General features: G+C 59.8%; 72 protein-coding genes and 1 tRNA gene (1 of these 73 only partly in view). 40 read left to right on the forward strand and 33 right to left on the reverse strand.

All coding sequences use genetic code 11. The features are described from left to right. The 17 genes from Q0K07_RS00890 to Q0K07_RS00970 all read left to right on the forward strand — a co-directional run. Positions 1-725 carry the 3' portion of a TRAP transporter substrate-binding protein gene (locus Q0K07_RS00890; protein WP_294555141.1) on the forward strand. 283 nt of this gene lie to the left of the window's left edge, so the window shows 725 of its 1008 coding nt (coding positions 284-1008); the start codon falls outside the window, past its left edge; the stop codon is at positions 723-725. Between the two features lie 59 nt (positions 726-784). Further along, the gene (locus tag Q0K07_RS00895) at positions 785-1096 is read left to right on the forward strand and encodes a TIGR04076 family protein (protein ID WP_294555144.1); all 312 of its coding nucleotides are present in this window, start codon (positions 785-787) and stop codon (positions 1094-1096) included. A 271-nt stretch (positions 1097-1367) separates the two neighbouring features. Next, positions 1368-3488, forward strand: coding sequence for a DNA mismatch repair endonuclease MutL (gene mutL, locus Q0K07_RS00900; protein WP_294555147.1), 2121 nt, complete (start codon positions 1368-1370; stop codon positions 3486-3488). Positions 3489-3788: 300 nt separating this feature from the next. Next, entirely contained in the window at positions 3789-4052 is a 264-nt protein-coding gene (locus Q0K07_RS00905; protein ID WP_294555150.1) for an RNA-binding protein, read from the forward strand. Between the two features lie 234 nt (positions 4053-4286). Continuing rightward, positions 4287-4778 (forward strand): glycine zipper 2TM domain-containing protein, encoded by a 492-nt coding sequence (locus Q0K07_RS00910; protein ID WP_294555152.1) that lies wholly within the window; start codon positions 4287-4289, stop codon positions 4776-4778. Between the two features lie 57 nt (positions 4779-4835). Then, positions 4836-5390, forward strand: coding sequence for a hypothetical protein (locus tag Q0K07_RS00915; protein ID WP_294555155.1), 555 nt, complete (start codon positions 4836-4838; stop codon positions 5388-5390). A gap of 264 nt (positions 5391-5654) precedes the next feature. Further along, the gene (gene rarD, locus Q0K07_RS00920) at positions 5655-6575 is read left to right on the forward strand and encodes an EamA family transporter RarD (RefSeq protein ID WP_294555158.1); all 921 of its coding nucleotides are present in this window, start codon (positions 5655-5657) and stop codon (positions 6573-6575) included. Next, a complete protein-coding gene (gene ispG, locus Q0K07_RS00925) occupies positions 6572-7660 on the forward strand; it encodes a flavodoxin-dependent (E)-4-hydroxy-3-methylbut-2-enyl-diphosphate synthase (protein ID WP_294555161.1) in 1089 nt (362 codons plus the stop codon). Before rarD ends, ispG begins: the two co-directional genes overlap by 4 nt. 10 nt (positions 7661-7670) lie before the next feature. Beyond that, the gene (locus Q0K07_RS00930; protein WP_294555163.1) at positions 7671-9410 is read left to right on the forward strand and encodes a proline--tRNA ligase; all 1740 of its coding nucleotides are present in this window, start codon (positions 7671-7673) and stop codon (positions 9408-9410) included. Between the two features lie 258 nt (positions 9411-9668). Next, positions 9669-11087: an exodeoxyribonuclease VII large subunit gene (gene xseA, locus Q0K07_RS00935; RefSeq protein ID WP_294555166.1), complete on the forward strand. Its 1419-nt coding sequence runs from the start codon at positions 9669-9671 to the stop codon at positions 11085-11087. Positions 11088-11132: 45 nt separating this feature from the next. Further along, complete coding sequence (locus Q0K07_RS00940) at positions 11133-12047, forward strand: M23 family metallopeptidase (protein ID WP_294555169.1); 915 nt, start codon at positions 11133-11135, stop codon at positions 12045-12047. After that, positions 12044-12274 (forward strand): exodeoxyribonuclease VII small subunit, encoded by a 231-nt coding sequence (gene xseB / locus Q0K07_RS00945; protein WP_294555172.1) that lies wholly within the window; start codon positions 12044-12046, stop codon positions 12272-12274. The genes Q0K07_RS00940 and xseB overlap by 4 nt, the downstream gene beginning before the upstream one ends. A 231-nt stretch (positions 12275-12505) precedes the next feature. Next, positions 12506-13387, forward strand: a complete 882-nt coding sequence (locus Q0K07_RS00950; protein ID WP_294555175.1) for a polyprenyl synthetase family protein — start codon at positions 12506-12508, stop codon at positions 13385-13387. 16 nt (positions 13388-13403) lie between these two features. Continuing rightward, positions 13404-15353, forward strand: coding sequence for a 1-deoxy-D-xylulose-5-phosphate synthase (dxs, locus tag Q0K07_RS00955; protein ID WP_294555177.1), 1950 nt, complete (start codon positions 13404-13406; stop codon positions 15351-15353). Continuing rightward, the gene (locus tag Q0K07_RS00960; RefSeq protein ID WP_294555180.1) at positions 15350-16024 is read left to right on the forward strand and encodes a thermonuclease family protein; all 675 of its coding nucleotides are present in this window, start codon (positions 15350-15352) and stop codon (positions 16022-16024) included. The genes dxs and Q0K07_RS00960 overlap by 4 nt, the downstream gene beginning before the upstream one ends. A gap of 202 nt (positions 16025-16226) precedes the next feature. Beyond that, entirely contained in the window at positions 16227-16790 is a 564-nt protein-coding gene (locus Q0K07_RS00965) for an ACT domain-containing protein (protein ID WP_294555183.1), read from the forward strand. Between the two features lie 21 nt (positions 16791-16811). Further along, complete coding sequence (locus tag Q0K07_RS00970) at positions 16812-18182, forward strand: PFL family protein (protein ID WP_294555186.1); 1371 nt, start codon at positions 16812-16814, stop codon at positions 18180-18182. 100 nt (positions 18183-18282) lie between these two features. Here the strand turns inward: Q0K07_RS00970 and Q0K07_RS00975 are convergent, their stop codons facing one another. From Q0K07_RS00975 to Q0K07_RS00995, 5 genes are all read right to left on the reverse strand, one after another. Next, a complete protein-coding gene (locus tag Q0K07_RS00975) occupies positions 18283-19497 on the reverse strand; it encodes an MFS transporter (protein WP_077071846.1) in 1215 nt (404 codons plus the stop codon). A 144-nt stretch (positions 19498-19641) separates the two neighbouring features. Continuing rightward, positions 19642-21315, reverse strand: coding sequence for an FAD-dependent oxidoreductase (locus tag Q0K07_RS00980; protein WP_294555192.1), 1674 nt, complete (start codon positions 21313-21315; stop codon positions 19642-19644). 149 nt (positions 21316-21464) lie between these two features. Continuing rightward, complete coding sequence (locus Q0K07_RS00985; RefSeq protein ID WP_294555195.1) at positions 21465-23111, reverse strand: FAD-binding protein; 1647 nt, start codon at positions 23109-23111, stop codon at positions 21465-21467. A gap of 21 nt (positions 23112-23132) precedes the next feature. Beyond that, a complete protein-coding gene (locus Q0K07_RS00990) occupies positions 23133-25052 on the reverse strand; it encodes a TRAP transporter fused permease subunit (protein ID WP_294555199.1) in 1920 nt (639 codons plus the stop codon). Positions 25053-25114: 62 nt separating this feature from the next. Further along, the gene (locus Q0K07_RS00995) at positions 25115-26098 is read right to left on the reverse strand and encodes a TAXI family TRAP transporter solute-binding subunit (protein ID WP_294555202.1); all 984 of its coding nucleotides are present in this window, start codon (positions 26096-26098) and stop codon (positions 25115-25117) included. 212 nt (positions 26099-26310) lie between these two features. On the opposite strand from Q0K07_RS00995, the gene Q0K07_RS01000 reads away from it, so the two are divergent. Next, positions 26311-27261, forward strand: coding sequence for a LysR family transcriptional regulator (locus Q0K07_RS01000; protein ID WP_294555205.1), 951 nt, complete (start codon positions 26311-26313; stop codon positions 27259-27261). A 162-nt stretch (positions 27262-27423) separates the two neighbouring features. On the opposite strand, the gene Q0K07_RS01005 is transcribed toward Q0K07_RS01000, so the two are convergent. The 10 genes from Q0K07_RS01005 to Q0K07_RS01050 form a co-directional block, all read right to left on the reverse strand. Then, positions 27424-28617 (reverse strand): hypothetical protein, encoded by a 1194-nt coding sequence (locus tag Q0K07_RS01005; protein ID WP_294555208.1) that lies wholly within the window; start codon positions 28615-28617, stop codon positions 27424-27426. Between the two features lie 2 nt (positions 28618-28619). Next, positions 28620-30026, reverse strand: a complete 1407-nt coding sequence (locus Q0K07_RS01010) for a glycosyltransferase family 1 protein (protein WP_294555211.1) — start codon at positions 30024-30026, stop codon at positions 28620-28622. Between the two features lie 194 nt (positions 30027-30220). After that, the gene (locus Q0K07_RS01015; RefSeq protein WP_294555212.1) at positions 30221-31309 is read right to left on the reverse strand and encodes a hypothetical protein; all 1089 of its coding nucleotides are present in this window, start codon (positions 31307-31309) and stop codon (positions 30221-30223) included. 17 nt (positions 31310-31326) lie between these two features. After that, on the reverse strand, positions 31327-32334 hold the full coding sequence (locus Q0K07_RS01020) for a glycosyltransferase family 2 protein (protein WP_294555214.1): 1008 nt from the start codon (positions 32332-32334) through the stop codon (positions 31327-31329). Further along, on the reverse strand, positions 32334-33365 hold the full coding sequence (locus Q0K07_RS01025; protein WP_294555216.1) for a glycosyltransferase: 1032 nt from the start codon (positions 33363-33365) through the stop codon (positions 32334-32336). The genes Q0K07_RS01020 and Q0K07_RS01025 overlap by 1 nt, the downstream gene beginning before the upstream one ends. A gap of 1 nt (position 33366) precedes the next feature. Further along, a complete protein-coding gene (locus Q0K07_RS01030; RefSeq protein WP_294555219.1) occupies positions 33367-34245 on the reverse strand; it encodes an NAD(P)-dependent oxidoreductase in 879 nt (292 codons plus the stop codon). Positions 34246-34254: 9 nt separating this feature from the next. Continuing rightward, the gene (locus tag Q0K07_RS01035) at positions 34255-34617 is read right to left on the reverse strand and encodes a cupin domain-containing protein (RefSeq protein WP_294555222.1); all 363 of its coding nucleotides are present in this window, start codon (positions 34615-34617) and stop codon (positions 34255-34257) included. Further along, entirely contained in the window at positions 34608-35648 is a 1041-nt protein-coding gene (gmd, locus tag Q0K07_RS01040; RefSeq protein WP_294555225.1) for a GDP-mannose 4,6-dehydratase, read from the reverse strand. The genes Q0K07_RS01035 and gmd overlap by 10 nt, the downstream gene beginning before the upstream one ends. A 12-nt stretch (positions 35649-35660) precedes the next feature. Further along, positions 35661-37010 (reverse strand): phosphomannomutase, encoded by a 1350-nt coding sequence (locus tag Q0K07_RS01045; RefSeq protein ID WP_294555227.1) that lies wholly within the window; start codon positions 37008-37010, stop codon positions 35661-35663. Then, entirely contained in the window at positions 37007-38434 is a 1428-nt protein-coding gene (locus Q0K07_RS01050) for a mannose-1-phosphate guanylyltransferase/mannose-6-phosphate isomerase (RefSeq protein ID WP_294555229.1), read from the reverse strand. The genes Q0K07_RS01045 and Q0K07_RS01050 overlap by 4 nt, the downstream gene beginning before the upstream one ends. A 675-nt stretch (positions 38435-39109) precedes the next feature. Here Q0K07_RS01050 and Q0K07_RS01055 point away from each other — a divergent pair. Then, the gene (locus Q0K07_RS01055; RefSeq protein WP_294555231.1) at positions 39110-40036 is read left to right on the forward strand and encodes a 2-dehydropantoate 2-reductase; all 927 of its coding nucleotides are present in this window, start codon (positions 39110-39112) and stop codon (positions 40034-40036) included. 385 nt (positions 40037-40421) lie between these two features. Here Q0K07_RS01055 and Q0K07_RS01060 read toward each other — a convergent pair whose 3' ends face one another. From Q0K07_RS01060 to Q0K07_RS01070, 3 genes are all read right to left on the reverse strand, one after another. After that, on the reverse strand, positions 40422-40796 hold the full coding sequence (locus tag Q0K07_RS01060) for a hypothetical protein (RefSeq protein ID WP_294555233.1): 375 nt from the start codon (positions 40794-40796) through the stop codon (positions 40422-40424). 1107 nt (positions 40797-41903) lie between these two features. Then, positions 41904-42698 carry an integrase arm-type DNA-binding domain-containing protein gene (locus tag Q0K07_RS01065; protein WP_294555235.1) on the reverse strand — a complete coding sequence of 265 codons (795 nt, stop codon included), beginning with the start codon at positions 42696-42698 and terminating at the stop codon, positions 41904-41906. Between the two features lie 285 nt (positions 42699-42983). Further along, positions 42984-43070, reverse strand: a tRNA-Leu gene (locus Q0K07_RS01070). 157 nt (positions 43071-43227) lie between these two features. Here Q0K07_RS01070 and Q0K07_RS01075 point away from each other — a divergent pair. The 3 genes from Q0K07_RS01075 to mltG are packed head-to-tail and all read left to right on the forward strand — an operon-like array spanning position 43228 to position 45324. Further along, positions 43228-43743, forward strand: a complete 516-nt coding sequence (locus Q0K07_RS01075; RefSeq protein WP_294555237.1) for a phosphatidylglycerophosphatase A — start codon at positions 43228-43230, stop codon at positions 43741-43743. A 4-nt stretch (positions 43744-43747) separates the two neighbouring features. Beyond that, positions 43748-44176 (forward strand): Holliday junction resolvase RuvX, encoded by a 429-nt coding sequence (gene ruvX / locus Q0K07_RS01080; protein ID WP_294555239.1) that lies wholly within the window; start codon positions 43748-43750, stop codon positions 44174-44176. Then, the gene (mltG, locus tag Q0K07_RS01085) at positions 44173-45324 is read left to right on the forward strand and encodes an endolytic transglycosylase MltG (protein ID WP_294555242.1); all 1152 of its coding nucleotides are present in this window, start codon (positions 44173-44175) and stop codon (positions 45322-45324) included. Before ruvX ends, mltG begins: the two co-directional genes overlap by 4 nt. Positions 45325-45653: 329 nt before the next feature. Here mltG and Q0K07_RS01090 read toward each other — a convergent pair whose 3' ends face one another. From Q0K07_RS01090 to selB, 3 genes are all read right to left on the reverse strand, one after another. Next, positions 45654-46736, reverse strand: coding sequence for a YIP1 family protein (locus Q0K07_RS01090; RefSeq protein ID WP_294555244.1), 1083 nt, complete (start codon positions 46734-46736; stop codon positions 45654-45656). A gap of 78 nt (positions 46737-46814) precedes the next feature. Next, a complete protein-coding gene (locus Q0K07_RS01095; RefSeq protein ID WP_294555247.1) occupies positions 46815-47333 on the reverse strand; it encodes an exonuclease domain-containing protein in 519 nt (172 codons plus the stop codon). 1 nt (position 47334) lies between these two features. Beyond that, positions 47335-49251, reverse strand: a complete 1917-nt coding sequence (gene selB, locus Q0K07_RS01100; protein ID WP_294555250.1) for a selenocysteine-specific translation elongation factor — start codon at positions 49249-49251, stop codon at positions 47335-47337. Positions 49252-49431: 180 nt separating this feature from the next. Between selB and ffh the strand changes: the two genes are divergently transcribed. The 3 genes from ffh (at position 49432) to Q0K07_RS01115 (ending at position 52947) form a co-directional block, all read left to right on the forward strand. Further along, complete coding sequence (ffh, locus tag Q0K07_RS01105; protein ID WP_294555253.1) at positions 49432-50943, forward strand: signal recognition particle protein; 1512 nt, start codon at positions 49432-49434, stop codon at positions 50941-50943. 31 nt (positions 50944-50974) lie between these two features. Further along, positions 50975-51214 carry a 30S ribosomal protein S16 gene (gene rpsP, locus Q0K07_RS01110; RefSeq protein ID WP_077072122.1) on the forward strand — a complete coding sequence of 80 codons (240 nt, stop codon included), beginning with the start codon at positions 50975-50977 and terminating at the stop codon, positions 51212-51214. A 365-nt stretch (positions 51215-51579) separates the two neighbouring features. Then, positions 51580-52947, forward strand: coding sequence for an MATE family efflux transporter (locus Q0K07_RS01115; protein WP_294555257.1), 1368 nt, complete (start codon positions 51580-51582; stop codon positions 52945-52947). A gap of 539 nt (positions 52948-53486) precedes the next feature. On the opposite strand, the gene Q0K07_RS01120 is transcribed toward Q0K07_RS01115, so the two are convergent. From Q0K07_RS01120 to Q0K07_RS01130, 3 genes are all read right to left on the reverse strand, one after another. Then, positions 53487-53798 carry an HU family DNA-binding protein gene (locus tag Q0K07_RS01120; RefSeq protein WP_294445511.1) on the reverse strand — a complete coding sequence of 104 codons (312 nt, stop codon included), beginning with the start codon at positions 53796-53798 and terminating at the stop codon, positions 53487-53489. Between the two features lie 147 nt (positions 53799-53945). Next, positions 53946-54881: an SAM-dependent methyltransferase gene (locus tag Q0K07_RS01125; protein ID WP_294555260.1), complete on the reverse strand. Its 936-nt coding sequence runs from the start codon at positions 54879-54881 to the stop codon at positions 53946-53948. Then, positions 54871-56520, reverse strand: a complete 1650-nt coding sequence (locus tag Q0K07_RS01130) for an AMP-binding protein (protein WP_294555264.1) — start codon at positions 56518-56520, stop codon at positions 54871-54873. The genes Q0K07_RS01125 and Q0K07_RS01130 overlap by 11 nt, the downstream gene beginning before the upstream one ends. A gap of 266 nt (positions 56521-56786) precedes the next feature. On the opposite strand from Q0K07_RS01130, the gene hypF reads away from it, so the two are divergent. The 4 genes from hypF to Q0K07_RS01150 all read left to right on the forward strand — a co-directional run bounded on the left by hypF (position 56787) and on the right by Q0K07_RS01150 (position 62026). Beyond that, complete coding sequence (hypF, locus tag Q0K07_RS01135; protein ID WP_294555267.1) at positions 56787-59207, forward strand: carbamoyltransferase HypF; 2421 nt, start codon at positions 56787-56789, stop codon at positions 59205-59207. 161 nt (positions 59208-59368) lie between these two features. After that, positions 59369-60310: a metalloregulator ArsR/SmtB family transcription factor gene (locus tag Q0K07_RS01140; RefSeq protein WP_294555270.1), complete on the forward strand. Its 942-nt coding sequence runs from the start codon at positions 59369-59371 to the stop codon at positions 60308-60310. A 37-nt stretch (positions 60311-60347) separates the two neighbouring features. Beyond that, the gene (gene ahcY, locus Q0K07_RS01145; RefSeq protein WP_294555273.1) at positions 60348-61772 is read left to right on the forward strand and encodes an adenosylhomocysteinase; all 1425 of its coding nucleotides are present in this window, start codon (positions 60348-60350) and stop codon (positions 61770-61772) included. A 53-nt stretch (positions 61773-61825) separates the two neighbouring features. Continuing rightward, positions 61826-62026 carry a hypothetical protein gene (locus Q0K07_RS01150; RefSeq protein WP_294555274.1) on the forward strand — a complete coding sequence of 67 codons (201 nt, stop codon included), beginning with the start codon at positions 61826-61828 and terminating at the stop codon, positions 62024-62026. 273 nt (positions 62027-62299) lie between these two features. On the opposite strand, the gene Q0K07_RS01155 is transcribed toward Q0K07_RS01150, so the two are convergent. The 8 genes from Q0K07_RS01155 to Q0K07_RS01190 all read right to left on the reverse strand — a co-directional run bounded on the left by Q0K07_RS01155 (position 62300) and on the right by Q0K07_RS01190 (position 69219). Beyond that, a complete protein-coding gene (locus tag Q0K07_RS01155) occupies positions 62300-62686 on the reverse strand; it encodes an MFS transporter (RefSeq protein WP_294555277.1) in 387 nt (128 codons plus the stop codon). A 21-nt stretch (positions 62687-62707) separates the two neighbouring features. Further along, on the reverse strand, positions 62708-63331 hold the full coding sequence (locus tag Q0K07_RS01160; protein WP_294555280.1) for an MFS transporter: 624 nt from the start codon (positions 63329-63331) through the stop codon (positions 62708-62710). A 98-nt stretch (positions 63332-63429) separates the two neighbouring features. Continuing rightward, positions 63430-64053 (reverse strand): TIGR00725 family protein, encoded by a 624-nt coding sequence (locus tag Q0K07_RS01165; RefSeq protein WP_294555283.1) that lies wholly within the window; start codon positions 64051-64053, stop codon positions 63430-63432. A gap of 9 nt (positions 64054-64062) precedes the next feature. After that, positions 64063-64893 carry an ABC transporter permease gene (locus tag Q0K07_RS01170; RefSeq protein WP_294555286.1) on the reverse strand — a complete coding sequence of 277 codons (831 nt, stop codon included), beginning with the start codon at positions 64891-64893 and terminating at the stop codon, positions 64063-64065. Positions 64894-64955: 62 nt separating this feature from the next. Then, positions 64956-66038 carry an extracellular solute-binding protein gene (locus tag Q0K07_RS01175; RefSeq protein ID WP_294555289.1) on the reverse strand — a complete coding sequence of 361 codons (1083 nt, stop codon included), beginning with the start codon at positions 66036-66038 and terminating at the stop codon, positions 64956-64958. A gap of 37 nt (positions 66039-66075) precedes the next feature. Continuing rightward, entirely contained in the window at positions 66076-67107 is a 1032-nt protein-coding gene (locus tag Q0K07_RS01180) for an ABC transporter ATP-binding protein (protein WP_294555292.1), read from the reverse strand. A gap of 18 nt (positions 67108-67125) precedes the next feature. Then, positions 67126-67899: an ABC transporter permease gene (locus Q0K07_RS01185; protein WP_294555295.1), complete on the reverse strand. Its 774-nt coding sequence runs from the start codon at positions 67897-67899 to the stop codon at positions 67126-67128. A 453-nt stretch (positions 67900-68352) separates the two neighbouring features. Beyond that, positions 68353-69219, reverse strand: coding sequence for a pyridoxamine kinase (locus Q0K07_RS01190; protein WP_294555298.1), 867 nt, complete (start codon positions 69217-69219; stop codon positions 68353-68355). A 284-nt stretch (positions 69220-69503) separates the two neighbouring features. On the opposite strand from Q0K07_RS01190, the gene rpmH reads away from it, so the two are divergent. The 7 genes from rpmH to pssA all read left to right on the forward strand — a co-directional run bounded on the left by rpmH (position 69504) and on the right by pssA (position 74789). Beyond that, positions 69504-69638, forward strand: a complete 135-nt coding sequence (gene rpmH / locus Q0K07_RS01195) for a 50S ribosomal protein L34 (protein ID WP_077072108.1) — start codon at positions 69504-69506, stop codon at positions 69636-69638. Positions 69639-69767: 129 nt separating this feature from the next. Then, positions 69768-70163: a ribonuclease P protein component gene (gene rnpA / locus Q0K07_RS01200; RefSeq protein ID WP_294555302.1), complete on the forward strand. Its 396-nt coding sequence runs from the start codon at positions 69768-69770 to the stop codon at positions 70161-70163. Further along, positions 70160-70435, forward strand: coding sequence for a membrane protein insertion efficiency factor YidD (gene yidD, locus Q0K07_RS01205; protein ID WP_077072106.1), 276 nt, complete (start codon positions 70160-70162; stop codon positions 70433-70435). Before rnpA ends, yidD begins: the two co-directional genes overlap by 4 nt. Next, a complete protein-coding gene (gene yidC, locus Q0K07_RS01210) occupies positions 70428-72029 on the forward strand; it encodes a membrane protein insertase YidC (protein WP_294555306.1) in 1602 nt (533 codons plus the stop codon). The genes yidD and yidC overlap by 8 nt, the downstream gene beginning before the upstream one ends. Before the next feature lie 12 nt (positions 72030-72041). Continuing rightward, positions 72042-73112: a Jag N-terminal domain-containing protein gene (locus Q0K07_RS01215; protein ID WP_294555309.1), complete on the forward strand. Its 1071-nt coding sequence runs from the start codon at positions 72042-72044 to the stop codon at positions 73110-73112. Between the two features lie 174 nt (positions 73113-73286). Further along, the gene (locus Q0K07_RS01220; protein WP_294555312.1) at positions 73287-73943 is read left to right on the forward strand and encodes a phosphatidylserine decarboxylase family protein; all 657 of its coding nucleotides are present in this window, start codon (positions 73287-73289) and stop codon (positions 73941-73943) included. Positions 73944-73955: 12 nt separating this feature from the next. Beyond that, positions 73956-74789, forward strand: coding sequence for a CDP-diacylglycerol--serine O-phosphatidyltransferase (pssA, locus tag Q0K07_RS01225; RefSeq protein ID WP_294555315.1), 834 nt, complete (start codon positions 73956-73958; stop codon positions 74787-74789). A 1397-nt stretch (positions 74790-76186) separates the two neighbouring features. Here the strand turns inward: pssA and Q0K07_RS01230 are convergent. Continuing rightward, positions 76187-77788 (reverse strand): BCCT family transporter, encoded by a 1602-nt coding sequence (locus Q0K07_RS01230; protein WP_294555318.1) that lies wholly within the window; start codon positions 77786-77788, stop codon positions 76187-76189. 478 nt (positions 77789-78266) lie between these two features. Here Q0K07_RS01230 and Q0K07_RS01235 point away from each other — a divergent pair, with 478 nt between their 5' ends. The 4 genes from Q0K07_RS01235 to Q0K07_RS01250 form a co-directional block, all read left to right on the forward strand. After that, complete coding sequence (locus Q0K07_RS01235) at positions 78267-80153, forward strand: alkaline phosphatase family protein (protein WP_294555321.1); 1887 nt, start codon at positions 78267-78269, stop codon at positions 80151-80153. An 80-nt stretch (positions 80154-80233) separates the two neighbouring features. Continuing rightward, entirely contained in the window at positions 80234-80764 is a 531-nt protein-coding gene (locus Q0K07_RS01240) for a hypothetical protein (RefSeq protein ID WP_294555324.1), read from the forward strand. 102 nt (positions 80765-80866) lie between these two features. Beyond that, complete coding sequence (locus Q0K07_RS01245; protein WP_294555326.1) at positions 80867-81298, forward strand: OsmC family protein; 432 nt, start codon at positions 80867-80869, stop codon at positions 81296-81298. 139 nt (positions 81299-81437) lie between these two features. After that, the coding region (locus Q0K07_RS01250) for an FAD-dependent oxidoreductase (RefSeq protein ID WP_294555332.1) at positions 81438-81556 on the forward strand (119 nt) is incomplete at its 3' end.

The raw sequence follows: 81556 nt of genomic DNA on the forward strand, positions 1-81556 counted from the left end.
CCAACTTCGCCGCCTTCGACCCGGCCATCGGCATCTTCGACCTGCCCTACCTCTTCCCCGATTATGAAAGTGCCGACACCATTCTGGACGGACCCGTCGGACAGAAAATTCTCGACCATCTCTCCCAGAAGAGCGGCACCCATGCCGTGGCGTTCCTTGGCAACACCTTCCGCGGTATCTTCACCAATGAAAAGCTGGAACACATCACCCAGAGCAGGGGCATGAAAATCCGCTCCACCCCCTCCAGAGCCCATGTGGAAGGGCTCCGCGCCCTCGGCTTCGCCCCCACTCCCATGGCCTGGTCGGAAACCGTCACCGGCGTACAACAGCGCGTGGTCTCCGGCTTCGACATCGACCTCGTCACCGCCGTCACCATGGGCCTTGGCGAAATCGCTCCGTACTGCTTCATGAGCCAGCACATGTACACGCCTCATCTCGTGGTGGCGGGCGCCGACTGGTGGGAAAGCCTGAGCGCCGAGGACCGCGCCCTCTTTGAGCAGATGTTCGACGTGCTCAAGAAAAAGTCCATTGAATACACCCGCAGCGCCGACAGAACCGCCCCTGCCGACCTGACCGCACGCGGACACGTCCTGACGCCCATCCAGCCTGAGGAAAAGGCCGAATGGATGAAGGCTTCCGCCGACGTGTACAAGGCCATTCCCCAGATTCCCGCGGACATCCGTGAGGAAATCGAGGCCGAACTCAAAAGGATGGGCAAAATCTGAGCTGACGCCGCTCCCGTCTCCGGCGGGACGGCCCCCATTGCTCCCCACCAGGAGGATCTATGGCAAAAGTAAGAATCACGGTACTGAAGACGGATTTCGATGCGGAACTCGCAGCGCGCTACGGCGACAACGTCACCGGTCCCTGTCAGCTGGTGAAACCCGGACAGGTCATCGAATGCGACAGACACTATCAGCCCGCGGAGCTGTGCGGAGAAGCCTGGAAGTGCATACAGCACTATGTGTACGCCCTGTATCACGGAGCAGGGGAACCCCTGGGCAGGGGATGGATGAAGGAAGGCGGCGTGGCCATAGCCACCTGCAACGACGGACTCCGCCCCGTGACCTTTAAAATTGAACGCGTGGAAGACTGATCCGTCGTAAACGCAGAACGATTTTCCCCGCAAAACATGCTTTTCCTCCGGACGCGCCGCGAAAATGCTCCCTGAAAAACAGAGCCTTTCCGCAGCGCGTTTTCTCATGACCGAAGTACGGAAAGCCCCTCCGCTGAAAGGCTCATGAGCGCGACCGGCCCGCATGCGGGCCGGTCGCCCCCCCCCTTGCTCTTGACTTCCTGAGATTTCGCCCGAAAATACCGGAAAACATCCTGCCGCGCCGTCACTTCTTCCTTTTCCTGAGGTTCGCATGAACACTTCCCCCCACAAGACCATACGCCTGCTTCCGCCGGAACTTTCCAACCAGATCGCCGCAGGCGAAGTGGTGGAGCGCCCGGCCAGCGTGGTCAAGGAACTCATGGAAAACAGCCTCGACGCCGGGGCCACCAGCATCACCGTGGAGCTGGAAAACGGCGGCCAGACCCTGATCCGCGTGACGGACAACGGCAGAGGCATAGGCGCCGATCAGCTGGAACTTGCCGTCACCCGCCATGCCACCAGCAAAATCGCCGAAATAGGCGACCTCATGAACATAAGCTCCTACGGCTTCCGCGGCGAGGCCCTGCCCAGCATCGCTTCCGTGTCCCGCTTCCGCATGGTGTCCGCCCCGCAGGAGGAAGACGGAGGCACCGGCGAAGCCGCCTGCATCGAGGTCGTGTACGGCACCATGAAGCCCGTCTCCCCGGCGGCGCTCAATCAGGGCACCACGGTGGAAGTGGCCGAACTTTTTTCCAACATTCCCGCCCGTCTGAAATTTCTGAAAAGTCCGGCCACGGAACAGAAAAAGGCGCAGGAGCTCTTCACCCGCATCGCCCTTGCCCGGGAGGACGCAGGCTTCATTCTGAAGGCCGGTTCCCGGGAAATCGTGCGCTTCGAGGCGGGGCAGAACCTTGCCCGGCGCATGGCCGTGCTCTGGCCGCCCGCCATTGTGGACGCCCTGCGCCCCTTTGATATCCGCATGGCGGGCATGCACCTTTACGGCCTCACGTCCGACCCGCGCTCCTCCCAGCCCCGCGCCGACCGCATGCTCTTCTACGTCAACGGCCGGGCCGTGAACGACCGCCTGCTCATGCGCGCCGTGCGGCAGGCCTATCAGGGCCGCCTCACCAGCCGCGACTACCCGCAGACCGTGCTCTTTCTGGAACTGCCCGCTCATGAGGTGGATGTGAACGTGCACCCGGCCAAGAACGAGGTTCGCTTCCGCGACGAGCAGGCCGTGTTCTCCGCCGTGCTCCGCGCCGTGGGCAGCGCCCTTGCCGGCGTGCCTCTGGCTTCGGAACGCTTTGCGGAACGCGCCGGATACGCGGCGGAAAGCACGCCCGACACCGCGCCCCTCCCCGTGCGCGAAGAAAAACCGAGGCCCGCCCGTCCGCTGGGCTTCTGGGGAGAGGCCGACGCCGTGCGCGTCATGCCCAGGCGCCCCGCCCCCCGGACTCAGCCTGAGGAAGAAGTCACGTTCATGAACAATGCCCTGCGCGAACCGTTCCAGCCCGAGCGTGATTTCCGTACCGGAAGGCCCCTGACCGGTTCTGCCCCGGAAAAGGACTTCGTCCCTGCGCCCGCCTTCCCGCGCGCTCATGTATCCGAACCTTCTCCCTCCGCTTCCGGTCCCCTCTCTTCCGAAGCGGCCCGCCCGGAGAAAAAGCCCCTCATGCGCGAAAAAGCGCCGGAAACTCCTGCACCGGAGGCCGAACACACGCAGAAAAGCGCCGCTCCCGTGCAGGAGTCGGAACACACGCAGGAAAACAAGGCCTCCGCAGCGGAGGTGCTCCCTCTGCCCGCAGAGGAAAAGGACATGCCCAGGCCCGGGGTCTCTCCGCTCCAGGGCTTCCGGTATCTGGGGCAGGTGGCGAAAACGTATCTTGTGCTCTCGCAGAACGACGACACCCTGCTTCTGCTCGATCAGCACGCCATGCACGAGCGCATTTTCTACGAAAAGTTCCGGGCGAACGGTTCCCGCGGGGTGGCGCGCCCCCTGCTGGTTCCCCTGGAACTGGACCTGCACCCTGCAGAAAAGGAACGCTTTCTGGAACTGAAGGAAACGCTCACCCGACTCGGCTTTGAAGCCACCTGCCGGGGCATGCGTCTTGCCGTGCAGGCCATGCCTCCGGAAATGGACCGTTCCGAAGCCTCAGCCTTCCTGCGCGAAGCCCTTTCCGGCCGTGTGGACGACCTCACCTCCGTATGGATACACCATGCCTGCGCCACGGCCATACGCGCAGGGCAGAAGCTCACGCCCGACGACGCCATGCAGCTCGTGCGTCAGTGGCTGCGCACCGAGGAGCCGGATTTCTGCCCCCACGGCAGGCCCTGCGCCGTGACTCTGGAAAAGGCCGATCTGGAAAAACTCTTCAAGCGCAGGCAGTCTTAGGGCTGCAACTGCGCGCCGTTCCGGGGATGTTTTTTTGATATTGCCCTGCTTTTCCATGATATCCGCATGATATCACTTGCCTTATTTCCCTGTTCCTTACATGGGGCAGGCCCTGCATACGGCCGGGAGCATCAAAAAAAATTTCCCTTTCCTGCTGATAAAATGAGAAAAAAATACCAAATACGCATTGACTTGCTGTTGCCGTTGGGGCATACCTGATAGACAGGAGAGACACTCTGGGCAATCGGTTTGCCGGAGCAGGGTGTGGGTTTTAGATTTCTTTTGTGTGAGGTTTTTCTCATGGCCAAGTCTATTTATGTCGGGAATCTTCCCTGGTCCGCCACCGAAGAGCAGGTTCAGAATCTTTTCGCCCCTTACGGCGCCGTGCTCTCCGTAAAACTGGTGAACGACCGTGAAACCGGCCGTGCCCGTGGTTTTGGTTTTGTTGAAATGGAAGATCCCGCTGCCGCCGCTGCCATCGAAGCTCTGGACAACACCAACTTCGGCGGCCGTACCCTGCGCGTCAATGAAGCAAAGCCTCGCGCTCCCCGTCCCCGCTACTAGTCGTCCTGACTGATCGCAGCATTCCACGCCCCGGTTCGCCGGGGTTTTCCTTTTAAAGAGCCTCCGGCGTCAGAAACGCCTCCTTCCGCTCTTCACACCGCATCTTCCCGGCGGAAAAAGCCCCGCGCCGCAATCATTCCTCCTTCATCACGGCCGCATCTTAACTGGACATTCCACGCAAGCTGGTTATGATGGAGCCACTCTTGTTTCCACCCTGCCCGACAGGAGGCTGTTATGCATGTTCGTACACCTGCGGCCCTTATTCTGACCGTCATCATGGCAACGGCGCTTCCCGCTCTGCCCGGATGCGGTCCGCATCTCGGCGGCTATGATTACAATGCCGGGGAAGCCCGGCAGGCCAACAGCATCTATTACGGCACCGCCGTCAACGTGCAGGAAGTGAACATCAACAGTCAGTCGAGCGGCAGGCAGACCGTGGGCGCGCTCATCGGCGCGGTGGCGGGCGGCGTCATCGGCAGCACCATAGGCAGCGGAAGCGGGCGCACTCTGGCCACCGTGGGTGGTGCGCTTCTGGGCGGTGCGGCAGGCGCCGGAGCGGGTGAACTCACTGCCCGGCAGACCGGGCTCCAGATCACCGTCCGCTACGACAAGGGCGATGGCGAGGAAGTCATCGTCCAGGGCAATGATCCCTACATCACCCCCGGGCAGCGCGTGCGCGTCATCGTCAGCCCCACGGGTTCCCGCAGAGTCGAACCCGCATACTGAGCCGCCGGGGCCATATTTACTTTTTTTCAGCAACACTATCTATTCTGGGAGGACCAGATGCTTGATCCGAAACAGTGCGTTCTCTTCAGCGGCGGCGCAGCCGGCGCGGAGCAGTTCTTTGGGGCTCAGGCCGAAGCCTGGGGCATCGAAGAAGTCAACTACAGCTTTGAAGGCCATCAGATAGAGCGCACGCGCGGCGTTCGCGTGCTCACTCAGGACGAACTGGCGCTCAAAGACGTCAGCATGACGTATGTTTCCCGCCTCATGGGCCGCGAATACACCCGCGCGCCTCTGTTCCGCAAGGTCCTCCAGTCCATCTGCTGGCAGGTGAGCAGCGGCAGCGAAGTGCTCGTCGTCGGTGAAATTCAGGAAGACAAGACGGTCAAGGGCGGCACCGGCTGGGGTGCGGAATTCGCCAAGCTGTGCAACAAGCCCCTGCTCGTGTTCGACCAGAAGCGCGACGCCTGGTTCCGCTGGATCAACGACGAATGGGTGAAGAAGGACGATCCCGTCATCAAGCATTCCCGCTTCACCGCCACGGGTACCCGCTTCCTCGAAGCCAACGGCCGCCGCGCCATCGTGGAACTGTACGCCCGTTCCTTCAACCGCTAGTGCCAAAAGCGCCGCAGGGTGGCAAAGCGCTTCCAGACGCGCTTTGCCGGCCTGGCGACGCCCTTTTTCATGCTCCGCTTCCCGGAAGAACGGGCGCATGCCGCGCCCGAAGGTTCCGGGAAACGCCGCCTTCCTTTTTCTCTGTGCAGTCCGCTCTTCCCTCATGCAGGAAGGGCGGACTGCTCCTTACAGGCGAGCCTCCGCGCGCCGTCTTTTTCTGCCGGCCGACGAAGGCACGGGTGAAACCTTCATCACGCTTTCTCCATGATGCACTTTTCTCTGCCCCATCGCCCCCACGAATGTTCCGCTTCCTGTGCGGGAGGCGGCGCGGGACTGTGCGCGCACCTTCTCTGGGGCTTCGCCGTTCTGTTCTGGCCTCTGCTCGGCGCCCTGAACCCCGTTTCCATCATGGCGCACCGCATGATATGGACGGTGGTGTTTCTCGGCATCGTCCTTCTTGCTGAAGGACACCTGCATGCGGTGAAAAGCGCCTTCCAGAACAGACGTACGCTCATTTCCCTGTTCTTTGCGGCCGTGATGCTCGGTCTGAACTGGACCATCTACCTTTTTGCCGTCACCACCGGGCAGATCGTGGAATCCTCCCTTGGCTACTTCATCACCCCGCTTCTCAACGTGCTCATGGGGCGCGTGTTTCTCGGTGAAAAACTTTCCCGGGCGCAGGGCGCGGCCATAGCCCTGGCATTCTGCGGCGTGGCGGCAAGCGTCATCGCCTACGGGCGCATTCCGTGGATAGGCTTCATTCTGGCCCTTTCCTTCGCCCTGTACGGCTACATGCAGAAAACCCTGCGCATGGACGCCGCGCCGAGTCTCTTCGTGCAGGCGCTCATGCTCATGCCTGCGGCCGTGCTCTGGCTCGGCTTCACGGAAGAGGGCTTCGGCATCATGGGCTACGGCCCCTGGCGCCCCGTGCTTTTAATCTGCACCATAGCCTTCACGGGCCTGCCGCTTCTTCTCTTCGGCTATGCCGCCCGTCATGTCACCCTGGCCACCATAGGCATACTGCAGTACGTCAGCCCCTCCATTGCCTTTGTTCTGGCCATCACCGTCCTCGGGGAAAGCATGAAGCCTTCGGACATGATATCCTTCCCCGTCATCTGGCTGGCCCTTGCCATCTACACATATGACGCGCTACATCACCTGCGCAGCATCAAGGAGAAGCCATGAACGCCCCCCACAGGAACAGCACCCGTCAGCTCAGGATAGGCGATGTCGTCATCGGCGGCGGCGCCCCCGTGGTCGTGCAGAGCATGACCAATACCGATACGCGAAATGTTGCCGCCACGCTGGAGCAGATTTCCCGTCTCCATGCCGCGGGCTGTGAAATCGTGCGCCTCGCCGTGCCCGACGAAAAGGCCGCAGCGGCGCTAAAAAGCATAGCCGCATCCTCTCCCGTGCCCCTTGTGGCCGACATCCACTTCGACTACCGCCTGGCCATCGCCGCCCTCGACGCAGGGCTCCGGGGCCTTCGCATCAACCCCGGCAACATCGGGGGGGAAAAGCCGGTGGACAATCTGGCCGCCGCGGCCAGAGCCTGCGGGGCCGTCATCCGCGTGGGCGTGAACAGCGGCTCCGTGGAAAAGGAACTTCTGGAGTGTTACGGCGGTCCCACGCCCGAGGCTCTGGTGGAAAGCGCCCTTTCCCATGTGCACATGCTGGAAAAACGCGGCTTCTACGACATCAAGGTTTCGCTCAAGTCCTCCTCCGTGGCCGACACCATAGCCGCCTACAGGCTCATGGCCTCCCGCGCGGATTACCCCCTGCACCTCGGCGTGACCGAAGCGGGCACGCCCATGCGCGGCACCGTGAAATCCGCAGTGGGTCTCGGGCTTTTGCTTTTTGAAGGCATAGGCGATACCATACGCGTCTCTCTCACGGCCGACCCTGTGCGGGAAGTGGCCGTGGCATGGGAAATCCTGCGCGCCACGGGCCTGCGCAGCAGGGGCCCGGAAATCGTTTCCTGCCCCACCTGCGGGCGCACGGAAATCGACCTCATCGGCATGGCCGAAAAGGTTGAGGAATATGTGCAGTCCCATCCTCTGGCCGCGAAAAGCACGCTCAAGATCGCGGTCATGGGCTGCGTGGTCAACGGCCCGGGCGAGGCCCGCGAGGCCGACATAGGCCTTGCAGGCGGACGCGACAAGGGCGTCATTTTCCGCAAGGGCAAAGTCCTCCGTTCCGTGAACGGGCAGGAGGCGCTGCTTGCGGCTTTTCTTGAAGAACTCGACAAACTTCTTACCCCTAACGACTGAAGGACACTCTATGCGCTGGAGCCGTTATTACATCCCCACCCTGAAGGAAGCCCCCGCCGACGCTGAAGTGGTCAGCCACAAGCTGCTGGTACGCGCGGGCATGATCCGCAAGCTCACCAGCGGCATCTACACCTGGCTGCCGCTGGGCCTCCGCACCCTGGACAAGGCGAAAGACATCGTCCGCCGCGAAATGAACGCCGCAGGCGCCATTGAAGTACTGCTTCCCATGGTGCAGCCTGCGGAACTGTGGGAAGAATCCGGCCGCTGGAAGAAATACGGCAAGGAACTGCTCCGCTTCAAGGACAGGCACGACCGCGACTACTGCCTCGGCCCCACCCATGAAGAGGTCATGACCGACCTTCTGCGCGGCGAAGTGAAGTCCTACCGCCAGCTGCCCCTGAACCTGTATCAGATTCAGACCAAGTTCCGCGACGAGGTGCGCCCCCGCTTCGGCCTCATGCGCGGCCGCGAATTCCTCATGAAGGACGCCTATTCCTTCGACGTGAACGACGAAGGCGCCAACGCAAGCTATGCCTCCATGAAGGAGGCCTATCACAAAATCTTCAGCAGCATGGGCCTGGACTTCCGCCCCGTGGAAGCCGATTCCGGCGCCATCGGCGGCAACTTCTCCCATGAATTCATGGTGCTTGCCGAAACCGGCGAAGATTCCATCACCGCCTGCACCAACTGGCCGGACTGCACCTGGGCGGCCAACGTGGAACGCGCGCCCATCAATACCGTGTTCACGCAGGATGAAACGCCCTGCCCCGCCATGGAGGAAGTGGACACTCCCGCCCAGCACACCATTGAGGAACTGTGCGCCTTCCTCGGCGTCAGCGCGGACAGGCTCATCAAGACGCTTCTCTTCATGGCCGACGGAAAGCCCGTGGCCGTGCTTCTGCGCGGTGACCGCGAACTCAATGAAATCAAGCTCGCCCACCTCATCGACGCCGACGACATCCAGTTCGCCACGCCCGAACAGGTGAAGGAAATGACCGGCGCTCCCGTGGGCTTCGCCGGTCCCGCGGGCCTCAGAGGCGTGGAAAAGATCTATGCCGACAAGGAACTCATGGCCGCCAACGACTGGATAGCCGGCGCCAACAAGGCCGACACCCATGTGCGGCACCTGAGCCTCGTGCGCGACGTGACGCTGCCCATCGAATGGGCGGATCTGCGCAACGCCGTGGCCGGCGACCCCTGCCCCGTCTGCGGGCATCCGCTGGAAATCAAGCGCGGCATCGAGGTCGGCCACATCTTCAAGCTCGGCACCAAGTACAGCGAAGCGCTGCACGCCGTGTTCCTTGACGAAAACGGCAAGGAAAAGCTCATGATCATGGGCTGCTACGGCATCGGCGTTTCCCGCGTGGTGTCCGCCTGCATCGAACAGAACTTCGATGAGCACGGCATCATGTTCCCGCCCCAGCTCGCCCCCTTCGACGTGCACATCGTCTGCCTCGATCCGAAGAACGCCGACGTGGCCGGAAAGTGCGACGCCATCGACGCCTTCCTCGCCTCTCAGGGCCTGGAAACGCTGTACGACGACCGCGAAGAGCGCCCCGGCGTGAAGTTCAAGGATGCCGACCTCATCGGTCTGCCCGTGCAGGTGACGGTGGGCGGCAAGGGCCTTGCCCAGGGCGTGGTGGAAGTGAAGAACCGCCGCACCGGCGAAAAGTCCACCCTGCCTGCGGACGACTTTGAAAAGGCCTTCCCGGCCTGGTATCAGTCCGTGCTGGACAGCTGGAAGAGATAATCCGCAGGGAACGGAGCGTTCCGTTCCCGAAAAAACGCCCTGTGCGGCAGGGAGATCTTCTCCCCGCCGCCGGGCGCTTTCTTGAAAAGCTCCCTGCCTCCCGCGCCTGCGGCGAAACACGCCTTGTGCAGGCTGCGCGCCCCGCTACCGGGGCCGCCGGAGCTTTTCCTTTTTTAAACGCCGTGCACGGCCTGCCCGATGCAGAACAATCCGCCGTCACGGTCTTTTCCCGCAACTTCAGGCAAGATGGAACACGGCATGAGCGCCATCCTCAGCGTACGACAGATCACGGAACAGGTGCGGCAGGCGGTGGAAGGCCGCTTTCCGTATGTCTGGGTACGGGGCGAGGTGACCAACCTTTCCCGCCCCTCCTCCGGACATGTCTACTTTTCCCTGAAGGAAGGCGATGATCTTCTCAACTGCGTATGGTTCCGGGGACAGCAGCGGGACGAAGCCTTTGATCCGCTCACCGGCGAAGTATGGGAGGACGGTCCCCGTCCGAGCCTTGCCCGCAGCATGGAAAACGGACAGACCGTTGTGTGTGCAGGCAGGCTCACAGTGTACGGCGCCCGCGGGCAGTATCAGATGATCGTCGATCTCGGGCAGGCGGAAGGACTCGGCCTGTGGCATCAGGAATTTGAGGCGCTCAAGCGCAGACTGGCCGCCGAAGGTCTGTTCGATACCGCCCGCAAACGCCCCATCCCTCAGAATCCGCACAGGGTTGTGGTGATCACCGCCCCCCGGGGAGCCGCCGTGCGCGATTTCATCCGCATAAGCTCCACGCGGGGACTCGGTGCGGAAATACGCATTCTTCCCGTGCCCGTGCAGGGCGAGGAAGCGCCGCCCCGCATCGTGGAGGCTCTGGAGAGGGCCGGAAGGGAGGCCTGGGCCGAGGTGGTGGTGCTCATCCGCGGCGGCGGTTCCGTTCAGGACCTGTGGGCCTTCAACGACGAACGCGTGGCAAGGGCCGTGTACCGCTGCCCCATCCCCGTGCTTGCGGGCATAGGGCATGAAATCGACCACAGCATCACCGATTTCACGGCCGACTTTTCCGCCGCCACGCCCAGCCATACTGCCCAGCTTCTCTGGCAGGAACGCCATGTATTCGTCCAGCATGTGGACGGACTGGAAACCGCGCTGCAGCAGGCTTTTTCCCGCAGAACCGGCATGCTTGCCCTGCGCCTTGAACATGCCTCCCGCGCCCTTGCGCTGCTCTCCCCGCAGGAGCGGCTGCGCCGGCAGAGTGAAAGGCTGCATGAAGCCGTGCGCCGCATGGACGCGGCGGCCGGAGCCGCCCTTGTGCGGCGCTCCGGCCTTGTGGAGGGACTTGTTCTGCGTCTTACAGGGGCGGGAGAAGCGCGCCTTCAGCGTGCGGAACGGACGGCGGAACGCGCCGGGGAAAAACTCACGCCCCTGCGCCGTACCCTGGGCCTTGCCGAGGAACAGCGCCTTGCCCGCATGGAACTCCGTCTCCAGGCCCTTGATCCCTTTGAACCGCTCCGGCGCGGCTACGCCATGGCCTGCGACGAGCACGGCGCCATCCTGCGTTCCGTCTCGCAGACGGCTCCGGGGCGCGGCCTTGCCGTGCTCATGGCCGACGGCCGCATTCTCGGCACCGTGACGGGCGTGGAACCGGCGAGCCGCAACGACACACAAAACGACGCCTCCCAGGACTGACGTCCGCCTTGCCGCCTTTTGGAAGAATTTCAAGGAAGATATGCCATGAAACGCTTTCTTATCCTGCTTCTGACCGCCCTTCTTCTCCCCTCCCTTGCCGGGGCCGCCGAATTTTCCGTGCCCGACAAGGTGAGTCAGGGCCATGCCTTCCCCGCAGCCGTCACCGGCAGCGCCCCCTTCGAGGCTTCCTTCCTCTGGCGGGGTGAAACGCTCCGTGTCCGGGCCGAACAGGAAAAAACCTCCCCTCCGCTGTGGAAGGCGCAGGTGCTTCTTGCCATGCCCATCGACGCCAGGGGCGGACAAAGGGTCGTCATTGAGGCGGAAGGGGTGAAAAAGAACGTTCTCATTCAGGCCGTACCCGTGGCATGGCCGAAAAGCATCCTCAAGGTGGCGCCCAGGTACGTCGAACCTCCGCGCGAAGTGCGGGAACAGATAGCCTATGATGCGGCGCGCAGCAAGAAGGCCCTTGCCTCCCGCACGGAAAAGTCGTGGACGCTTCCCCTGAGCCGCCCCGTGCCCGGCGGCATCACCAGCCCCTTCGGCGGGCGGCGTGTGTTCAACGGGCAGAGCCGCGCCCCGCACAAGGGCACGGACATGCGCAGTCCCGAAGGCGCGCAGGTGAAGGCCGCCGCAGACGGTGTGGTCCTTCTGGCGGAAAAGCAGTATTTCGGCGGCAACAGCATCTACATCGACCACGGGCAGGGCGTCGTCAGCACCTACGCGCACCTTTCCGCCTTCGACGTGAAGGAAGGGGACATGGTGAAAAAGGGGCAGGTCATCGGCCGTTCCGGCTCCACGGGCCGGGTCACGGGACCGCATCTGCATTTCGGCCTGCTCGTGCAGGGGGTGGCCGTGGACGCCATGCCCCTGCTTCAGGATCCTCCGCAGATCGTGGGGGGACCTTCCCGCAGTATTTTCGACCAACAGCAGAAGGCCGCAAAGGCCCGGAGCGCACGATGAAAAAGAAAGAACCCACCTTTGAGGAACGCCTTGCACGGCTTCAGGACATCGTGGCCACGCTGGAAAAAGGCGAAAGCCCTCTGGAAGAAAGCGTGACCCTGTACAAGGAAGGCCTGGCCCATGCCGCGGCCTGCCGCCGCCAGCTGGAAAAGGCCCGCCACGACATACGGCTCTGCACCGAAGAAGGCACGGAACCTTTTTCACCGGCCGAAGGGGAAGAAGAGTAACGCAATATCCCTCTGATATCGCTCAGAGGGAGAAGCCCTGCGCGGAAAAAAGTCTCTGCACGGGCTTCCCTGACTTGCGCGAAAGAGCGCTCTTGCGTATCTTCCGGATTGATATTCGTAAAAAAGCACCCTTCCTTCGCGCAGGGCGGTGCACGGGGCGCACGCCCTTTGCGCCCCACACGCATCCCGGCTTCTCAGCCTCCCTTCCGGGGAGGCCTTACAGGGGGATATATGCCCGCAGATCTTCGCAGCAGAATAGAACAGTATCTTTCCTCCGCCTTTCTTGCCGAGGATATCCCGCACCGCCTTTCCGACGCCATGCGCTACAGCCTGCTGGCCGGGGGCAAACGCCTGCGCCCCGTGCTCTGCCTCTCCGTGGCGCGGGCCTGCGCACCGGACAGGGCGGAAGAGCTTACGGAAAAGCTCCTTCCCTTTGCGGCCGGGCTGGAGATGATCCACACCTATTCGCTCATCCACGACGATCTGCCCGCCATGGATGACGACGATCTGCGCCGCGGCTGCCCCACCTGCCACAAGGCCTTCGACGAAGCCACCGCCATTCTCGCGGGCGACGCCCTGCTCACCAACGCCTTCAGCCACATGGCCCGGGCCGATGTTCCGGCGCCGCTTCTTCTGGAAGCGCTGCGCCTCACGGCCGACGCCGCCGGGGCCGCAGGCATGGCGGGCGGCCAGATGCTGGACCTGCTCGGCGAAGGCAGACGGCTTTCCCTGGAGGAACTTTGCGTTCTCAACGAAAAAAAGACCGGCGCGCTTTTATTCAATGCCTGTGAATGCGGCGCGGTTCTTGCGGACGCCTCGGAAGAAAAACGCGCCGCGGCGCGCCGTTACGGCAGTGAATTGGGCATTGCGTTTCAGATAACCGATGATATACTCGACGTAGTGGGAGATGAAGCCACGGTAGGCAAACAGGTGCGGCACGATGAAAAAAGCGCCAAGGCCACCTGGCCTTCCCTCCTCGGGCTGGAAGGCGCGAGAGAAAAGGCGAAAGAGCACTGCGCCGCCGCCGAAGCGGCCATAACGGGCGTTTTTTCCGGTCCCGACGCCGATTTTCTCCGCGAAACCTCCCAAAAGCTTGTCAACCGCACCCATTAGCCCGCGAAGAATTCCCATGACCGATACGCCCCTGCTCTCCAGCCTGCACCTTCCCGAGGACATCCCCGGGCTCTCCCTCCCGCTCAAGCTGGCGCTGGCGCAGGAACTGCGCGACACCATCATCCGCGTGGTCACGAAAAACGGCGGACATCTGGCCCCCTCCCTCGGCGTGGTGGAACTGACCATAGCGCTGCTTTCCTGCTTCGACCCGGCCCGCGACCCCATCGTGTGGGACGTGGGGCATCAGAGCTACCCGTGGAAGCTGCTCACCGGGCGCGCGGAACGCTTCGACACGCTGCGCCGCTACGGCGGCATTTCCGGTTTCCCCAACCGCAACGAAAGCCCCTACGACTATTTCGGCGTGGGCCACGCCTCCACCTCCATTTCCGCCGCCCTCGGCATGGCCACGGCGCGCGATCTCAGGGGCGGGAAGGAACATGTGGTGGCCGTCATCGGCGACGGCGCCCTTTCCGGCGGCATGGCGCTGGAAGCGCTGAATCAGGCGGGCGGCATGGGCAAACGGCTCATCGTCATCCTGAACGACAACAAGATGTCCATTTCCGAGAATACGGGCGCGCTTTCCCGCTTTCTCAGCCGCAACCTCTCCCACAGCACGGTCATGCACATCAAGCAGCATGTGGCGCGCGTGCTCTCCCGCCTGCCCAAGGGGGAAACCATCGTGGACATCATCCGCAAGGGCGAGGTCAGCTTCAAGTCGTTCTTCACTCCGGGCGTTCTGTTCGAGGCCTTCCAGTTCAACTACATAGGCCCCATCAACGGGCACGACATTCTTCAGCTGGAAAAGCATCTTCAGGCCGCCAAGGAACTGGACATGCCCGTGCTGCTGCACATCCGCACGCGCAAGGGCAAGGGCTACTCCCCGGCAGAACACGATCCGGCCCATTTCCACGGCATTTCCGCCTCCGTGCCCGACGAAATAAGCACGCCTCCCCAGCCCAGCGGCTGGAAGCCCTCCGGTCCCGGCTTCAGCCGGGCCTTCGGCGACGAAATGTGCGCCCTTGCGGAAAAGAACCCGCATCTTTTCGCCATCACCGCCGCCATGCCCGACGGCACGGGTCTGCAGGGCTTTCACGAACGCTTCCCGGAACGCTTTGCCGACGTGGGCATCTGCGAGGAACACGCCGTCACCTTTGCCGCCGGCCTCGCCTCCCGCGGCTATCACCCCGTGGTGGCCATCTATTCCACCTTCATGCAGCGCGCCTACGACCAGATCATCCACGACGTATGCCTGCAGAACCTGCCCGTGACCCTCTGCCTGGACCGGGCCGGTCTCGTGGGCGAAGACGGTCCCACCCATCACGGTGCCTTCGACCTTTCGTGGCTGAGAAGCGTGCCCAATCTTTCCCTGGCCGCCCCGCGCGATGAAGACGCCCTGCGTCAGGCCCTTGCCCTTGCCGTTTCCATGCCCCGCCCCGTGGCCCTGCGCTACCCGCGCGGTTCGGGCCGCAGGCTCGATCCTTCGCGCTACCGCATGGCGGACAGGCTGGAAAAGACTGCGCCGGGCTATCCCGCCCCGGGCAGGGGAGAACTTCTTCTGCGCGGCAACACGCGCGTGTGCATTCTCGCCGCAGGGCAGAGAGCCGTTCCCTGTGCGGAGGCGGCCCTGCTCGCCGCAGAACACACGGGAAATCTCGCCTCCGTGTTCGATGCCTGCTGGGTGAAGCCTCTGCCTGAGGAGCAGATTCTTGCCCTGGCGGAAGAAAACGACGCCCTGCTCATTGTGGAGGAAAACACCCTCATGGGCGGATTCTCCTCCGCCGTGCTGGAACTTCTGGCCGATCACGACGCCCTCGGCGGTCTTAAAATACGCCGCCTGGGCCTGCCGGACCGCTTCCTTCCTCACGGTCCGCTGCGCCGTCTGCGCGCCGACGTGGGCCTCAACGTTCTCGGCATTCTCGCTGCTCTGGAAGAACTGCTGCCCCCCGCTCCCGACTCCGCGTCATGAAAAAACGCAGAAAGTTCTTCCCCCGCAGGCGCAAAGGTTCCGGCTTCTACAGTCTGGAACTCGCGATTCTCTGCGTGCTTCTCATGACGGCGGCCTATGTGGGAACCGTGAACCGGCCCTCGGGCACCGCCCATGTCCCCTCCGCTCCCGGAAAGGAGGCTCCCGCATCCTCTCCGCGTGCGGAGACGAAAAAAGGCGCTGCCCCAGCTTCCGGAAACGCCGTGGTCGATGCGCGCCTCTACCGCCTTGCCCGCATGACCGACGGCGACTGCTTCGAGCTCAGGGATGAAAAGAACCGCCTTCTGCGCGTGCGGCTTTACGGCATCGACGCCCCGGAAGGCAGTCAGCGCTTCGGCAGAGAATCGCGCGAGCATCTTCAGAGCCTCATGGCGGGCCGGAAGATGCGCATAAAAACCATGTATGAAGACAATCACAAACGCGCCGTGGCCCTTGTCTACCTCAGCGACGGCGACGGCATCGACGAGCGTTCCGTGAATCAGCGCCAGATACAGGCGGGCATGGCCTGGGTGTACGACTATTTCTGCACCGAAGGCTTCTGCAATACCTGGAAGCTGGAAGAGGCCATGGCCCAGAAGCAGCAGCTCGGCCTGTGGAAGGACGCCTCCCCCACGCCGCCCTGGCAGTGGCGGCGTTCCCACTCCGGGCGCTGATCCGGCGTGAACGGCCGCATGAGGGAAAAACGGCAGGGCGTTCTCACCTGCGCCGTCTTTTACATCTTTGAATACGTCCTGAGAGCCAAACAGCGCTTGACGCTTCTTGCCCTTCCCGTCTATCCTTTTCACATTTCCCACGATTACGCCTCGCGCGCCGCTTCCGGCACGGGGCGGCAACCCTCTTTGTATCGAGGCGACCGTGAACCATATTGTCATTTCTGTCATCGGACGCGACTGCCCGGGCGTGGTCTACGCCATCTCCAGCGCCCTGTCCAAGGAAAAGTGCAACATTGAAGAACTGAGCCAGACCATTCTGAAGGGCCAGTTCGCCTCCATCTTCATCGTTTCCGCGCCCGAAGGCGTGACCGAGGAAGACATACAGCGCGTGGTGAGCCTCAACCTTGAGTCCCGCAACATGGAACTCACCGTTTCCGCCCGCACCTTTGAAACCGACACCTTCTCCAGCACCGAGGAAACGGAACCCTTCGTGGTCACGGTCAACGGCTCCGACCAGCCGGAAATCATCGCCATGATCTCCGGCATCTTCGCCGAACAGAAGGTGAACATCGAAAACCTCAAGGCCATCCGCGTGAGCGAAGACACCAACGAATGCGTGCTGGTCTTTGAAGTGGCGCTGCCGATGTCCATCAACCGCAACGCGTTCCGCCAGATGCTCCAGGCCAAGGCCCGCAACGTGGGGCTGTCCATCAGCATCCAGCATCAGGACATTTTCGAAGCCATCCACCGCGTACCCATCGTCTAACCCGCATCACAGGTCTGCCCCATGCTTACTGAACGCGAAGTGCTCAGCACTATCAACATGCTCCGCAACGAACATCTCGATGTTCGTACCGTCACCCTCGGCATCAGCCTTTTCGACTGCGTCAGCCACGACTTCGACGTGTTCTCCTACAAGGTCCGTGCCAAAATCGCCAAATATGCCGCCCATCTGGTGGAAACCTGCAACGAAGTGGGCGCGCGCTACGGCATCCCCGTGGTGAACAAGCGCATCAGCATCAGCCCCATGGCCGTGGTGGGCGCGGGCTTCAACACCGAACAGATGGTGCGTGCCTGCCAGATGCTCGATGAAGCGGCCAAGGAAGCCGGCGTCGACTTTCTCGGCGGCTTCGGCGCGCTGGTGGAAAAAGGCATGACCCCGGGCGACCGCGCCCTCATCGACGCCCTGCCCGAAGCCCTCGCCACCACCGACCGCGTGTGCTCCTCCATCAACGTGGCCTCCTCCAAGGCGGGCATCAACATGGACGCCGTGGCCCTCATGGGCCGCCAGATCCTCAAGGTGGCCGACGCCACGAAGGAACGCGACGGCATAGGCTGCGCCAAGCTCGTGGTCTTTGCCAACATTCCGCAGGACGTGCCCTTCATGGCCGGCGCCTATCTCGGCATAGGCGAACCCGACGTGGTCATCAACGTGGGCGTTTCCGGCCCCGGCGTGGTGAAAAAGGCCATCGACCGCGCCAAGGCCACCCACGAAAGCCTCACCCTGAGCGACGTGGCCGAAGTCATCAAATCCACAGCCTACAAGGTGACCCGCGTGGGCGAGCTCATCGGCAAGGAAGTGGCGGACCGCATGAATCTGCCCTTCGGCGTGGCCGACCTCTCCCTCGCCCCCACCCCCGCCGTGGGTGACTCCGTGGGCGAAATCTTCCAGAGCGTGGGTCTTTCCTCCATCGGCGCCCCCGGCTCCACCGCCGTGCTCGCCATGCTCAACGATGCCGTGAAGAAAGGCGGCGTGTTCGCCTCCTCCCATGTGGGCGGGCTCTCCGGCGCCTTCATCCCCGTTTCCGAAGACTCCAGCATCGAAGCCGCCGCCAATTCCGGCGCGCTCACCATGGAAAAGCTTGAGGCCATGACCAGCGTCTGCTCCGTGGGCCTCGACATGATCGCCATTCCCGGCGATACTCCCGCCACCACCATTTCCGGCCTCATTGCCGACGAAATGGCCATCGGCATGATCAATACCAAGACCACGGCCGTGCGCGTCATTCCCGTGCCCGGCAAGGACGTGGGCGAAACCGCCATCTTCGGCGGTCTGCTCGGTCAGGCCAAGATCATTCCCGTGAACAGGGGCGACGCCTCGGCCTTCATCAATCTCGGCGGCCGTATCCCCGCCCCCATCCACAGCCTGAAGAACTAGCCGTTCCGGCCGCTTCTTCACGCCCTCTGTGCAGAAAAAGGAGAGTTCCGCCGGGAACTCTCCTTTTTTCATGCCTCATGCAGGAAGGCAGGCGCGCCGTTCAGACCTTTTCCTTCAGATATGTTTTTATCTCAAAAAGATAACACAGGAAGGCAAGGAAGGCGAACACCTGAAGAAGCGCCATGGCGTACAGCAGTCCCTGCCCTCCGCCGCCCAGAACGTCGGAAAGAAATCCGGTGAGCAGAGGCCCCCACGCGCCGCCGAAAAGAAACATCATGGTGCCGAGCAGACCCGTCATGCCGCCGCGATACCTGTCTTCCACCACGTCCTGCGTGATGCTGAAGTAAAGAGGAATGGGCATCATGAGAATGACGCTGTCCAGCATTCCCAGAAGACAGATCGCCCAGAGAGATATCCTGCCCACGCAGATATAGAACACAAGTTTCGTGCATAAAATGAGCAGCATACACACAGCGGCGGCCTTCACTCTTCCGCCCGGAGAACGGGCTCCCCAGAAATCGGCGAACATGCCGCCGAGACAGGGACCGCACGCCCCGGCCAGCAGAAAGCAGGCGCTCAGAAGCGCCGCGGTGGAAGGTTCCACAAAATAGGTGCGCATGAGCAGCACCGGCAGCCAGGACTGCCAGGCATACTTGATGATGCAGAAAAAGCCCCCTGCACATGCCGTTATGACCAGCGTGCGCTTTTTCAGAAGAACGGGAATGCCCGAAAGATAGTCCCTGCCTGCGGGCCGCTGCTCATCGGGCAGGCGGTACACCACAAAGGCCAGAACAAGCGCCGGTATGATGAAGAGGAAAAAGCAGTACCGCCAGTTGCCCGTGAGCGAAAGCACCGCACCCCCGAGAAGGGTTCCCAGAGCCATGCCGAGCGGAGCCCCCATCTGAAACATGCCGAGTACGCGGGCACGCTTCGAGGCGGGATAATACTGCGAAAGCCAGGCCGTTCCGCCCGAGCCCGTACTGCCTTCATTGGCGCTGGCGAAGATGCGGGCGCAGCAGAGGGAGAGAAAGCTCCCGGCCATGGCCGTGCCCGCCATGGCCATGCTCCACACCGCGGCGCAGAGGGCGATGAACTTTCTTCTCTTCCAGACGTCGTTCATGACGGCGCCCGGAAAAATAACGAAAATGAGGGTGATGAGCAGAACGGAATGAAGAAGTCCGAGTTCCGCGTCGGAAAAACCCATGTCCGTCTTCATGGCTTCTCCGACGACGGCAAGCACGGAACGATCCATGAAGTTGAGACTGTACAGGGCCAGAAGCGCCGGAAGAATCCATTTGGGAGGAAGTGTTCGCATGATCGCATCCTGTGCCGGGGGGCGGAAATATTCCCGCAGAGAGGGAGAGACTGTCCGTCGACTTCCGTCTTACAAGGCAGGAAGGAGGAAATGAAACGTCCTCAGGCGGCGCGCCGCCTGAGGACGAAGATCACCACGGCGTCATCACACCAGCATGGTGATGGGGAATTCTATGGCTATGGCGCCCGTGGGGCAGCCTATGCGGCAACAGGCGCAATGCCAGCATTCCTCGGGATAACGGACGAACGGCCCGTCCTCGTTTCTTTCCAGAATATAGTTGGGGCAGCGCTCCACGCACGCCCCGCAGTCGATGCAGTGCCCGCAGTGCATACAGCGGGAGGCCTCGGCCTGTGCCTGCTCGGCCGTAAGGCCGAGATCGATTTCCTCGAAGGGCAGAAGATGCGCGGCGGCGTACCGCCCCGTCGCCTGACGGGGAGCGTGTTCATGATAGGAGGGGTTCTCTATTTCCTCAAACAGAACCACATGCTGCTGCTCCTTGAGGGCGGGGCCACCCACCGCAAGGCGGAGCGTACCGTCTTCCTTTTCCTCGAAGGAAATTTCGGGCATCTGTCGAAGTCCCGCAAGGCGGCAGTGCACGCCTATGGCCGCATTCCTTCCGCTGCCGATGGCCGAAGCCACGGTGGAAGGCCCGGTGACGATGTCGCCCGCCGCAAACAGGCCCGCAACGGAGGTTTCCTGAAAATCGTTCACCACCAGGTGGCCGCGCGCATTCTTTTCCGGCGCCAGCTCCGCCAGAAAATCCGTACCGGGCAGCAGGCCGCTTGCACAGATCACCACGTCGGCATTCAGGGCAAGCTCGTCCCCTTCCCGGTACTCGGCAAGAAGCTCGCCGCTTTCGCTGAAGGAAAAGCTCTCAAGCCCCTTTGCTCTGACGGTGCCGCCTTCCGCGCTCTGCGCCAGATAGGAGGAATGCAGGGCAATGCCTTCCTCTCCCGCCTGGGCTACTTCTTCCTCCGGGGCCTTGATGGCGTCGCTCTTTTCCGGGAACACGAGGCTGACGGAGGCGGCACGAAGGCGTTTTGCCGTGAAGGCGCAGTCGAAGGCCACGCCGCCGCCGCCGAGAACCACCACGTCCCTGCCTTCCAGGCTCTGCCGCGCAAGATTGCTCGCGGCAAGGAAGCTCACTGCGGGAACGAGATTCTCCCTGCCGGGAATATTGAGCAGTCTTTCCCCGCGGTTGCCCACGGCCACCACTGCGGCGTCATGGGTCTTCATGATGTCCGCCATGCTCACGTCACGGCCCACATCCACATTGGTATGGGCGGCTATTCCGAGGGAAAGGACATGCCCCGTTTCTCTGTCCACCACGTTCTTGGGCAGGCGGAAATCGGGTACGGACATGCGCGGCGCGCCGCCCAGCACGGCGGCGGCCTCGAACACCGTCACGTCATGACCGAGAAGACGGAGAAAATAGGCGCAGGTCATGCCGGCGGGGCCGGAACCGATGACGGCCACCTTTCTGCCGGTATCGGCAAGGGGCGTCAGACGGGAAATCATGGGAGTATCGGCGGCAAAACGTTCCAGCGCACGAATGGAAACGCCTTCATCATATTTGCGGCGGTTGCACTTGAGTTCGCAGGGATGCGTGCATACGCGGCCGGTGACGCCGGGGAAGGGATTGCGGCTCAGAAGCACGGCATGAGCCTGTTCCGGTCTGCCGTCCTTGAGCAGGGTTTCCACGGCCTGAATTCTGTTTCCCGCCGGGCAGTACGCCTCGCAGGGCGACGTTCTGCCCTGACGCTTCTGATATCCTGAGACAACCAGCTTTTTCAGTTCCTTACTATATCTTGGCGGCATGTTGTCATCCTCTGAGGTTAGAGCGTTTTTGCTGCAGGCGGCTCTCCGGGCAAACCCCGCCCCCGCCTTTCCGCCAAAAGAGCGGAAAGGCTGCGGGACCGGCGGCAGAAACCGGATGCGCGCTTGCGGAAGGGGAAGAGATTACGGCGTCACTGCCAGAATATGCGGGGCTTTCCATCCACCTTTTCCGTCACCATGAGTCTGTTCAGCGCAGGATCGGGGTCGGGATAGTCCGAACGCATGTAGATGGTGCTGGGAGAAGTTTCCCGGTGTTCTATGCTGGCCAGCGTGGCAAGCTTGCACATTTCAAGAAGCGTGAGCGCCTCATGGGTACGCATGAGCTCATGCCAGTTGTCCGCGACGAGATCTCCCTTGAGGGCCTCGATGCGGGCCAGGCTGTCCATGGCCTGAAGCATACCGCGTTCGTTGCGCACATACCCCATGTAGTAATCCATCACCTGGCGGATGGCGCTTTCAAACTGCTGATAGTGAGTTCCGCCGTCGGAATGGAGGGGAGAAAGCACACGGACGCGCTCTTCTTCGGCCTCGCTTTCCTCCACCTGCGGAAGGGCGGAAACTGCCTCCGCTTTTTCTGCGGCATGGCGGCCTGCGGCATAACCGCCGCACATGGCACCGGAGAAGGCGTGGAAGCCGGTGCCGACGAACAGGCCGGGAATGCTGCTCTCGAAGTTCTCATCACGCATGACCATGCCTTCCAGCGCCAGGTCGCCGATTTCCACTTCCATGAGCTTGTTGTAAAGGTCCACCCCCTTCTGTTCGGAATACTCCTTCCAGGTTGCCTTGTCGCCGGGCATGAGTTCTTCCGAAAGCACTCTCTGGCTTTCATGGCAGAGAGAACGCGTATCCATATAGAAAGGCGGGCCGTAACCGGCGATCTGCTCTCTGACGAGGCCCTGCACGAAAAGGTGACGCGGCGCCTGCTCGCGCATGGGGTGGTACTTGCCCATAAAGCGTTCGTCCTTGTAGTTCAGGGCCGCGCCGCCTTCGCCGGTAAGGCCGTTCATGCCGGGACAGCCGAAGCTCTTGGGAAGCACGGTGGCCGTCTGCCGGGTATCCAGGCAGGCGATGCGCGCCCCTGCCTCGTAGGCGAGAATATAGTGGGAACCGGTGTTGTGGCTGGGGAACTGCGCGTTGAAGGGATTCCGCGTGGAATTGGTGGAGACCCGCGTCGCCCGCGGGCCGAGGGCGAGTACCGTCGAGGCGGCGCGGAACACATGAAATTCCCCGTCGAGCACATTGTAGCCCATGGCGCCGACCATGCGGCCTTCCTTGACGATGAGCCGCGTGATCATGACGTTGTCCACCACGTCCACGCCCATCTCGCGGATCTTCTTCGCGATGAGGGGCTTCATGAACTGCCCGTCGCGGATGAGTATCCACCACCTGCCGGGCTGGCCGAAGCCCTGCGTGCGCAGGTAGCCGCCGTCTTCCTTCCTGCGGAACTGTACGCCCACGTCCGTAAGCCATTCTATCATGTGGGGCATGGCTTCGCCCCACTGACGCACGGTTTCGGGCAGCAGGCCGTTGGTGGGGCTGCTGTAGAACTTCACCATGTCGTCGACGGTGTCGAAAGGCGCATCCGTGTTCAGAACGCCCATGAAGTGGTCGTTGCCGCCGCCGATGCAGCCGCAGCTTTCCAGCTTTCCCTTGTCAACCATCAACGTACGTTTGCCGGCTTCCCGCGCCGCTATGGCCGCACCGCAGCCGCTGGCGCCTCCACCGAGAACCAGTACGTCGGTCTCGTGGAAATGAATGGGGGTTTTCAATGCAGACATAATCTCTCCTGGTATTGAAGGTCAGACCGCAGTACGGGAGTCCGCGGAGGAAAGTGACTTGTACGCCATGAACTGATGGATGAAGAACGCCACGCTGAGCCCCAGGGCCGGAAGAAGCAGCCAGAGGGAACGGAAGAAGGCGCACGCCACCATAAGAATGCCGATGCCGAAGGTGACGAACCTTGCGGGCATACTGATGGGCATGAACGTGAAGCCGCAGATGCTCATGCTGAGCATGAGTACGGCCACGAGCACCCACAGGAAGGCGATGATGCTCACGAAGATGCCGGCATCGGTCTGGCCCAGCATGATCTCGGGGGCGAACACGCAGAAGAAGGGAATGATGAAGGCCACGAATCCCACCTTGAACGCTTCAAACGCCGTGACCATGTAGGGCGCTTCCGCTATGCCTGCCGCCGGTATGGCCGCCGTGGCCACGGGAGGCGTAATGCTGGAGAAGACCGCAAAGATGAACACATACATGTGTGCGGCAAGAACCGGCACGCCGAGGTTGACCAGCGCGGGCACCCCCACCATGGCCACCATGAGGTATGCGGCGAGCGTAGGCACGCCCATGCCGAGGAGAATGCACACCAGAGCCGTGATGATGAGCGCGATGAGCACGTTGCCGTCGCAGAGCAGATTGATGATGGAAGGAATGCGTATGCCCAGGGAAGTCTTGGTCATGACGGCCACGATGGGACCGAGAACGGCGCATGTCACGGCGATCTTGGAACCGGTCACGGCGCCGTCGCGCAGCTCGGGAATAAGGGCAGGCAGCGCTTCCTTGATTCTGCCTTCACGCAGCAGGGCCAAGGCGTTGATGCCGAGAAGCGCCACCACGGCCCAGAATACCGTGAACATGGGTGAAAATCCGAGGAACAGAAGCAGCATGATGATGCCGAGAGGACCGAGGAAAAGGGGTGCTTCCCGGAAAAACTGCTTTCTGGTGTACACATCGGTAAACAGAGACGAGGAGTCGATGCGGAGCTTCTTGGCCTGAAGCTGCGCGTAGATTCCTATGGACAGGAAGTACAGAAGTGCGGGGAAGAAGGCCGCAGTCATGACTTCCACATAGGGAGTGCTGGCCATTTCCGCCAGAACAAAGGCCGTCGCTCCCATGACGGGAGGCATGATCTGTCCCCCGGTGGAGGCCGCCGCCTCAATGGCACCTGCCTGATGGGGCTTGTAACCGGCCTTCTTCATGAGGGGGATGGTAAAGGTTCCCGTAGTGACCACGTTGGCCAGCGAGCTGCCGGTGATGGAGCCCACAAGAGCGCTGGAAATAACCGCGGAAATGGCGGGACCTCCGGCCAGTTTCCTGCCGGCCGCCGCACCCACGCGATTGAAGAACTGGCTTGCACCCGTTGCGGAAAGAAGCGAACCGAACACCACGAACAGGAAGATATAGTTGGCACTTACGCTGAGAGTGCTTCCGTAAAGTCCGCCGGAAAGCCCCATGACGAAGGTGGTGATCATTTCCGTATAGCTGATTTCCGGGGCGGCGATGGTGCCGGGGAGCATATGCCCGAAATAACAGTACAGGATGAACAAGATGGCCACCAGCGGAAAAGCCAGACCGAACGCACGCCGGGATGCTTCGATGCAGAGTACCACAAGCAGGGTGCCGACGATCACATCCTGATCAGTGAGCATGCCTATGGGGCCGCGAATTTCCTGAAGATTACTGTACTCAATAAAAATATAGGATGTTGAATATATGGACAGAACAAGCAGGCAGAGAGCAATTATTTTCTGCAAAGCATTCTTTGCCTTGCTGAAGGACATGAGATACACAAGAGAAAGCGCAAACATGATGTGGAGATTCTGGTGCTGCGTAGGCTCCAGAAGCACGGACTGGGTATATACCATATGATAGAGAATCATGATGGAACCCAGTATCGTCATGATGGCGACAAGGTACTTATCAAGCAATTTCATAACAGCGCTCCTTCTTCTTACTGAGGAATCGGCAGGGAAGGCCTCCTTCCCCGCCTTCGGCCTTAACGGAGACCCTTTTCCTTGTAGTAACGGAGAGCACCGGGATGAATGTCCTCATCCTTGAAAAATTCCCTGGAAGGAACCGTCACATTGACGGACATGGCCTTCCCCACGGGGGTGTACTTGCTGAACTCGTCCTGCTGCTCGCACAGCAGCTTGGCGATGGTATACGCCAGCTCGTCGGGAGTTTCGTCAAAGCCGCCGATGCCGAGGCGTTCTTCCCATGTCATGATGTCCTGTTCGGGAACATTTTCCGCAATGCTGCCCTTGGGCATGAGCACGGGGATGTAGAGCATCTTTTCCGCCTCAGTGGCTTCCTTCATGAACTTTTCATCCACACTGATGAAATGCGGAGCGCCGCGGGAGGCAACAATTTCCGCATAGGCGGGAATGGGCATCCACGGACCGTCGGCACAGGTGGTGATGCCCAGGGCGCCCACATCGGCCGTACCGTCCAGAAGGCCGTTCTGTACCGCCGTCCAGTTGGCATAGGTGGGCTTCATCTTGTCACTGCCGGGAATGGCACGCTTCAGAATGTTCCAGAAATGCCGGCCGCTGGAAGACATGATGCTGGTGGTGATGAAGCGCTTGCCGCTTATGTCGGCCACGGTCCTGATATCGTCCTCATAGGTGATGAGCGTCTGGACGTTCTGCGTCACGAAGCCGATGAGCTTGACGTTCTTGACCGCCCTGGGATAGGGGCTGTTGCCCTGAACGGCGTCCACGAACGAGGTGGTGCTCGTGGCGAACACGGTCTTTGCAGGCTTCTGGGAAGCCTTGATGAGACTGGCAGGAGATCCCGTTGTTTCCACGGGCAGCAGTTCAAACTGCGGAGCCTGCTGCTTTATGATTTCCGAAAGGGCAAAACTGTACTGGTACTGCGTCCCTCCAAAAATGCCCGCCGTAATTTCAAAACGTTCGGCGGCCTGTGCGCTCAGCGTACCGCAGGCGATGATTCCGAGAGTGGCGACGATGTGCTTCAACATGGGCAGTCTCCGTGGTGGGGTGGATGAAAATTTGACCATGGTGAAGTATTAGCGCCGTACGCTTGTGAAAATCAAAACAAATATTTTTATAGTAGCATGAATTAATTTGATAGGCCTGCTATCCGCCGCGCTTAATTCAGTTGACTATTATCACTGGATATATCAACATATTGATTTGATTGTAAAAGATTTTCAAAGTCGGAGTATGGGGCATGATACCGGAAATCACAGGGGACTTTCTGCAGCAGCTGAGAGGTTTTTACTACGTCGCCACGAGCGGCAGCGTTTCCGACGCCGCAAGTCAGATGAACCGGACGCAAAGCGCCGTAACGTATCAGATACAGCTTCTGGAAAAAGAACTCGGCATCGTGCTTTTCCTCCGCCTGAAGAATAAAATGATCCTTACGGAGGAAGGAAAGCATCTTCTTACATGGGCTCTGCGCATATTCGATACCATTTCCGGCATGCAGGAAGAGCTGCAGGGAAAGAAGCAGACAGGCTGCCTCTGCATTGCCGGAAGCCGGCCGATGTTCAATTCCCGGGAGTTCACACAATCGCTGCTGGAATTTCACAGGGAATGGCCCAATATCCATGTTTCCCTGAACAGCGCCCATCCTTCATTCATTTACTCGGGGATAAAAAACGGACAGAACGACTTCGGTCTCATCGGCATGTCCAACACGTTTGAAGATCTCGACTTCATTCCCCTCTTCCGCTCCCCCTTCCTGCTTGCCATAGGAAAGAATGAAGCCGCAGCCCTGCCCTCCGTCATCACGCCCGACGTGCTGAAGAGTCTTCCCTATATTTCCTTCTCCATCAACCTGAGGGAACACATATTGAAATACCACTTTGTTCCTGAACAGATACAGGAATATATGAGCAACAATTCCGTGCTTTCATGCAGCAATTATTTCATTATCATGAACTATGTGGCCATGGGGCTGGGCTGCACCATCATCGACACTTTTTCCTTCAAGAGCTTCAATATTCCGGATAAAATTCACGTCATCGACATCAGTTCCATGGTGGAACCGCTTCAGTACGGCATTCTTCTCAGAAAAAAGAGCAATATTTCACAATTCAAGAAAAACTTCATCGACATGCTTGAGCACAGGCTGAAAAACATCAGCTTTGAAGAAAATATCCCCCACTTTCTTGCCTGACGGCGTACCGGAAACACGTCTCCCGGGAAAAACCGTTCCGGCAACACACCTTCCGGACGTGCCTTCCCGTATGAAAAGCCGTTCCGCAGTCTCCGCCCGGAACAGACGCCGTCCGCAAAAGTCCGCGTGCACCGTGTTTTCCCCGCCTGAACCGGCAGTCGTTCACTCCTCAGAAAGCACCTTTCCGCATGCTCTGAGCACGTCTTCCACCTGTATCTGCTCAAGGGAACGGCAATACGCATGCCCCTTCAGGCATGTCTGCTGCCATGTCTGCATGATGCCCTCACAGCCGTTCGGGCATTCCGTTCCGGAAAGCGCGATGTTCTCCGGGTAGCCCAGCATCCGGGCGCAGGACGGGCCGAAGAGCACCACGGAGCTGCCTGCACGAAGGAAATGACGCAGATGAGGGATAAGCCCTTCGCCGCCGATGTGCAGGCTCGCCTCCTTCACCATGACCATGAGTTCCTCGAAGGAGGTTTTTCCCCGCAGATCCTTCACGCAGGCATCGCCTGCAAGATCCACGCTTCCGTCCGAACCGATGAGAACCAGATCATACGCGGGAAAACGTGTCTCCATGGCATGCAGAAGCTCCCGGTATTTTTCCGCCGACCAGAGCTTCAGCGAATCTGCGCATGACCCGGCTTCCCGCTGAAGGGTCACAAAGGGGCGCGCAAGGCCGAATTTCTCCCGGACCTTCGGGATATCGACGCATGTCAGGGTGAAATCGCTGTCCTTCAGATGCAGGGAACCGTCGAAATCCGGCTGACGTCTCCGGCCTCCGCCCATCACGTCCGCATAATGAATACCCATGGCCTGGTTTTCATCGAGATAAAACGACGCATGGGCCGCCTGAAAACGCAGAAGCCTCTGCGCATAATCGTAAAGGGCGGAAGACATCTTTTCGAGGCGCTCCCAGCACACCGCCTTGAGCTGAGGATTCTGCATGACGTCGAACACGGCGTCGTAGCGCTCGAAGGGAACATGCTCCTTCAGGCTCCGTATCTCCGCCACACAGGGCATGTTCCGGCACAGGGCGCGCATGACGTCCTTCGGTGTGTTCGTATAGATATCCACCGCCCGGCCGGAGCCCGGCAGAGCGGTCAGCGCATCCAGCCAGGAAAGATTGATGATGATGTCGCCTATGCCGCCGCGAAGAAGAAACGCAAGACGGGAATCTCCCTTCCTGCGGGAAGGAGGGATGAGTGTCACTTCCCCGATGACATGGCCGGAAACGGCCCTGCCCAGTGCCCATGCCGCCAGCCTGAGGGCTGCAAGGCGCGGATGAGAAGGAAAGGCGGAACGAAGTTTTTCCACCTGATGGCTGGCCTTGTCGAAAAAAGGAAGGAAAGAAGGCATGATCAAACTCCCTGAAACCGGGGAAGACGGGAAAGCAGCATGGCCGCACTTTCCTTCCAGGAAAGGGGCCGTATCCCTGCCGGGGATATGGTCCGGCCTTCGGCGTCGCGCAAAAGCCATGCTTCCAGACATGAGGCCAGATCTTCCGGCTCGCGTCCGGTGAAATAGGCGGCATGTTCGCCCGCAGTTTCCCGAAACACAGGCATATCCCGCAGAATGAGGGGCCTGCCGTGCTTCGCCCCCTCCGCCACGGCAAGTCCGAAGCCCTCCGCTTCCGAAGGAAACAGCACGCAGCCTGCCGCATCGTACAGCCTGCCGAGGTATGCATCGCCGATACCACTGAGCCAGAACAGACGTCTGCCGTTTTCGGGATGTCGCTCCAGACGCGCCGCAAGCTCGTCGACGCCCCAGCCGCGGCGGCCCACCATGACAAAATTCACATCGACGCCCTTTGACCAGAGTATTTCCATGGCGGCCAGCGCCTGCCCGTAGCCCTTTCTTTTCTCCACCGTGCTCACGGTGAGAAAGCTCGGGCGCCTCTTCATGGCGGAGAATACGGCACAGGCGCTCTCCGGCAAGGTCTCCCCCGCAGCGGCATGGTCCATGTCGCCGCCGAGGTGGAACCAGTCCACGAAGAACGGTCCGTTCCATCCGTTTTCCCTGCGCCAGGCCCGATAATCCTCAGCCACGTCTGCAGAAACCGTGATGACCCCGTCGAACTGGGAAATCAGAGGAAGCCAGCGGACAAAGTCGTCCCGGAACGCCGCGGGACAGAATTCGGGATGACGAAGAGGAATAAGATCGTGCACCAGAAAAATAATTCTCACTCCCTTTTGCTGCAATGCCTTCAACACCTGAAAATGACTCTCCACTTCCCGGGTATCGGGAACAGGGCTGAGAAGAATATCCCCTTTCCGGAAGATGACCGGCATATCCGGAGCCTCTCCGGGCCGCTCACTGTTCCGTGTGAAGCTGCGGGCATGAACATACCCCGAACAGTATCCCGTTGTATATACGGGATACACCGCATAGTCGCCGGAAGTATCCTCCGTCAGGGCATGAAGCAGACTGCGGGTCACGCGCGCAACCCCCGATGTCTCCTCTCTGAAGGCCAGAGGACCGATGTTCCAGAAAAGTCTGCGCCTGCCTTCTTCCAGAAAGAGCGGCCCGGCAGAGGGGCCTGTCGGCGTGCCTCGTCTTCTCAGCTTGAAAAGTTCCAGTCCGCCCAGGCGGCAGCATGTCTTATAGGGGAAGCGCTCCACACGCAGAAGCGGCAGGCCGCCGATCTCCACACAGGTCACAAAACCCCGTCTGCGCAGTCTGACGACCCTCAGCCCCGCCACATACACATCCTGCACAGACTCCCGGAGCAACCTGTCCTCCCCGTCGCACACCGTATTTCCGCGCATTCTCTCTTCAGAATCACGCCTTGTCCGCTTCCAGAATGGATACATGCACTACGCTCCACGCAAACACACTTTTCCGCAGCCATGTAAACGAAAGTTTACTTTCCGCCGTATGAGGGCAGATTCTGCCCCGAACCCTGTGCCGTTCCATAGTCCCGCTGTTTCCACGCAGGCCCACAGGCAGCACAATGTGCGCATCACACGGACTCTGCCCAGATCAGACTGCCGTCGATGAAATGATTGAAGAATGCCCGCTTCGCACAGGGAAGCACGTTGTCGGGCTGCCCGTCGATCAGCTTCTTCAGGCCGTGCATGAGTTCCAGCGCGCATTCCCTGTATGTGGAGGCGGAAAGGGGAATCTCCCGCAGCCAGCGGCAGAAGTCCGGCGTGTATTTCGTCCCTGCCTCTTCGGCATGGGCATCCACCCACAGGTCATGCTCATTGCGGTTCTGCCTGACGAGCGGTTCCCCGAAACTGATGAAGTCTCCCATGTGCCAGGCGATGCGCTCGACCACATAGGAGGCCCATATATCGTCGAAACGCCCTATGCCGGGGCAGAGAAAATAGCCCGGAACAATATCCCTGTGTATGGCCGTGTTCTGGGAATTGAAGGGACTGTACACCCCTTTCTGCAGGGCAAAATTTCCGCTGCGCGCATATTCCGTCACATCTATGGGCGCGGCGAGGCGGGTCACGGCATCAATATCAGGATCCCCCAGCCAGAAGCCGCCGTTGGCCACGCAGCGCACCTTTTCCCGCCCCACGGTACAGGGGGCGTCGTGCACGCGCTCCGGCCAGGAATAGCCCCGGGGGAAGAACGGCCTCCCCTGCCTGTCCTTCAGCCACGAACAGATATTATGCCAGCCCGTGGGGGAAGAAACCACATCCATATCCGTCACGCCGCCCAGATGAGCATGCCCGCCCACATAATCCTCGCAGGCGAGATAGTTGTCGTCGTCGATGAGAACAATGATGTCCGCGCCTTCATCATAAGCCTTCAGAATGGCCACGTTCCTGCGCTGAAGGCAGTTCCACGGCAGAAAACCGTTGAGACGTGGACGGGAGGCCATGAAGCCTTCCTGCGCCTCCACATCCATGAAGAGCACGGAAATGCCGTAGCGCTCTTCCAGCATGCGGCAGTACTCTGCGGCCTCCGGCGGCGTTTTTCTGTCGCCGGTGATGACGATATCCACGTCGTCCTGCCTGCCGTGTTTCAGAACATCTCTGACATAGTCCTCTATCAGATACGGCACATGAATCGTCGTCGTGGTGATGGTGGTCTTCATACACTCTTCTCACTGCATTAAAATGTTACCTTGAACAGGGGAATACATCCGAACAGATAATATTTCCTTCTTGATGACGTATATTTGATTTTCATAATCAACAGAAAATGGAATAAGTATATTTTTTCCTTTTTCACATCATCCATGCAGTTTACGGAAGAGAGCATATTAACATAATCGATAAATTTATTATAATCGAAGTTTTTCAGATCAAGACCGACCATGAAGTTGATGAGCTTCTGCAGAAAATGCCTGGGATATACCGCCGATGTCTTTTCTCCGAAATGGTAGATGTCGAGGCAGTCCTCAAGTTCCATGTCCTTGTAAAACAGGCTGTAGAACTTCAGCATGATGGAGGCGAGAATGCACAGCGTCTTCTGGTGACTCTGCTTGTCCTTCATCTGGGACGATATGCCCCCGAGCCTGTAGTAGGATATCTTTTCATCCATATACACGCCCTTGTAATCCCGGAGGATAAGCCGTATCGCCAGATCATAATCCCCCCCTATGCCGAACGAGGCGTCATAGTTGCCTTCTTTTTCCAGCACATCCCTGCGGATGAAAAAAGCCTGATGAGAATAGGGCATGTCGCGCCAGAAGTTTTCCATGCGCGGGACAAAGGTTCCCACCACCTTCCGCTTTTCATCAATGATGTCCGCCTTGCCGTAGAGGTAATCCGCCTTCTTCTCCTCCATGAGCGCCACACAGCGTTCCACGACGGTATCGTCATGAAAATAATCGTCGGAATTCAGAAACATGACATACTTGCCGTGGGCATGCTTCATGGCGTTGTTGTACGCTTCGTCGATGCCGCCGTCCGGTTCGGAAAACACCTGAAGGCCCGTATAGCAGGAGAGCAGCTCCAGCGTTCCGTCGCAGGATTCTCCGTCCTGAATGATATATTCCATGTTCGGATACGACTGAGAGCGCACGCTTTCCACGCACTTGTCCAGATATTCCTTCCGGTCGTTGTCGATAATGTTCAGCGTAACCGTTATTATGGAAACAAGAGGCCTGTCATCCATCAATATATCTCCTTCCATATCGTTATCTTATTAAATAATCTGTATTTTATGCTTCCACTTCCTCTTATGACATAGACAGGAATGATTTTAAAAAACAGTATCTTTTTTACGGTATGGTGATAAGCGTTGCCTATGGCTTCGCTGGTGATGAACATGTACTTTGCCAGCATTCCTTCATAATACGGCGTCATTTTTGCAAAGAACCAGAACAGGGAAAAATTACGGCACTCTCCTCCCCTGTCGTTTCTCAGAAATTTCCACATCTTTGTCGGTGTGATGTGCTGAATCACCGCATGAAGCCACTCGTTTCTGACATATTCATCGGTAATGAACGGCGCATTCACATGCTGAATACAGTTTATTCTGTCGGACATGCAGAATCTGAGATCCAGCCTTTTGTAACGATTGCCGTTGAAATACATGCAGAAAAGTTCTTCGATGATGATGTTCAGGAAGTCCTTTTTTTCCATGGCCAGACGGAGAAGCCTGCTCCCTATGTCGTCTCTTCTCCATGCGTCGCAGTCCACCACCACAACGCCCGCATTGGCGAAGACATGCTGCTTCGAGACGTTCAGGTTTCTGACGCAGTTGTCAAAAATGGTCGCGTCGCAGCCGAGATCCGGCGCGGCGGCAATGGCGAAGCCTTCCAGATCCACGTCATAAAGCTCACGGATATCCCCCAGAGCCATCACGTCGCTGTCCAGGTATATGGCCTTGTGTATGTCCGGCCTGAGTCCGGGAAAAAGCAGGCGCGCGTAGCAGTCCAGAAACTTTCCGGCGCTTCCCCAGCCCTTCAGTCCCGCAAAACGGCTCAGATCCACGGGAACATAGGTGAGGGAAACGTTATGGAAACGCTGTTTCAGCGTATCCAGCAGTCTTTTATGCACATCGCTCACGCCGCAATCGAGAATGAAAACATCCACAAAGGATGTCGTCTGGCAGCAGATGCTGCATATCGACGTTGCCAGTATCTCGATGAGGTCATCCTGCCCCTCGTAAAACACAACGACATGTTCTTCTTCCTTCTGCATGTCAGATGAACCTCATGGTTATGCTGTCCAGATGGAGCAGTCTTTTGGCAAGGCTGTTGTCGAGAATGGTTTCCGAGGCCCGTTTTTCCCGGAACACAGGGGAATCCTTCATGGCGACGGGAACAATCAGGCTTTCATCCATGCCCTGCGCCCTGATGATGCGCCGGGCGGTCTCGTACTTGGAAAGAGGTTCGTCCCCGGCAATATTCACCACCCTGTACCTGCGCGCCGTGCCGCATTCCATCAGCCTTACGGTCAGCTCCGCCGCCGTGCCGAAATCCAGCATGGAACGCCTCTGGTCGCAGAACATCTCCATGCGCTTCCCGCCTGCCACGGAATCCACGATTTCGTCATAAAAATGCTTCCGCCCGGCAACCAGACTCGGCCCCATGAGCACGGGGTAGCGGACCACGTTGTACCCTGCCGTGATGACCATGTTCTCGGCCAGCGCCTTCAGCTCGCCGTAACGGCTCACGGGACAAAGCGGCGCCGACTCGTCCACGGGCAGGCCGCCGGTTTCGCCGTACACCACCTCCGTGGAGGCGTAGTACAGGGCCTCCACGGAACCGAAGACGCCCAGAAAATCCGCCAGCGCCGTAATGTCCGTATTCCATGCCTGAAGAGGAAAACTTCTGATCTCGTCGGGGTGATGCATGGCGGCAAGGTAAAGCACCTTTACCTTTTCCCTCCCTGCTCTGTCCTGCAGGGCAAGAATATCTCCGTGCCTTGTCACGTCGCAGCTCATCCACGACAGACGCGTGTTCCTTTCCCCGTCGTGCACGCTTCTCGCCACGGCAAGGACATGATCATCCGTCTTTTCCAGAATGGCCCGTATCAGATAGCTTCCGAGAAATCCGCTTGCGCCCACAACCACATACATGCCAGACTCCTAGAGGGAATACATGTCCTTGGTTCCGTCTTCGTTTTCCACGCCGGAATCATACAGGGCCACGGTCACGGTAGGCTCGGGGTAGAAGAAGGAATGGACGACGAAAGGCTCGATGACGAAGAAATCGCCCTTTTCCGCCGTACATTCCCGCACCTCACCCTCGCGCTCCAGATGCATGTCCATGCGGCCTTCCACCACGAAAAAGGCCTCGCGGTTTTTCCTGTGGTAGTGCCCGCCGCGCCGGGTGCCCGCGCACGAGCCGCTCACATTGACCTGCTTCCAGCCTTCGCGGCAAAGCTGCACCAGAAAACCGCGCTCATCGGAAAAAGAAAAATCCGGCCGGAGGAACGTGATCATCGCCATCCCCCCTCCCGCGCCACCAGCGCCATGTCATGGCGCACCATGCGCCGGACCAGCTCTTCAAAAGAGGTTTTCGTGGGATTCCAGCCGAGCTTTGTCTTTGCCTTGGTGGGGTTGCCCCACAGGTTCACCACATCCGTCGGGCGGTAGAACTTGGGCGAGACTTCCACGAGTACGCGGCCGGTGGCCTTGTCGATGCCCTGTTCGGCCTCTCCTTCCCCCCGGAATTCCAGCTCCATGCCCGCTTCACGGAAGGCAAGGGTGCAGAACTCACGCACGGAATGCTGCTCGCCCGTGGCGATGACGAAATCCTCAGGTTCATCCTGCTGAAGGATGAGCCACATACATTCCACATAATCTCCGGCATATCCCCAGTCGCGCAGGGCGGAGAGATTGCCGAGACAGAGCCTGTCCTGTTTTCCCTGGGCGATACGGGCGGCAGCCAGGGTGATCTTGCGGGTGACGAAGGTTTCGCCGCGCCTTTCGGATTCATGGTTGAACAGAATGCCGGAGCAGGCGAACATGCCGTAGGCTTCGCGGTATTCTTTGGTGATCCAGAAGCCGTACTGCTTGGCCACGGCATAGGGGGAATAGGGATGGAAGGGCGTGGTCTCGCTCTGCGGGCACTCCTCCACCTTGCCGTAGAGTTCGGACGTGGAGGCCTGATAGATGCGGCAGGTCTTTTCCATGCCGCAGAGACGCACGGCCTCAAGCACGCGCAGCACCCCCGTGCCCGCCACGTCGGCCGTGTATTCCGGCACCTCGAAGCTCACCTGCACATGGCTCTGTGCCGCGAGATTGTAGAGCTCGTCGGGCTTCACCAGCCCCACGATGCGCACAAGACTCAGCGAATCGGACAGATCGCCGTAGTGCAGGAAAAAGTGTTCCTTTTCTTCCAGGTGTGCAATGCGTTCGCGTTTCTCCGTGGCGGAACGGCGCACCATGCCGTGCACCTCATAACCCTTTTCCAGCAGAAATTCGGCGAGATAGGAACCGTCCTGCCCGGTGACGCCGGTAATCAACGCTTTTTTCATGAGCTTTCTCCGTTACTGGCGGATGATGGCCAGCAGTTCTTCCGTTTTTCTCTGCATGAGCTGCTCATCGCCGCGGCTTTCCACGTTGAGGCGCAGCACAGGTTCCGTCTGGGAGGAACGCAGGTTGAAGCGCCACCGGGGAAAGGCCACGGAAAGGCCGTCGATGCGGGAGACCTCCGCACCCGGAAGCGCCGCATATCTTTCTTCCACACGTCTGATGATTTCCCCGGCGTCTTCCACGCGGGCATTGATTTCTCCGCTGCAGGGAAAGGCCTTCATGCGTTCGTTCACGCACTGTTCCAGCGTCATTCCCGTATCGCTGAGGAACTGAGCGACCAGAAGCCAGGCAATCATGCCGGAATCGCAGTAGGCAAAGCGCCGGAAGTAGTGATGGGCGCTCATTTCCCCGCCGTACAGGGCGTTGTCCGCACGCATTCTTTCCTTGATGAAGGCATGCCCGGTTCTGGACTCCACGGCCACTCCCCCGGCCTCGGCCACCAGTTCCTGCGTGTTCCACACAAGACGCGGGTCATGGATGATTCTCTCTCCCGGGTGCATGCGCAGAAGGGCCCCGGCAATCATGCCCACAAGATAGTAGCCTTCGATGAAACGGCCCGAGGCGTCGTAGAAAAAGCAGCGGTCGAAGTCGCCGTCCCATGCCACGCCGAAATCCGCCCCGTATTCCCGCACCGCCCGGGACGCGGCGGAACGGTTCTCCGGCAGAAGAGGATTCGGCACGCCGTAAGGAAAGGTTCCGTCCGGTTCTTCACGGATCAGCGTGATATGAAAGGGCAGATGCTCCGCCAGAGCCCTGACCACAGGCCCGGCGCAGCCGTTGCCCGGGTCGGCCACGATGCGGAACGGGCGCAGCCGCTCCGGCCGGACATAGCTTAAAAGATGCGCCACATAGTCATTGCGGAAACTTCGTTCGGCAAAGCTCCCCCGCAAGGTCGAAGGCACGTTCTGCTCCTCCGCCACGCGCCCGCGCACGGCAGGAAGCCCGGAATCCCCGCTCACGGGCACGGCCCCGCCGAGTACCAGCTTGAAACCGTTCTCATCCGCCGGGTTATGGCTGCCCGTGACCATGACGCCGCCATCGAAGCCTTCGGCAAAGGAGGCAAAGTAGATTTCCTCCGTGCCGCACAGCCCCGTGCCCGTCACATCCGCACCTGCGGCGCGCAGACCTTCGGCAAGGGCGCCGTACAGCGCCGGGCCGGAAAGCCGTGCGTCGTGCCCGATGACCACGTTGCCGAGACGAAACTCCCGCGCAAAGGCATAGCCGATGCGCCGCGCCAGATCCTCATTCAGCTCATCCGGGTAACGACCCCGGATATCGTAGGCCTTGAAGCAGGAAAGGTTCATGGCCGTGCCTCCGTTCCGGCGCGGCCGTAATCGTCCTGAAGCCGGACGATGTCGTCTTCCCCCAGGTACGCGCCGGACTGCACCTCGATGAAGACCAGCGGAATGGTGCCGGGATTCCTGATCCTGTGCCGTGCGCCCAGAGGAATGTAGAGAGACTCGTTTTCCGTAAGCAGGTGAACGCTCTCCCCAATGGTGGCCTCGGCCGTGCCGCTCACCACGATCCAGTGTTCCGCCCGGTGATAGTGCAGCTGAAGGGAATTCTCCTCCCCCGGGTTCACCACGATGCGCTTGACCTGGAACCTTTCGGAAAGCACCAGCGTTTCATAACTGCCCCAGGGGCGGTATACCTTGAGATGGATGTCCGATTCCGGGCGCTTTTCCAGCTTCAGCTTTTCCACCACCTGCCGCACGTCCTGCGACCGGCGCCGGTCGGTCACCAGAATGGCGTCCCGCGTTTCCACCACGGCAAGGTCGTGCACATCCAGTGCGGCAATGAGGCGGCCGGAACTGCGCAGGTAGCAGTTGCGGGCGTTTTCCGTGATCACGTCGCCTTCGCAGGCGTTGCCGAACTGATCTTTCTTCGTAATTTCATAAAAAGCCTGCCAGGAGCCGAGATCGCTCCAGCCGCAGTCCACCGGAACCACGGCCGCCTTTGCGGTATGCTCCATCACGGCATAGTCGATGGAGCGGGCCGGAGAGAGGCAGAACGACGATCCGGGACGGAGGAAGGAAAGGTCCTTCTTCCTCTCCTCCCACGCGGCGCGGGCAGCACGCCAGATATCCGGGGCAAAACGCTTCAGCTCATCCAGATACACGGAGGCCTTGAAAAAGAAGATGCCCGAATTCCAGTAGCAGTTTCCCTCGTCGATGAGCGCCTGCGCCCTGTCGCGTTCCGGCTTTTCCAGAAATCCCGCCACATGGAAGACGCCCTCTTCAGACATGGACTCCCCTCTGCGGATGTAGCCGTAGCCGGTTTCCGGCGACAGGGGCCGGATGCCGAAGGTGACGAGAAAGCCCTTTTCCGCCGCCTGCCGCGCCTTGTCCACCGCACGACAGAACGCCTCGGGATTCTCGAACCTGTGATCCGAGGGCAGCACCAGCAGCAGGCTCTCGCCCTCTTCCAGCGCGGCAAAGGCGGCCAGCGCTATGGCAGGGGCCGTGTTCCGACTCTGCGGCTCAAGAATGACCGTTCCTTCCATGCCTTCTTCCGTCAATGCGGAGCTGACAAAAAAACGGCACGCGTCGTTGCTCACAATGATGGGACTGCCGGTTCCTTCCAGGCATTCCGTACGCCGGAGCGTTTCGGCGAAAAGCGTATCGCCGTTGCCGAGCAGCATGAACTGCTTGGGGTACCTGGCGCGCGAAGCGGGCCACAACCGCGTTCCTGAGCCGCCGCAAAGTATGACAGGCTGAATCTTGAACATAGGAACTTCACCATCAAAGAACCGCAGGGTTCCCGGTTGAATCATCATGAAACGCTCACGGCCGGATGAGAAACAGCAAAAACAAGGGAAAGGAGGCCGCAGACACCGCATTTCCGAAAAACAGCCCGGACTCTTCCCGTCAGCATGCATGAAGCCCCGACTCTCCGGGAAAGCCCGCTTCCATGGCCTCTTTCCTGCTGCACGCGCCCGCCTTTTCAAAGCAGGGAACACGCATCAGACCGCGCCATATTCGACGTTATTTTCGTTGCATGAAGAGATAGCAGAAGCAATTTTACCGCTCAATGATAATATAGATGATAATCATGATATCATCATGAATCATACACCGGTGAACAATAACACTTCATCACCTTGCAAAATGATATCATGACATTGATGATATTCCATGAAAAAGACATTTACTATCATTTTATAAAACTTTTCTTCCTTTTAAGAAACAAAGCTCCCGGACAGGGTGCCTCTTCCATGATGAGAGGAACGACGCCGGGAAGACACGACGCATCTTCCGCTCCGCCATGCCTTCGGATGGAGCTCTCTCAGGCGTCACGCACATGCAGCAGCCATGGAGGGCGCCCTCTGCCGGCTTTTCCCCGCATGCGCTTTCTGCTATGCTGGCAACCGCAGGTTCCGCCTGCTCTTTATGGAGGTTTTTCTATGAAAATCGCGGTACTCGGCGCCGGCGCCATGGGCTGCCTGTACGGCTGCTATCTTTCCCGGAAGCACGACGTCATTCTCATCGATTCCTACGCGCCTCAGGTGGAGGCCATCAATGACAAAGGCGTCACCATCACGGAAACGGACGGAACGGAACATCATTATGCCATGAAGGCCGCCCTTTCCGGCAGCCGGACCGAACCCGTCGATCTTCTGGTGGTGTTCGTCAAATCCACCGCCACCTATGCCGCCATTGAGACGAATCAGGGCCTCATCGGGCCCGACACGCTGGTCATGACGCTCCAGAACGGCGCAGGCAACGACCGCGACATCGCCCACTTCGTGCCCAGGGAAAACATCGTGATCGGCACGAGCAAGCACAACAGCGTGGGAACGGGCCCCGGCGCCTGCCGCCATACCGGCAGCGGGGAAACCACCCTGGGCACCATGGTCAAGGACAGCGACAAGGACAAGAAGGTCGCGGAGATTCTTGAAGAATGCGGGCTTGAGGTCGTGGTGAGCGACGATATCCAGCGCATCATCTGGAGCAAGCTCTTTGTGAACATGTCCATCAACACGCTCTCCGCCCTGCTGGAATGCCGCATAGGGTACATGATCGAGAACAAGTACGCCTGGGACTTTGCAAAGCGCATCATTTATGAAGGCGTCATGGTGGCGGAGGCCGACGGCACCTATTTCGACCGCCGCGAAGCCCTGGAAAGCGTCCGCAAGGTGTGCGAAGCCGTGCCCAACGGCTATGCCAGCATGTATCAGGACCGCAAAAACCGCCGCAAAACCGAAATCGACAAGATCAACGGTGCGGTGGTGGAACAGGCCAAGCTCTACGGCGTGCCCACGCCCTACAATTCTCTGGTGGTGGACCTCATCCACGCCGTGGAAGGCACCTACGACGACAAGCCGGAATAAACCGGCCTCCGCGCGGAACATGCGCAAGGCTCCCCTGCCGCGCCTTGCGGCGCATGGGAGCCTTTCCTCATAAAAAAGAGCCTTCCCGTCTCTTTCTGGCGCATCCTGCACGTTTTCCCCAACATGAGCACCCGCCCGGAGAGCCTCCTTCTGCAGAACACACAGAGAAAAAACAGCCCGAAGCATACCAGAAGGCCTCATGCTCCCTATCGGGGAACATGAGGCCTTCAGACATCACCTTAAGGTAACCTCTTTCCAGAAAATACGGCATCAGCCGACAAAACATGTATGTCTATTGCCGGCCATAGCCTCCCCTGCTTCAAAGGGCGGCTTTTCCAGCAGGCATATTTTTGTCTCGTGGTAATGTAAGCATTGAAATAATATATTATCCCATCATTAACTTATAAAATACAATCCAAGGAGCAACGCATCCGATAACTATTCCTACAGATTGAGGCCCTATTTTCCAAAAAATTTTCATTTTAACTAATTTAATAAAATCCTTTGCAATTAAATGAGAAGGCATAACCCATTGACGCAATACGTCACCAACTATGAATCCGACATATCCGAGAATAAAAGAAATAACTATGGGAGCTGATTCTTTCCAAAGGGGAATATTTAAAGCGGTGTATGAAGTATATAATCTTGTCAAAAAAAATATAATACCTACAAAAACTGCGGATAATATTGCTACTCCATAGCGAATAAATCTGACTTCGATGACATTTTTCTGTCTTTGCGGGGTAATCTGTGACATAATATTCTCACCTTGTAAAAAATTAGTATTTTTAGCACGTTGAATTAAAAACACAAGCCAGACAGGGACGCATCAGAAAGCGTCTCCGGCTCTTATGAAATGATCTGACCACCAAGGGTGGGTAATAACTGTTACCCATGATGACAACCATGACCATTTGTCAAGAAAAAATACTGCATCCTGACAACATGAGAGACGAAATGAAAATTTATCAAAACATTTCGGAAGGTTTAGAAAAAGGGTTCTGACCTGAACCTTTCCAGACACCAACTTTCCACATCAACCGGAATTTCGCCTGGTGATATTCGTGAAGTTCTTCGTGGAGACCGAAAAACATCTGTGTTTATTCTTCTCGCATTGTGTGACGCCATGGAGATAGCGTTATCTGCATTATGCTCTTTTCTTGAAAAAAATAAAAAACTCTCATCATATATCTAACAATATAAAAAAACTGCTGACAGACTTCTGCATATCCATGAAAAACATTATTGCTCAACGGATCATAGAAAAATGGTGATTTCCATATCACCCATAAGCAGAAGAAACAAAACATTGAATAAAATGATTTTACTCCTGTATCGGATTTGTCTTCTGTGGCTGATGAAAACATACTTTCTTTTCAGCCGCCGTATGCGGCGATCAATCTTGTCGGGATGGGCATGCTACAATAACGGCTCTGCGCTGAAGGTATATTTCCATGCTCCATAGTTCCGACAAAAAGTCGGAGCCGCTTGAAAAAAATCGGCGCAGGTGGAGCAGTACAAGCGTAAAATATGGGCGGATTTTCTGAAATCATCCTTCATTAACAAAAAAGACCATGTAAAAACATGGCCTTGCTTCAGAAATCACTGTTGTGGTACGGTGCGGTACTACAATTCAAAAAGCAATATTTTGTTTTTACTAGATATTTTCAGATAATTTTTTCTTCGATACCAAGAAATATACCAAGATTTTTCATTGGTACCCCTCTTTTTTGCCCCATTTCGTCATTTTTCGGCCTTTTGGGGGAGAAGTCAACACGGCCGGAAAACTTTCTTCCCCGGAGGCATGAGAACGGCACCGCCACGGCGGCACCTTCCGGCAGGGCAAGGGCACAGGCCCACGGCCTCACAGTCTGCCCGCGCCGAGGTCGATTTCCGCCCATTCCGCATGGCACAGTTCCGAGTTTCGCGTAAACAGCATGGGCATAAGCTGCAAGGCATAGTACAGAGAGGCGCTTTCCGTCGTGTATCGGTACAGGGCCTTTATCAGCTCCTGATATCGGCCTTCTTCCAAGATTGCCGCCCTGTGGGTAACTTTCGGCCTCATAAAGCAGCCGCCGAGAAAGGCGGACGGGTCATCGTCCCGGATTTCGTTCTGAACGGCGAACCGGCACACCGCCTGAATCATCCGCACCATGCGTTTCACCGTCTCCAAGTGCCCCGCCTGTTCGTGCTCTTTGAGTATGGGCAACGTCCTCAGCATGGAACGATTCAAGGAGGAAAACGCAAGGGAACCAAGCGCCGGAATAAGGTAATGCTCAAGGATATACCGCTTGCGCTTTTCCGTGACGGCCTTTACTTCCCCCGTCCGGTTACTCTGTTCCAGCCATTCCCGCGCCACGCTTTCAAAGGTTCTGGCTCCGGCGGCTTCCTGCCTTGCCTCTTCCTTGCGGCGCTTTTTCTCCTCTCCGGGGTCAACGCCGAGGGCAAGCAGTTTCTTTGCCTCCGCCCGCCGCTCCCGCGCCATCTGCAAGGAAACATCAGGGTACACGCCGAAGGCAAGCGTCTTCTGCTTTCCGTCGAACGTGTACGCCATGCGCCAATATCGCCAGTCCTGAATATAAAGGCCCCCGCCGTCCGACTTGCGGCCCTTGGTACCTTTCCGGGCACCTGCCCGGATTTCGGCGTCGCTCAGCGGCATATCGTTTCCCTCTTTGGTATTTTTCTTTCATATATCATGCTGTTTTTATTGTGATATATGAAATTTTCCTTCTTTTTCTGCATGAATTTTGCCCCTTTTCAGGGCAAAACTTGGTACCAGATAAGCGCCTTATCTTGGCACCTGAAAACCGTACCAAGGAATATACCAAGTTTTTTGCACGACACAAGGCTGCTTCCGACTACTACCCGCGACAATCAGATTTTAAAAAAGTGTTGGCGTATCAGGCTTTTTCCTACCTCATACGCCAACATCCTACTTATTATTTGGTACCCGGTGCGGGGGTTGAACCCGCAAGCCCTCGCGGGCGAGGGATTTTAAGTCCCTTGCGTATACCAGTTTCGCCACCCGGGCACGCTTCTTTCGTACCAGTACAGCAGAAAGAAGACAAGGAAAACCTTGGCCTTCCCTCCTGCAAAAAAAACACGCTTCCGCGGCCCTTCCGCATCCTCTTGCCAAGAGGGGCGGGAGCTTCTATCCTGAAGCAAACTTCGGTCTTTCAGGAGCAGTCATGACTTTTTTCGATAAAGCGGTTCTGCATTTCTCCCGTCTCGGCCCGGCCGGACTTTCTCCCCGGGCTCCCGGCACGGCGGGTTCCTTTCTTGCCGTGCTCATTGCCCCCTTCGTGTATCTTCCCCTTTCCCTGCCGTGGCGTCTTGCGGTACTGGCGGTGCTTTTCGTGGTGGGCGCCCTTGCGGCCTCGCGTGCGGAAGTGCTGCTGAACAGGCAGGACCCGGGCTGTGTGGTCATCGACGAGCTGGTGGGGCAGTGGCTCAGCATGCTTCTGCTGGGCAATCTCTCCGCCTCTTCCACCACGGCCGACGTGGCCTTTCTCCTCGTGCCCTTTGTCTTCTTCCGCTTTTTCGACATCCTGAAGCCGTGGCCCGTGCATGCTTCGGAAAGCTGGCTTCCCGCGGGCTGGGGCATCATGATCGACGACGTACTGGCCGGAATATGGGCGCTTTTGTGCGTGAGCGTCGTCATGGCGTTCATCCACCTTGTCTTCCCCGGCGCTCTGACGCTGTAGCACCATGAAATATCTCGCCATTGATTACGGGCTCAAGCGCGTGGGCATTGCCGTTTCCGACATGGACGGGAACTTCGCCTTTCCCCGCTGCACCCTGAAGAGGGAAACCAGGGCGGCCTTCTTTGCCGAACTTCTGGCCCTTCTGGAAGAAGAAAAGGCCGAGGCCATCGTGGTGGGACTGCCCCTTTACACCGACGGCACGGAATGCCTCACCACGGTGCAGGTGCGCCATTTTGTGGAATCGCTGAAACGCCGCACCAGTCTGCCCGTGTACTGGATGAACGAAGTGCTGAGCAGCGCGGCGGCGGAACATGAACTTTACGACTTCGGCATGGCCTATCGTGAAGTGAAGAAGGTGGTGGACCAGCAGGCCGCCGTACTCATTCTTGAAAGCTTTCTCGACCAGCCGGAGGAAAGGAGATTGCGGGCATGAGCCAGATGCAGCCCACCCCCACGCCTGAGGAACCAAAAGACGGCGGCCGGCCGGAGCCTGAACAGCCGCGCAGGGACGAGGAAACAACGTCCCCGGCACCCGGAAAGAAACGGCACACCCTGCGCAACATCCTTGTTCTTCTCTTTCTGGTCGTGCTCTGCGCCGGGCTTTATGTGTGGAACGACGCGCGCACCTTCCTCAGCACCGCGCCGGAAACGCCGGGCAGAAGCCTCATCGTGGACATAGAGCCGGGCATGAACCTCACGCAGGTGGCGGACATGCTGAAGAAGGAAGGCGTCATCACCGATTCCCTGCGCTTCCAGCTTCTGACAAGGTACAAGGAAAAAAGCCGCAGTCTTCAGGCCGGGCGCTTTCTGGTACATACCGGATGGCTCCCGGAAAAGGTGCTGGACATGCTGGTTTCCGGCAAGGCCATGCTCTACCGGCTGACCATACGCGAAGGCCTGCCCTGGTGGGATGTGGCGACGCTGGTGGAAAAGGAAGGGTTCTGCAAGGCGGCGGACTTCACCTCCGTCATCCACGACCCGGACTTTCTCCGTCACTGGGGCATTCCCTTTGATTCCGCCGAAGGCTTCCTCTTCCCGGAAACCTACCTTCTGCCCCGTCCGCGCGAAATGAACAAGGATGCGGCCCGCGCCGTGGCCAACCGCCTGGTGGAAATGTTCTGGCAGAGGGCCGACAAGCTCTGGCCGGATGAGAAGCGCCCCTCTTCCGCGGAACTCAGAAGAATCGTCATCCTCGCATCCATTGTGGAAAAGGAAACCAGCGTTCCCGCAGAGCGCGCCCGCGTGGCCGGGGTGTACACCAACCGGCTGGAACGGGGCATGCTCCTGCAGGCCGACCCCACCGTCATCTACGGCCTGGGCCGCAGCTTCGACGGACCTCTGCTGCGCCGACACCTGGAAAACGAGCACAACCGGTACAATACCTATCAGAACCCGGGCCTGCCTCCGGGGCCCATCTGCTCCTTCGGCACTTCGGCGCTCAAGGCCGCCATTCACCCGGAAAAACACGACTATCTCTACTTTGTGGCCACAGGACGCGACAAGGGGCATACCTTTTCCCGAACCCTTGCCGAACACAACCGCGCCGTGCGCGAGTACCGGGCGGCCATCAGACAAAAATAGCACACCGTCATACAGAGGCTCCGGCGGATTTTCCGTCGGAGCCTCTGCGACAGAACAGCATGCCGGGCCTTTCCGTTCCCCTTGAACGCATGGGCCCGCTTTCCGGAGCACCATGAAGCTTTTCTCCAGCCTTGTTCTCACCCTTGTCTGCCTTCTCATGACCGGGTTCTGCCTGGTGATCCTGAAGGTTCTGGGTTTCTTCGCTCTGTAAGGGCTCCGGTCACCCTTTCCGCAGGGCTTCCATGCCGGTGCACGGAGAAGGCGCCTTTTTGCGTTAAAAAGAAAGGGCGGAGCCGGAAGCTCCGCCCTTTCTTCTCACAGGAAAAACGCTACATCCCGGCCATGAAGGCGGGAATCTGGGAAACCAGCGCAAATTCCAGAATGTACAGCGGCAGAAGCGCCAGCACGGTACGCACCCACGAAAGGCGCAGGGCGAACTTGCAGCCGATGAAGGCCGCGGCCACGAACCAGATGGAGGCAATGAGGCTGCCCACCATGGGTACGATGCACAGAACAAGCGGCGCAGCGCTGTAGCAGACCACGCGCAGCGTGGTGGCAAAATCAGCCCTGTCGGGCTGCACCATGCGGATCATCAGATGATAAAGCCCCGCCAGAATCACGGCCTGGAAAATGGAAAAGAACGGCGTGACCAGCAGCATGAGGGGCATATTCATGCTCTGCATGAGGGTTTCGGCCATGGCCAGTACCTGCGGATCCGTGGCGGTGGTGGTCAGTTCCTTGAGGAACTTCATGGACCACAGCCGGGAGGCCAGCATCTGGAAAAGGCTCAGCAGCACATAGAAGAGTATGGGGCGGATAACGGAGAAATTGCAGCGCACATGCCGGAAAAAGTCCGGCGCATGGAAGAGCACGCCGAGGAGCGTGCGCGAGAAACTGCCCCAGAAGCCGTAATATTCCGGGCTTTCCCAGGGAGCGCCGTCGGGACGGCCGTCGGAACGGGAGGAGGATTCCTCCTGCCCCTCGTCATAGGCGCGCACATGTTCCCGTATGCTCCGCCAGTGTTCCCAGAAGCCGGAAGGCTTGTGCCGGGCGGGCTTTTCCTCGGGCTTCTCCTCCTTGCGTTCAACAGGCTTTTCCTTGTCGAACTCGGGAATCTGCGCCCCGGGAGGAAGGGGATCGTCGCCTTCCTGTTCTGTGGAAAGGTGCGGAACCGGAGGCTTTCCCCCGGCAGAGGGTTCTTCCCTCACAGGCGCGGCCGGAGCCTCCTCACGGGCAGGAGGAGGTGTGCTTTCCACACTCCGGTCGGCGGGCGGAAGCTCTTCCTCCTCCGGCAGGGAAAAATGAAACACGCTGGAACAGCGCGGACACGTCACCTTATATTTTTTGCCGGGCCGGATGGAGGCATCGGGCACATCGCGCCGGAACCGGCAGGAAGGACATTCAATAATCATGGCAACCTCACAGCGTCTTCACTTTTTCCACTATAGGCCCCCCGCCGCGCAAGGGCAAGGAGCAGAACGCCCCTTTCCTCACCTGAGCAGCATCGCCTCATCCGTCATGCCCAGAGAACGCAGATGCAGATAGATCCGCGCCGCGGCCATGGCATCGGAGGCGGCGTTATGATGGTCGAGCTCCAGCCCGAGATAGTCACATACGTCGTTCAGCCTGTTGTGCGGCAGCCCGAGTCCGCGGCGCGCGCCCTTCACCGTGCAGGCAAAGGGAGCGGAAGGGGGAAGAAGGCCGGAGGCCCGGCAGCAGCCGTAGAGCACGCGCCTGTCGAAGGTGGCGTTGTGCGCCACCAGAAGTTCCGCCCCCTGCATAAAGGCGGATATCTCCGGCCACAGTTCGGCAAAGCTCCTCTCCCCTTTCAGCATGTCCCAGGTCAGCCCGTGTATCTCGGTAAAATACACGCGGGAACGGGGCGGCCGGATGAGGCGGTACCAGCTCGACACCACACGAAGATTCTCCATGCGGACCATGCCGAGAGCGCAGGCGCTGTCGGCATACTTGTCGGACGTTTCAAAATCCAGAGCCACCACTGCCGCCATATCACGCGCTCCTGCCGCGCAGCACTCTCTTGTCGCCCACGCGCATGGTGAGCTGCTCCTTGTCGAAATGCTCAAGCAGGGCAATGCCGTTTTTCCTGGAAATACCCGAAATATCGCGGAAATCTCCGGGCGTTATCTCGGCGTGGGAAGCAAGGAAATCCCGCACCTTCTGCCTGAGTTCCTCCATGACGGAAGAGAGGTAATACAGATCTTCCTTGATTTTCACGAGAGCGCCCTCGCCCACCAGAATCTTGAATATGGGCTGCGCCTGCCGTGCGCTGATGCCGAGTTCTGCAAAAAGCTCGGTATGGTTGGGCGGCATGAGGGGCGTGGCCAGATGCGCCTTGAGAAGCGCCTCCTTCAGCGCCTGCTGATCGTCCGCCAGAGAAACCTTGTGTTCCGGCAGGCGGAGCAGCTCGCCCTCGGCCATGAGTCTGCCCGAACGGAGAAGCCGTTCCAGAACATAGTGGGCAAGCTTGGGCGGAACGCCGGCGCCCATGCCCGCAAGAATCACGCCCTTGGCCATGCCGTGTTCCAGCGGGTTCTTCCTGTGGAAGGCCTCTGTGGCGGCAAGGGCGCGCTCCATGAGTCTTTCCAGCCACACGGGGGAAATCCAGCACTTTGCGTCCTTGTCCCAGCAGAAGGCGCCGCCCTTGCCCGACATGGCCTGTATCTGCTTTTCCAGCTGCCTGCCGCCGAGGTCGGTAAGGATGGAAAGATCGGAAAGCGTTGCGCCGAAGCGCCCGGCAAGCTCAAGCTGCACGGCAATGCGCGTTTCCGCGTCGGCGTCGGGCAGGGAAAGCAGCCTCTTCTGCATGGCCTCGTCGATATGACTGCGGCGCGGGGCCGTATCCAGAGGGTACAGAATGGAGCCGCCCGCCACGGTACGCAGGGGAGAAAAGGCCCGCACGATGCAGCGGTCGGCAAAGACGCCGGCCACAGGTTCGGAAAAATGCACTTCCACCAGCGCCGTATCTCCGGGCTCCAGACGGTCGCGGTCATAAAAATACAGCCGGGCCGCAAGTTCCCTCGCGCTGTGATGGAAATGAATCTCGCCTCTGTGGCGAAGTCCGCGGGGGGAGGAGGCAAGGCATGTCAGCTCCACGATCCAGCGCCGGGAATTCTTCATGGTTCCCACATGGGTGACCACGTCGCCGCGGCTGATGTCCTCCACGGAAAGACCGTGCAGGTTCAGAGAAATGCGGTGTCCGGCCTCGGCCTTTTCCTGACCCTCGCCATGGCTCTGTATGCTGCGGATATGGGAACGCCTGCCGCTCGGCAGAAGCTCCACCTCGTCGCCGCAGGCGGCGGAACCGGAAACCAGGGTGCCCGTGACCACGGTGCCGTGGCCCTTGAGGGAAAAGACGCGGTCCACCGGAAGCCGGAACAGATCGGAACGGCGCCGCGGCTGACGGCGGCTCTGTTCGGCTATGGCGGCGCGCAGCGCATCGAGCCCTTCCCCGGTCACGGACGACACGGGAAAGATGGGCGCGCCTTCCAGGAACGTGCCCTTCAGAAACTCGCGCACATCCTCCGTGGCGAGTTCCAGCATGTCGGCATCCACCATGTCGATCTTGGTGAGCGCCACAATGCCGTGCCGCACGCCCAGCAGCGTGCAGATTTCAAGGTGTTCGCGCGTCTGCGGCATGACGCCTTCGTCGGCGGAAATGACGAGCATCACGAAATCGATGCCGGAGGCACCGGCCACCATGGTCCGCACGAAGCGCTCATGGCCGGGCATGTCCACGATGCCCATGCGCTCCCCGCCCGGAAGATCGACATAGGCAAAGCCCAGTTCAATGGTGATGCCGCGGCGCTTTTCTTCTCCGAGGCGGTCGCAATCTATACCCGTAAGCGCCCTGATGAGCGAGGTCTTGCCGTGGTCGATGTGCCCGGCGGTTCCCATGATAACAGACATGACGGCTCCTGAAAAACGTGTTTTCTGGGAAAGGCATACGATACCCGCCCCCGCCGCCGAGGGCAAGAGGCAAGAGCGTGCCGGAGCACGCCTGACGCCGCTTTGCCCAAGTTAAACTTGACTTGCCGGAAAAAGTTGCGTAACGGTTCTTAGTTCCAAGTCATAAGAACAGGAAAGACGATGTTTGAAAGCCTGACAGACCGACTCTCCGGCGTGTTCCGCAACCTCAGCGGCCGCGCTCAGCTCACGGAATCCAACATCCAGGACGCTCTGCGTGAAGTACGTCTCGCGCTTCTTGAAGCCGACGTGAACTTCAAGATCGTCAAGGAGTTCGTGGATCGCGTGCGCGAAGCCGCGCTCGGCGTGCAGGTCATGAAGGGCGTCACTCCCGCGCAGCAGGTCATACAGGTCGTACACGACGAACTGGTCAAGCTGCTCGGCGGCGAAGACACCGGCCTGAAGCTTCAGGGCGCACAGCCTGCCGTCATCCTCATGACCGGCCTTCAGGGTTCCGGTAAAACCACCTCTTCGGGCAAGCTGGCCCTTCTGCTGCGCAAGCAGAAGATGCGCCCCTATCTCGTGCCCGCCGACGTGTACCGCCCCGCCGCCATCGACCAGCTGCGCACCCTGGCAAAGCAGCTCGACATTCCCTGCTTCGATTCCACCGTGGACATGAACCCGGTGGACATCGCCCGTGCCGCCGTGGAGGACGCCAGGGCAAAGCAGTGCACCGTGGTCATCATCGACACGGCAGGCCGCCTTCATGTGGATGAGCCCCTCATGCAGGAGCTTGTAGCCATCAAGGGGGCCGTGCATCCGCAGGAAATCCTGTTCGTGGCCGACGCCATGACCGGTCAGGACGCCGTCACCGTGGCCGAGTCGTTCAACGACCATCTCGGCATCACGGGCGTTGTTCTCACCAAGATGGACGGCGACGCCAGAGGCGGCGCCGCGCTCTCCATCAAGTCGGTCACGGGAGCGCCGGTAAAATTTGTCGGTATGGGCGAAAAGCTTTCCGAAATGGAAGTGTTCCATCCCGACCGTGTTGCGGGCCGCATCCTCGGCATGGGCGACGTGCTCACCCTGCTGGAAAAGGCGCAGAGCGAAATGGAGGCCGAAGAGGCCGAGGCTCTCGCCAGGAAGATGCAGAAGGCCAAATTCGACCTGGAAGACTTCCGCACCCAGATGCGCCACATGCGCAAGCTGGGCTCTCTGGAATCGCTCGTGAAGATGATTCCCGGCCTCGGCGGCCTCGCCGGAAAGCTCGGGGACATGAGCGGGCATGAAAAAGAGCTGAACAAGACGGAAGCCATCCTGAACTCCATGACCAGTCAGGAACGCCGCAACCCCGATATCATCAACGGCAGCCGCAGAGCCCGCATCGCCAGAGGCTCGGGCACCCAGGTGCAGGATGTGAACATGCTCCTGCGCCAGTTTGAGCAGATGAAAAAAATGATGCAGTCCATGATGCAGCCCGGCAGGCGCATGCCCCGTATTCCCCAGGGCATGATGAACCGTCTGGGCGGCATGGGCGGCATGCCGGGCTTGGGTGGTCTGCCCGGCATGGGCGGACTGCCTGGAATGGGCGGAATGCCGGGTCTTCCCGGCGGCGTGCCCGGAATACCTGGCAGCGGAAAATCCGCTACCAAGAAGAAACGCGACAAGCAGAAACGCAAAAACAAAAAAAGGTAGCCCCGCTGCCTATCCCTATCAGGAGTGAGATATGTCTGTTAAAGTGAGAATGACCCGCTCTGGTTCCAAGAAGCGCCCCTTCTACCGCATCGTGGCCATCAACAGCGACAGCCGCCGCGACGGCCGTCCGCTGGAATTCCTGGGCTACTACAACCCCAACACCAACCCCGGCACCCTGAGCATCGACAATGACAAGCTCCAGGCCTGGGTCGGCAAGGGTGCCGAACTGTCCGACACCGTGCGCACCCTTCTCAAGAAGCTGGGCAAGTAAGGTTTCTTCGACAAAGGCTCGATCCCGTCTCCCGTTTCGGCGGCTGACGGGTTTTCGAGTTTAAACATCGGGAAGCTTTTTCCCGGGAAAGCCCCGCCCGCCGGCCTTTTCCGGCAAAGGGCACGCCCGTGCCGCATCCGGAGCGCCATGCCCGGAAAAGCGCCACGGCACCTTCCGCCGCTTCCGCGAAGCGGCACATGTTTCCGGGCCTTCAGGCCCCGTCCGCATGCGGCGCGCCCCCGCGCTTTTTGCATGCGCCAACCATTGACCTGAAAAAGGGATGAGGTTCGAAACAGGGAGGCCGGCCGATGCCGAGCTGCGCCTCTCTTCCCCGCAAGACCTCCTCTCCCCCAGGGAGGAGCATCATGTTCAGGCATTTCAGCGGGCAGGAGGCCCGCACCCTCGCCTTCCTCGCCGTTCCCGTCTTTCTCGGCCAGATAGCACAGATCGCCATGTCGTTCGTGGATACGGTGGTGGCCGGACGCGCAAGCTCCGTGGACATGGCCGCCGTGGCCGTGGCCACCTCGTTCTGGATTCCGGGCATCATGTTCGGCCAGGGGCTCATCATGGCCATCACGCCCCTTGTGGCTCAGGCCCTCGGCGCGGGCAACAGAATAAAAAGCAGGCATTTTCTGCGTCAGGGCCTGTGGCTGGCCCTTGTCATCTCCGTCCTGCTCATGGGCATTTTCCTTGCCATAAGCTCCACCATCACCATCTGGGGCGATATGGACCCGCTTCTGGCAAAGAAGACCTCGGAATACCTTTTCGCCGTGCTCTTCGGCGTGCCCGCGCTCATGTTCTTCGTCGTGCAGCGCTGCTTTCTGGAGGGACACGGAAGAACACGTCCCGCCATGGTGGCGGGCTTCATCGGCCTTGCGCTCAACGTGCCGCTCAACATCATCTTCGTGTTCGGCAAGTTCGGCATGCCCGCCATGGGGGCCGCAGGCTGCGGCCTGGCCACGGCCGTTCTGTTCTGGTTCATGGCCGCTTCCATGATGTTCTTCGTGCGGCATACCGACAGGGCCGCCCTTGCTCTGGAAAAGCCCTCAGGCGTCATCCTGAAGCGCATGGTACGCATAGGTCTTCCGGGAGCCTTTGCCATGCTCAACGAAACGGCGGCCTTTGCGCTCATCGCCCTCATCGTCTCGCCCCTCGGCGTCACTTCCGTGGGCGGGCATCAGATCGCCATCAACGTGAGCGCCTTTGTCTGGATGTGCCCCTTCTCCATAGGTGCGGCCTCCACCATACGCGTGGGTTCTCTCCTCGGAGCGGGCGACATGGCCGGGGCAAAGCGCGCCCGCCTCACCGCGCTCACCATCACACTGGCCATGGCCTGTGTGCTGGCCCTTCTCATCTATCTCGTGCGCTACCCCGTGGCTCAGCTCTATACCCGGGATACGGCCGTCATCGAGATGGCAAGCCTGCTTCTCATCTGCGAAGTGTTCTATCAGTTCCCCGACGGCGTGCAGACCAACACGCTCTGCGCCCTGCGCGGCTGGAACGATACGCGGGCCATCTTCTGCATTTCCTTCATCGCCTACTGGGTGGTGAGTCTGCCCCTGGGCTGGGCATTGTGCATGACGAGTCTTTTCACGCCCGAACCTCTGGGCGTGCTGGGCTTCTGGATATCCCTCATCATGGGTCTCAGCGTGGCCGCGGTGCTCTACCTTCTGCGCATCCATAAGCTGGAGCATCTTTCCGTGGAAGCCATGAAAAGAAAAATAGGGCGCTGAGCGCCGCCTGCGCAACAGAAGCATGAGGCGCTGCTCCGCCCCTCTGATTCCACGGCCCCCGTCTCCTGTGAGGCGGGGGCTTTTTTCATCCCTTTTCCGCCAAAGGGCGGAAGAGGCTCCGGAAAAAACACATGCCCTGCCGCATGTACCGAAGGCCGACGCGCCTTTCCCGGCATGGCGATGCCCGCGTGTGGTGCGGAAAACGCTTTCTGCCGCCGCAGGAAGGCCCGCGGCTCATCTTCCGCCTACTGCGGGACGGGAAACGGGAGAAGACATGCCCTTCTGAGACCGCAGGAGGAATTTTCCGGGCATAAGAGAGCGCCGCCTTCCCCAGGGCATGAAACACGGCAAAAAACACGCCTGAGCGCGGCAGAACGCTCTGCCGCACGGGTGCCGGGCAGAGGTGCTTCCGAACGCTTCCCTCAGCACCCTCCGCAGTCGGAAAAACGCCCCGGCAGCCTCCCGCGCTTCCGTTCTTAAACGAGCAGGCCGCCCGCAATATGCGGACGGCCTGTTCCACAAGCGCCACAGGGCGCAGTTTACTTGATGGCATCCTTAAGAGCCTTACCGGGAAGGAACTTCACAACGGAGCAGGCGGGGATTTCAATCTTCTCGTTGGTGCGAGGGTTACGGCCGGTGCGAGGTGCGCGCTTGACAACCTTGAAACTGCCAAAGCCCATCAAGGTGATGGAATCACCAGAAGCAAGACACTCGGAGATCGCGGAAATCACAGCATCCAGCGCTGCTTCGGATTTGACTTTCGTCTCAAGGCCGCTCTTGGCGTAGATCTTCTCGACCAGTTCAGCTTTCGTCATGGTTTCACTCTCCCAAAAATTTTTTGACTCTTTCACTGAGTCACTTTTCAGTAGAATGAGAATCACCGTATGTCAAGCTTAGCTATGCTAACCTGAGAAGATTTTTATGAAAAAGCCTTTCGACTCGTTCTTTTTCCTGCATGGCCGGAGGCCGAAAACACAAGCGCCGCAAGCCTTGGGAAACTACCTGACGCCTTCACGCCATTCCTTCAAATTCACCCACGTCAGTTCGTGTTTATTGCACGAAAGATGCACGACGCGCGAGCCCGGAATGTCGCGGAAGGCCTGCACCACAACGTGATCGGTCGCTCCCTGCAGCTTGATGGTGCACACGAAGTTCCCTGCCGCATCCGCATCCAGCCACTGTTTCACCGTGCCGAGAAGCCGTTCCGGGTAACAGGCCATGTCGGAAAAAAGCCAGTCCACCCGGCCCGCCGTATGCGGTTCCAGACCGAAGCCGCTGCCCAGGCAGTGATCCACGCCCTTCATGGCCGCCACGCGCCTGTCGATGGGCGATTTGTCGATGCTGAACACTCTGGCCCCGAGGCTGGCAAGAACCCACGTCCAGCCGCCGGGGGCGGAACCGAGATCCACGCAGAGTTCCCCCTGCTGCGGGAAACGGTCAAAGAGCGTGAAGGTTTCCCAGAGCTTGAGGTAGGCGCGGCTCGGCGGATTCTCCCTGTCCTCCACAAAGCGCACCTCTCCATCGGGAAAGGCGGAAGAGCACTTTGCCGACACAAGGAGCGTATCGTGATCCCACAGTGTCCACGATCCCAGGGGGGAGGAAGGAGCGCTCTGCCCGAAGGTGAGCGGGCGGGCCTTCACCGGGGGAAGCTGCGCCTCGATGAGCGCGGCCCTGCGGTGAAAATCCACGGCATGCAGCTTCCAGTTCCGCTGTATGGACTTGAGGGTACGCACGGCCTCGCCCACGGAGGCTATGGGCTGGAAGAAAGGCTCCAGCCAGATATTCTGCGCCCAGGCGGAAAAAAACAGGCCTTCGGCAAGCACAAGGCCGCCCTTCACCTCGCGCACATGCACGTTGTGAAGGGCCAGCTCGTCCAGAAGGTCCTGTTCAAAGCCCTTCGCCGCCACATAGGCGATAAGCGGCCTACTTGACATTGGGGAAGAGCTCCGCGGCCATTTCGCGCAGCTTGTACTTCTGCACCTTGCCGTTGGCCGTTTTGGGGAAGTCGTCCACCACGGCGACATAACGCGGAATCTTGTGCCAGGCCACGCGCCCGCGGCAGAAATCGCGCACGTCCTCGGGCTTTACCGAAGCGCCTTCGCGGGGAATGAGAAAGGCCGCCACGTCCTCGCCGTAACGGCGGGAGGGAATGCCGAGCACCTGCACGTCGCGCACGGAATCCATTTCCAGCAGAAATTCCTCGATTTCCCGGGGATAGATGTTTTCGCCGCCGCGCACGATCATATCCTTGATGCGGCCGGTGATGCGCAGATACCCTTCCTCATCCATCACACCGAGGTCGCCGGTATGCAGCCAGCCGTTCTCATCCACGGTTTCCGCCGTGGCCTCGGGCATGTTGAAGTAGCCCTTCATCACGTTGTAGCCCCGGCAGCAGATTTCGCCCTGCACGCCGCGGGGAACGGGCTTCTTCGTCACCGGATCGCGCAGCTCCACCTCCATGCCTTCCAGCACGCTCCCCACGGAGCGGCAGCGGTGCTCGTCGCTTTCCGTGATGCCCGTCATGGTGATGACGGGAGAGCATTCGGTAAGACCGTAGGGAATGACCACGGCCTTCAGGTTCATGGCTTCCATGACCTGCCGGATGAGCGGTTCCGGACAGACGGAACCGGACATGAGGCCGAAGCGCAGGCTCGAAAAATCGTACTGGCTGAAGCGGCGGTGCCCCAGCATGGAAATGTAGGTGGAAGGCACGCCGTACACGCCGGTGCACTTCTCATCCTGAATGGCGGCCATGACGCGTTCGGGAGAGAAGGTTTCCGTGATGACCATGGTTGCGCCGTGGCTTACGCAGGCAAGAACGCCCACCACGCAGCCCAGACAGTGGAAAAGCGGCAGGGGAATGATGACGCGGTCCTTCTCCGTGAGTTCTTCGCGTTCGCCCACGCACCAGCCGTTGTTGCCTATGCCCACATGCGTGAGCATGACGCCCTTGGGAAAGCCGGTGGTGCCCGAGGTGTACTGCATGTTCACCACGTCGTGGGGCTTCACCTGCGCCTTGCGCGCCTCGTATTCCTCGTCGGACACCTCTCCGGCCCTGTCCAGAATGGCCGAAAGGGGCAGTATGCCCGGATGCGGGATGTCCTTCAGGCTCATCACGCGGCGCAGATGGGGAAACTTCTCACAGTGCAGCTCGCCTTCGGGCTGATCCTTGAGATTGGGAATGACCCGGTACAGGGCCGAGACATAGTCATAATCGAGAAAGCCGTCGATGCAGAAGAAATTCTCGCATTCGGACTGGCGGATAAGGTACTCAAGCTCGCTGTCGCGGTAGTTGGTGTTCACCGCAAGGAGCGTGGCTCCTATGCGGGACGCCGCAAACATGAGAGATACCCAGTTCGGAACATTGGTGGCCCAGAGGGCTATTTTTTCACCGGGCTGCACGCCCAGCGCCATCAGGCCCCGCCCCAGCCTGTCCACGGTGTCGGCAAACTCGCTCCAGGTCTGCCGGTAATCGTGCCCCACATACACAAGGGCCTCACGATCAGGGAAACGCCTGACGGTTTCGTCCAGCATCTGGCCGAGGGTGCGTTCCTGCAACATAAATTCTGACATATTCCGTTCCTTTACACGCGGAAATTCCGGGGCCGCAGGCCGGGCGGCAGGGCCGCCGCCATGGGAGCAAACTTCGGTATGGAAGTTCCCCGGCGGAATCCGCCGCCCGCCTTCTGCGGAACATCCTCTCTCGGCAGATTCCAGAGGCATGATCCTATGTTATTGCGGAAGCATTCTCAAGGGAAAAAGCGGCCCCGTGCCCGGCCGGGAGGGCGCGGCGCTTTCCTTCGGCGACAACGGAGGATATACTCCCGCACGGAGGAAGCATGACGGCAAGGCATATCTACATTCTCACCGGACAGGTTCAGGGCGTGGGCTTCCGGCCCTTCATCTACAGAGAAGCCGCGCGGCTCCATCTCACGGGCTTCGTGGGCAACACGCCGGAAGGCGTACGCATCGAAGTGCAGGGGGAAGAGGAAGCCCTCGCCAGCTTCGCCCGCTTTCCCGAACATCTCCCCCCCCTTGCGCGCATCGCCTCCCTGACGCGGAGCGAACACTCCCCCCTGCCGGAAGAGGATGCCTTCCGCATTGAAAAAAGCACGGCCGGAGAACACCGCGGGCACAGCGTTCTCGTCAGCCCCGACGTGGCCCCCTGCGAGGAATGCCTCGCCGACATGGCGGACCCGGAAAACCGGCGCTTCGGCTATGCCTTCACCAACTGCACCAACTGCGGGCCGCGCTACACCATCACGCGTTCCATTCCCTACGACAGGCCGGTGACGAGCATGGCCTGCTTCCCCCTGTGCCAGCCCTGTGCGGAGGAATATCACAATCCTCTGAACAGGCGCTTCCATGCCCAACCCAACGCCTGCCCGGACTGCGGGCCCGTGCTCTGGCTGGAGGCGAAAGAGGACGTCCTGCCTCCGTCTCATCGAGAGCCCCTTTCCCCCGTCTGTGCGGAAAGAAAGGCGCGCTACAATCTTGCGGACAACACCATCATGGGAAGGCAGGCCGTTCCCGCCCTCCTCGCCGCGCTGAAACAGGGATACATCGCGGCCGTCAAGGGACTCGGCGGCTTCCACCTCTGCTGCGATGCGCACAATGAAAAGGCCGTTGCCGAGCTTCGCCGCCGCAAGGCACGGCCGCACAAGGCCCTCGCCGTCATGGTGGCGGATGAGAAAAGCGCCGCGCGCTTCGCCCGCATAAGTCAGGACGCACGCGCTCTGCTCTGCTCCCCCGCGCGGCCCATCGTCATCTGCCCGCGCAGAAAGGCCTCTCCCGGCACAGACGATGCGGATATGCTGCCCGACATCCTTGCCCCCGACACCGCAAGCATAGGCCTCATGCTCCCTTCCACACCGCTGCACCATCTGCTCTTCCACCCGGAATGGACGGGCGGAAAAAAGGAAGACGCCCTGAGCGCCCTGGTCATGACCTCGGGCAATCCCCACGGCGCGCCCCTGTGCCTCGGCAACCGCGAAGCCGGAAAACGCCTTGCCGACATGGCCGATCTCTTTCTTCTGCACGACCGCGACATTCTCGTGCGCGTGGACGACTCCGTCGTTTTTCCCGCCGGAGACGGCGCTCCCCGGCTCATGGTGCGCCGGGCGCGCGGTTTCGTGCCCTCTCCGCAGAAGCTTCCCCCGCGTCCTTCCCGCAGCGCCGGAGACTGCGTCTTTGCCGCAGGCGCGGAACTCAAGCACACCTTCTGCCTCACCCGGGGAGACGAGGCCTTTTCCAGCCAGCATATCGGCGATGTGAGCCGGGCGGAGAACCTCGCCTTCTTTGAAGAGACGCTGCATCACATGCTGGGGCTTCTGGAAGTGGAACCCCGCCTTGTGGTGCGCGACCTGCACCCCGATTATCTCTCAAGCCGCCTTGCGGACGATTTTGCACGGCAGCGCGGCCTGCAGGAACTTCCCCTCCAGCATCACGTCGCCCATGTCTGCGCCGTCATGGCGGAACACGGCCTGACCGAACCCGTCCTCGGCCTTGCGCTGGACGGTTCCGGTCTCGGGGATGACGACACCATCTGGGGCGGGGAACTTCTGCTCGTCCGGCCCGGAGCATGGCAGAGGCTGGGGCGTTTCTCCCCCTTCCCCCTGCCGGGCGGAGAGGCCGCCATACGCTCGCCCTGGCGCACGGCGGAAGCGCTGTGGCGCGCCGCAGATCTTCCCGATGTTCCGCGCCCGTGGCTTGAAGACTCGCCGGAACGCGCCCGCCTCGCCCCCATGCTGAGGGAAATGATCGTACAGGGCATACGCTGCCCGGAAACCTCAAGCTGCGGCCGCCTGTTCGACGCTGTTTCCGCCCTCTGCGGGCTCTGCTTCGACATCACCTTCGAGGGACAGGCTGCCATACGCCTGGAGGAAGCCCAGAATACCGCTGAACAGGGCGCCTATGAACTGCCCGTTCTGGAACGCGACGGCCTTCTGGTGGCGGATGTGGTGACGCTGTTTCGTGAGGCGGCGGAGGATCTCCGTGATCCCGGGCGCCTCGCCCGGCGCTTCCACACGGGCCTTGCCCGGGGGCTCGCCCGCTGGGCCCGCCTTGCCGCCGACCAATGCGGCATCACCCGCGTGGCTCTCTGCGGCGGAGTGTTCAACAACCGCACGCTCCTTGCCTCCCTGCCCGAAGAACTGCGCCGCCTCGGCCTCACCCCCCTTACCCCCCTGCGCTTTCCCGCAGGGGACGGTTCCATCTCCCTGGGACAGGCCCTCTGGGGCGACTGGTTCCTCGGAGCATGACAGCCTGCGGAAGCTGAACGCAGGGGGCAGGCTTTTCCCCTGCGGCAGCCTTCTCTGCGCCCTTCTGCCGGAGAGGCGGCAGGCCAAACTTCTTGACTATATGCAGATAAGCGGATATATTACATCGAAAAATCTTGATATTTGTAACATTACAGTAAGTTATGAAAGCCCTCCGCTATCTCAAAGCCCTTTCGGATGAAACGCGCCTGCGCCTTGCGCTGGTGCTTTTTCATTACGAACTTTCCGTCAACGAACTGGTCTCGCTTTTAAACATGGGGCAGTCGCGCATTTCGCGTCACCTCAAGATTCTTACGGAAGCGGGGCTTCTTCAGTCGCGGCGCGACGGCCTGTGGGTGTTCTATTCCGCGGCCACGGAAGGGGAGGGGCACGAATTTCTGAGCAGCGTCATTTCCTTCATGCAGGAGGACGATTCCTGCCGCACCGACCTCGACATGGCCTCCCGCATCATTGAGGAACGCGCCCTGAAGACAAGGCAGTTCTTCAACGAAATAGCCGACGACTGGGACGAAATGAACCGCGAAATTCTGGGGGATTTTTCCCTGCCCGACGTGATCCTGCGCGCCGTGCCCGAGAACTGCGGCGTGGCCGCCGACCTCGGCTGCGGCACGGGCGAAGTGCTGGAACATCTGCGCGGAGCCTGCCGGGAGCTCATCGGCGTGGACGATTCCCCCCGCATGCTGGAACTGGCGCGCCGCCGTTTCGGCGACAACATGAACGGCATTTCCCTGCGCATAGGCGAACTCGACTACCTGCCCCTGCGCGACGGAGAAGCCGACTTCATCTGCATCAATCTCGTGCTGCATCATCTTTCCCGGCCGTCCACATCGCTGGGAGAAATAGCGCGGGTTCTGCACCCCGGGGGCCTTGTGCTGGTCACGGACTTCGACCAGCATTCCCAGGAATCCATGCGCACCATGTACGGCGACCGCTGGCTCGGCTTTTCGCTGGACGAGCTTTCCGCCGCGCTTGTCAAAACCGGGCTGACCATTGTGGACTACCGCCGCCAGCCCGTGAAAAAGGATCTGGCACTGCACCTTATTCTGGCCCGCAAGAACGCCTCGAAGGCTTCTTCCGGGCTGTGATTTTCAACCCTTTTTTTCAACCCTTCAGGGAGCCATCATGTCCGCCAAGAATCTCGACCTGTCTTTAAACTACAAAATAGCCGACATCAGCCTTGCCGACTTCGGCAAGAAGGAAATCCAGCTTTCCGAACGCGAAATGCCGGGCCTCATGGAACTCATCCGCCGCTACGGCGACAAGAAGCCCCTCAAGGGCATGAAGATCAGCGGTTCCCTGCACATGACCATTCAGACGGCCATGCTCATCCGCACGCTGTATGCACTCGGCGCCGACATCCGCTGGGCCTCCTGCAACATCTTCTCCACGCAGGATCATGCCGCCGCAGCCATTGCGGAACAGGGCATGGCCAAGGTCTTCGCCTGGAAGGGTGAATCTCTGGAAGATTACTGGTGGTGCACGGAAATGGCCCTCACCTGGCCCGACGGTTCCGGCCCCGACCTCATCGTGGACGACGGCGGCGACGCCACGCTTCTCATCCACAAGGGCGTGGAAGCGGAAAACGATCCTTCCGTGCTCGACCGTGCTCCTTCCTGCAAGGAAGAGGGCATCATCATGGAACGCATCGCCCTCTCGCTGAAGAACGATCCCACCCGCTGGCACCGCGTGGCCGAAAAGGTGCGCGGCGTTTCCGAAGAAACCACCACCGGCGTGCATCGCCTGTATCAGATGGAAAAGGAAGGCAGGCTGCTCTTCCCCGCCATCAACGTGAACGACTCCGTCACCAAGTCCAAGTTCGACAACCTGTACGGCTGCCGTGAATCCCTGGCCGACGGCATCAAGCGCGCCACCGACATCATGGTGGCCGGCAAGGTGGTGGTCGTGTGCGGTTACGGCGACGTGGGCAAGGGCTGCGCCGCCTCCATGCGCGGCTTCGGCGCCCGCGTGCTCGTCACGGAAATCGACCCCATCTGCGCCCTTCAGGCCGCCATGGAAGGTTATCAGGTGGTCACCATGGAAGATGCCCTGCCCTACGGCGACATTTACGTCACCTGCACCGGCAACTGCGACGTCATCACCGGCGAACACATGATGGGCATGAAGGATGAAGCCATCGTGTGCAACATCGGCCACTTCGACAGCGAAATCCAGATGTCCTGGCTGGAAGCCAACCCCGAATGCCGCAAGATGGAAATCAAGCCGCAGGTGGACAAGTGGTTCCTGCCCTCCGGCCGCTCCATCATCGTGCTGGCCGAAGGCCGCCTGGTGAATCTCGGCTGCGCCACGGGTCACGCAAGCTTCGTCATGTCCAATTCCTTCACCAACCAGGTGCTGGCTCAGATGGACCTTGCCGCGAACAAGCACGAAACGCGCGTGTACACCCTGCCCAAGAAGCTCGATGAGGAAGTGGCACGGCTCCACCTTGCCCGCCTCGGCGCGAAGCTCTCCACCCTCACCCAGAAGCAGGCCGACTACATCGGCGTTCCCGTGGACGGCCCCTTCAAGAACGACATGTACCGCTACTGATACCCGGCTTTTCCCCGTATTCCAACAGGGGAAATGTTTCCAAAGGCAGGGCCATGAATGCAGGCGATGAAGAGTTGCCCGCATTCATGGCCCTGCTGCATGGAAGACTTCTTCTTTACCATGTCCTCTTTTTACTTTTAACCATACCTTCCGAGCAGGTCCGTCTCACCAAAACGCAAGGGGACACCAGCAATTGTGTCCGCCATGCCCTGTCCGTCAGAAAACCGGCGCAGGATGGACTGACTCTTTGTTGAAGATACCGCTCAGAAAAAGCGTTGTGGGCATTCCGCCCCCTTTTTCAAAGAGCGGCCCCGCACCGGGTATTTTCCCTGCCGCCACAGTCGGCAGCCGCCGCATACCCGTTATTTTTCGTCCTCACTTATGATTATTCTGGAAGACATATCAAAATACAGCATCGGAACAACCGCCCAAAAAGACACTATCGCCATAATGATGTAAACCATGTTGATATTCCATATTGAAGCGATAAATCCGAACAACAACGGCGTGAAAATATTTATCATACCTCATACAAATGAATTTATGGAAAAAATTTTGTCGTACTTTCCTATATCCTGAAAAGGAACGGTGATAATGGCCTGAATGACGGGAACAGTGCCTTTCGTTAACAGCCCGATGAAGAATGCAAAAAACATGATAACGGGCAGAGATGTTGAATAGACAATTAAAAATAAAAGTATGGCCACCATACTCTCTGTAACGATAAATACGGTTTTTGGACCATACATATCCAGCAATCTCCCACAGGCCATCTTTCCCACAAAAGAACCGACCGTAAACCCAACGGCAAATGTTCCTACTATTTCGGGGGAAAATCCTTTGAAAAGTATGAGCATCGGTAAAAACGTAAATATTTTTTCATTCCCGAAGGTATTGAGAATACTTGCCGCCATGGAAAGAATAACGGACTTGTCCTATAATATTTTTAAAGAAGGTATGTCTGATCTGGCATGTACAAATCTGTCTTCGACAGTATCATCCTTTGAATACACGAACAAAAAAACGGCAGAAATAATTCCTATGATTCCGAATAAAAAACTGACAAATTTCCATCCCGAAACATTAAAAAAGGTAAAGGCGGACATATATCCGGCAAGTGCTATGAAAGGTATTCTTCCTATATCTCCTATGGCGGTAAAGTCACTCAATATTCTTCCCAACTTTTTTCTTTCCGTATGTACGGTCAGATAGGAAAAGCATATATTATGAAATAAGCTGTATCCGAACATGACGACCGTAAAGTTTACTCCTACAAAAAGAAAATCCGAATAGAAAAATACGGCTACGAAACCGACTCCGCCTACGCCAATCAGCAGGGAGATGGTTCTCAAAGGGCTTAAATAACGAGACAGAAATATGGTTGCCAGGCCCGCAACGGTTCCCAGGGCGGTTCCGAAGGAAACTACCATACCTATTTCCTTTTCACCCAATCCATACGCCAGTGCTACGAACGTCAGAAGCACTGGTACGGCATCGAAAAAACCATCGTTCATGCTATGATATATATTCAGAAGAGCATATTTCTTTTTAGGTAGCATAAGTCCGCCTTGGATTAACTTTCCTGCATAAACAAAAATGAAAAAGCCTGCGGACAAACATCCGCAGGCTTCGACATCCTACTTCAACGGCACAGGGCCTAGGCTTTTTCAGGCAGCCCCAGCACCGCACGGCAGAGGGCGGTTTCCACTTCATCCAGCGAATCGACAAGCTGCAGCCCTTCCACATACGGAGGCCTGCACAGGCCGAACACTCTTTTGCCGAACTGCAGGGAAAGGGCTATTTCGGAAATGGTGCCGAGTCCGCCGCCCACGGCCACCACGGCCACGGCGGCGCGGGCGATGAGCGCGTTGCGCGCTATGCCTATGCCCGTGGACACGGGCACGGTGACGTAGGCATTGCCCTTTCTCCAGTCATCTTCCGGCAGAAGACCCACGGAAATGCCGTGACCTTCCTTTACGCCGAGGCACACGGATTCCATGACGCCCTGGCGGCCGCCGCAGAGCACCGTCAGGCCGAGACCGGCAAGTCTGCGCCCCAGCTCACGGGCCGTGGCCCGTTCCTCATCGGAAGCCTCTCTCGGCCCGATGACGGCGACAGGCGGACGCAGAGGCGTCCCGGATTCCTTCTGAAGCCAGCGCACGGCTTCCACTTCCGAAATTTCCCGACCCTCCACCAGGGAATCGTCGGGAACCCAGGTCATGGTTTCGGCATCCAGACGGTTCCTCCCGTCATGGAGCACACGCTCCGTCAAATACAACATAATGGCTCCTTATGCTCTCTTCAGGCGCTGTTCCCTGCGCATGGCAATGACTTCCGCAACGCCCATGATCATGCTGCATGCTCCGAGCAGCACCAGCGAAATGGCGGCGGCCTGTGAAAAATTGGTGCCGGTATCGGAAATGCTGCTGTAGAGAAGCAGCGGCAGGATGTTCACCTGGGAACCCACCAGCGCAAGGGCCGTGCCGTAGGCGCCGAAGGCCACGGCGGCCACAAGGCAGAACGACACGCCTATGGTGGGCATGAGTTCCGGCAGAAGCACGTCGAAAAAGGCTCTCAGTCTGGTTGCGCCCATGGAATTGGCCGCCACGAGAAGACTGCGGTCGAAGTTGGTCAGCGCAGGAAGAAGGAGCAGCACGACGCGGGGAATGAGGTAGTAGCAGTAGGCAAGGGCCAGGCCCACGGGGCTGTACACAAGGCCCGCCACCCAGTCGGGAGAAACGCCCACCTCGGCAAGCAGCAGCGTGATGAAGCCCGCTCTGCCGAAGCAGAGGATGAAGCCGTACGCAACGATGAGGCCGGAAAACGTCAGAGGCAGGGAAATACAGAACATGGCGAAGAGCCGGGCCTTTTCCTTCATGGTGGAAAGGCGCAGCGCCACAGGCACCCCCACGAGCACGGAAAGCGCGCCTGCGGTCAGCGCAAGCAGGGTGCTCCCCTTGAGCCCCTTGAGGAACAGCGGGTCGCTCCACAGGCTGAAGAATGCTTCCCCTTTGTCGAGAAAGGGTTCCACCAGCACGCTGCCGAGAGGCACCAGAAAGAACATGACCAGCACGGCGAAGGCAGGCAGAGCCAGCAGCAATATCTTGATCGTCTTATTCATAATTCACCTGCCCGGACCCGCCCCGGGATTTCCCGGAGCGGGCGGAGGGTTATGGACTCTTGTTATTTGCCGAGAATGAGCTTGGTCCAGTTCTCGTCGATGAAGCTCTTCTGCGCCGAGGCCTTCACGATATCCAGAGGCTGCACCTGAGGAGCGTCGGGCATGTAGGCGCGCATCTTTTCAGGAATCTTCACGGTGGGCACGGAAGGACGGACGAAACCGTCCACGAACACGGCCTGTCCGGCGTCGGACATGACCCAGTTCAGCCAGAGCTTGCCGGCGTTGGGGTTGGGGCCGTTCTTGACGAGGCTCATGGCGTAGGGAGCGGCCACGCTGGCTTCCCTGGGAATGACCACCACGCAGTCGTCGCCCATGCCGTCGATGAGCTTGGCCTTCAGGCCGTCGCCTTCATAGGCGATCCAGATGGGGATTTCGCCCTTGATGAACTTGGCATAGGGCGTGGTGCCTTCGGTACGCAGCACGTTGCCGTTCTTGTGCAGCTTGGCGAGGTATTCGATGCCGGGAAGCACGTTGTCCACGCTGCCGCCGTTGCCGTAGGCCGCGCCGAAGGTGAGCACCTGGCCCTGACCGGTGGAACGCGGGTCAAGGTAGACGATGCTGTTCTTGTATTCGGGCTTGAGCAGATCTTCCCACGACTGGGGAACGTTCTCCACCAGCTTCTTGTTTACGAGAAAAGCCACCACGAGCTGATGCACGATGAACCATTCGCCGTTGGCGTCACGATAGGCTTCGGGAAGCTTGTCGAAATTGACGGGCTTGTAGCCTTCCAGCACCTTCTTGGCCTTGGCGTCGATGGCGGAGGCGGCGAAATAGTAGGCCGTGTCGGCCTGAGGACGACGGCGCGTCTTGTCGAGGGCAACGACGGTGGCGCCGGAACCGATGTCGTTGTACACAAGTTCCACGCCCTTGTAACGTTCCTGGAACGCCTTGAACTCATTGGCCCAGTTGGCCCACGTCGGCCCGGTATCGAAGGAGACCACCATGCCTTCCTTCAGCGCTTCCTCATAAAGCTGGCGCTCGCCGGGGTACAGCTCGGGGCCTTCAAAGGCCGCCGCCACGGAAGGAACGGTCAGAGCGGCGGCTATAACCATACCTTTAAGAAAACCGGACATCTGTTTCATCATGCTCTCCTCTATGGGAAGTGCCGCATAAACGGCGTTTTCAGGCTTCTTCAAAGGGCAGAAGCTGCACGGCCTCGGGAGCTATGCCCACTCTGGTGAAAGAGCGCCTCCGCGCCGTTTCGCCCTGAATGCCGCTGTCGCCCACGGAAAAGATGTAGCGGCGCACGGCGCCCAGGAAGGAATCGTTGGAAATGACGCCGTCGAAGACGTTGACCGTCTGCTCGGGGTCGGGCATCACCCTTTCGGGACGCACGAGCACCGTCACCTTGTCGCCGCTCTTGTAGGGCGCGCAGGTGCAGCGCAGTTCCCCGAAGGGCACGCGCACGGTATCGGCATCCACCACCACGCCGTCCCAGAGGTTGGCGTGTCCCACGAAGGCCGCCACACGGCGGTTCACCGGGGCGTCGTAAAGCTGCTGCGGCGTGGCGATCTGAATAAGCCGCCCCTGATGCATGAGGGCGACCTTGTCCGCCATGGAAAGGGCTTCTTCCTGGTCGTGGGTCACATGCAGGGCGGTAATGCCCTGTTCCTTCTGAAGGCGGCGTATTTCCCGGCGCAGTTCCACGCGCAGACTGGCGTCGAGCGCGGAAAGAGGTTCGTCGAGCAGAAGCACGTCGGGGTTGAAGCCCAGTGCGCGGGCCAGAGCCACGCGCTGCTGCTGCCCGCCCGACATGGAACTCGGAAGCCTGTCGGCAAAAGCCGCAAGCCCCACGCGCTCCAGCATGTCCAGCGCCTTGCGCCTGCGTTCCGCAGGCGGCACCTTGCGGATCTTCAGAGGATAGGCCACGTTTTCCGCGCACGTCATGAGAGGAAAGAGCGCATAGGACTGGAACACCATGCCCACATTGCGCAGTCTTGCCGGAACCCCGCAGACATCCCGTCCGTTGATGAGTATCCTGCCGCTGTTCGCCTGCTCGAACCCCGCCACCAGCTTGAGCATGGTGGTCTTGCCGGAGCCGCTGGAGCCGATGACGGCCACAAGCTCCCCGTCCTCGGCGGAAATGTTGACATCATGAACGCCGATTCCCGACGACGGATACACAAAGGAGCAATTTTCAATCACGATGCTCATAAGCTTTCTGCGTGCCTCTTAGTGTTTCTTGGATTTGGAGGCCGAACGGGCCGTCAGCGCGCTTCCGGCCGCACTGGCGCATGCCAGAAGCAGCAGGACCATGGTGGTGGAGCAGGCGAAGCCGGTGGCTCCATAGAAGGACTGCAACAGCACCACGGGGTAGGTGCGGTTCAAAAATCCGGCGATGAGATTGGTGATCTGGAATTCCCCGATGGAAATGGCCGAAACCACCACCAGGCCGGAAAATATGCTGTGCTGAAGTGAGGGAAGGATGATATGGAAGAATCTCTGGCCGAAGGAAGCGCCCAGAGATTCCGCCGCAAGTTCAAGCCTGTCCAGATGCAGGTGTCGTATGTCCGCCACCAGCGTCTGGAACATGTAGGGCAGCGTGGAGACCACATGCGCCGCAATGATGAGCCAGGTGGCCCCCAGGAAGGGCATGGCGTCCGTGGAGAAGATGAGGATGTAGCCGAAGGCGAGCACGGCCGGGGGGGCGGCAATGGGCATGATGGCCAGAAAACGTCCCGTAAGTCCGGCAATCTTCCCCATGCTGCGGGTGAGGGCATAGGCCAGCGGCACGGCCAGGGCCGTGACGATGACGCAGGTGGATACGGCCACTTCCAGGCTGACGACGAAGGCCCGCCGGAAGCTCGGGTCGTTCCATACATCCAGATACCAGCGCAGGGTGAAACCGGTGGGCAGAAACGTGTTCGTCCAGGTTTCACCGAACGAGCCTATCAGCAGCAGGGCGATAGGCAGAAAAATGTACACAAGATAAGCGATGACGAGCATGGTTCCTCTTTGTCGGAATCATTTCTTCCGGCAGTCTGTACTCCTACGGGCTATGAAGCAATCAACCTAACCTGCCTTTATGACGGTTAGATTACGCAGGGATGCCGCTTTTAATCAACCTAAAAAAATAATGGTCGTACCTGTTTTTGCGTGCCACCCTGCCGGAAAAAACAGGACAAAAAAAGGCAAGAAAGCAGTTTTTTCCTTTTCTGTCAACAAGTTGAAACATTTCTGAACCATCCTGCCCCTCTTCGGAAGGCCCGGATTCCGCGGCTTTTTCAGACAAAAAATTTTTTGCCCGAAAGTACGCGTTAGCAGAGAGGCAGCCCGTTCCGCCGGGCATGGCGGCACGCCGCCTCAGGCAGAGCGCCGCCCCGGATCCTGCCCTCCGCCCCCTTCCTTAAAAAAGCATGCTGCAGAAGGCCGGGCGGCGGACAGGCGCAGAAAAGGCGCTCAGAACTCCGTGTAGCTTCCGCCGGTGAAGGGCATGCGCAGCGAGGGAAGCGTGCGCTCCAGCAGCACGCCGTCGCGGTGCGGGGTATCGTAGCCGTAGGTGGCCTGTATGCCGAGATAAACGAAATGCACGGCCCGGTCCACGGCCACGGGCAGGGAATCGCCCTGCAGCAGGCTCCCGGTGAGCACGCTTGCAAACGCATCGCCCGTGCCGGGATAGAAGGCGTTCATGTGCGGCACCTCCACCTGCCAGAAACGGCGGCCGTCATAGGCCACGGTGGCCGTATTCCCGGGGCGGGCGGCGGGAGCGCTCGTGATGACCACGGCCGAAGGCCCCATGGCCGCAAGGGCCCGGAGCTGATCGCGCAGTCCCTCGCGGCTGATGTCGGGCCGGTACGTTTCCCCCAGAAGGAAGGCCGCTTCCGTGAGATTGGGGGTGATGATGTCGGCCTGCCCCACAAGACGGCTCATGGCCTCCACCATTTCCGGCGTCTGCGTCGGATCCAGCGTGCCGTTGTCGCCGAGCACGGGATCCACCACGGCTATGCCTCCCGGCGCGCGGAATTCCCGGATGCAGCGGCCCGCAAGCCACGACTGGTCGGGGCTGCCCAGAAAACCGGAATAGACCGCGTCGAACATGAGGCCCATGCGCGCCCAGTGGTCCATGATGGGGCCCATCTGCGCGGTGAGGTCGAGAAAGGTGAAATCGTCCACGCCCGAAGTCTGGGAGGACAGCACCGCCGTGGGCAGGGGGCAGACCTGTATGCCCATGGTGGCGAGAATGGGAATGGCTACGGTGAGAGAGGCACGGCCGAACCCCGAAAGGTCGTGTATGGCCGCAACGCGAAGTACGGGAACGCCCTGCATGACTTTGCTCCTTCGCCGCGCATGCGGCTGACAATACGGCGCATAGTATGCACAAAGCCCTCATTTGTCACGCAGGGCGGCCCCTGTGCGGAAAACGGAAAAAACAGGAACCATTCTGCGAAAAAGCGCATTTTAATGCTTGCCCGCGGCCTTCTCCCGGCATACACATAGGCATCGCCCCGGCCCGGGCAACTTTCCGGCGCGCCGCCCCGCTTCCGACTTGACGGACAAGGCAAGGCGCGCTATATCTGCATGTTCCAATCTCAGTAAGGAGACCGCGCGTCATGAAAAGAACGTATCAGCCCAGCAAAATCAGCAGAAAGCGTACCCACGGCTTCCGCGCCCGCATGAGCACCCCCAACGGCCGCGCCATCATCAGCCGTCGCCGCGCCAAGGGCCGCAAGAGCCTGTCTGCCTAACCCACAGGTGCGCTTCCCGGTCCCTCTCCGGAGGAAACCGGGCAGAGTATGCAAATGTTTCGGGCGCGGCGTTTCGCCACGCCCACATTTTGCGTTTAAATTCTGTCCGAGCGCAGCATGGATGATTCCATGTCCCTGACCTGGCCCAGAGAACGGCGCATCACCCGCCGGGCGGAATACACCGCCTGCTACAGCGGGGGAGAACGCCGCTTCACGAAATACTTCGTCGTGTTCGCCCTGAGTTCCGGCATGGCCGGAACGGGGCGTCTTGGGCTTGCTGTCACCAAAAAATGCGGCAATGCCGTTGCACGGAACCGCATCAAGCGCGTCCTGCGCTCCTTCTTCCGCCTGCATCAGCATGAAATGCCCCCCATGGACATTGTCGTCACGCCCAAAAAGCATCTGCGTGCCGACAAGTTCGACCTCAGCCTTGCGGAAAACGAACTTCTGCCCCTGCTCGCCGAGCTTTCTGAAGCACCAGGGGCGGAAAACGCCGCACCCACCCCTTCAGGAGACGCGGCATGAACCTCGCCCAGCGGCTTCTCATCCTGCCCATCAGGTTCTATAAGCGCTGCATTTCGCCGCTTTACCCTCCCTGCTGCCGCTTCTATCCCTCCTGTTCCACCTATGCCATAGAAGCCATTGAGCGGCACGGTCCGCTTAAAGGACTCTGGCTGGCCATCCGGCGCATTCTGCGCTGCCACCCCGGAAATCCGGGCGGTTTCGACCCTGTGCCCCCCCTTTCAAACGATCATCCCTCTGCGCCCGGCGCAGACTCTCAGGAACGTCATGGATAACCGTCGCCTCATCCTTTCCGTCGTCATCTGCATTGTCCTGCTCTTCGGCTGGCAGGCCTTTTCCGAATACATGGGCTGGCTGCCCGAACAGCCCCAGCCCGCAGCCACCGAACAGCAGGCCCAGCCTGAAGCCGTTGCTCCCGTTCCCGCAGCCCCCGTCGTTCCCGTGGCCAAGTTCGTGCCTTCCGAAGGCCGCGAAGTGCGCGTGAGCACGCCTCTGTACGAAGCCGTGTTCCATTCCGGCGGCGGTGTGCTTCAGTCCTTCCAGCTGAAGAACTACAAGGCTTCCATCCTGCCCGACTCCCCGCAGTTCAACATGGTGTCTCCCGCTGCCGCCACCGTGGCGCCCATGGGCCTTCTGGTGAACGGCCAGCCTACCTGGAACATGGGTCAGTGGAGCTTCGACGGTTCCGACATCAGCCTGGAAACGGGCGAGGCCACCCTCACCTTCACCGGTGAAATGAACGGGATACGCATAAACCGCGTCATCACCTTCCATGCCGACACCTACCTCATGGATGAAAAGGTCACCCTGACGGCCGCCACCGCCACCCCCGCCGCGCGCGTGTCCTACAGCCTCGGCGCCACCAACTTCAGCGGCAAGAGCAACTACGACGCCATGAGCATGGCCTGGAACCTCAAGGGTTCCCTGGAACGCGACGTGGACGTGGAAGACCTCACCAAGGAAGGCGTGATGAGCTCCGGCGATATTGCCTGGGCCGGCCTCATGAGCAACTATTTCCTTTCCGCCGTTCTTCCCGAAGCCGGCCAGAACAGCGTGTTCAAGGGCCGCATCACCGAAGGCGGCGTGTGGCGCGCGGCCGTGGAACTTCAGGATGTCGCCCTCAACGCCGGACAGCCCGTCGAACTGAAGGCCTCCTGGTGGCTCGGCCCCAAGAGCCGCGACCTGCTCGACGCCGCCCCCAACGACCTGAAGTCCTCCGTGGACATGGGCATCTTCACCTTCCTTGCCGTGCCGCTGCTCAAGCTCCTCACCTGGTTTGAAGGCTTCCTCGGCAACTGGGGCCTCGCCATCATCCTGCTGACCATCCTCATCAAGATCGTCTTCTGGCCGCTGTCCCGCAAGAGCTTCAAGTCCATGGAACAGATGAAGAAGCTCCAGCCCCGCATGAAGCAGCTGCAGGAAAAGTACAAGAACGACAAGGAAGCCCTCAGCCGTGAGATGATGCAGCTCTACAAGACCTACGGCGTGAACCCCATGGGCGGCTGCCTGCCCATCCTCATTCAGCTTCCCGTGTTCGTGGCCCTGTATCAGGCGCTTCTCAACTGCATTGAACTGCGCCATGCCTCCTTCATCACCTACCTGCCCGGCACCGACCTGCTCTGGCTGGCCGACCTTTCCGTGAAGGACCCCTTCTACATCACGCCGCTCGTCATGGGCGCCACCATGTTCCTGCAGCAGTGGCTCAGCCCCGCCATGGGCGATCCGCAGCAGCGCAAGATCATGATGATCATGCCCGTGGTGTTCACGGTCATGTTCATCAACTTCCCCTCCGGCCTGGTGCTGTACTGGCTGTGCAACAACATCCTGTCCATCATTCAGCAGTCCTGGACCCTGCATAAAACCAAGTAGCAGGGGAAAGACATGAGCGAATCCAAAGAGTTTCTGGGGAAAACCCTGGATGCCGCCATCGCGGAGGCCTGCACCTACTACGATGTCCCCAGGGAAAAGCTGGAAATAGAAATCATTGAAGATGCGAAGACGGGCATCTTCGGCATCGTGGGAGCGCGCAAGGCCAGAATCCGGGCACGCCTCGCCACGCTGCCCGACTTCATGCAGAACCCCGCGGCGCTTCAGGAAAAGCCTGAAAAGCCCGAGGGCCGCCGTCGCCGCAATGACCGCCGCAAGGAAAAGGCCGAAAACGCCGAAGCGCCGAAGGAAGAGAACAGGGAAAACCGCCGGGAATCCCGGCAGGAAGCGGAAAAAGAAGCCGCGCCCGCGGCCTCTTCCCTGCCCGTGCCGCGTCCCTCAGCCGTGCCCGCGCTCAGCCCCGAGCCTTCCGCTGCCAGGGAAAGCAGCGAAGAAAAGGACGCCAGGCCTGAAGAAGGCGCCGACGCCCCCCGTGCCCGTCAGCCCCGCCAGCCCAGGCAGAACAAGGGAAACAACCGCAAGGAAGCCGCTCCCAAAAGCGAAGACGCCGACGCGCTGGAAAGCACCCTGCCCCGCGTGCCGCTGGCGGAACTCGACCAGGAAAAACTTGCGGAAACCACGAAAACCATCATCAGCAAGCTGGTGGCTCCTGTTCTGGACATCGAACCTGAAGCCGTGGATCTTTCCCTGGAAATCGGTGAAGACCGCCTCCAGGTCTCGGTGAAAAGCGAAGACACCGGCCTTCTCATCGGGCGCGACGGACAGAACCTCGCCGCGGTACAGTACCTCGCCTCGCGCATGGTCACCCGCGCCATGGGCGCGCAGGTGCGCCTGCAGGTGGATGCCGGCGACTATCACGTCCGGCAGGATTCCCGCCTGCAGGAACTGGCCCTTTCCCTTGCGGAAAAGGTGAAGGCCACAGGCAAGGTGCAGACCACAAGGCCGCTCAGCGCCTACCAGAGAAGAGTCATCCATCTGGCGCTGCAGGACGACCCCGAGGTGCAGACGCGCAGTTCCGGCGAAGGCGCGCTCAAGCATGTTGTCATCCTGCGCCGCAAGGATTAACATTCTCTCGCCCGGCAGACATGGTTTGCCGGGCGATTTCATCTCACCGGGCCGCATCCCGGTTCTTTTCCCCACGGCACGGGCAGCCCTGCGCGAGGCAGCCGACGCTCCGGCATGCCGCGGCCGCACCCTCCTCCCGCAGGAGGGGGACACCCCACCACAAAGGAGTTTTTGATGAACAAGCCCGGTATCGGTCTCGCCCCCGAAGGTGCTCCCATCATCGGTCTGCTTACCGTCGTTTCCCTCTGTTTCGCCATCCTGGACTGGTGGCCCGCCACCCTCGTCGCCCTTGTGGGCCTGTGGTTCTCCGTGCATTTCTTCCGCGACCCGGAACGCGTCGTGCCCCAGGAAGCGGGCCTTGCCGTCAGCCCGGCCGACGGACGCATCATCCGTATGGAAAAGCGCACCGATCCCATGAGCGGGGAAGAGCGGATGTGCATTTCCATCTTCATGAACATCTTCAGCGTTCATGTGAACCGCGCTCCGGTGAGCGGCACGGTATGCGGCATACGCTACCTGCCCGGCAAGTTCTTCAACGCCGCCTGGGACAAGGCCTCCACCGACAACGAACAGTGCCTCTGGCAGATGAAGGATGAGGAAGGCGACACCTGGACCTTCGTGCAGATCGCCGGACTCGTCGCCCGCCGCATCGTGCCCCATGCCGAACAGGGCGATACGCTCAAGCGCGGCCAGAGATTCGGCATGATACGTTTCGGTTCCCGCGTTGACGTCTATCTGCCCGCCGACTATACTTCTGCGGTTCGTATCGGTGAAGATGTGTTTGCCGGTCAGACGGTTCTTGCCAAGAAGTCCGCTTCAGTAGAAGCGTAAGAGAGGCTCACCATGCGCGATCCCAACAAGCCCGTGCCCCGCGGCGTGTACATTCTGCCGAATCTTTTCACCACCGCCAGCCTCTTTGCCGGATTCTTCAGCATCATTCTTGCCTTCAATCACCAGTTCGACTACGCGGCCTGGGCCATTCTCGTCGGCGCGGCCATGGACGGACTGGACGGAAAGGTGGCCCGCCTCACCGGCACGGCAAGCCAGTTCGGCATAGAATACGATTCTCTGGCCGACGACGTGACCTTCGGCGTGGCCCCGGGCATGCTGGCGTATGCCTGGCAGCTGCATGAATTCGGCCGTCTCGGCCTTGCCGTGGCCTTCCTCTTCTGCGGCTGCGCGGCCCTGCGCCTGGCACGCTTCAACGTGGGCGTGTCCACCACCTCCAAGCGCTTCTTTGTGGGCCTGCCCAGCCCTGCCTGCGCCTGCGTGCTGGCAACCTTCGTGCTGTTCATGCCCTATTATCCCGATTTCCTCATGCCCATCCTGCCCGTGCTCACGCTGCTCATGTCCATCATCGTGCCGCTGCTCATGGTCAGTCGTGTGCGGTACTTCTCCTTCAAGGAATTCGGCTTCATCAAGGCTCATCCCTTCCAGACCATGGTGGCCACGCTCATCGTGCTCAGCATGGTATTCTCCCTGCCCCGCCTGTTCTGCTTCCTCATTCTCATAAGCTACGTCATCTCCGGCCCGGCCTACACCTTCATTCTGCGCCGCAGAGGAAAGACCCTCGACCCGGAAGCCGCCGATGCCGCAAAGGCCGCTCAGAACGCCGCCAAAGCGCAGGAAGCCGCCAGAACGCAGGAAACCGCACCTGAAGAAAAGAAGGCGGAATAAATTCTCCCTTCATCCGTCAAAGGCCGTCCCGAAAGGGGCGGCCTTTTCTGGTTAAACACCTCTTCTCCGACCGGGGAGGATCACTGACCAGCACAGGGCTGCGGCAGGCGCGCCCTGCGACGCACAAAAGGCCGTCGGCTCTTCCGGGCGCGCTTCCATACCCGCTTCCGGCAGATACGAAACAAAGACCGCGTCCTCCCTCTGCGCGCTTTTTCGCCAGAACAGCCGAAAGTCCCCCTGCAAAAGCCCGGGCCTCCTGCGCCCCGCGCAGCGCACAGGTACCGCATACCGTGCCGGACTCCGCAGGCTTCCCAACAGGACAAGAAGCAGACAAAGAACGATGGCAAAACGCAGACGCACGGACGGGCATGAAGATCATGAAGGACGTGCTCAAGGACAGAAATTACACAAAGCGCAGGCGCGCGGGGCATAACGCATGGAAATGCCTGCCCCCTGTCCACCACAGCCTGCCGCCCAAAGGGACGGCGTATCCCGTACAGGTGCAGGGAATGCTGAGACAGCGCCTCCTGCCTGCCGCACTCCCGCAGGAGAAATCCCGTTGCTTGGGCCTGCGGTCGATACCGCGCCGCCGTATACAGAACCCTGAGGCCTCTGCCTGAAAGGGACACGGGAAGCGCCACGCTTTTTATTTCCGGCATGCCTGCTTCCATGATCCTGACCGATGCGCGGGAAACGCCACGCCTTCCCCCTTTTTCCTCTCCGCCGGGAACAGGCTATGCGCTGCCGACAGGCGCGCCCTGCGACGCACAAAAGGCCGTCGGCTCTTCCGGGCGCGCTTCCATACCCGCTTCCGGCAGATACGAAACAAAGACCGCGTCCTCCCTCTGCGCGCTTTTTCGCCAGAACAGCCGAAAGTCCCCCTGCAAAAGCCCGGGCCTCCTGCGCCCCGCGCAGCGCACAGGTACCGCATACCGTGCCGGACTCCGCAGGCTTCCCGGCGGAACAAGAGGCAGACAGGAAACGATGACAGAGCGCGGGAGGGCATAACGCATGGAAATGCCTGCCCCTGTCCACCACAGCCTGCCGCCCAAAGGGACGGCGTATCCCGTACAGGCGCAGGGAATGCTGACGCCAGCGCCTCCGGCCTGCCGCACTCCCATTGCAGTAACCGTTCCGCGCCTCAGACAATGGCCTGTCTCTTTTCTGAAAAAGGCTTATCTGCCCTTTCTGCGGCCCCCGGCAGGGCATATCCGGCCCTTTTCTGCATGCATAGAGGAAGAGCCGGATACGCCGCTTCCGTTCGTCTCAGGCCCCGCAGGGGCCGGAATCAGGCTGACTCCAGGCAGAGGCATGGAAAAAAAGCGACAGAGCCGGCCTTAAAAGAAAAGCCCCCGGGGAATGATTCCCCGGGGGCTCATGTTCAGGAAGAAATCCGATTACTTGGCCTTGGCTTCCTCATCAAGGCCGGAAGGCAGGCATTCCTTTTCCACAAAGTTGCAGAGCATGTAGTGCCCGTCCTTCTTGACGATCTTCAGCCATGCCACAGTCAGCAGCATGGTGGGCAGAGCCATGAGTGCGCCGGAGAAGTTGCCGAAGATCTTGGCCACGCCGAGGCCGCCGATGGAGAGAAGACCGAGAGCCAGCAGGGCCTGCACGAAAGCCCAGAAGGAGCGGTGCCAGCGGGCCGGGTCGTCGTTGACGCCCATGCGGGTGGTGGCCACGGAAGAGATGACGTAGCAGCCGGAGTCCACGGAGGTGGCGAGGAAGATGGTGGAGAAGGCGCAGTACACCAGCATGACGGCCTTGCCGAAGGGCAGGGTGTCGAGCACGGCCATCATGGCGGCGGGGCCGCCGGAGTTCTTGAGGATGCTCACCGCATCAAGAATGCCGTGGTACTGGATGTACAGGGTGTAGGAAGCGAACACGCCATGGATGAGATAGCCGCCGGCGCAGGTGCCCACGAGGCCCCAGGCGATGACTTCACGCACGGTGCGGCCGCGGGAAATACGGGCGATGAACAGGCCCATGAAGGGACCGTAACCGGCCCAGAACAGAGCGTAGAAAATGGTCCAGTCGCGGGGGAAGGTGCTGTCGCTGAAGGGCGAGGTCCAGAAGTTCATGTTCCAGAAGTTGCCCACGAACTTGCCGAACGCGTTGGTGAAGATGTCGAACAGGGAGGCGGTGGGGCCGCAGAGGGCGCCGTAGGCCACCATGCCGAGGGCGATGATCACGTTGATGTCGGAGAGCACCTTGATGCCCTTGTTCAGGCCGGACCACACGGACCAGGCAGCCACACCGGCGCTCACGATGAGCACCACGATTTCCACGGTGAAGGAAGGCTTGATGCCGAAGACCTGCTCAAGGGCGGCTTCCACGGTGGGCAGGGAAATGCACATGGTCACGGCCGTGCAGAAGAGCAGGCCGAGGATGAAGAACACATCGCAGGCGCGGCCGAGGATGCCGTTGGTCTGTTTGCCGAGCACCACTTCCGAGGCCGCGGAGATACGCAGCACGGGCTTGCGGCGGATATGGAACAGGTAGGCGATGGGCAGAGCGGTGATGAAGTAGGTGCACCAGGCATTGGGGCCCCAGTGCAGGAGCATGTAGGTGAGGGCCCAGTCAAAGGCTTCCGTGCTCATGGGTTCCGCATACTGAGGCGGAGTGATGAGGTCCCACAGAGGTTCCACGATGGACCAGAACATGACCGCGCCGGCCACACCGGAACAGAAGATCATGGCAACCCAGGAAGGCAGGGAATACTGAGGCTTTTCGCCGGGATCACCGAACTTGATGTCGCCGTAGCGGCTGCAGGCGAAGTAGACGCACAGAATGATGAGCCCCACGGTGATCCACAGATACAGCGAACCGAACTTGATGCTGAACGGCGTGTAGATGGCGCCGATGATTTCCTCAGAAGCCTTGGGGAAAAACAGCATGGGCAGGGCGATCAGCAGTACGCCGATCATGGCAGGCCAGAATATGCCCTTTTCCGGCCTGAGGTCGTTTTCCTGCTCGTGAGTGGTGTTGTTTGTTGCCATGACACTCTCCTCTCTCTCAAAGGTTTTCAGCAAAAGCTGCATGTAGGCTGCGCTTAGTTAAGCAAGGATTGTGCCAAAAAGCTCTTTTCGTCATAACCTGGTAATATTGTTATTTTTATCATCACACCTCCCCTTCTCCTACATCTTTTGCGACATTTTTTTCGCAAAACACGACAAATATGTCGCTATCAGGCAACTTGCCGAAAATAATAATGATTAATATTTTTTTCGGCATATTGTGACAGATTTGTCCGATTTTTTCGGCGCCTGGCGGCCCCCCTTGTGACGATCCTGGCGGAAACGCCCCCGGACACTTTTCATAACGGCCTGCAAACTACCTTATTTCTTTGGGAAAATTTTTATTTTCCGGCCTTGCACCCAGGCGTCATGCCCCTTTGGCACGCTTTTTGAATCATGCAGAAGCGGGAACGATGTTCCCCCCTCACGATAAGTACTCATACTTTGCAAGGAGTTTTACATGTCGCCCAAAGCCAAAAGAGCCGCACTCATCGGTTACGACTGCCTTATTCCCAAACGTCTTGAAGCGATGCTCGCCCAGGGCGGCCTGGACAACTTCCGCAAGTTCATGGCGGAAGGCAGCTTCATTCCCGAAGGCTACAACCTGCCCACCGTTACGCCTCCCTCCTGGGCCACCATCTGCACGGGCGCCTATCCCCGCACCCACGGCGTGGAAGACTACTACTATTATCACGAAGGCCGCAGCCTCGACTACAAGGAAACCTCTCAGGCCTTCGGTTCCGACATTCTGACCGCCCAGACCATCTGGGACGCCTGGGACAAGGAAGGCAAGAAGTGCATCGTGGTGAACTACCCCATGTCCTGGCCTTCCCACATGAAGAACGGCATCCTGGTCATGGGTCAGGGCCTCTCCCCCGCTGAAACCCGCTGGCCTCTGCACGGCAACGAACACAAGGAATTCCTCGCCTCGGAAAGCGTGATCTCCACCGATTACTATCCCATGGGCGTTCAGGGCCGCTTCGACGACGCCAAGGGCTGGAAGAACCTGCCCGACTGCGACGAACCCCTGGAAATGGAAGTGAAGATGCACTTCAAGGAATCCATCGAACCCCTGCAGGATCAGGTGTGGTACGGCCTCACCTGGGAAAGCGGCGACGACGGCTTCGACACCTTCGCCCTCTGCCCTGAAAAGGACTACTCCAAGGCCTTCTTCACCATCAAGGTGGGCCAGTGGAGCGAACCTGTGCAGCATGACTTCACCATTGCCGCCGACGGCCGCACCGAAAAGGGCGTGTTCCGCTGCAAGCTGATGCAGCTTTCCGACGACGCCGAAGAATTCAAGCTCTATGTTTCCGGCATTGCCGGCCGCATCGGCTTCATCTCTCCCGCCTCCGCCGCCGACCAGATCGACCTTTCCCGCCAGATCACGGCCAACGACATCGGTCTTGTGGCCTACCTGCACGGCATCATCGACACCGACACCGTGTGCGAACTGGTGGAATTCCACAGCGCCTGGCTCTGGAACGCCGTGAAGTGCCTGCTCACCGCCAACCCCGACTGGGATCTGTTCTACATGCACTCCCATCCCATCGACTGGTTCTACCATGGCTGGCTGAGCGAACTCGACAGCAAGGATCCTGAAGTGCGCGCCCGCGCCGAAAAGATGGAACGCCACATCTACACCGTGGAAGACCGCCTGCTCGGCAACCTCATGGAACTCATGGGCGACGAAACCCTCATGTGCGTGTGCTCCGACCACGGCGCCACCCCCATGGGCCCCATCCTCAACACCGCCCACGCCCTGAAGGAAGCCGGCCTGTGCTCCTATGAGCCCAAGAAGTCGGAAAACTACTGGGATATCTACGAAGAGACCGAAGGCTTCAACTACGTTCTCGACGTGACCAAGTCCCAGGCCGTGCCTCAGCGCTACATGTTCGTGTATGTGAACCTGAAGGGCAAGTACCCCGGCGGCATCGTGGAACCTGAAGATTACGAAAAGGTGCGCGACCGCATCATCAACGCCCTGCTCGACTACAAGCATCCTGAAACCGGCGAACGTCCCGTGCTGCTCGCCGTGCGCAAGGAAGATGCCCAGGTCTTCGGCATGGGCGGTGCTCAGGCCGGCGACGTGGTCTATGTGCTCAAGCCCGAATACATGGCTGAACACGGCTACGGCCTGCCCACCGGTGAATCCGGCTGCGGCAGCCTGAAGAACCTGCTCATGTTCCGCGGCCCCAACATCAAGAAGGGCTACCGCTATCCTCGTCCCCGCTGGCTGGCCGACATCGTGCCCACCCTCTGCTACATCACCGGCAACCCCATTCCCGCCGATGCCGAAGGTGCGCCCATCTACCAGATCATGGAAGACCCGAACCTCGTCAAGTAACACATTCCCGGGGCTCTGCCCCGGGATCCCCCGAAGCATACGGGCCAAGGCCCGCAACCCATATATGAAGGAACATCGTCATGGCTGAAAAGAAAGCAATCCTCGTGCTCAATGCTTCCGCCGACTCTCTGAAGAAGGCCGCTCTTCTGCCCAACGCCGACTGCGCGGGCCTTGCCGAAGCCGCCGAAGCCCTCGGCGCGGTGAAGGCTGATGCCGAAGGCATCGCCGCCGCCCTTGAAACCTCTGCTGAAACCGTGCTCGTTCTGGCCGAAGGCGACGCCGCCCTTGCCGCCGCTCTCGAAGCCGCCGACCGCCGCACCCTCGTGGTGGTGGCCAATGCCTCCGGCGCGGCCTTCCAGGGCCTTGCCATCAACGGCAAGATCGGCAGCGTCGACCGTGCCGTCAACGCTCAGGACATCGCCGTCACCATCGCCACCATCGCCGACCTGCCCATTTCCGAAAGCTGCACCGGCGCCATCATCTACCAGGTGATGAAGAACCCCAACCTGAAGCTTGACGAAATCAAGAAGCTCAAGGAAGCCATTGCCCGCATGGAATCCGTGATCCAGCGCGACAACCGCGAACCCTGGGACAAGCACGACTGCGCCTAGACTGCCAATCCGCACCCTCTCTCTCCGGCGCCCGGAGCACGCGCCGCGTACTCTCCGGGCGCTTTTCTTTCATCTTCAGCCCATCACGCAAGGATACAAGCCATGCAGCTTACCGTCGCCTATCACAGAAACGGGGATGTTCACACCATTGAAACCGGTGGCGCCGCCCTCGGCAACATCGTTATCGACAACACCAACGTGCCCGCCGATCAGCGCGGCGGCACGGCAAAACAGCTCCTCGGCGCGGCCGCCCTGTACTGCTACGCCGCGGCCCTGAACGCCGCCATGGAAGCGCGCGGCCTCAAGTACAACAGCCTCGATCTCACGGCCCTCATGGATGTGGACGCCAACGAAAAGGGTCAGAGCCGCGTGCTGAAGATCACCATCACCGCCAACGTGGGCATCGACGAAGAAGACCTCGACACCTTCGACCGCGTGGCCCGCGTCATGAAGAACGGCTGCCTGGTCACCGGCTCCCTCCATGACGGCATCGCCATGGAATACAAGCTCAACCCCGTCTGCGAAGACGACTAGTCCGCGTCTTTCCGGAAAAGCCTCCGGGCTTTTCCTCCCGCCGCGCCCCTGTCGCCGCGCGCCGTGGTCAGCCGCTTTTTTCCAGCGGCGCGCGCATTGCCGGCTTCGCGCGGCAAAGCTGTAAGGAAAAGGTTTTCCCATGCGCATCACTGTCATAGGTGCAGGCCCCGGCGGTTATACCGCCGCCTTTGACGCCGCAAAGCGCGGCGCGGAAGTCACCCTCGTGGAATCCACCTGGCTCGGCGGCACATGCCTCAA

The organism is uncultured Mailhella sp. (assembly GCF_944324615.1).
Lineage (GTDB): Bacteria > Desulfobacterota > Desulfovibrionia > Desulfovibrionales > Desulfovibrionaceae > Mailhella.

What these genes read in the sequence shown, in the direction of transcription:
- Q0K07_RS00895 (WP_294555144.1), top strand. Translation starts at nt 785, where the DNA reads ATGGCAAAAGTAAGAATCACGGTACTGAAGACGGATTTCGATGCGGAA.
- mutL (WP_294555147.1), top strand. Translation starts at nt 1,368, where the DNA reads ATGAACACTTCCCCCCACAAGACCATACGCCTGCTTCCGCCGGAACTT.
- Q0K07_RS00905 (WP_294555150.1), top strand. Translation starts at nt 3,789, where the DNA reads ATGGCCAAGTCTATTTATGTCGGGAATCTTCCCTGGTCCGCCACCGAA.
- Q0K07_RS00910 (WP_294555152.1), top strand. Translation starts at nt 4,287, where the DNA reads ATGCATGTTCGTACACCTGCGGCCCTTATTCTGACCGTCATCATGGCA.
- Q0K07_RS00915 (WP_294555155.1), top strand. Translation starts at nt 4,836, where the DNA reads ATGCTTGATCCGAAACAGTGCGTTCTCTTCAGCGGCGGCGCAGCCGGC.
- rarD (WP_294555158.1), top strand. Translation starts at nt 5,655, where the DNA reads ATGATGCACTTTTCTCTGCCCCATCGCCCCCACGAATGTTCCGCTTCC.
- ispG (WP_294555161.1), top strand. Translation starts at nt 6,572, where the DNA reads ATGAACGCCCCCCACAGGAACAGCACCCGTCAGCTCAGGATAGGCGAT.
- Q0K07_RS00930 (WP_294555163.1), top strand. Translation starts at nt 7,671, where the DNA reads ATGCGCTGGAGCCGTTATTACATCCCCACCCTGAAGGAAGCCCCCGCC.
- xseA (WP_294555166.1), top strand. Translation starts at nt 9,669, where the DNA reads ATGAGCGCCATCCTCAGCGTACGACAGATCACGGAACAGGTGCGGCAG.
- Q0K07_RS00940 (WP_294555169.1), top strand. Translation starts at nt 11,133, where the DNA reads ATGAAACGCTTTCTTATCCTGCTTCTGACCGCCCTTCTTCTCCCCTCC.
- xseB (WP_294555172.1), top strand. Translation starts at nt 12,044, where the DNA reads ATGAAAAAGAAAGAACCCACCTTTGAGGAACGCCTTGCACGGCTTCAG.
- Q0K07_RS00950 (WP_294555175.1), top strand. Translation starts at nt 12,506, where the DNA reads ATGCCCGCAGATCTTCGCAGCAGAATAGAACAGTATCTTTCCTCCGCC.
- dxs (WP_294555177.1), top strand. Translation starts at nt 13,404, where the DNA reads ATGACCGATACGCCCCTGCTCTCCAGCCTGCACCTTCCCGAGGACATC.
- Q0K07_RS00960 (WP_294555180.1), top strand. Translation starts at nt 15,350, where the DNA reads ATGAAAAAACGCAGAAAGTTCTTCCCCCGCAGGCGCAAAGGTTCCGGC.
- Q0K07_RS00970 (WP_294555186.1), top strand. Translation starts at nt 16,812, where the DNA reads ATGCTTACTGAACGCGAAGTGCTCAGCACTATCAACATGCTCCGCAAC.
- Q0K07_RS00975 (WP_077071846.1), bottom strand. Translation starts at nt 19,497, where the DNA reads ATGCGAACACTTCCTCCCAAATGGATTCTTCCGGCGCTTCTGGCCCTG.
- Q0K07_RS00980 (WP_294555192.1), bottom strand. Translation starts at nt 21,315, where the DNA reads ATGCCGCCAAGATATAGTAAGGAACTGAAAAAGCTGGTTGTCTCAGGA.
- Q0K07_RS00985 (WP_294555195.1), bottom strand. Translation starts at nt 23,111, where the DNA reads ATGTCTGCATTGAAAACCCCCATTCATTTCCACGAGACCGACGTACTG.
- Q0K07_RS00990 (WP_294555199.1), bottom strand. Translation starts at nt 25,052, where the DNA reads ATGAAATTGCTTGATAAGTACCTTGTCGCCATCATGACGATACTGGGT.
- Q0K07_RS00995 (WP_294555202.1), bottom strand. Translation starts at nt 26,098, where the DNA reads ATGTTGAAGCACATCGTCGCCACTCTCGGAATCATCGCCTGCGGTACG.
- Q0K07_RS01000 (WP_294555205.1), top strand. Translation starts at nt 26,311, where the DNA reads ATGATACCGGAAATCACAGGGGACTTTCTGCAGCAGCTGAGAGGTTTT.
- Q0K07_RS01005 (WP_294555208.1), bottom strand. Translation starts at nt 28,617, where the DNA reads ATGCCTTCTTTCCTTCCTTTTTTCGACAAGGCCAGCCATCAGGTGGAA.
- Q0K07_RS01010 (WP_294555211.1), bottom strand. Translation starts at nt 30,026, where the DNA reads ATGCGCGGAAATACGGTGTGCGACGGGGAGGACAGGTTGCTCCGGGAG.
- Q0K07_RS01015 (WP_294555212.1), bottom strand. Translation starts at nt 31,309, where the DNA reads ATGAAGACCACCATCACCACGACGACGATTCATGTGCCGTATCTGATA.
- Q0K07_RS01020 (WP_294555214.1), bottom strand. Translation starts at nt 32,334, where the DNA reads ATGGATGACAGGCCTCTTGTTTCCATAATAACGGTTACGCTGAACATT.
- Q0K07_RS01025 (WP_294555216.1), bottom strand. Translation starts at nt 33,365, where the DNA reads ATGCAGAAGGAAGAAGAACATGTCGTTGTGTTTTACGAGGGGCAGGAT.
- Q0K07_RS01030 (WP_294555219.1), bottom strand. Translation starts at nt 34,245, where the DNA reads ATGTATGTGGTTGTGGGCGCAAGCGGATTTCTCGGAAGCTATCTGATA.
- Q0K07_RS01035 (WP_294555222.1), bottom strand. Translation starts at nt 34,617, where the DNA reads ATGGCGATGATCACGTTCCTCCGGCCGGATTTTTCTTTTTCCGATGAG.
- gmd (WP_294555225.1), bottom strand. Translation starts at nt 35,648, where the DNA reads ATGAAAAAAGCGTTGATTACCGGCGTCACCGGGCAGGACGGTTCCTAT.
- Q0K07_RS01045 (WP_294555227.1), bottom strand. Translation starts at nt 37,010, where the DNA reads ATGAACCTTTCCTGCTTCAAGGCCTACGATATCCGGGGTCGTTACCCG.
- Q0K07_RS01050 (WP_294555229.1), bottom strand. Translation starts at nt 38,434, where the DNA reads ATGTTCAAGATTCAGCCTGTCATACTTTGCGGCGGCTCAGGAACGCGG.
- Q0K07_RS01055 (WP_294555231.1), top strand. Translation starts at nt 39,110, where the DNA reads ATGAAAATCGCGGTACTCGGCGCCGGCGCCATGGGCTGCCTGTACGGC.
- Q0K07_RS01060 (WP_294555233.1), bottom strand. Translation starts at nt 40,796, where the DNA reads ATGTCACAGATTACCCCGCAAAGACAGAAAAATGTCATCGAAGTCAGA.
- Q0K07_RS01065 (WP_294555235.1), bottom strand. Translation starts at nt 42,698, where the DNA reads ATGCCGCTGAGCGACGCCGAAATCCGGGCAGGTGCCCGGAAAGGTACC.
- Q0K07_RS01075 (WP_294555237.1), top strand. Translation starts at nt 43,228, where the DNA reads ATGACTTTTTTCGATAAAGCGGTTCTGCATTTCTCCCGTCTCGGCCCG.
- ruvX (WP_294555239.1), top strand. Translation starts at nt 43,748, where the DNA reads ATGAAATATCTCGCCATTGATTACGGGCTCAAGCGCGTGGGCATTGCC.
- mltG (WP_294555242.1), top strand. Translation starts at nt 44,173, where the DNA reads ATGAGCCAGATGCAGCCCACCCCCACGCCTGAGGAACCAAAAGACGGC.
- Q0K07_RS01090 (WP_294555244.1), bottom strand. Translation starts at nt 46,736, where the DNA reads ATGATTATTGAATGTCCTTCCTGCCGGTTCCGGCGCGATGTGCCCGAT.
- Q0K07_RS01095 (WP_294555247.1), bottom strand. Translation starts at nt 47,333, where the DNA reads ATGGCGGCAGTGGTGGCTCTGGATTTTGAAACGTCCGACAAGTATGCC.
- selB (WP_294555250.1), bottom strand. Translation starts at nt 49,251, where the DNA reads ATGTCTGTTATCATGGGAACCGCCGGGCACATCGACCACGGCAAGACC.
- ffh (WP_294555253.1), top strand. Translation starts at nt 49,432, where the DNA reads ATGTTTGAAAGCCTGACAGACCGACTCTCCGGCGTGTTCCGCAACCTC.
- rpsP (WP_077072122.1), top strand. Translation starts at nt 50,975, where the DNA reads ATGTCTGTTAAAGTGAGAATGACCCGCTCTGGTTCCAAGAAGCGCCCC.
- Q0K07_RS01115 (WP_294555257.1), top strand. Translation starts at nt 51,580, where the DNA reads ATGTTCAGGCATTTCAGCGGGCAGGAGGCCCGCACCCTCGCCTTCCTC.
- Q0K07_RS01125 (WP_294555260.1), bottom strand. Translation starts at nt 54,881, where the DNA reads ATGTCAAGTAGGCCGCTTATCGCCTATGTGGCGGCGAAGGGCTTTGAA.
- Q0K07_RS01130 (WP_294555264.1), bottom strand. Translation starts at nt 56,520, where the DNA reads ATGTCAGAATTTATGTTGCAGGAACGCACCCTCGGCCAGATGCTGGAC.
- hypF (WP_294555267.1), top strand. Translation starts at nt 56,787, where the DNA reads ATGACGGCAAGGCATATCTACATTCTCACCGGACAGGTTCAGGGCGTG.
- Q0K07_RS01140 (WP_294555270.1), top strand. Translation starts at nt 59,369, where the DNA reads ATGAAAGCCCTCCGCTATCTCAAAGCCCTTTCGGATGAAACGCGCCTG.
- ahcY (WP_294555273.1), top strand. Translation starts at nt 60,348, where the DNA reads ATGTCCGCCAAGAATCTCGACCTGTCTTTAAACTACAAAATAGCCGAC.
- Q0K07_RS01150 (WP_294555274.1), top strand. Translation starts at nt 61,826, where the DNA reads ATGAATGCAGGCGATGAAGAGTTGCCCGCATTCATGGCCCTGCTGCAT.
- Q0K07_RS01155 (WP_294555277.1), bottom strand. Translation starts at nt 62,686, where the DNA reads ATGGCGGCAAGTATTCTCAATACCTTCGGGAATGAAAAAATATTTACG.
- Q0K07_RS01160 (WP_294555280.1), bottom strand. Translation starts at nt 63,331, where the DNA reads ATGCTACCTAAAAAGAAATATGCTCTTCTGAATATATATCATAGCATG.
- Q0K07_RS01165 (WP_294555283.1), bottom strand. Translation starts at nt 64,053, where the DNA reads ATGTTGTATTTGACGGAGCGTGTGCTCCATGACGGGAGGAACCGTCTG.
- Q0K07_RS01170 (WP_294555286.1), bottom strand. Translation starts at nt 64,893, where the DNA reads ATGAATAAGACGATCAAGATATTGCTGCTGGCTCTGCCTGCCTTCGCC.
- Q0K07_RS01175 (WP_294555289.1), bottom strand. Translation starts at nt 66,038, where the DNA reads ATGATGAAACAGATGTCCGGTTTTCTTAAAGGTATGGTTATAGCCGCC.
- Q0K07_RS01180 (WP_294555292.1), bottom strand. Translation starts at nt 67,107, where the DNA reads ATGAGCATCGTGATTGAAAATTGCTCCTTTGTGTATCCGTCGTCGGGA.
- Q0K07_RS01185 (WP_294555295.1), bottom strand. Translation starts at nt 67,899, where the DNA reads ATGCTCGTCATCGCTTATCTTGTGTACATTTTTCTGCCTATCGCCCTG.
- Q0K07_RS01190 (WP_294555298.1), bottom strand. Translation starts at nt 69,219, where the DNA reads ATGCAGGGCGTTCCCGTACTTCGCGTTGCGGCCATACACGACCTTTCG.
- rpmH (WP_077072108.1), top strand. Translation starts at nt 69,504, where the DNA reads ATGAAAAGAACGTATCAGCCCAGCAAAATCAGCAGAAAGCGTACCCAC.
- rnpA (WP_294555302.1), top strand. Translation starts at nt 69,768, where the DNA reads ATGTCCCTGACCTGGCCCAGAGAACGGCGCATCACCCGCCGGGCGGAA.
- yidD (WP_077072106.1), top strand. Translation starts at nt 70,160, where the DNA reads ATGAACCTCGCCCAGCGGCTTCTCATCCTGCCCATCAGGTTCTATAAG.
- yidC (WP_294555306.1), top strand. Translation starts at nt 70,428, where the DNA reads ATGGATAACCGTCGCCTCATCCTTTCCGTCGTCATCTGCATTGTCCTG.
- Q0K07_RS01215 (WP_294555309.1), top strand. Translation starts at nt 72,042, where the DNA reads ATGAGCGAATCCAAAGAGTTTCTGGGGAAAACCCTGGATGCCGCCATC.
- Q0K07_RS01220 (WP_294555312.1), top strand. Translation starts at nt 73,287, where the DNA reads ATGAACAAGCCCGGTATCGGTCTCGCCCCCGAAGGTGCTCCCATCATC.
- pssA (WP_294555315.1), top strand. Translation starts at nt 73,956, where the DNA reads ATGCGCGATCCCAACAAGCCCGTGCCCCGCGGCGTGTACATTCTGCCG.
- Q0K07_RS01230 (WP_294555318.1), bottom strand. Translation starts at nt 77,788, where the DNA reads ATGGCAACAAACAACACCACTCACGAGCAGGAAAACGACCTCAGGCCG.
- Q0K07_RS01235 (WP_294555321.1), top strand. Translation starts at nt 78,267, where the DNA reads ATGTCGCCCAAAGCCAAAAGAGCCGCACTCATCGGTTACGACTGCCTT.
- Q0K07_RS01240 (WP_294555324.1), top strand. Translation starts at nt 80,234, where the DNA reads ATGGCTGAAAAGAAAGCAATCCTCGTGCTCAATGCTTCCGCCGACTCT.
- Q0K07_RS01245 (WP_294555326.1), top strand. Translation starts at nt 80,867, where the DNA reads ATGCAGCTTACCGTCGCCTATCACAGAAACGGGGATGTTCACACCATT.